The following is a 113,526-nucleotide window of genomic DNA, read 5'->3' on the forward strand; positions in this document are numbered from 1 at the left end:
CGGGATATTCCCGCCCTTTTTAGCTGTTGCATCGCTTACGGCCTGGCGACAAAACCAATCGCTTCGTATACCGCTTTCAGGGTCTGAGAAGCGCGCGCGCTGGCTTTCTCTGCGCCGTCTTTCATCACCTGGTTGAGAAACGCTTCGTCGTTACGGAAACGGTGATAGCGTTCCTGCAGCTCAGTCAGCATGCCCGACACCGCTTCAGCGACTTCGCCTTTCAGGTGGCCATACATTTTGCCTTCAAAATGCTGCTCCAGCTCCGGAATGGTTTTCCCGGTGACCGCAGAAAGGATATCCAGCAGGTTGGAGACGCCCGCTTTCTCTTTCAGGTCGTAACGCACCACCGGCGGCTCGTCGGAGTCGGTGACCGCGCGTTTGATCTTCTTGACCACCGATTTCGGATCTTCCAGCAGGCCGATAACGTTGTTGCGGTTATCGTCAGACTTGGACATCTTCCTGGTCGGCTCCAGCAGCGACATCACGCGCGCGCCGGATTTCGGGATAAACGGCTCAGGCACTTTAAAAATATCGCCGTAGATAGCGTTAAAACGCTGGGCAATGTCGCGGCTCAGCTCAAGGTGCTGCTTCTGATCTTCGCCGACCGGAACCTGGTTGGTCTGGTACAGCAGAATATCTGCAGCCATCAGAACCGGGTAATCAAACAGACCGGCGTTGATGTTCTCCGCGTAGCGTGCGGACTTGTCTTTAAACTGCGTCATGCGGCTCAGCTCGCCGAAATAGGTGTAGCAGTTCAGCGCCCAGCCTAACTGGGCGTGTTCCGGCACGTGCGACTGCACGAAGATGGTGCTTTTTTGCGGGTCGATGCCGCAGGCCAGATACAGTGCCAGGGTATCCAGGGTCGCCTTGCGCAGCTGCTGCGGATCCTGGCGCACGGTGATGGCGTGCTGGTCCACGATGCAGTAGATGCAGTGGTATTCGTCCTGCATGTTGACCCACTGACGCAGCGCACCCATGTAGTTGCCAATGGTCAGTTCACCTGAGGGCTGTGCGCCACTAAAAACGATGGGCTTAGTCATGTTTCAATTCCTGAGTTTCACTGTGCGGTAACCCGAGAGCGGGTAAGAGTTCATTAAACTGGTCGAAGAGATAGTCCGGCTCGCTCAGCGCAAGCGGTTCGCCATAGTTATAACCGTAGGTCAGGCCAACAGAGCAGCAACCTGCCGCTTTGGCCGCCTGAATATCATTGCGCGAATCGCCGACGAACAGCAGCTCGGCTGGAGCCAGAGAGAGCTTTTCCGCCACCAGCAGCAGCGGTTCCGGATGCGGCTTTTTGTTCTGCACGTCATCGCCGCCAATCACCACGCTAAAATATTTCGCAATATCGAGCGCCTCGAGCAGCGGGGCGACAAACGGCGTCGGCTTATTGGTGACCAGCGCCAGCGGCAGACCTTTGGCATGCAGCGCGCCGAGCGTATCGGCCACCGCCGGAAACAGGAAACTGCCCTCTTCCGCCGCTTCGGCGTAATAGCGGTCAAACAGTTTACGCAAAATGCGCAGCTGCTCGTCTTGCGGAATATCATGATCGTCGACGGAGGGCTTGCCCATCGCCGCACGTAACGTCGCACGCTCCTGACGAGCCCAGGTCAGCGCCCGCTCCATCAGGACATCGGCGCCGTTGCCAATCCAGGTCACGACCCGTTCTTCTCCCGCCACCGGCAGTTCCAGGGCGTAGAGGGCGTTATCAACCGCCGAGGTTAGACCCGGCGCGCTATCCACCAGCGTGCCGTCGAGATCAAACGCGATGCCGCGGATCGCCTGTAATTTATCCATGACTCACCTTCGCTAATTCACTACGCATTTGATCAATCACTTTCTTGTAGTCCGGCTGGCCGAAGATCGCCGAGCCGGCAACAAACATATCCGCACCCGCCGCGGCGATTTCGCCGATATTGCTGGCTTTCACACCGCCATCCACTTCAAGGCGGATGTCGTAGCCGGAAGCGTCAATGCGCTGGCGCACTTCACGCAGTTTATCCAGCGTCTGGGGAATAAAGGACTGGCCGCCAAAGCCCGGGTTAACCGACATCAGCAGGATCACGTCCAGCTTATCCATCACGTAATCGAGGTAGCTCAGCGGCGTCGCCGGGTTAAACACCAGGCCTGCTTTACAGCCGTGCTCTTTAATCAGCTGCAGGCTGCGATCCACGTGTTCGGAGGCTTCCGGATGGAAGGTGATAATGCTGGCGCCGGCTTCGGCAAAATCAGGAATGATGCGGTCGACCGGCTTCACCATCAGGTGGACGTCGATTGGCGCGGTAATACCGTAATTACGCAGTGACTTCAGCACCATCGGGCCAATCGTCAGGTTTGGCACGTAATGGTTGTCCATAACGTCGAAGTGCACGACATCCGCACCCGCCGCCAGCGCCTTCGCGGTATCCTCACCCAGACGGGCAAAATCAGCCGACAGAATCGAAGGGGCAATCAAATACTGCTTCATCCGCATCTCCTTGAAATTTATTTGGTCTTAGGCGGACGGTAGAGCGCTAATAGCTCGTCCACCTTTTTACGCGTACCACCGTTGCTGCTGATGCTGCGCCGAACCTTCACAATATGCGTTTCTGCCGCGTTTTTATACCATTCCTGCGTCAGCGGCGTGCGGTGGTTGGAAATCAGCACCGGGATGCGCTTTTTCATCAGCGATTCCGCTTTTTGCGCCAGCAGTACCTGTTGCTCCAGGTTGAAACTGTTGGTGTGGTAAGCGGTAAAGTTCGCCGTCGCCGTTAGCGGCGCATAGGGCGGATCGCAATACACCACCGTGCGGCTATCCGCGCGTTGCATGCACTCTTCGTAAGATTCGCAGTAAAACTCGGCGTTTTGCGCCTTTTCGGCGAAATGATAGAGCTCAGCTTCGGGGAAGTAGGGCTTTTTATAACGGCCAAACGGCACATTAAACTCGCCGCGCAAATTGTAGCGACACAGGCCGTTGTAGCCGTGACGATTCAGATACAGGAACAGCACCGCGCGACGCAGCGGATCCTGGCTCTGGTTGAATTCATCACGATGCTGGTAGTAGCGCTCAGCAACGTTGTTTTCCGGGGTAAACATCTCACGAGCAGCAGCGACATATTCGTCGGTGCGCAATTTGACGATGTTGTACAGGCCGATCAGGTCACTGTTGATATCCGCGAGGATATAACGAGAAAAGTCGGTATTGAGAAATACCGACCCGGCGCCCACAAAGGGCTCGATTAAGCACTCGCCTTCCGGCAAATGCTTTTTAATATCGTCAAGCAGGGGGTACTTCCCCCCTGCCCACTTTAGAAAAGCGCGATTCTTTTTCATGCTGCCTAACTAATTACACGTTCTCCGGCTGTGGAGAAAGCTCCGACAGCATCCTGCGCTTAAGACTACCCCACGGCATTATTTCAGGTCAGCCTGAACCTGATGCAGCGGTTTTGCCCATGGATTTTTCGCCTGCACGTCCGCCGGTAGCGAGGTGACAGCGCGTTTCGCTTCTTCTTTTGAAGCATAGATACCGCTCACCAGCACGTACCATGGTTGGCCGTTACGCGATGTTTCATAGACAACATATCTTTCCAGCTTCTCTTTCTTCGCCCAGTTGTTCAGGTTGTCATAGTTAGAGGAGCTGCTGAGCTGCAGGGTATAGTTACCCGACGGCGCAGATTTCATTGAGCTGACGTCACCTGCCGTTTTACCGCTCTTCGCGGCCGGAGCTGCCGTGGCTGCCGTTGCGGCTGGCGCAGCAGGGGTGGTGGTCGCTGCAGGTTTGCTCTGCGCCGTTGCCACCGGTTTGCTTTCCGCGGCGGTCGTTTTCGCCGGAGCGGTAGTCGCGGCGCTTTCAACATGCTTCGGCTGAACCGGCTTGGTTTCTACCGGCGCTTTTGCCACGGCCTGAGGCTTCGTCTGCGGCTTCGCTTCGATAACGGTGTGCTTACGCTCAGCCGGACGCGGCGTCGCCGCCGTCTGACGTTCAGTTGCCTGGCGCGGAGCCGCTGTACCATTGGCACCATTACGGATCGGCGCGACGGTTGCCGGTTCAGTCGGCAGCGTCGAGTTGGCTACGGCGCCATCCAGTTGGCCCTGCTGCTGGGTCAACGCATTATTCAGATCGCCCTGAACTTCAACCCGCTGCTGGCCCTGCGGCTCTGCCGCTGCCTGGCCCTGGGTCGGGTTCGCGGCAATAGGCGGAACCGTGACGTCCTGCTGTGAGGTGGTGTTGGCGGCGGTCTGATCCTGGCCGGCAGCAGCAGGCGTGCTGGTGGACTGGTCGTCAGACAGATTAATGCTCTTCTCGCCGGAAGCGGTCTGCTGGCTGGACGATGATGGCGATTTCAGCGCGGAACCGATACCTACGATTAACAGCAGCAGCACCAGAATCCCCACGCCCATCATGATGTACTGACGGGAGGCTGGTTTGGCCGGCGCTTTTTTACGCTTGCGCGGACGACGCTCTACAGGTTGCTCTTCGAGCATCTCCTCGTCTTCCGCATCCAGTTCTTCTTCAAATTCTTCCTCATCACGCTCGCGACGGGCCTTACCGGCGCGCGTCGGACGGTCTTCATCGGTATCAAGATCGACATCGTCGAAATTAATTTGCGGATCGGCATCACGCTCGGAAGATTGACGGGAACGACCAGCACGACGATCGTTGCGATCGGCTTTCATATCGTCTTCTGGTTTGAAATCATCCATTTAACACCCCACTAAAAGGCTTATGCTCACGATTATTGCACATCACCCGAAATGATAACGCCGCGCGAACGCGGCCAGACCTTCTTATTGTTGCGCCTGCTGAGTATCAGCAATCGCGCCAAGAACCACATCGTGCGGCACTCCGCCGCGCAACTCGCTGCTTCCTATTGCGAGCGGGAGCACTAGCCGCATTTCGCCAGCCAGTACTTTCTTATCGCGCATCATATGGGGCAAATACGCCTGCGCACTCATTTCCTGCGGGCCGCGTACCGGCAAGCCTGCACGCTTGAGCAGATCGATAATGCGCTGAGTATCCTGAGCCCGGAACTGCCCCAGCCGTTCGGATGTATGCGCGGCCATGACCATACCTGCCGCCACCGCTTCGCCGTGCAGCCAGTTACCGTAGCCCATTTCCGCCTCGATAGCATGGCCGAAGGTATGTCCAAGATTGAGTAAAGCACGTAACCCGGTTTCACGCTCGTCAGCAGCCACAACTTCCGCTTTCAGCTCACAGCAGCGACGAATACAGTACGCCATCGCGTTGTCATCCAGGGCCAGCAGCGCATCAATGTTGTTTTCCAGCCAGCTGAAGAATTCGCCATCCAGGATCACGCCGTACTTGATGACTTCAGCCAGTCCGGAAGCAAGCTCGCGTTTCGGCAGGGTTTTTAAACAGTTAAGATCGACCACCACCGAAATCGGCTGCCAGAAGGCACCAATCATATTTTTGCCGAGAGGGTGGTTCACTGCGGTTTTGCCACCGACCGATGAATCGACCTGCGACAACAAGGTGGTAGGGACCTGAATAAAACGCACGCCGCGCTGATAGCTTGCCGCGGCGAAACCGGTGAGATCACCGATAACACCACCGCCAAGCGCCACCAGCGTGGTGTCACGGCCATGCGGTTTTTGCAACAACGCGGTGAAAACGGTATCCATCACCGCCAGGCTTTTGTACTGCTCGCCGTCGGGCAGGATCACGCTGTCAACGTTGACGCCTGCCTGCTCCAGCGCGGAGCGGACGGTATCCAGATAAAGCGGCGCCAGTGTTTCGTTGGTGACCAGCATAGCCTGGTCGCCCGACTTGAGTGGCAGAAAGGAAGCTGGATCGTTAAACAAACCAGCCGCGATGGTAATCGGGTAACTACGTTCCCCGAGGGTAACAGTAAGCCTCTCCATAACGCGACATCCACCTCAGTGACTTTTACTCTGACGCACTTTTATTAAGCCAGAATCAGTTGCTTTCCAGCATATGAATAATCTGGTTCGCGACGACTTTCGCACTCTGATCGTCTGTGCGGATAGTCACGTCGGCGATCTCTTCATACAGCGGGTTACGCTCGTCAGCCAGCGCTTCCAGCACTTCACGAGGCGGCGCATCGACTTGTAGCAAAGGACGCTTTTTATCGCGCTGCGTACGGGCCAACTGCTTCTCGATTGTTGTTTCCAGGTAGACCACCACGCCGCGGGCGGAGAGACGGTTACGCGTTTCACGGGATTTTACAGAGCCGCCGCCAGTCGCCAGCACAATCCCCTGTTTTTCCGTCAACTCATTGATAATTTTTTCTTCACGGTCGCGGAAGCCTTCTTCGCCTTCAACATCGAAGACCCAGCCCACATCAGCGCCAGTGCGTTTCTCAATCTCTTGATCAGAATCGTAAAATTCCATGTTGAGCTGTTGGGCTAACTGGCGCCCAATAGTGCTTTTGCCGGCACCCATAGGCCCAACCAGAAAGATATTGCGTTTCTCTGCCATTTTTTCGGTACTACTAAGACTATTCGTTAATGATAAACCCGCTTCGCAGACACCCAGCGCCGCAGGGCATGAACTGAAACCTCATATGCAATAGAGCGAGAGTCAGACTAAAAATTATCTCAATACTCCGGCTGGTTTGGCAACTGAATAAAATCGCCGGACAATAAAGGGAGGATTGATGTCGTACCCGACTCTCAAATCGGTACCCCTTGTATGCTAAATCCGTCCTCACGTCAAACACCTGAAACGTGTTTAGCATGAAAAACCTGCTTAACGTACTGCCAGAATCCGTGGCGTAATAAAGACAACCAGTTCACGGCGTTCATTATCTTTCCCGTCGCGACGAAACAAGCGCCCCAGCACCGGGATATCACCCAACAGCGGGACGCTGTCGCGGGCGGTTTTATTTTTCTGCGAAAAGATGCCGCCCAACGCTAAGGTCTCGCCGCTGCGGACCTCCACCAGGGTTTCTATCTCTTGTTTATCGATGGCCAGCGTCTCGCCATTCTCCTGCTTTAATACCTGGCCCGGCGTATTTTCACTGATCCGCAGCTTCAGACGCACTCTCCCCTGCTGCAGCACTGTCGGCGTCACCTCCATCCCCAATACCGCCTCTTTAAATTCCACCGACGTGGCGCCGCTTTCGCCGCTGGAGACCTGATAAGGGATCTCACTTCCCTGCTTGATGCTGGCGGGTTGCATATGAGAGGCCAGTAAACGCGGGCTGGCGATAATCTCGACCTGCTGCTTACGCTCCAGCGCGGAAAGCTCCAGCTCAAGCAAGCGACCGTTAATCTTGCCGATGTTAAACCCTGCGCGGGTGCTGGCATCGTTCACCGACAAATCGCTGCTCAGGGTGGTGATTTGTCCTGATCCCGGCGTGCCGCCGACCTCCGCCAGCCGCCACTTCACCCCCAGCTCGCGAAGGCTGGTTTCGCTCATCGACACGATATGGGCAGCCAGCTCAACCTGCCCGACAGGCAAATCCATCTCCTGAGCCCAGGCTTTAAGCGCCGGGAGATGACGAGCATCGTCGCGGATCAGCAGGCGATTGGTCCGCTTATCCGCCATTAAGTTGCCCCTGGCGCTGAGTAACTTACCGCCCGCTTTTGCCAGCTCCTCAGCATCGGCATAGTGCAGAATGACGTTCTCCGCCTGCAGCGGCAGATTCTGCAGGCGTTTCGCCTGCTCGGCTTCACGCTGCGCCTGATTTGCCTTTTGCCAGGCCTGAGTGTGCGCGTAAATGACCGTCCCCTGCTGTTGCAAAGAGAGGCCCGCGCTGTCCACCACCGCCCGCAGCGCCTGAGTCCAGGGAACCTTCTGCAGATGCAGGGAGAGCGTGCCACTGACGTCCGGCGCCACGACCAGATTCTTATGGTTCATTTCGGCCAGGGCTTGCAGCACCTGGGCCACCGGCGCATCGTCGACCACCAGCGTAACCGTCTTATCATTTCGCGCGGCGGCCACTGCCAGAGGCAGCAGCAGAAACAGGAGGCTTATCCATCGCATTATGTTGTTTCCCTTCACGTTGCCAGCGCCACGCTGGCGGTTCACACCCCGCAGGGGTGGCGATCTCCAGCTCACCGGGGGTCATCCGGTTCACTCGCCATCCGGTGGGTAATTGCTCATTTATTTGCACCCGCTGCCACTTGCCGCTCCCGTCCTGCAGAAATCCCCTCCAGCCTGCGTCATCGCCGGCGGCCCCGCCATAGCGCCATTGCGATAGCTGCGCCGTACGGCAGGGATCCTCTACCGGCAGGAAAGGGTCTCGCCCGGCGGCCAGCAGCGACAGCGGCAGCCACAGTAAAGCCCAGCGTTTACCGATCATCTTCCGCCTCCAGTTGCAGATGCAGGCGGAGTACCTGCGCCTCGCGATACAATGAGAACGAGCGCGGACTCATCCCGCAGCGCGCCAGCCAGGCAAAAAACGCGGGCACCGTCTGCCAGGGCAGGGTCAGTTCCATCTCACCGCCGTTCCCCTGTGGACGCCAGGCAATAAGCCTGACGCCGGTTAGTGGAATGGCTATGGGCGAAAACGGCTGCTTGTCGATGCGCGCACCTGGTATATCACCGGCAGGTATGCGCAAAGCCATCACCCGGCGCCACTGTGTTTGCAGGGCCACTTCACGGGACACCGATGCCAGCGGCAGCCGGGTAGCGTGCCAGAGAGCCGCACCGCCCCCCAGCATAAACAGGATCAGCAGCAGCTTCTGGCTGCGCTGGATGTTAATCTGCATCGGAACGCTCTCCCGTCAGGGTAAAGCTGAACTGCCAGCGGCCCTCGGCGTCACGCTGGGTTCCGCCAGCTTTTGCCGGCGCGAATCCAGGGACGCTAGCCAGAATGGCCTCCGCGCTGGCCAGTGCCTGTAGGTTCAAAGCGAGGCCGTTGAGCGTCAGAACCGCCTCGTGGTAATCCAGCCGCGTCAGCCACGCCTGTGCAGGCAGATCTGCCGCGAGCGCCTGCAGCCTGGGTTGCCAGGCCGCGATCGCCGATCTGCGCCGTTGCTGCGCGAGCAGGCGATGGTACTCCTGCCGGGCCTCGCGCAGCGCCTTCTCGCGTAGTTTGAGCGAGGCGAGCAGCTGCGCGTCTGCCGTCGTGTGGAGCGTCGCCAGGAAGCCGTGCTGCAGACGCGCCGTTCGGCTCACCAGCAGGCTCATCCCGCCCAGCAGCACAATGCCGATGGCTAACAACAGGGCGTAGCGCAAGCGCTGGCGGCGGCGAAGGTCACGCCAGGGAAGAAGATTAACGACATGCGTCATGGCGCCCCCCCCCCAGCGCCAGCCCAAGGGCAATAGCATAGCGATCGCCATCGGCCGGCAATGGGGGCTGCCGGCGGTGAATCACCTGCCAGGCATCAAAACGGTTGGCCTCATCACCGGCATCCGCACACAGACGCAACGGCATCTGAAGCTGCTCCGCCAGCTGGCTTAAGGAGCCCACTTCATCGCAGGCCTCACAGCCCCAGGCCTCCTGGGTCGCCCATAGCCAGTGCTTTTCATCCCGCCAGGCAAGGGCCTGCTCGGTCGCCGTCATCAAGGGGAAAAAGGCGCCCAGCGCGCTGGCATCCGGCACGATGGCCGCCACCCGCAGCCGCAGCCGTCCTGCCAGCTCCCGCAGGACATTGATGTCCAGCCGCTGCGCCGCTGTAACCTGCCAGCCGTCGTTCTGCGAGGTGGGCGCATAATCAATACATAAGGAGGTGGCGGGCATCGCCAGCTGCTGGGTCATGGCGCTGGCTATCCACGTCGCCTGTTGCCGATCCCGCAGAGCGAACTGCGGATACGGTAGGCGCTTTTGCAATGTGCGCACCGCGGGAAAGGCGATACTGACCTGATGCTGCGCCGGTAGCTCCCGGCGCCAGGCGGCAAGTCGTGTACCGAGAGCGCTGACGTCCGCCACCATACCCTGGCGTACCAGACCTGGCGGCAGAGGGATCCGCCACCAGCGGCGTAGCGCCCAGCGTGAGCGCTCATGCAGTAGTGCGACAACGGCAATGCTATCCTGTTGGATATGCATTCCGATCCGCCAGTTTCTGAAAGCCATGCTTACGATCTCCTTATCCGGCAAAACTGCCCGGCTATATCAATGCTCCTGGCTTGCCTTTATACTACCGCGCGTTTGTTTATAAACTGCCCAAATAAAACTAAATGGGAAAACACCGGTGAAGTTCGTAAAGTATCTATTGATCCTTGCAGTCTGTTGCGTACTGCTGGGAGCAGGCTCGATTTTTGGCCTCTACAAATACATAGAGCCGCAACTCCCCGACGTCGCAACCCTGAAGGATGTGCGTTTGCAGATCCCGATGCAGGTCTATAGCGCCGACGGTGAGCTTATTGCGCAATATGGCGAAAAACGCCGTATCCCTGTAACGTTGCAGCAAATTCCTCCCGAACTGGTTAAAGCGTTTATCGCCACTGAAGACAGCCGTTTCTATGAGCACCACGGCGTCGATCCGGTAGGTATTTTCCGTGCCGCCAGCGTGGCGATGTTTTCAGGCCACGCCTCCCAGGGCGCCAGCACCATCACCCAGCAGTTAGCTCGTAACTTCTTCCTCAGCCCCGAGAAGACGTTGATGCGTAAGATTAAAGAGGCCTTTCTGGCTATCCGCATCGAGCAGTTGCTGAACAAAGATGAAATCCTTGAGCTGTATCTGAACAAGATCTACCTCGGCTACCGCGCCTATGGTGTCGGCGCCGCGGCGCAGGTCTATTTTGGCAAACCTATCGACCAGTTGACCCTGAGTGAGATGGCGGTGATTGCCGGCCTGCCGAAAGCGCCTTCTACCTTTAACCCGCTCTATTCCATGGATCGTGCCACTGCCCGTCGCAACGTGGTGTTATCGCGTATGTTGAGCGAAGGGTACATCACCCAGGCGCAATACGATGAGGCACGCAGCGAAACGATCGACGCCAGCTATCACGCGCCGAAAATCGCCTTCTCTGCGCCTTACCTGAGCGAAATGGTGCGTCAGGAGATGGTGAATCGCTACGGCGAGCAGGCCTATGAAGATGGCTACCGGGTTTACACCACCATTACCCGCAAGAACCAGCAGGCGGCCCAGCAGGCGGTACGCAATAACGTGCTGGATTACGATATGCGTCATGGCTACCGCGGCCCGGCCAGCGTGCTATGGAAAGTCGGTGAAACGCCGTGGGAAACGAGGAAGATCGTCGACATGCTGAAGCGTCAGTCTGGCTACGGCCCGCTTTTCCCGGCGGTGGTCACCTCCGCGAATGCCCAGGAGGCCGTCGCGCTGTTGGCTAACGGCGACTCGGTTTCGCTGACGATGGACGGCGTGCGCTGGGCCCGTCGCTTTATCTCCGATACGCAGCAGGGGGCGACCCCGCGTAAAGTCAACGACGTCGTGCAGGCCGGGCAGCAGATCTGGGTGCGTAAAGTGGCTGACAGCTGGTGGTTGTCGCAGGTCCCGGACGTCAACTCGGCGCTGGTCTCCATTAACCCGCAAAACGGAGCGATTATTGCCCTTGTCGGCGGGTTTGACTTTAACCAGAGTAAATTCAACCGCGCCACCCAGGCGCTGCGTCAGGTCGGCTCCAACATTAAGCCGTTCCTCTATACCGCCGCGATGGATAAAGGCTTAACCCTGGCAAGTATGCTCAACGATGTGCCGATCTCACGCTGGGACGCCGGAGCCGGTTCCGACTGGCGGCCGAAGAACTCGCCGCCGCAGTATGCCGGTCCGATTCGTTTACGCCAGGGGCTTGGACAGTCGAAAAACGTGGTGATGGTACGCGCCATGCGCGCTATGGGCGTCGACTACGCCGCCGAGTATCTGCAGCGCTTTGGCTTCCCGGCGCAAAACATTGTCCACACTGAATCGTTGGCACTGGGCTCAGCCTCCTTTACTCCCCTGCAGGTCGCGCGCGGATATTCGGTGATGGCCAACGGTGGCTTCCTGGTTAATCCCTTCTTTATCAGTAAGATTGAGAACGATCAGGGAGGGGTACTCTTTGAGGAGCGTCCGAAGATCGCTTGCCCGCAGTGTGACTTACCGGTGATTTATGGCGATACGCCAAAATCCAACGTGCTGGAAAACAAAGATGTGGAAGATGTCGCCACCTCGACAGAGCCACAGAATGGCAACGTGCCGCCGCAGCCGCAGCTGGAGCAGGCCAACCAGTCGCTGGTCGCGCAGAGCGGCGCCCAGGAATACGCGCCGCATGTGATTAATACGCCGCTGGCCTTCCTGATCAAGAGCGCGCTGAACAGTAACATCTTTGGCGAACCGGGCTGGATGGGCACCGGCTGGCGCGCCGGACGCGATCTGCAGCGGCATGACATCGGCGGGAAAACCGGGACCACCAACAGTTCGAAGGACGCCTGGTTCTCAGGCTACGGGCCGGGCGTGGTGACGTCAGTATGGATTGGCTTTGACGATCATCGTCGCGATCTTGGCCGCACCACCGCCTCCGGAGCGATTAAAGATCAGATCTCTGGCTATGAAGGTGGTGCCAAAAGCGCCCAACCGGCCTGGGACAGCTTTATGAAGAGCGTGCTGGAAGGCGTTCCGGAAGAACCGTTAACTCCGCCGCCGGGTATCGTCACGGTGAATATTGACCGCAGCACCGGTCAGTTGGCGAACGGGGGCAACAGTCGTGCGGAGTACTTCATTGAAGGCACCCAACCCACGCAGCAGGCGGTCCATGAGGTGGGTACCACCCTGACTGACGGCGGTGGCGAAACCCACGAACTGTTCTGACAAAAAAAGCGCCTGCGGGCGCTTTTTTATTGTTGTTACGACGCGCTTTCGCTCAGAGTCGGCCCTGAGCCTGCAGCCACTCGCGCACTAAAAACAACGCGCTGACGTTACGGGCCTCGTTGAAATCTTCTTCATCCAGCAGCGACATCAGCTGCGCCAGCGGCCAGCGCACCTGCGGCAGCGGCTCAGGCTCATCGCCCGGCAGCGACTCCGGATAGAGATCTTCCGCCACCAGGATATTCATTTTGCTGGAGAAATAGGAAGGAGCCATACTGAGCTTCTTCAGAAACGTCAGCTTATTGGCGCCAAAGCCAACCTCTTCTTTTAGCTCGCGATTGGCCGCTTCCTCTACCGTTTCGCCCGGATCAATCAGCCCCTTTGAGAAGCCCAGCTCGTAGGATTCCGTACCAACGGCATACTCACGAATCAAAATAATGTGATCATCAACAATCGGCACAATCATCACCGCTTCACGGGTGGAAGGCCGCATACGTTCATAAACGCGACGCACACCGTTGCTGAACTCCAGATCGACGCTTTCGACATTAAAGAGGCGCGAACGGGCGACAGTTTCAACATTGAGAATGGTGGGTTTTTGTAATGATTTGCTCATTGTCATCGGTCTATGCTGTGATTAAGCAGTCATTGTGCGATAGGCAACGCACTTTCGGCAATCCAAATCGCTACTTATTTACAGGCTTGTAACCTTTCCCCAGCAAAGAGAAAAGCAATAAAGATAAAAAAGTCAATAGGTTGAATTCTGTTTGGGAATTTACCGATTTCTGCGCTTTAACGTTTTTGGTAAGCTTATACGCTGCTGCATGACATATTCACTACCCTGTAAGCAGTTACGCCGCTAATACTGCAGCTTGATGTTAGTCTTCACGTTCGCCAACGATTTCTTAAGAAAAAAATAACTATGATGGGATGGGCATGGGCACCTTTCTGATTTTCCTTACAGCTCTGCTAATCTGCGTATTGCTCATCGGATGGTGGTATCGCTCGCACGCCAGACGTCGCCGCCTCCCCCTACTGCACGCTTTTAGCGACGCCACCACGCGGCCGCTGCCTGCAGACGAGCGGCAGGCTATCGAAAAGTATCTGGCGGAGCTGAGCCGCGCCCAGCAGGTCCCGGCATCAGGCGCAACCAGCGCGCCCGTCGCTCTGGCGTTGAATGAACAAAGCGACACCGTCTACGCGGTGACGCGGGCCATTACCCGCTACGGGATCACCACCGACGCGCCGAATAAATGGCGCTATTTTCTCGATTCGGTGGAGGTCCATCTGCCGCCGTTCTGGGAACAGCATATCAATGACGAAAACAGCGTTGAGCTGATCCCCACCGATAGCCTGCCGCTGGTCATCACCCTTAACGGTCATAGCCTGAGCGACTATCGCCAGGAGGCGCAAAGCTACGCCCTGGAACGCGCCTCGGCCACCCAGGCCTCCATTCGCGGCGAAGAGAGCGAGCAGGTAGAGCTGCGGCAGATCCGTCGGGAGAGCCCGGAAGAACATGCCCTGAACCGCCCGGACGGTCTGCGCGAAGCGATCCTGATCGTCGCCTCTTTCCTGTTCTTTTATTTCAGCCTGATTGGGCCTGTCGTCTTTACCCCCTGGCTGGTCGCCGCTGGTTTGCTGCTGCTCGCTGCCGGCTTGTGGGGGATCTATGCCCCACCGCGCCGCGCCGCGCTGCGCGAAATCCACTGCCTGCGGGGCGTCCCTAAGCGCTGGGGACTGTTTGGCGAAAACGATCAGGAGCAAATCAATAACATCTCGCTGGGCATTATCGATCTCATCTATCCGCGCCACTGGCAGCCATGGATTGCCCAGGATTTGGGGCAGCAGACCGATATTGATATCTATCTCAACCGCCACGTGGCCCGGCAGGGACGCTATCTTTCGCTTCATGACGAAGTGAAAAACTTCCCGCTGCAGTACTGGCTGCGCAGCGCGATTATCGCCGCTGGCGCCCTGGTGGTGGTGATTATGCTGTGGGCCAGCGTACCGCTGAATATGCCGTTTAAGTTCACTCTGTCGTGGCTGAAGGGTGCGCAGACGATTGAAGCGACCACCGTCAACCAGCTGGAAAAGGCCCATGTACGCATTGGTGATACGCTACGCCTGACCGGTACCGGAATGTGTAATATCCGCACACCGGGCAGTTGGTCGGCCAAAGAGGATTCGCCGTTCCTGCCTTTCGATTGCTCGCAGATTGTGTGGAACGACGCCCCTCCTCTGCCGCTGCCGGAGTCTGACATTGTCGGCAAAGCGACCGCCCTGATGCAGTCCGTTCAGCGCCAGCTACACCCGGAAACCGACGATGACTCCCGCGTCAGCCCGGCGCTGCGCTCCGCCATTCAGAAATCGGGCATGGTGCTGCTGGATGATTTCGGCGACATCGTGCAGAAAACGAACGATCTCTGCTCGGCAAAGGATGACTGCCTGCGCCTGAAGAACGCGCTGGTCAACCTCGGTAATACCCGTAACTGGGAGGCGTTAACCAAGCGCGCCACTGCCGGCAAACTGGATGGCGTGAACGTGCTGCTGCGGCCGGTCAGCGCCGAGTCGCTGGAGAATCTGGTCACCACCTCAACGGCCCCCTTTGTGATGCGTGAAACCTCGCGGGCCGCACAGGCGCTGAACAGCCCGGCCCCCGGCGGTTTCCTCATCGCCAGCGACGAAGGCAGCGTGCTGGTCAATCAGCCCTGGCCGGCGGTGAGCCTGTATGATTATCCGGCACATGAGCAGTGGGGCGAACTGCGGCGACTGGCGGGCATGCTGATGCATACCCCTTTCCATGCCGAAGGGATTGTCACTAACTTGTTTACTGATGCCAACGGCACGCAGCATATCAACCTGCACCGTATCCCTGACCGCAGCGGTCTGTGGCGCTATCTCGGCATCACCTTGTTGCTGTTGTCGATGCTGGGATGCATGGCTTACCACAGCGTGCAGGCGCTGCGTCGTTATCAACGCCATCGTCAGCGGATGGAAGAGATTCAGAAATATTACGAAAGCTGCCTGAATCCGGTGCTGCTCCCCGCGTCTGACCCGCAAGATTAATTTTCCCGGCGGCGGGGTATGATACCCTGTCGCCCATTTCCCGCTCGCTGGAGAGTCATCATGCACTTTGATATCGCCTGGCAGGAGGTCGATACCGTTCTGCTGGATATGGACGGCACGCTCCTGGACCTCGCCTTCGACAACTACTTCTGGCAAACGCTGGTGCCTGAAACCTGGGGCGCCCCGCGCGGCCTCAATTTGCAGCAGGCGAAAGAGGCCATGCGTCAGGAGTATCACGCCGTGCAGCATACGCTAAACTGGTACTGTCTGGATTACTGGAGCGAGCGCCTGGGTTTGGATATTTGTGCGATGACCAGCGAACAGGGACCGCGCGCCACGCTGCGCGAGGATACCGTACCGTTCCTTGACGCGCTCAAGGCCAGCGGTAAGCGACGTATTCTGTTGACCAATGCCCATCCCCATAATCTGGCGGTGAAGCTCAAACACACCGGCCTGGATGCGCACCTTGATTTATTACTTTCCACCCACACATTTGGTTATCCGAAAGAGGATCAGCGTCTGTGGCGCGCCGTGGCGGAGGAAACCGGCCTTGAGGCGCATAAAACGCTGTTTGTCGACGACAGCGAGGCGATTCTGGATGCCGCGAGGGAATTTGGCATTCGTTACTGCCTGGGTATTACCAACCCTGACTCCGGACTGGCGGAAAAGCAGTATCTGCGCCATCCGGGGCTGAATGATTACCGACGACTGATCCCTTCGCTTACCCCGAAGGAGAGGCGATGAAAGAGAAGCCCACCGAAACCGTCAGGCTGGACAAATGGCTTTGGGCCGCCCGCTTCTACAAAACCCGCGCGCTGGCGCGGGAGATGATTGAAGGCGGCAAGGTGCATTACAACGGACAACGCAGTAAACCCGGGAAAATTGTCGAACTGGATGCCATGCTGACGCTCCGTCAGGGCAACGACGAGCGTACGGTACGGATCGTCGGCATTACCGAACAGCGCCGCCCGGCAAGCGAAGCCGTCACCCTGTATGAAGAGACGGCGGAAAGTATCGAGAAACGTGAAAAAATGGCCCTGGCGCGCAAAATGAACGCCCTGACCATGCCGCATCCTGACAGACGTCCGGACAAGAAAGAGCGCCGCGACCTGATGAGATTTAAACACGGCGAGAGTGAGTAACTCGCGCCAGAAAGAGAGATGATTATGACTCAACACGATCAATTACATCGTTATCTGTTTGAAAATTATGCCGTGCGCGGCGAGCTGGTAACGGTGTCGGAAACCCTGGAACAGATTCTGGCGAATCACACTTATCCCCAGCCGGTGAAAAAAGTGCTGGCGGAACTGCTGGTCGCCACCAGCCTGCTGACCGCGACGCTGAAGTTTGCTGGCGACATTACCGTTCAGTTACAGGGCGATGGTCCTTTACAGCTGGCGGTGATTAACGGCAATAACCAGCAGCAGCTGCGCGGCGTCGCGCGCGTGCAGGGTGATATTGCGGACGATGCGGATCTGAAAACGATGGTCGGCAACGGCTACCTGGTCATTACCATCTCTCCGGAAGAAGGCGAACGCTATCAGGGCGTGGTGGGGCTGGAAGGCGATACGCTGGCCGCCTGCCTGGAAGACTACTTCCAGCGTTCAGAGCAGCTGCCGACGCGCCTTATCATCCGCACCGGCGAACATGAAGGCCAGCCGATGGCGGGTGGGATGCTGTTGCAGGTGATGCCGGCGCAGGATGCCCAGACTGCCGACTTCGAGCACCTGGCGACGCTTACCGAGACCATTAAGGCGGAAGAGCTGTTCACCCTGCCGGCAAATGATGTGCTGTGGCGTCTCTACCATGAAGAAGAAGTCACGGTCTACGATCCGCAGAGCGTGGAATTCAAGTGCACCTGCTCTCGCGAGCGCTGCGCCGGCGCGCTGAAGACCCTGCCGGATGAAGAGATAGATAGCATCCTCGCCGATGAAGGCGAAATTGATATGCACTGCGATTACTGCGGTAACCACTATATCTTCAACGCCATGGATATCGCTGAGATCCGTAACAACGCCTCTCCAGCCGACCCGCAGGTTCATTAATCCCCTCGCCTTCCTCAGGCGCCGGGTCGCGATTTTCACTTTCGCTACCCGGAGCCTGACTTTTATTTATTCACGCGTTGAATCAATTTTCCCTGAAAGAGTTACGTAATTTTATTTCAGGAAAGCGATTACATTCACATTTCAGCAGTTTTTTTAATTACTTTTTAACCATTGAGAAACATCTAACCCCACCATGCGGCTATTTCCTGAGATAATCCACTTCACTTCGTGACAGGAGTCACCGTTTTTTTCGTCATTCTGCGAAATGTCGAGATACGTAAATCTATGAACCTGGTCGCGGTCAATATCCGGTAATTAACCCTACAATTTATATCAGTACATCTTGGCTAAGGAGCAGTGACATGCGCGTTAATCATGGTTTAACCCCGCAGGATCTCAAGGCTTATGGTATCAATGACGTCCAGGATATCGTCCACAACCCCAGCTACGATATGTTATTTCAGGAAGAGCTCGACCCGAACCTGGAAGGTTACGAACGTGGCGTCTTAACCAGTCTGGGCGCTATCGCCGTCGATACGGGCATTTTTACCGGCCGTTCTCCGAAAGATAAGTACCTCGTCCGCGACGACACCACCCGCGATACCGTCTGGTGGTCCGATAAAGGCAAGGGTAAAAACGACAACAAGCCGCTTTCGCAGGAAACCTGGCAGCATCTGAAAGGGCTGGTGACCCAGCAGTTGTCCGGTAAACGCCTGTTTATCGTCGACGCCTTCTGCGGCGCCAACGCCGATACCCGTCTCAGCGTGCGTTTCATTACCGAAGTCGCCTGGCAGGCGCACTTCGTTAAAAACATGTTCATCCGCCCGAGCGATGAAGAGCTGGCGGAATTCGCGCCCGACTTTATCGTGATGAACGGCGCGAAGTGCACCAACCCGCAGTGGAAAGAGCAAGGCCTGAACTCGGAAAACTTTGTCGCCTTCAACCTCACCGAGCGCATTCAGCTGATCGGCGGCACCTGGTACGGCGGCGAAATGAAGAAAGGGATGTTCTCGATCATGAACTACCTGCTGCCGCTGAAGGGCATCGCCTCCATGCACTGCTCTGCCAACGTCGGCGAAAAAGGCGATGTTGCCATTTTCTTCGGTCTCTCAGGCACCGGCAAAACCACCCTCTCCACCGATCCGAAGCGCCGTCTGATTGGCGATGATGAACATGGCTGGGATGACGACGGCGTGTTTAACTTCGAAGGGGGCTGCTACGCCAAGACCATCAAGCTCTCTGAAGCAGCCGAGCCGGATATCTATCACGCCATCCGCCGCAACGCCCTGCTGGAAAACGTGGTAGTGCGCGCCGACGGCACTATCGATTTCGATGACGGTTCTAAGACCGAAAACACCCGCGTCTCCTACCCTATCGACCACATCGACAATATTGTTAAGCCGGTGTCCAAAGCGGGTCATGCCACCAAAGTGATCTTCCTGACGGCCGATGCGTTCGGCGTCCTGCCGCCGGTCTCCCGCCTGACCGCCGACCAGACGCAGTACCATTTCCTGTCCGGGTTTACCGCCAAACTGGCCGGCACCGAACGCGGTGTGACCGAACCCACGCCAACCTTCTCCGCCTGCTTCGGCGCGGCCTTCCTGACGCTGCACCCAACGCAGTACGCCGAAGTGCTGGTCAAACGCATGCAGGCGGCCGGCGCGCAGGCTTATCTGGTCAATACCGGCTGGAACGGCACTGGCAAGCGCATCTCGATTAAAGATACCCGCGCCATTATCGACGCCATCCTCAATGGCTCGCTGGACAACGCAGAGACCTTTACCCTGCCAATGTTTAACCTGCAGATCCCGACGGCGCTCCCTGGCGTGGATACCCACATCCTCGATCCGCGCAGCACCTACGGTTCTCCGGAGCAGTGGCAGGAGAAAGCCGACCAGCTGGCGAAGCTGTTTATTGAGAACTTCGAGAAGTATACCGATACGCCAGCGGGCGCCGCGCTGGTGGCGGCAGGGCCGCGGCGCTAACGGGCGCAGAGGTGAAAAAGCCGGGCTTGCCCGGCTTTTTATTGTGCAACGTCCTGACCCGTCCAACCGTGGACGCGATCAGCTCTCTTTGACGGGTTTCATCGGCGCCAGCACCCGGTGTACCGGCAGCCAGGCGCGGATCAGTAATCCGCCGCGTTCACTGGAGCCAATCTCCAGCCGGCCATTGTGATTGTCGATAATACGCTGAACAATCGCCAGCCCCAGCCCGGTGCCGCTGGTGCTGCGGGCGCTATCGCCACGCACGAACGGCTGAAACAGATGCTCGCGCTGCTCAGGTTTGATCCCCGGTCCGTCGTCTTCCACCTGGAACCAGGCCCGGCTTGCTTCGCTGCCGCTGCTGACCTTGATCCAGCCATTGCCATAGCGGGCCGCATTCACCACCATATTCGCCAGTGCGCGCTTGATAGACAGCGGGTGCATACGTACCGGGATTTCGCCCGCCTGCAGAGCAGTGGCGATCTCACGCTCATAGCCGCTCTCCGCCGCGATCACTTCCCCCAGCACCGCATTGAGGTCCGCCAGCTCCATCGGCATCTCCTGCCCGGTGCGCAGGTAATCGATAAACTGCTCGATGATGGCGTTGCACTCTTCGATATCTTTGTTGATCGACTCTGCGAGATAGCCGTCCTGCTCGCCCATCATCTCGGTGGCCAGACGGATGCGGGTCAGCGGGGTACGTAAATCGTGGCTGACCCCGGCCATCAGCAGCGTACGGTCGTCAGCCAGCTGCTTCACGCCCGCCGCCATATGGTTAAAGGCACGCGTCACCGAGCGCACTTCGGAGGCGCCGTACTCGCGCAGCGGCGGCGGAATAATGCCGCGCCCGACCTGCAGCGCCGCGTGCTCCAGATCCACCAGCGGGCGGTTCTGAATACGAATAAACAGCCAGGCGCCGCCTATCGCCAGCAGCATAATCGCCAGGGTATAGCGGAACAGCGGCGAGAAGTCGCCCTGATGGATCTCGGTCAGCGGCACTCGCACCCAGATATTGGGCGACAGCCAGGTCTTCAGCCACACCACGGGGGAGCTTTTATTGACCTCCACTCGCACCTCGGTGGGGCCACCAAGCTGATGGGCCATCTGCTGGCTTAAGAATTCATAATGCTGCGCCCAGCGCAGCCCTGCGTCTTCCGCCGCTTCATTGGAATAGAGCGAAATGCCCAGCTCACGATAAATTTCACGACGGAACGCCGGGGGCACCACCAGTTGGGTGCCATCCTCCAGCTGCAGTTTGTCGGTCATCAGCATACGCACTTCGTAGGCCAACACTTTATTAAACTGCTGGAGACTCGGCAGGATCGCGAAATTCAGTACCACCAGATAGGTCGTCACCAGGCTGACGAACAGCAAGGTGACGATCAGGAGCAGTGTGCGAGCAAAGGAGCTGCGCGGCGAAAAGCGCACGCGTTTCATGCCTTAGAACCGTCCGGAACGAAGACGTAGCCCAGACCCCAGACGGTCTGGATATAGCGCGGGTGCGCCGGGTCCTCTTCCACCATGCGGCGCAGGCGGGAGATCTGTACGTCGATGGAGCGCTCCATCGCTGAGTATTCACGACCGCGAGCGAGGTTCATTAGCTTATCGCGCGACAGCGGCTCGCGAGGATGACTCACCAGCGCCTTCAGGACCGCGAATTCCCCGCTGGTCAACGGCATCGGCTCGTCTTCACGGAACATTTCACGGGTGCCTAAATTCAGTTTGAATTTACCAAAGGCGATAACCGCCTCTTCCTGCGACGGCGCACCCGGCAGTTCATTCGCCTGGCGGCGCAGCACCGCCCGGATGCGGGCCAGCAGTTCACGCGGGTTAAACGGCTTCGGAATGTAGTCGTCAGCCCCGATTTCCAGGCCAACGATCCGATCGACCTCTTCACCTTTCGCCGTCACCATAATGATCGGCATCGGGTTACTCTGGCTGCGCAGACGACGGCAGATAGAGAGACCATCTTCGCCAGGCAGCATCAGATCCAGCACCATCAGGTGGAAGGATTCACGGGTTAACAGGCGATCCATCTGTTCGGCGTTCGCCACGCTACGAACCTGGAAGCCCTGCTCGGTCAGATAACGCTCGAGCAGCGCACGCAGGCGCATGTCGTCATCCACAACCAGAATCTTATAATTCTCTTGCATTGTTTGTACTCCCAAAGGTTCACTGCAATAGTCAGTGCGTATTCTCAAAAAAGCCCGGCGCGCTCACCAGCTAAATCTGGTATACATTCCAGGCTAAATTGTTACAAAGCATATTTAACAGCAGGTTAAGTATACATTTAATCATAAGACACAGTATTTATCCTGTCGGTATTATTACGCGCTACAAATTGTGCGCAACGACAGACTGTCAGAAGGTTGAACTCACGATGAAAACGCCGCTGATCACCCGCGAGGGATATGAAAAACTGAAGCAGGAAATGGACTACCTGTGGCGCCAGGAACGCCCGGAAGTGACCAAAAAGGTGACCTGGGCCGCCAGCCTCGGCGACCGCAGCGAGAACGCCGACTACCAGTACAACAAAAAACGCCTGCGGGAGATCGATCGCCGGGTCCGCTATCTGACCAAATGTCTGGAACAGTTAAAGATCGTTGATTATTCACCGCAGCAGGAAGGCAAGGTCTTCTTCGGCGCCTGGGTAGAGATTGAAAACGATGAAGGCGATATCAAGCGCTTTCGCATCGTCGGCTACGATGAAATTTTTGGCCGCAAAGACTATATCTCCATCGACTCGCCGATGGCGCGCGCCTTGCTGAAAAAAGAGGTCGGCGATCTGGCCATCGTGAACACGCCGGCGGGCGAAGCCAGCTGGTATGTCAACGAGATCGAATACGTAAAATAGACAAGAACTTTCCGAGAGACGCCGGGCGCGGCTGGCATTTTCAGCCGTCAGTCCGTATAACTAGTCCCTGATTTTTGACCCTAAAGATGAATTAAAAGCCATGATGAATGATTCGCTCTGCCGCATTATTGCGGGTGAACTTCAGGCCAGAGCCGAACAGGTAGAAGCTGCCGTTCGCCTGCTTGATGAAGGGAACACCGTGCCGTTTATTGCACGTTATCGTAAAGAAGTCACCGGCGGTCTGGATGACACGCAGCTGCGTAATCTGGAAACTCGCCTCGGCTATCTGCGCGAACTCGAAGACCGTCGTCAGGCGATCCTCAAATCCATCGCTGAACAGGGCAAACTGACCGACGCGCTGGAAAAAGCCATCACCACCACGCTCAGCAAAACCGAACTGGAAGATCTCTACCTGCCGTACAAGCCGAAGCGCCGTACTCGCGGGCAGATCGCCATCGAAGCCGGGCTCGAACCGCTGGCTGACCTGCTGTGGAACGAACCGTCCCACGACCCGGAAGCGGAGGCCGCAAAATATATTGATGCCGATAAGGGCGTGGCCGACAGCAAAGCGGCACTGGACGGCGCGCGATATATTCTGATGGAGCGCTTTGCCGAAGACGCCGCGCTGCTGGCGAAGGTCCGCGACTATCTGTGGAAAAACGCCCATCTGGTCTCCACCGTCGTCAGCGGCAAAGAAGAGGAAGGCGCTAAATTCCGCGACTACTTCGATCACCATGAACCGATCTCCACCGTGCCGTCGCACCGCGCGCTGGCGATGTTCCGCGGTCGCAACGAAGGCGTCCTGCAGCTCTCTTTAAACGCCGACCCACAGTTTGACGAGCCACCGAAAGAGAGCCACGGCGAACAAATTATTATCGATCACCTGGGCCTGCGCCTGAATAACGCCCCGGCGGACAGCTGGCGTAAAGGCGTGGTCAGCTGGACCTGGCGTATCAAGGTGTTGATGCATCTCGAAACCGAGCTGATGGGCACCGTGCGCGAGCGCGCGGAGGACGAAGCCATCAATGTCTTCGCCCGTAACCTGCACGACCTGCTGATGGCGGCGCCCGCCGGGCTACGCGCCACCATGGGACTCGATCCAGGCCTGCGCACCGGGGTGAAAGTCGCCGTGGTTGACGGTACCGGCAAACTGGTGGCCACCGATACCATCTATCCCCACACCGGCCAGGCCGCCAAAGCGGCCGTCGCCGTCGCCGCGCTGTGTGAAAAGTACAACGTTGAACTGGTGGCTATCGGCAACGGTACCGCCTCACGTGAAACCGAGCGTTTCTTCCTCGACGTGCAGAAGCAGTTCCCGAAAGTCACCGCCCAGAAAGTGATCGTCAGCGAAGCCGGGGCTTCCGTTTACTCCGCCTCCGAGCTGGCGGCACTGGAGTTTCCGGATCTCGACGTGTCGCTGCGCGGGGCGGTCTCCATCGCCCGCCGTCTGCAGGATCCGTTGGCCGAGCTGGTGAAAATCGACCCGAAATCCATCGGCGTCGGCCAGTATCAGCACGATGTCAGCCAGACCCAGCTGGCGCGTAAGCTGGACGCGGTGGTGGAAGACTGCGTGAACGCCGTCGGTGTTGACCTGAACACCGCCTCCGTTCCGCTGCTGACCCGCGTCGCCGGCCTGACTCGCATGATGGCGCAGAACATCGTTGCCTGGCGCGATGAGAACGGCCAGTTCCAGAACCGCCAGCAGTTGCTGAAGGTTAGCCGTCTGGGGCCGAAAGCCTTTGAGCAATGCGCGGGCTTCCTGCGTATCAACCACGGTGACAACCCGCTGGACGCCTCCACCGTCCACCCGGAAGCCTATCCGGTGGTCGAACGCATTCTGGCCGCCACCCAGCAGGCGCTGAAAGATCTGATGGGCAACAGCAGCGCGCTGCGCCACCTGAAGGCTGTGGATTTCACCGATGAGAAGTTTGGCGTCCCGACGGTCACCGATATTATCAAAGAGCTGGAAAAACCAGGCCGCGATCCGCGTCCGGAGTTTAAAACCGCGAAGTTCGCCGATGGCGTGGAGACCATGAACGACCTGCTGCCGGGGATGATCCTGGAAGGCGCCGTCACTAACGTCACCAACTTCGGCGCGTTTGTTGATATCGGCGTTCATCAGGACGGACTGGTACACATTTCGTCGCTTTCCGACAAGTTTGTTGAAGATCCGCACACCGTGGTGAAAGCGGGCGACATCGTCAAGGTCAAAGTCATGGAAGTCGATCTGCCGCGTAAGCGTATCGCCCTGACCATGCGCCTCGACGAGCAGCCGGGCGAGAGCTCCTCCCGCCGCGGCGGTGGCCAGGATCGTCCGCAGGGCAACCGTCCGGCCGCCAAAGCCGCCAAACCCCGCGGACGCGACGCGCAGCCTGCGGGTAACAGCGCGATGATGGATGCCCTCGCCGCGGCGATGGGTAAAAAACGCTAATCATCCCTCCCTGCCCCTTTTTCAGGGGCAGTTTTTTTCATAACCAGGCCATCGCCATCACGCACAAAACAGGTTCAGTTATTTCTGATAATCTGCTTTTATTCCACGCCTGAAAGACAGCGAAATTAATATTTTCATTTCGTTAACTTAAGAAACCTTAATTAAACATTAGATCGACGAAATAATATTTCGCACATTTTCGATCACAGACGAATTTTGCGGCACATCAATAAAAAAGTGATTTCCGCTTTAAAAATAGCGTTGATCGCATCATATGTATTGATGATAAAAACCATTCTCATTATCATCGGTTTCAGCGTGTTTTTTCCTTTTTTCGTTGGCTATGGTCTCCGGCGCGACGACATCCCGCCGCCCGGTCAATTCATTTTCGGTTAGCGATACACAAGTAGGCCCTATGCAATTCACACCTGATAGTGCGTGGAAAATTATTGGATTCTCCCGCGATATTAGCCCAGCATACCGTCAGAAATTGCTCTCCCTCGGCATGCTGCCCGGTTCCTCTTTTCATGTGGTTCGCGTGGCGCCGCTCGGCGACCCTATTCATATCGAAACCCGACGCGTCAGTCTGGTATTACGCAAAAAAGATCTCGCCTTAATCGAACTGGAAGCGGTTGCACAATAACGGCTGGCCCGGCACAAGAGTCTGAAATATGAAAAAATTAACCGTTGGTTTAATTGGTAATCCTAATTCCGGCAAGACCACTTTATTTAATCAGTTGACCGGCGCGCGTCAGCGCGTGGGCAACTGGGCCGGGGTGACCGTTGAGCGTAAAGAGGGCATTTTCGCCACTACCGACCATCAGGTCACGCTGGTCGACCTCCCGGGAACCTACTCCCTGACCACCATCTCTTCGCAGACCTCGCTGGACGAGCAGATTGCCTGCCACTATATCCTGAGCGGCGATGCCGACATGCTGATTAACGTGGTCGACGCCTCTAACCTTGAGCGCAACCTCTATCTGACGCTGCAGCTACTCGAACTGGGGATCCCCTGCGTCGTTGCGCTGAACATGCTGGATATTGCCGAAAAGCAGCAGGTGCGTATTGATATCGATGCTCTCGCCGCCCGCCTCGGCTGTCCGGTCATTCCGCTGGTTTCGACCCGCGGTCGCGGGATCGAAGCGCTGAAGATCGCTCTCGACCGCCACCAGGCCAACAGCGATATTGAGCTGGTCCACTATCCGCAGCCGCTGCTGCGCGAAGCTGACCTGCTGGCGCAGCAGATGTCGGCGCAGATCCCGGCCCGCCAGCGGCGCTGGCTGGGCCTGCAGATGCTGGAAGGTGATATCTACAGCCGGGCCTATGCCGGCGACGCCGCTGACAAACTGGATATCGCTCTGGCGAACCTCAGCGACGAGATCGACGATCCGGCGCTGCATATCGCAGACGCCCGCTATCAGACCATCGCTGCCGTTTGCGATGCCGTCAGCAACACCCTGACCGCCGAGCCAAGCCGCTTCACCGCCGCGATGGACAAAGTGATCCTCAACCGCTTCCTCGGGTTGCCGATTTTCCTCTTTGTCATGTACCTGATGTTCCTGCTGGCAATCAACATTGGCGGCGCGCTACAGCCGATTTTCGATGCTGGCTCGGTCGCGATCTTTGTGCATGGCATTCAATGGCTGGGTTACACCCTGCACTTCCCGGACTGGCTGACCGTGTTCCTCGCCCAGGGGATCGGCGGCGGTATCAACACGGTGCTGCCGCTGGTGCCGCAGATCGGCATGATGTATCTGTTCCTCTCCTTCCTTGAGGACTCCGGCTACATGGCGCGCGCCGCCTTTGTCATGGACCGGCTGATGCAAGCCCTCGGCCTGCCGGGGAAATCCTTCGTTCCGCTGATTGTCGGTTTCGGCTGCAACGTGCCGTCGGTGATGGGTGCCCGTACCCTTGACGCCCCGCGTGAGCGTCTGATGACTATTATGATGGCGCCGTTTATGTCCTGCGGCGCGCGGCTGGCAATCTTCGCCGTCTTCGCGGCCGCCTTCTTCGGGCAGAACGGCGCGCTGGCGGTCTTCTCGCTGTACGTGCTGGGCATTGTGATGGCGATTCTCACCGGCCTGATGCTGAAGCACACCATTATGCGCGGTGAAGCCTCGCCGTTCGTGATGGAGCTGCCGGTGTACCACGTCCCGCACATCAAGAGCCTGATTATCCAGACCTGGCAGCGCCTGAAAGGCTTTGTGCTGCGCGCCGGGAAGGTGATCGTCATCGTCAGTATCTTCCTCAGTGCACTGAACAGCTTCTCACTGAGCGGTAAAGTCGTCGACAACATCAACGACTCCGCGCTGGCCTCGGTGAGCCGGGTCATTACCCCGGTGTTTAAGCCGATCGGCGTGCATGAAGATAACTGGCAGGCCACCGTCGGCCTGTTTACTGGCGCGATGGCGAAAGAGGTTGTAGTGGGTACGTTGAACACCCTCTATACCGCTGAAGATATCCAGAACGAGGACTTCAATCCGCAAACCTTCAGCCTCGGCGAAGAACTGCTGGCCGCCGTCGACGAAACCTGGCAGGGACTGAAAGACACCTTCAGCCTCAGCGTCCTGGCCAACCCCATCGAAGCCAGCAAAGGCGATGGTGAAATGGCCACTGGCGCCATGGGCGTGATGGGCAGTAAATTTGGCAGCGCGGCGGCGGCATACAGCTACCTGATTTTCGTCCTGCTCTATATCCCCTGCATCTCGGTGATGGGCGCTATCGCCCGCGAATCGAGCCGCGGCTGGATGACCTTCTCCATTCTGTGGGGTCTGAATATTGCCTATTCGCTCTCGACGCTCTACTACCAGACCGTCAGCTTTAGCGATCATCCGCGCTACAGCCTGGTATGTATCCTGGCAGTAGTGTTGTTCAACGTGGTGCTCTTCGGCCTGCTGCGCCGCGCGCGCAGCCGGGTGGACGTCTCCCTGCTGGCCACGCGGAAAACGCCAACCTCCTGCTGCGCCAGCCCGGCTGGCGATTGCCACTAAGGAGGGCCTGTGGCGTCGTTAATGGAAGTCCGCGATATGCTGGCCCTGCAGGGCCGCATGGAGGCAAAACAGCTCAGCGCTCGCCTGCAGACGCCTCAGCCAATGATTGACGCCATGCTTGAGCGAATGGAAGCCATGGGTAAGGTGGTACGGATCAGCGAAACGAGCGAAGGCTGCCTTTCAGGCAGCTGTAAAAGCTGTCCTGAAGGAAAAGTCGCGTGCCAGCAGGAGTGGTGGGCGCTGCGATGAAAACAGCATGGCCAGAATAGCGTGAGATATCAGTAAAAAACGGGCCTGCTGGCCCGTTTTTTATGACTGGATTATTTATAAACGTCAGCGTTAGCGTGAACGGTTTTTTCGTTTTTCTGCCCGGCAATCACCACAAAGTACTTCCCGCCCAGCTCATCCGCTTTTTTAGACAGATCGCGGCGGGCGTCCATCGGCGAGGTGGTCCTTGAGGTCGTGATGCTGCCGACCTTGGTCAGGTTCATCTTCGCCACATCTTCTTTTTGGATCTCTTTCGCAGCGAACGCGCCGAAAGACAGGGTGCCTATCACCAGAGATGCAACCATTCCTGTAACAAGTTTCATAGCCTCTACTCTCCATAAGGTTGTTATTGTAGGCCACGATGGCGGAATGAAATAATCAACCACCGTGACAACCTAAGTATTGCTATGAATGGCCCTTTTACCATGACGTGGCAAAAAAAATTAACCCAGCCGCTTTTTTAACGCCAGCAGCGGCTCGCAGAAGGCCTCGGGATGGGAAACGAACGGCGCATGCGCTGCCTTATCGAAGAGGATTGACTCACTTTCCGGCCACAGATCGTCCAGCAACGGGACGATCTTGCGCGGCACCAGTCCGTCCAGCCGACCGTACAGCCGCAAAAACGGCATTGGCAGCCCGACCAGCGCCTGGCGCAGATCAACGGTTCTGAGGATCTCCAGCCCACCGTTCAGCGCCTCGGCGGAAGGCATCGGCAGCGAGAGCACCGCCTGCTTTAACGCTCGCGCATCCTGACGCGCGCTCTCTGTGCCCATGGTTTGCAGAGCAAGGAACCGCTCGACGGTGCGCTGGAAATCGTCGCTTAGCTGCTGCTGAAACCCGGCCAGCACCTCGGGCTTAATGCCGGGCCAGTCGTCGCGGGCCGCGAAACAGGGGGAAGAGGCGACCGTCACCAGCGCCTGCACGCGTTCCGGGTGCATAAGCGCGACCTGGCTGGCCACCAGTCCGCCCAGGCTCCAGCCCAGCCACACTGCCTGTGGAGGGGCCTGCTCAAGCACCCGCTGCGCCATCGCCTCGAGCGACATCGCGCCATACCCGCCGCTGCGGCCATACCCCGGCAGATCCACCAGGTGGAGGGTAAAATGCGAAGCCAGCTGCGGCGTGATGCAATCCCATACCTGAGCGTTCAGCCCCCAGCCGTGCAGCAGCACAAGATGACAATCACCTTCGCCAATAGTCTGCCACCAGATGTCGTTCATCCGTTACCGTTCTCTTTTTACTGAATAGAAGGCCAAATATGCTAACAGCACACAGCTTATGCTGGCTATGCCAAATGCCGCTGGCGATCGCTCGCTGGGGGATCTGCTCCCGCTGCAGCCGCGCCCTGCTCGCCTGCCCCCCGCTCTGCCCGCAGTGTGGCCTGCCGGCGGCGCTGTCCCAACACCCCTGCGGTCGCTGCCTGCAAAAGCCGCCTCCCTGGCGTCGGCTGGTGGCGGTTAATGATTATTGTCCGCCGCTGAGCGGTCTGGTGCAGCAGCTGAAGTTTCATCATCGTCCGGAGCTGGGGCCCGCCCTGGCACGCCTGCTGCTGCTGCGCCTTAAGCAGCGTCACGATGTGCCGCCGGTGGACGCGCTGGTCGGCGTACCGCTCTGGCGCCGGCGCCGCTGGCACCGGGGGTATAACCAATGCGACGAGCTGTGCCGGCCATTAGCCCACTGGCGAGAATGTGTCTGGCATCGCAACGGCCTGACGCGCCAGCGAGCCGGCGCCGTACAACATTCGCTCAATGCCCGCCAGCGCAGACAGAACCTGAAAAATGCCTTTCAGCTTGAATTTGCCGTACGTGGACTCCATATCGCTATCGTGGATGATGTCGTCACGACCGGCAGCACCGTCGCCGAGATATCCCGCCTGCTTTTGCGAAACGGCGCCGCGACGGTTCAGGTATGGTGTTTATGCCGTACCTTGTAGACCCCCGCTGATGGGCGTATTATAACCCAGTAAAATAGTCAACTATTAGGCCAACGCTATGATCCGTATTTCCGATGCTGCACAAGCGCACTTTGCCAAACTGCTGGCAAATCAGGAAGAAGGGACGCAAATTCGCGTATTTGTGATTAATCCCGGCACCCCAAACGCTGAGTGCGGCGTATCCTACTGCCCACCGGATGCGGTGGAAGACACTGACACGGCGCTGAAATTTGAACAGCTGACCGCCTATGTCGATGAGCTCAGCGCGCCCTATCTGGAAGACGCTGAAATTGATTTCGTCACCGACCAGCTCGGCTCGCAGCTGACGCTGAAGGCGCCGAACGCCAAAATGCGTAAAGTTTCTGACGATGCCCCGCTGATGGAGCGCGTCGAGTACCTGCTGCAGTCGCAGATTAACCCGCAGCTGGCCGGCCACGGCGGCCGCGTGTCGCTGATGGAGATCACTGACGACGGTCTGGCTATCCTGCAGTTCGGCGGCGGATGCAACGGCTGCTCGATGGTCGACGTAACCCTGAAAGAAGGCATTGAAAAACAGCTGCTGAACGAGTTTCCGGAGCTGAAAGGGGTTCGCGATCTGACCGAGCACCAGCGCGGCGAGCACTCCTACTACTAAGCCCTTCCTCCGGCGGCAGCCTGCCGCCGGAGCGTATTATCCATTCTGTGTTACCGCGCAACATCTCCTACTAAACGACCGGCAAAAACCGGGGAAAGAGTATGACTTAAGTCTCATATTTAACATTTTCCCCCATCAGGTGATTCTCAATCCTCACATGTTACCCGTATCATCACCTTCAGGCACCACCGACAAAAAAATAGCCAGCTATCCTTTCTCTGGGTAAGGATAATGCAAGCATTTACGGTGCCGGACTATTTAGCTCCCAGATGGAGCAGATGTCTTACAGGTTGAATCTTTGACGTTACCCATAACAAATTAAGGCCAGGTAAATCATGCCATTAATCATCGTTGCTATCGGGGTTGCCCTGTTATTGCTGTTAATGATCCGTTTCAAAATGAACGGCTTCATTGCGCTGGTTCTGGTGGCGCTCGCCGTCGGATTAATGCAGGGTATGCCGCTGGATAAAGTGATCGTCTCCATCAAGAACGGCGTTGGCGGTACCCTTGGCAGCCTCGCGCTGATCATGGGCTTCGGCGCTATGCTCGGTAAACTGCTGGCAGACTGCGGCGGCGCCCAGCGTATCGCCACTACCCTTATCAATAAGTTCGGTAAGAAGCATATTCAGTGGGCCGTGGTCCTGACCGGCTTCACCGTCGGCTTCGCGCTGTTCTATGAAGTAGGCTTCGTGCTGATGCTGCCGCTGGTATTTACCATCGCCGCGTCGGCCCGTATTCCGCTGCTGTACGTCGGCGTACCGATGGCCGCCGCGCTCTCCGTCACCCACGGCTTCCTGCCGCCGCACCCGGGTCCGACCGCGATTGCCACCATTTTCCATGCCGATATGGGTAAAACGCTGCTCTACGGCACCATTCTGGCTATCCCGACGGTTATCCTGGCGGGACCGGTGTTTGCCCACTTCCTGAAAGGGATTGATAAGCCGATCCCGGAAGGCCTGCATAACCCGAAAGTGTTCACTGAAGAAGAAATGCCTGGCTTTGGCGTCAGCGTCTGGACCTCGCTGGTGCCGGTGATCCTGATGGCGATGCGCGCCGTGGCCGAGATGATCCTGCCGAAAGGCCACGCCTTCCTGCCGATTGCCGAGTTCTTCGGCGACCCGGTGATGGCCACCCTGATTGCGGTACTGATTGCCCTGTTCACCTTCGGTCTGAACCGCGGCCGCTCCATGGAACAGATCAACGATACCCTGACCTCTTCGATCAAAATCATCGCCATGATGCTGTTGATCATCGGCGGCGGCGGCGCCTTCAAACAGGTGCTGGTCGATAGCGGCATGGATAAATACATCGCCTCTATCATGCACGAATCGAACATGTCTCCGCTGTTTATGGCGTGGTCTATCGCCGCAGTGCTGCGTATCGCGTTGGGTTCAGCGACCGTGGCCGCCATCACCGCAGGCGGGATTGCCGCACCGCTGATCGCCACCACCGGCGTCAGCCCGGAACTGATGGTTATCGCCGTTGGCTCCGGTAGCGTTATCTTCTCGCACGTGAACGATCCGGGCTTCTGGCTGTTCAAAGAGTACTTTAACCTGACCATCGGCGAGACCATCAGGTCCTGGTCGGTGCTGGAAACCATTATCTCCGTCTGCGGCCTGGTAGGTTGTTTGCTGCTGGGGATGGTGGTGTAAGGTCACTCTCACCATAGAAAAAGGCCGGTCCGCGTGAAGCGGGCCGGCCTTTTTTTATCGGACATGCTCTTCGCCGCGCAGAGAACGACGCGGCGGAGGCATCATCAGGAGGCGGCTTTCTTGCTCGCCGCCTTACGCCGTTTATCCAGATCCTTAATCAGTTTGTTGACCTGTTCATCGGCAAACATCTGCTCAAGGGTGACAGACAGCTTCCGGCGCCAGTTCGGGTACTCGGTGCTGGTGCCCGGAATGTTAACCGGCGTCGCCATCTCCAGCCAGTCTTCCGGCTGCAGGCCCAGCAGCGCACTGTTACTGTCGGCAATGTAACGCTGCATCCCCCGGTTGAGGATCCCCGTCATGCTCATCAGCGAGGCCTTATGTCCGGCGCGCTTGGGCAGACAACCGTACTTATGCAGCGCGTCCAGCAGCCCTTGCTTCGCCAGCTCGCGGTCCTGATACAATCCGCGCAGCACCACGTCGTCCGGATAGAGCCCCAGCGCTTTACCTAGCGTCAGGTCGCCGCTTTCCCAGTAGCCGCGGAGGGTGGGCAGGTCGTGCGTCGTCGCCACAGCCATTGATTGCTCCGGGTACAGCGCCGGCGCGCGGAACGTTTTCTCTGCATCACTCTCAAAATAGAGCACCTTATACGAATAGACGCCGCTGTTGCGTAGCTTGCTGACGATCTCCACCGGCACGGTGCCCAGGTCTTCGCCGATCACCATGCAGCGATGGCGCTGGCTTTCCAGCGCCAGCAGCGACAGCAGATCGTCGACCGGATACTGAACGTAAGCGCCATGGTCGGCGGTTTCACCATAGGGGATCCACCATAGACGCAGCACCGACATCACATGATCGATGCGCAGCGCGCCGCAGTTCTGCATATTGGCGCGCAGCAGGTCGATAAACGGCTCATAGGCACGGGCGGCAATGATATGCGGATCCATCGGCGGCAGGCCCCAGTTCTGGCCCAGCGGGCCCAGAATATCCGGCGGCGCGCCCACGGACGCTTTCAGGCAGTACAGTTCACGATCGCACCAGGTCTCCGACCCGCCCTCGGCGACGCCCACCGCCAGATCGCGGTAGAGGCCGATCGGCATCCCGTCACGCTGGCTGGTTTCCCAGCAGGCGGCAAACTGGCTCCAGGCCAGCCACTGCAGCCAGAGATAGAAACTGACATCGTCCTCATGCTCGATGCAGAAGGCTTTCACCTCCGGGCTGTTGATATCCTGAAAGGCCTTCGGCCAGGCCGGCCAGCCCCAGCGCAGCGGGTCCTGTTGCACCTGCCAGGCGTGCAGCGCATCGAAAGCCGCCTGCCAGTAGAGGCTTTCCCCCTCGCGCAGGACAAACTCGCGGAACGCCGTCATCTGCTCATCTTCACGACGAGAGAATCGTTTCCACGCCATACGCAGCGCAGTCATTTTCAGCGTGGTGACGGCGGTGTAGTCGACATCATCCGTTTGCCGCGCCGCCTGCAGTGCCTGCTGCGTTGCCGGAGAGTGCCACCACGCCTGCGCCTCTTCGCTATGCTGGAAATCCTCAACCGCGTTGACGTCGATGTAGATGACGTTCAGCCAGCGACGTGAAGATGGACTATACGGGCTGGCGCTCTCCGGGTTCGCCGGATAGAGCGCATGAATCGGGTTAAGGCCAATAAACGACCCGCCGCGACGGGCGATTTCCGGCAGCATGGCCCGCAGATCGCCAAAATCGCCGATCCCCCAGTTTTTCTCCGAGCGCAGGGTATACAGCTGCACGCAGGTGCCCCACAGCTTTTTCCCCTCTTTCAGCGGCTGCGGTTCGTAGCAGCGCGCCGGCGCGACGATCGTCCGGCAGTGCCAGCGCTCTCCCTCCTGGGTGAGGGTCAGGGAGTGGTAGCCCTCCGGCAGTTTAGCCGGCAGCGGCAGCGTCTCGCCGCCGCGGGTTTTCCCTTGATACTGTTTACCGTCCTCAGTGGTCAGGATCCACTGATACTCACCGCGTCCTGCCACCGGCAGCGACATTTTTTTGCCGTGGGTGAAAATTTTCACGTTCGGCAGCGGGTTAACCGCCACTTTCGTGGCGGCGGTAGAGCGATGCATCGCATCCAGCAGGCGCTGTTTGGTGACAGCCGCGATAGACTGCGGCTTGCCGTGCGCATTGATATAGCTGGGGCTGATGCCCGCCGCCAGCGCGGCATTATCGAGGCGTTTACTCTCCATAGGCCTTCCTTTAGCGTTTCGCCTGCCAGATACGTTGCTGATAATCACGGATCGAGCGGTCGGAGCTGAACATGCCGCAGCGCGCGGTGTTGAGGATTGTCGCGCGGGTCCAGGCCTCCTGGTCGCGATACAGCTCATCTACCCGTTTTTGCGCCGCCACGTAGGCTTCGAAATCGGCCAGCACCAGGTACGGATCGCCGCCCTGCAGCAGGCTGTGCAGCATCTGGTCGAAGGCATGCTTGTCGCCATCGCTATAGGTGCCGTTCTCCAGCTCCTTGAGCACCGCATCGAGCAGTTTGTCTTTCTTACGCCATTTCAGCGGATCATAGCCTTTCGCTTTCAGGGCTTTCACCTCTTCCACGGTGTGGCCGAAGATAAAGATGTTCTCTTCCCCCACCTGCTCGGCGATTTCCACGTTGGCGCCATCCAGCGTCCCGACGGTCAGCGCCCCGTTCAGCGCCAGCTTCATGTTGCCGGTACCAGAGGCCTCTTTACCCGCGGTGGAGATCTGCTCGGAGATGTCCGCTGCCGGGATCAGTTTTTCCGCCGCCGATACACAATAGTCCGGCAGGAAGACCACTTTCAGCTTATCGCCGACTTTCGGATCGTTGTTGATCGCTTCTGCTACCTTGTTGATGGCAAAAATAATGTTCTTCGCCAGATAGTAGCCCGGCGCCGCTTTCGCACCGAACAGGAAGACGCGCGGTACGCGATCGGCCTGCGGATTTTCACGGATCTCTTTGTACAGCGCGAGGATATGCAGCAGGTTCAGGTGCTGACGCTTGTACTCGTGCAGGCGTTTGATCTGGATGTCAAAAATCGCCTGCGGGTTAATTTCGATCCCGGTGCGCTGCTTCACAAACTCGGCCAGACGCACTTTGTTAGCCTGCTTGATGTCGCGGTAGGTCTGACGGAACGCCGCATCGTCAGCGTATTTTTCCAGATTGATCAGCTGGTCGAGGTCATTGGCCCACTCTTTTTTCAGCGTCTCATCCAGCAGCGAGGCCAGCGCCGGGTTGCACTGCTTGATCCAGCGGCGCGGCGTGATGCCGTTGGTCACGTTATGGAATTTGTTTGGCCACAGCTGGTTATATTCCGGGAACAGATCTTTCACCACCAGGTCCGAGTGCAGCGCCGCCACGCCGTTGACGGCAAAGCCGCCCACCACGCACATGTTGGCCATCCGGACCTGTTTGTCATGCACCACCGCCAGCTTCGCCCAGACCTGCTTATCGCCCGGCCAGGTTTTGTCCACCAGCTGTTTAAAGCGGTCGTTGATCTCTTTAATGATCTGCATATGGCGCGGCAGCAGCGCTTTCACCAGCTTCTCATCCCAGCATTCCAACGCTTCCGGCATCAGGGTGTGGTTGGTGTAAGCAAAGGTTTTGCTGGTGATCGCCCAGGCGTCGTCCCAGCTCAGTTGGTGCTCGTCAATCAGCACGCGCAGCAGCTCCGGGATGGCGATGGTCGGGTGCGTATCGTTCAGCTGGATCACTTCGTAATCCGCCAGCTCGGCCAGCTTGCGGCCTGCCAGATGATGACGGCGCAGGATATCGGCCACTGAGCAGGCGCACTGGAAGTACTGCTGCATCAGGCGCAGTTTTTTACCGGCCTGATGGTTGTCGTTCGGGTACAGCACCTTGGTCAGTTTTTCCGCGTCGATGCCCTGCTGCTCGGCGCGCAGGAAATCGCCATCGTTGAATTTGGTCAGGTTGAACGGATGAGCGTGTTTGGCCTGCCACAGACGCAGCGGCTGGGCGACGTTGTTGCGATAGCCAAGCACCGGCAGGTCCCAGGCTTCGCCGGTAATGACGAACGCCGGCTGCCATTCGCCGTTTTTGCTGACTTTCCCGCCGATACCTACCTGGACATCCAGCGCTTCGTTATGACGGAACCACGGGTAGCTGCTGCGCCCCCAGTCGTCAGGGGCTTCCATCTGCTGGCCATCGTCAAATGACTGGCGGAACAGGCCATACTGGTAGTTGAGACCGTAACCGGTCGCCGACTGCCCCACCGTCGCCATGGAGTCGAGGAAGCAGGCTGCCAGACGTCCCAGGCCACCGTTACCCAGCGCCGGGTCAGTCTCTTCTTCCAGCAGATCGGTGAGGTTGACATCGTAGCCTTTCAGCGCGTCGCTCACGCCCTCGTACCAGCCCAGGTTGAGCAGGTTGTTGCCGGTCAGACGACCAATCAGAAACTCCATTGAGATGTAGTTAACGTGACGCTGTCCTTGCGCCGGTTTCGCTACCGGCTGCGCCGCCAGGAGTTCCGCCAACGCTCCGCTGACTGCGCGCCACCATTGACGCTGTGTCATCTCGGAAGCGGACTGTAAACCAAAATGCTGCCACTGACGCGTCAGTGCAGCCTGAAACTGAGCTTTGTTAAATGTAGTCTGTGACATAATGAGATCCGGGTCCTTTACTAAAACGATGGCGCTAGTGTGCCGACCTCCCGATTCATCGTCCTCATCCTGACGGGGATTAGACAGGGAGGAGTGGCGGGGATGAGCGAAAAGTGTGATCCTGAACACTATAGTGTGGGTGAGAAGGCAAAAATATGCTGTAAAAATCACCGCGATATGACAATCGAGAGGTTACCTCCGGTAGCTAAAAATTTGTTACAGGCCAATACGCGTAAAAAATCTTCCAGTTCCTCGCCACGTTATTAACAAAATAAATAGAGACCCCTGAAGAAATAAGCACCTTTCATCGCATTGACCCGCAAAAAAGATTACTTCTAAGAAATCGCTGACAATAATTTAATAAAAACAAACAACTACTCTTAGCGTAAAATAAATCTACCCACACTCCGCCAGCTACCGCCTGAAAACCGCGGCCGACCAGTCCTGCCTGCGATTTTTTCCCATTCTCAGCCAATGTCGAAATTTGTGACATAGAGCAAATTCAAGAGCATAAACTTCGGACATAACTTGCAATAAATTTCATAATCGCCGACCTTATTAGATATTAATTACGAAGCGCAAAAAAAATCGCCACCTCTCTCTTGCACAGCGAAATGTAGAACTATGTTGATTCCGTCCAAATTAAGTCGTCCGGTCCGCCTTGAACACACTGTGGTTCGTGAGCGCTTACTGGCGAAACTTTCCGGCGCGAACAATTATCGTCTCGTGCTGATCACCAGTCCTGCCGGGTACGGTAAAACAACGCTCATCTCTCAGTGGGCCGCGGGTAAAAACGATCTTGGGTGGTTTTCGCTGGACGAAGGCGACAACCAGCAGGAGCGTTTTGCCAGCTATCTGATCGCGGCGATTCAGCAGGCTACCGGCAACCACTGCGCGGCCAGTGAAGCGATGGTGCAAAAACGCCAGTACGCCAGTCTCTCCTCTCTTTTTGCGCAGCTGTTTATTGAACTTGCCGACTGGCAGCGCCCGCTGTATCTCGTCATTGATGATTACCATCTGATCAATAATCCGGTGATCCATGACGCGATGCGCTTTTTCCTGCGCCATCAGCCGGAGAATATGACTCTGGTGGTGCTGTCGCGTAACCTGCCGCAGTTGGGCATTGCCAACCTGCGCGTCCGCGATCAGCTGCTGGAGATTGGCAGCCAGCAGCTGGCCTTTACCCACCAGGAAACGAAACAATTTTTTGACTGTCGGCTGACATCACCTATCGAAGCCGATGACAGCAGCCGGCTGTGCGACGATGTCGCCGGCTGGGCCACCGCGCTGCAGCTCATCGCCCTCTCCGCCCGCCAGAATAACTCCTCCGCCCAACACTCCGCCCGCCGCCTCGCCGGGATTAACGCCAGCCATCTGTCGGATTATCTGGTGGATGAAGTGCTGGACAACGTCGACGCCCGCACGCGTAACTTTTTGCTGAAGAGTTCTCTGCTGCGCTCGATGAACGACGCGTTAATTGTGCGCGTTACCGGCGAAGAGAATGGCCAGATGCAGCTGGAGGAGATTGAGCGCCAGGGGCTGTTCCTGCAGCGGATGGATGATTCCGGCGAGTGGTTCCGCTATCACCCGCTGTTTGGCAGCTTCCTGCGCCAGCGCTGTCAGTGGGAGCTGGCGGTTGAACTGCCGGAGATCCACCACGCCGCGGCGGAAAGCTGGATGGCACAAGGTTTCCCCAGCGAGGCCATCCATCATGCGCTGGCGGCTGGCGATGCCAAAATGCTGCGCGATATCTTGCTCAATCATGCCTGGGGTATGTTTAACCATAGCGAGCTGGGGCTGCTGGAGCAGTCGCTGGCGGCACTGCCGTGGTCAAACCTGCTGGAGAACCCGCGCCTGATCCTGCTCCAGGCCTGGCTGATGCAGAGCCAGCATCGCTACAGCGAAGTGAACACTCTGCTGGCGCGCGCCGAGCAGGAGATGAGCGTAGAAATGGATACCGCAATGCATGGCGATTTCAACGCCCTGCGCGCCCAGGTGGCGATTAACGACGGCGACCAGGACGAGGCGGAACGTCTGTCGATGGTGGCCCTGGAAGAGCTGCCGCTGGCCAACTATTACAGCCGCATCGTCGCTACCTCGGTGCATGGCGAAGTGCTCCATTGCAAGGGGAAACTGACCAAATCCCTCGCCGTGATGCAGCAGACCGAACAGATGGCCCGCCGTCACGACGTGTGGCATTACGCGCTGTGGAGCATTATTCAGCAAAGTGAAATTCTCTTTGCCCAGGGCTTCCTGCAGGCTGCCTGGGAGAGCCAGGAGAAAGCCTTCCAGCTGGTGCGTGAACAGCACCTTGAGCAGTTGCCGATGCATGAGTTCCTGCTGCGCATCCGTTCTCAGCTGCTGTGGGCATGGGCGCGCCTCGACGAAGCTGAAGCCTGCGCCCGCCAGGGAATGGACGTTCTCTCAACTTATCAGCCGCAGCAGCAGCTGCAGTGTCTGGCGCTGATGGTCCAGTGCTCGCTGGCGCGCGGCGATCTCGATAATGCCCGTAGCCACCTGAACCGGCTGGAAAACCTGCTCGGTAACGGTCACTATCACAGCGACTGGGTCTCCAACGCCGATAAGGTGCGGGTGATCTACTGGCAGATGACCGGCGATAAAACCGCGGCGGCCAACTGGCTGCGCCAGACGCCGAAGCCGGAATTCGCCAACAACCACTTCCTGCAGAGCCAGTGGCGCAACATTGCCCGGGCGCAGATCCTGCTGGGCGATTTCGAACCGGCGGAAATGGTGCTGGAAGAGCTGAACGAAAATGCGCGTTCGCTGCGTTTGATGAGCGATCTCAACCGCAATCTGCTGCTGCTCAATCAACTGTACTGGCAGGCGGGACGCAAGAGCGAAGCGCAGAAAGCCTTGCTCGAAGCCCTGACGCTCGCCAACCGCACCGGCTTTATCAACCACTTTGTGATTGAAGGCGAGGCGATGGCTCAGCAGCTGCGCCAGCTGATCCAGCTGAACACTCTGCCGGAGCTGGAGCAACACCGCGCCCAGCGTATTCTGCGCGACATCAACCAGCATCATCGCCACAAATTCGCCCACTTTGACGAAGGGTTCGTCGAGCGGCTGCTGAATCACCCGGAGGTGCCGGAGCTTATCCGCACCAGCCCGCTGACCCAGCGCGAATGGCAGGTGCTTGGCTTAATCTATTCCGGTTACAGCAACGAGCAGATTGCCGGCGAGCTTGACGTGGCGGCTACCACCATCAAGACCCACATTCGCAACCTGTATCAGAAACTGGGCGTCGCCCACCGGCAGGACGCGGTGCAGCATGCTCAGCAGTTACTCAAGATGATGGGATACGGCGTCTGACGACGCCGTTGCCGTTTAGCACAGCTCCAGCTGGAGGTTGTTATCGGTGATGACCTTCAGCACGCCCGCCGGCGGCAGCACGTCGGTATAGACCGCATCGACCATACTGATACTACCCATATTGACCATCGCATTGCGGCCAAACTTGGTATGATCCACCACCAGCATCACGTGGCGTGAATTCTCAATGATCGCGCGCTTGGTGCGCACTTCATGATAATCAAACTCCAGCAGCGAGCCATCGCTGTCGACGCCGCTGATGCCAAGAATGCCGAAGTCGAGACGGAACTGCGAGATAAAATCCAGGGTCGCTTCCCCGATGATCCCGCCGTCGCGACTGCGCAGCTCGCCGCCGGCGAGAATAATGCGGAAGTCCTCTTTCACCATCAGCGTGTTGGCCACGTTCAGGTTATTGGTGACAATGCGCAAATCGTGGTGATCGAGCAGGGCGTGCGCCACCGCTTCCGGCGTGGTGCCGATATCAATAAACAGCGTCGCCCCGTCGGGGATCTCGCTGGCTACCCGCCGGGCGATACGCTCTTTTTCCGCCGTCTGGGTCGCTTTGCGATCGTGCCAGGAGGTGTTCACCGAGCTGGAGGGCAGCGCCGCGCCGCCGTGATGGCGGAGGATCATTTTCTGTTCGGCTAAATCATTCAGGTCGCGGCGGATGGTCTGCGGGCTGACCGCGAACTGCTCAACCAGCTCTTCCGTGCTGACGTAACCCTGTTTTTTTACCAGCTCGATAATCGCGTCATGACGTTGTGTTTGTTTCATGAAATATCCCTGGAAAAATGTCGCCTACCCGACCCCTGTCGGTAAGTCTTTATGCGCGTTTTCGCCCATGTAAGGTATCAACAAAAGCCATCGCCAGGCCGGTCGCCAGACCAGCCACATGCGCGCCGTTAGCGATCGCCATGCCGAAAACGTCAAACCAGCCAGCAATTAACCACACTAAAGAAAAGAGTATCAACCCGCGCTGCAGATAAATACCGCTCTGCGGATCGCGCTCGCCCCGCAGCCAGACGTAGCCCATCAGCGCATAGACCACGCCCGATAAGCCGCCAAACCACGGGCCGCTAAACTGATGCTGCACGAAGCCGCTCAACAGGGCGCTGATAACGGTGATCACCACCAGTTTGCCGCTGCCGATGCGTTTTTCCACCGCGCCGCCGAGATACCACCACCATAGCAGGTTGAAGAGAATATGCATCAGCGAGAAATGCATGAAAGCATGGCTGAAATAGCGCCAGGCTTCGAACTGCAGCGAAGGATCGTAGGGCCAGGCCAGCCAAATCATCACCGGCTGATCGCCCAGCAGATTTTGCAGGATAAACACCGCGATGCAGATGAGCAGAATCGCCCAGGTGAACGGGCCGGCGTTATGCCGCAGCGTGGCAAAAAAAGGAAAGCGCTGATAGCGCAACCCGCTATTGGTCTGTCCGGACTGCCAGCTCGCCGCCAGATAACGCGGATCCGCCGGGTTCTCAAGGAAGCGGGCCAGCTCAGCCCTGACACGCCCGGCCTGACTCTCATCAGCCAGCCAGACGTCGCTCTGGGCGTGCTGCTGAATGGTCAGGATAATCCCCTGCGTCGCCATATAATCGACAAACGCCTGGGCCACCCGTGGATTGGCAAAAGAGGTAATCATTAACATGCAGCGAATCGCTTATTCCACACAAAGGGGGATAGTATACCTGCCAGCCGTTAAAACGTCCCGTGCGCCACTTCCGCCGGGAAATGGCGATGCCAGGCGTCGAACCCGCCATCAACGCTGTAGACCTTATCAAACCCCTGCTGCAGCAGATACTGCGCGGCGCCCTTGCTGCTGTTGCCGTGATAGCACATCACCATCACCGCCGTGTCAAAGTCGTGGTCACGCATAAACGCGCCCAGCGTATCGTTGGTCAGATGAAACGCGCCCGGCGTATGGCCCATCGCATAGCTTTGCGGATCGCGGATATCCACCAGCACCGCCGTCTGCTGATGCAGCTTCTGGTGCGCTTCTTCAACGTTGATACATTCAAACTGTTCCATGGTTCTCTTCTCTTTCTCGTCATGACGGGCGATGGCCGGCCCAATTTTACCCTGTAGTGTACCGTCAGGCGGTAAAGAAACGCCAATATGTTACACCCATCACTCCAAAATGTTTTTTTGATGTTACCAAAAGCGCGTTTGTTTGCTATAGTGAGCGATATCGAGCATTTGTGAGCTTAAACGAAAGTGTGAGAGGGTAAGAACGTGGAAACCAAAGATCTGATTGTGATAGGCGGAGGCATCAACGGTGCCGGTATCGCGGCAGATGCCGCCGGGCGGGGTTTATCCGTACTGATGCTGGAAGCGCGCGATCTCGCCTGCGCTACCTCCAGCGCCAGTTCCAAACTTATCCACGGCGGGCTACGCTACCTCGAACACTATGAGTTCCGCCTGGTCAGCGAAGCGCTGGCCGAGCGTGAAGTGCTGTTAAAAATGGCTCCGCATATCGCCTTCCCGATGCGCTTTCGTCTCCCGCATCGTCCGCATCTGCGTCCGGCATGGATGATCCGTATCGGCTTGTTTATGTACGATCATCTGGGCAAACGCACCAGCCTGCCGGGCTCCACCGGCTTGCGTTTTGGCGCAGAATCGGTACTTAAGCCGGAAATTGTGCGCGGTTTCGAATATTCCGACTGCTGGGTCGACGATGCCCGCCTGGTGCTGGCCAACGCGCAGATGGTTGTCCGCAAAGGCGGCGAAGTGCGGACCCGCACCCGCGCCATCTCGGCAAAACGAGAGAATGGCCTGTGGGTGGTGGAAGCGGAAGATATCGATAGCGGCGAGAAGTTTACCTGGAAGGCGCGCGGTCTGGTCAATGCCACCGGTCCATGGGTCAAACAGTTCTTCGACGAAGGGATGCATCTGCGCTCGCCTTACGGTATCCGCCTGATCAAGGGCAGCCACATCGTGGTGCCGCGAGTGCATACTCAGAAGCAGGCCTATATTCTGCAAAACGAAGATAAACGTATTGTGTTTGTTATCCCGTGGATGGATGAGTTCTCCATCATCGGCACGACGGACGTCGAGTATAAGGGCGATCCGAAAGCGGTGACCATTGATGATAAAGAGATTAATTACCTGCTGAACGTCTATAACGCGCACTTTAAAAAGACTCTCAGCCGGGACGATATCGTCTGGACCTACTCCGGCGTCCGTCCGCTGTGTGATGACGAGTCGGATTCGCCGCAGGCGATCACCCGCGACTACACGCTGGATATTCACGATGAGAACGGCCAGGCGCCGCTGCTCTCCGTCTTCGGCGGGAAGCTGACCACCTATCGCAAACTGGCCGAGCATGCGCTGGAAAAACTGACTCCCTATTACAAAGGGATCGGCCCGGCATGGACCAAAACCGCGGTGCTCCCCGGCGGCGATATCGGCGGCGACCGCGACGACTATGCAGCAAAACTACGCCGTCGCTTCCCGTTCATCAGCGAATCACTGGCCCGCCATTATGCCCGCACCTACGGGAGCAACAGCGAGTGGATCCTGAAGGAAGCCAGCGCCCTGAGCGATCTGGGGGAAGATTTCGGCCATGAGTTTTATGAAGCCGAGCTGAAATATCTGGTTGAGCACGAATGGGTGCGCAGCCTGGATGACGCCATCTGGCGTCGTACCAAACAGGGCATGTGGCTGAATGCCGAGCAGCAAGCGCGCATCAGCGAATGGCTGGCGCAGCATGCGGGAAAGTCTGAACTGTCGTTAGCGTCCTGACATCGCGCGGCGCCAGGAGAGAAATACCCGGGCTATGGCTTGCGCTTGGCCCGGATACCTGTTCACAAATTAAACGAGACTTTTTTTCCAGTCGGCAACGTGACATTTATACTGAGTTCTCCCCCCAATGCCGCAATGTAGCGTTTTAGGGTCGAAAGCCGCGGATCGTTATCAGCCTGTTCCATTTTAGCGATCGTTGGCTGCTTTACCCCCATAGCCGCAGCCATCTCTGTTTGTGAAATTTGTAACTCTTCTCGAAGCAGGTTTAATGCGACAGACTGGCGTATCTCTGCCGCTTTCGCTTCAATCCGCTGCTGGCTTTCAGGATTCTGTTTCGCCATCAGTTCTTTTAGCGTGGCCATTATCGCTCCTTAGTCAGGTGCTTGCTGAATTCTCTATCAGCCAGAGTAATCATCTCTTTGTAAAAACGTTTCTCATTCGTGCCATCCTTATTGCCCGCACATAAAACGATAGCTTTCCGCAGAGGATCAAAAGCAAAAAAGGCGCGGATGGGGAGCCCATGATGCTGAACCCGAAGTTCTTTCATATTCTGAAACGTTGAATCTTTCACCGTATCAACATATGGGCGCCCAAGCTGCGGACCAAACTCAGACAAGATGAGCATCGTGGCCAACATATCCTCTTTTAAAGCTCTACTTTGTAATTCGAACCAGGCATCAAACGTATCCGTCGTTTCTACATCCCACATAGGCGATCCCTCATAGCCTAAAGGCTATCATCCATATTATAGCCATTAGGCTATGAACGTAAACTTATTGAGCGTTTATCGTACTGCTGGCGAATTCACGTCAATAGTATATTCCCGCAATAGCCTGAATCCTCCCCGGCACTTTTCCGAATAAAACGTTCGCCACACAGACAGAAACGGGGCCAAATGGCCCCGTTGTGTTGCGTTGACTGGCTTACAGCCTTACCGGGTCGATATGCCAGATATATTTCGCGTACTCCTGGATCGTCCGGTCAGAAGAGAAGTAGCCCATATTGGCAATATTCAGCATCGCCTTATAGGCCCACTCTTCCGGATGTTGATACAGCTCGTCGACGCGATCCTGACAGTCCACATAGCTGCGATAGTCCGCCAGCACCTGGTAGTGGTCACCAAAGTTAATCAGCGAATCCAGCAGGTCGCGGTAGCGCCCCGGTTCCGCCGGGCTGAAGACGCCGGTACCGATCTGCGTCAGCGCCTGGTGAAGCTCTTCATCCTGCTCGTAGTATTCGCGTGGTTTATAGCCGCTGCGACGTAGCTCCTCCACCTCTTCCGCGGTGTTGCCGAAGATAAAGATATTCTCTTCGCCCACGTGCTCCTGCATCTCCACGTTTGCCCCGTCGAGGGTGCCGATAGTCAGCGCGCCGTTAAGAGCAAACTTCATATTACTGGTGCCGGAAGCTTCGGTGCCGGCGAGGGAAATCTGTTCCGACAGGTCTGCCGCCGGAATGATCAGCTGCGCCAGGCTGACGCTGTAGTTGGGGATAAAGACGACCTTCAGCTTGTCGCCAATCTGCGGATCGTTATTGATCACCGCCGCTACATCGTTGATCAGGTGAATAATATGCTTGGCCATATAGTAGGCCGAGGCCGCTTTACCGGCGAAAATATTCACTCGCGGCACCCACTCCGCCTGCGGATCGGCTTTGATCCGGTTATAGCGGGTAATGACGTGCAGCACATTCATTAGCTGGCGTTTGTATTCATGGATACGTTTGATCTGTACATCAAACAGCGCCTTCGGATTGACCACCACATTAAGCTGCTGCGCAATATAGCTGGCGAGGCGCTGTTTGTTCTCCAGCTTGGCCTGACGCACCGCCTGATTAACCGTCGGGTAGTCGATATGCTGTTTCAGCTCATCAAGCTGGCTCAGATCGGTTCGCCAGGTGCGACCGATATGCTCATCCAGCACTTTCGACAGCGGCGGGTTGGCCAGCGCCAGCCAACGGCGTGGCGTGACGCCGTTGGTCACGTTGATGAAGCGCATTGGGAAAATTTTGGCGAATTCGGCAAACAGTGACTCCACCATCAGCCGGGAGTGCAGCTCGGACACCCCGTTAACCTTGTGGCTGACCACCACCGCCAGCCAGGCCATGCGCACGAGACGGCCATTCGACTCGTCGATAATCGAGGTGCGGCTGAGCAGGTCGGTATCGTTCGGATGCTGCTCCTGCAGGGTTTTAAGGAAGTAGTCGTTAATCTCAAAGATAATCTGCAGATGGCGCGGCAGAATTTTACCCAGCATGTCCACCGGCCAGGTCTCAAGCGCTTCGCTCATCAGGGTGTGGTTGGTATAGGAGAAGACCTGGCAGGTCACCTCGAACGCCTCGTCCCAGCTGAACTTATGTTCGTCGATAAGCAGACGCATCAGCTCCGGTATCGACAGCACCGGATGGGTATCATTGAGGTGAATGGCAATCTTGTCCGCCAGGTTGTCATAGGTCTTATGCAACATGTAATGGCGGCTCAGGATATCCTGCACCGTAGCCGACACGAGGAAATACTCCTGGCGCAGGCGCAGCTCGCGGCCCGAGTAGGTCGAGTCATCCGGATAGAGCACGCGGGAGACGTTTTCGGAGTGGTTTTTATCCTCTACCGCGGCAAAGTAGTCGCCCTGGTTGAATTTACCGAGGTTAATTTCACTACTGGCCTGCGCGCTCCACAGACGCAGCGTGTTGGTGGCGTCGGTGTCAAAGCCAGGGATGATCTGGTCGTAGGCTTCCGCAATGATCTCTTCTGTTTCGATCCAGCGGGTTTTCTTCCCTTCCTGCTGAATACGGCCGCCGAAGCGCACTTTATAGCGGGTGTTGTGGCGCTCAAACTCCCACGGGTTACCGTACTCCAGCCAGTAGTCAGGAGACTCTTTTTGTCGGCCATCGACGATATTCTGTTTAAACATCCCATAATCGTAGCGGATGCCGTAGCCTCGTCCCGGCAGGCCCAGCGCCGCCAGGGAATCCAGGAAACAGGCCGCCAGACGTCCCAGACCACCGTTGCCAAGCCCGGGGTCGTTCTCTTCATCGATCAGCTCTTCGAGATCGAGCCCCATCTCCGCCAGCGCGCTGCTGACATCGTCATAAATGCCCAGCGACAGCAGGGCATTCGAAAGGGTGCGGCCAATCAGGAACTCCATCGACAGATAGTATACCTGGCGCACTTCCTGCGAGAGCTGCGCGCGGTTGGAGCGCAGCCAGCGCTCCACCATGCGATCGCGAACGGCAAACAGCGTGGCGTTAAGCCATTCATGCTTGTTGGCGATGGCCGGATCTTTACCGATGATAAACATCAGCTTATAGGCAATAGAATGCTTTAACGCCTCAACGCTCAGCGTCGGTGATGCATAGCTAAAGGGTACATTCATAACAATGACTCCAGTGGTTACATCAAGCGTTGATAAAGTTCGCGATAGGAGTTCGCGGCAACCTGCCAGCTAAAATCCATATTCATCGCCTGACGCTGCACATAGCGCCAGAGCGACGGGCGCGACCAGAGGACAAAGGCGCGACGAATAGCGCGCAGCAATGACAGCGCATTGCTGTCCTCAAAGACAAACCCTGTCGCCAGACCATCGGCCAGGTTCTCCAGCGAACTGTCAGAAACCGTGTCCGCCAGCCCCCCGGTGCGGCGGACCAGCGGCAGCGTGCCGTACTTCAGACCATACAGTTGGGTCAGGCCGCAGGGTTCAAAGCGGCTCGGCACCAGAATCACATCGGCGCCGCCCATAATGCGGTGGGAGAAGGCTTCATGGTAACCAATCTGCACCCCCACTTTGCCCGGGTGTTCGGCGGCGGCGGCGAGGAAACCTTCCTGCAGCACCGGGTCGCCGGCGCCCAGCAGCGCCAGCTGGCCGCCCTGCTCAAGCAGACCCGGCAGCGCTTCAAGCACCAGGTCCAGCCCTTTCTGGCTGGTGAGACGGCTGACCACGGCAAACAGCGGCGCTTTGTCATCGACCTTCAGGCCCATGGCAATCTGCAGCTGACGCTTGTTCTCCGCCTTCTCCTCCAGCGTGTCGCGATCGTAGCGCATCGGCAGCAGGAGATCGTTTTGCGGGCTCCAGATACCGTCGTCCACGCCGTTGAGAATCCCCGACAACCGCCCTTCATGATGGCGCTGGCGCAGCAGCCCCTCCATGCCGTAGGCGTATTGCGGCTCGGTGATCTCGCGCGCGTAGGTTGGGCTCACCGCCGTAATATGGTCGGCGTAGTAAAGGCCAGCCTTCAGAAACGAAATCTGGCCGTTAAATTCGAGGCCATGCATGTTGTAAAACGACCACGGCAGCTCAATGTCATTCATATGCCAGGAGTAAAACATCCCCTGGTACGCCAGGTTGTGCACGGTAAAGACCGATTTAGCCGGGCGTCCGCGCGCCGCCAGGTAGGCCGGCGTCAGACCGGCGTGCCAGTCATGGGCATGCACCACGTCCGGGCGCCAGAACGGATCCAGTCCGCTGGCCATTTCACTTCCCACCCAGCCCAGCAGCGCAAAGCGCAGGACGTTGTCGGTATAAGCGTGCTGGTTGGTATCGTGGTAAGGGCTCCCCGGCCGGTCATAGAGATGCGGGGCGTCTATCAGATAGATCCCCACGCCGTTAAAGTGGCCGTACAGCAGCGTGATCCGCCCGGCGAAGGTATCGCGGCGGGTGACCACCTGGGCATCCACCACGCCGCGACGGATATCGGGAAACGCCGGCAACAGCACGCGCGTATCGATACCCTCCGCGATTTGCGCCGCCGGCAGTGCGCCGATGACGTCCGCCAGACCGCCCGTCTTTAACAGCGGGAACATCTCAGAACATACATGTAAGACCTGCATTAGCGCTCCTGTTTGTGCCCTAATTTCCGCAGCATGTCGCGGGTCACCAGCACGATACCTTCCTCTGAGCGATAGAAGCGGCGTGCATCCTCTTCCGCGTTCTCACCAATTACCATACCTTCCGGGATGACGCAGGCGCGGTCAATCACGCAGCGACGCAGGCGGCAAGAGCGCCCCACCCAGACATCAGGCAACAAGACTGCCGAATCAATGTTACAGAAGGAGTTCACCCGCACACGTGGGAACAGCACCGACTGCACCACTACCGACCCGGAGATAATACAGCCCCCCGAAACCAGCGAGTTCAGGGTCATGCCGTGGCTACCGGAGCGGTCCTGCACGAACTTCGCCGGCGGCAGCGATTCCATATGGGTGCGGATCGGCCAGTTCTGGTCGTACATATCCAGCTCCGGCGTGACCGATGCCAGATCGAGGTTGGCCTTCCAGTACGCTTCCAGCGTTCCCACGTCGCGCCAGTAAGGTTCGGCGTTCGGATCAGACTGCACGCAGGAGAGCGGGAAAGGATGTGCATAAGCCATGCCAGCTGCGGTGATCTTCGGAATGATATCTTTGCCGAAATCGTGGCTGGAGTGCTCGTTGCGATCGTCTTCTTCCAGCAGCTCATAAAGATAGGCGGCGTCAAAGACATAAATACCCATACTGGCCAGCGATTTGGTCGGGTCGGTCGGCATCGCCGGCGGGTTGGCCGGTTTTTCGACAAACTCAATGATTTTTTCGTTTTCGTCGACCGCCATGACGCCGAAGGCGGATGCCTCTTCAATGGGCACCGGCATGCAGGCTACGGTGCAACGCGCCCCTTTTTCGACATGGTCGATCAGCATGCGCGAGTAGTCCTGCTTATAAATATGGTCGCCCGCGAGGATCACCACATACTCGGCCTTATAGCGGCTGATGATATCCAGGTTCTGCGTCACCGCGTCCGCCGTGCCGCGATACCAGTTTTCGCCGTGTACGCGCTGCTGGGCTGGCAGCAGATCGACAAACTCGTTCATCTCTTCGCTGAAGAACGACCAGCCGCGCTGGATATGCTGCACCAGCGTGTGCGACTGATACTGGGTAATAACGCCGATACGACGGATCCCTGAGTTAATGCAGTTAGATAATGCGAAATCGATAATACGGAACTTGCCGCCGAAGTGAACGGCAGGTTTCGCGCGCTTAATGGTGAGATCCTTCAGCCGGGTGCCACGCCCGCCCGCGAGGATCAACGCCACGGATTTAATGGGTAATTGACGCGCCAGCATCAGCGGATCGTTTTTTTCAAGCCTAACCATGATTAACTCCTTTTTACACCCCCGCTTTCCAGCTCATCCCGCCGCGCCGCCGCCACGGGTCCAACCGGAAGCTTCAGGGCTTACGACCTTTGAAATACGCACACTCCGTGCGCGGGCCCATGCCAGACAGCCATGATGACCGGATTATCCTCTCCGGCGAATGGAGGAACGGCGCGCCATTCCCCCTCGGGTAAAACCATATCGACCACCTGTGCGGTGGCGTTCAGCGTGAGCAGCCAGCGATCCGACAACTGGATCTGCATACACGCTGCGCCCTGCTGCCACTCCCCGGCAGTCAGCGGCTGGGCGTATTGATTCAACCAGCGGACGTTGCCATCGCCCTCCTGCCACCAGCGGTTGCGGGTAAGCGCCGGAATGCGCCGCCGTAGATGGATTAGCGCCGCGGTAAATGCGGTTAAACCCGGGTTCGCCTGACGCCAGTCCAGCCAGGTCAACGCGTTATCCTGACAGTAGGCATTATTGTTGCCGTGCTGACTGTGGCCCTGCTCATCTCCCGCCAGCAGCATCGGCGTCCCCTGCGCCAACAGCAGCGTCGTCAGCAGCGCATGCACGCTGGCGCGTCGCCGTTCAATCACCGCAAGATTAGCCTCTAATCCTTCTATACCATGATTGTTGCTGTAGTTGTTGTTAGTCCCATCGCGATTCTCCTCCCCGTTTGCCTGATTGTGTTTCTGATTGAAACAGACACAGTCGCGGAGCGTGAAGCCATCGTGAGCTGTCACCAGGTTGACCGTCGCCGATGGCGGCTTACCATCGCGGGCAAAGAGATCGCTGGAAGCCGCGAAGCGTTGGGCAAAGTCACCCAGAGAGACGTTTTGCTGCAGCCAGAACCGTCGGGCGCTATCGCGAAAATGGTCATTCCATTCGGCAAACAGCGGCGGGAAATTACCCACCTGATAGCCGCCCGGGCCGATATCCCAGGGTTCAGCGATCAGTTTCACCTGCGACAGCACGCTGTCGTCACGGATAGCCTCGAACAGCGGCGCATTCTGGTGGAATTCCGGGGTTCGGCCCATCACGGAGGCGAGGTCGAAGCGAAAACCGTCGACATGGCACTCATCCACCCAGAAGCGTAAACACTGGCGCGCCAGCTCCACCACGCCCGGGTGGCTGAGATTGAGCGTATTACCGCACCCGGTCCAGTTGTGGTAATCGCCATCGTCCCTTATCCAATAATAGCTACGGTTGTCGATTCCGCGCAGGGAGACGGTAGGCCCTTCAAGATCGATTTCCGCGCTGTGGTTGAGCACGATATCCAGAATTACCTCGATACCAGCGGCATGCAGCGCTTTGACCGCATCGCGAAACTCATCCAGGGCGCGATCCGGATCGCTGGCGTAGCGCGGATCCAGCGCGAACCATGCCAGCGGGTTGTAGCCCCAGTAGTTGCTTAACCCCATCCGCTGCAGTCGCGGCTCGCTGGCGAACTGCGCCACCGGCAGCAGCTCAAGGGCACTGATGCCCAGCGATTTGAAGTAAGCAATCATCACCGGGTGGCCCAGCGCCTTATAGGTTCCGCGAATAGCTTCCGGTAGCTGCGGATGCAACAGAGTCAGCCCTTTCACGTGCGCTTCATAAATCACCGTTTCGCCCCACGGGGTACGCGGCGGTTTATCGCCCCGCCAGTCGTAACGCAGATCCACCACCTGCGATTTTGGCGCGACCGCGGCGCTGTCGCGATGATCCGGCTGCCACATGCCGCCATGCAGGCGCTCGTCGTCAGGCAAATCGCCTTCGACCCGGTGGGCGCAGGGATCGATCAACAGCTTGGCCGGGTTAAACCGGTGCCCCTGCGCCGGATCCCAGGGGCCATGCACCCGGTAGCCATAGCGCAGGCCCGGCCCGGCGGCGGCCAGCCAGCCGTGCCAGATGTCGCCGCTGCGCGCCGGGAGATCGAAGCGTTGCTCGTTGCCCTGCTCGTCGAATACGCACAGCTCCACCCGCTCCGCATGGGCGGAGAAGAGGGCGAAATTCACCCCCTTGCCGTCATAGCTGGCGCCCAATGGCGCAGGTTTGCCTGCCGCGAGTGAGGTCATTGCGCCTCCCGGACCAGCCAGATCGTCGCCAGCGGGGGCAGGGTCAGCGACAGCGAATGTTCGCGACCGTGGCTGGCGATAGCGTCGCTTTCCACCACGCCGCCATTGCCCTGATTGCTGCCGTGATAGTGCATGGAGTCGGTATTTAGCGCCTCGCGCCAGCGGCCCGGCTGGTTAATGCCGAAGCGGTAGTCGTGGCGCGGCACCGGCGTGAAGTTGCTGGCGACGATAATCTCGTTGCCCGCCCGGTCACGGCGTACAAAGACAAACACCGAGCGCTCATGGTCGTCGACCACCAGCCATTCGAAGCCGTAGGGGTCAAAATCCAGCTCGTGCAGCGCTTTATGATGACGGTAGGTATGGTTCAGGTCGCGCACCAGCCGCTGGACGCCGTGGTGCCAGTTGTCGCCGCCCTCCAGCAGATGCCAGTCGAGGCTAACGTCATGGTTCCACTCGCGCCCCTGAGCGAACTCATTGCCCATAAACAGCAGCTTTTTCCCCGGGAAGGCGAACAGCCAGCCGTAGTAGGCGCGCAGGTTGGCGAACTTCTGCCAGGCATCGCCCGGCATGCGGTCGAGAATCGATTTTTTGCCGTGCACCACTTCATCATGGGAGAGCGGCAGCACGAAGTTCTCGGTGTAGTTGTAGAGCATGCCGAAGGTCATTTTGTCGTGATGATAGCGGCGATGGACCGGATCGAGCTTCATGTAATCCAGGGTGTCGTGCATCCAGCCGAGGTTCCATTTGAACCAGAAGCCCAGCCCACCGCCGGCTGGCGGACGGGTCACCCCGGCAAAATCGGTGGACTCTTCCGCCATGGTCACCGCGCCCGGCGTCTGTTCGCCGAGAATGCGGTTGGTGTTGCGCAGAAACTCAATGGCTTCCAGATTTTCCCGGCCGCCGTATTCGTTGGGGATCCACTCGCCTGCCTTGCGGCTGTAATCGCGATAGATCATCGAGGCCACCGCATCGACGCGCAGAGCATCAATACCAAAGCGCTCGATCCAGTACAGCGCGTTACCGACAAGGAAGTTGCTGACTTCGCGGCGACCATAGTTGTAGATCAGGGTATTCCAGTCCTGGTGATACCCCTCGCGCGGGTCGCTGTGTTCATACAGCGAAGTGCCGTCAAACGAGGCAAGGGCAAAGTCATCCGCCGGGAAGTGGCCGGGCACCCAGTCAAGGATGACGTTCAGCCCGGCGGCGTGCGCGGCGTTGATAAAGTAACGAAAATCATCGCGGGTGCCGAAACGGCGGGTCGGCGCATAGAGCCCGGTGGGTTGATAGCCCCAGCTGCCGTCGAACGGGTGCTCGTTTACCGGCAGCAGTTCGAGATGGGTGAAGCCCATCCATTTGGCGTAGGGCACCAGCTGGTCGGCCAGCTCGCGGTAGCTCAGCCAGAAATTATTGTCGGTATGACGGCGCCAGGAGCCGAGATGCACTTCATAGATAGAGATCGGGGCATCGAACTGGTTCGCCGCTTTGCGGTCCGCCGGCTGTTCCACTTTGGGCGGCAGATCGCAGATAAGCGAGGCGCTTTCCGGACGCATTTGCGACTCAAAGGCGTAAGGATCCGCTTTGACCCGCAGATGACCGTTGGCGTCAATCAGCTCGAATTTATACAGCTGGCCATTGTGCGCGCCGGGAACGAACAGCTCCCAGATCCCGGACTCTTTGCGAAATCGCATCGGGTGGCGCCGGCCATCCCAGTAGTTAAACTGCCCCACCACCGACACCCGGCGGGCGTTCGGTGCCCACACCGAGAAACGGGTACCGGTGACGCCGTCCATGGTGGCAGCGTGCGCGCCCAGCGTTTCGTAAGGGCGCAGATGGGTCCCTTCCGACAGCAGCCAGACGTCAAGGTCCTGCAACAGCGGACCAAAGCGATAAGGATCATCAATCAGATTCTGCTGCCCGTGCCAGGTGACGGCCAGCTGATAGCGAAAGGCGTTTTTCCGCCGCGGCAGGACGCCGCTGAAGAAACCGCGCGAGTCGAGGCATTCGAGCTTGCCGACTTTGCGTCCGGTTTTCGGTTCAATAACCCACACATCGGTGGCATCGGGTAATAATGCGCGCACTTCCAGCCCGGCGTCAGTACGGTGCATGCCGAGCACGGAAAAGGGATCCGCGAAATGACCGGCGATTAGCGCATTAATCACGTCTCTATCAATATGATTAGACATGCTTTCATCCTGTTGTAAGTGTCGCTCATTCCTGTAACTGGCGACTTTTTTTGACCTGAACGGCGCAGCACTTTCTGCATCCTTCTGCTCCGTCCCACCTTCAGGTAAGGAATTCCTTACTTAAAGCATAGCCAAGGCTGAGTTACCTCCGTGGGGAAAAATCTAACATCCGCGTTTACTCCTTGTATTACGCAAAAAAAAAGGGGGCTCGAAGACCCCCTTTCTGTTTATCCTGCGCTTACGCCAGCTGGCGAAGCATCCGGCGCAGCGGCTCCGCGGCGCCCCACAGCAGCTGGTCGCCAACGGTAAAGGCCGAGAGATATTCCGGCCCCATATTCAGTTTACGCAGGCGCCCTACCGGGGTAGTCAGGGTGCCCGTCACCGCGGCTGGGGTCAGCTCGCGCATGGTAATCTCACGATCGTTCGGCACCACTTTGGCCCACGGGTTGTGCGCGGCCAACAGCTCCTCAACGGTCGGGATAGAAACATCTTTCTTCAGCTTGATGGTGAACGCCTGGCTGTGGCAGCGCAGCGCGCCAACGCGAACGCACAGACCGTCTACCGGGATAACGGACGAGGTGGCGAGGATCTTGTTGGTCTCCGCCTGGCCTTTCCACTCTTCGCGGCTCTGGCCGTTATCCAGCTGTTTGTCGATCCACGGGATCAGGCTGCCCGCCAGCGGTACGCCGAAGTTGTCCACCGGCAGCTCGCCGCTGCGGGTCAGCGAGGTGACTTTGCGCTCAATGTCCAGGATGGCGGAAGCCGGGTCCGCCAGCTCTGCGGCCACGTGGTTGTGCAGTTGACCCATCTGGCTCAGCAGCTCGCGCATATGACGCGCGCCGCCGCCGGAAGCCGCCTGGTACGTCGCCACGCTGACCCACTCCACCAGATCCTGAGCAAACAGGCCGCCGAGGGACATCAGCATCAGGCTGACGGTACAGTTGCCGCCGACAAAAGTTTTCACACCGTTGTTCAGGCCAGCGGTGATCACGTCCTGGTTAACCGGGTCGAGGATAATGATCGCATCGTCCTTCATGCGCAGCGAAGAGGCCGCATCAATCCAGTAACCCTGCCAGCCGCTTTCGCGCAGCTTCGGGTAAATCTCGTTGGTGTAATCGCCGCCCTGGCACGTGACAATAATGTCCAGCGCCTTCAGCGCGTCCAGATCGAACGCATCCTGAAGCGTACCACCGGTGCTACCGCCGAATGACGGCGCTGGCTGTCCCAGCTGGGAGGTAGAGAAGAACACCGGGCGAATGGCGTCGAAATCGCGCTCTTCAACCATGCGTTGCATGAGAACAGAGCCGACCATTCCGCGCCAGCCGATAAAACCAACATTTTTCATAACGTATTCCTGCGAGGTGTGTGCTGTTTGTGCCTGGCCAGTTTCCAACTGGATTATCCCTCACCTTACAAAATGCAGCTAAAGTCGCAAGTGAAATTAATCAATGATTGCTGAACAATCAGAAATGCAACTTATCCTGCACATTGCCCACCGTCGCTGGTCGTCGTCAAAAGCGCAACGATTATCGGGGAAATCCCCCGGGGAATGGAATATTTTCCGTCGCTATTTTATTGATCCTGATTATGGATTAAGCGCGAAATCAAGGGATTTTCCGCTTGCCAAAAAAAAGCGACAAACCCAGGCACAGCAGGGCCTGATGAGGGGTACGATCATCGTCGTAGCGCTCATCATGGTGTGTAGCAGAACGGGAAATACGGGAAAAAACGCGGGTTATTGCAAAGAAGCCAGAGTAACCGTTGTTACCCTGGCTTTTTATTCCCTCATGAGCGGGGTGAAAACTCGCTTAGCTCAGCAGCTGGAAAGCGATCATGCCAACTATCGCCCCGGTGGTGCCGAGGATAGTTTCCATCATGGTCCAGGTTTTCAACGTCTGGGCTTCGGTGGCGCCGGTAAATTTACCGAACAGCCAGAAGCCGGCGTCGTTCACATGGCTCACGACAATCGAGCCGCCGGCGATACAAATAGACAGAGCCGCCATCTGTGCGCCGCTGTAGTTCAGCTGCTCAATCACCGGCATTACCAGGCCAACCGCCGTCAGGCACGCTACGGTGGCAGAGCCCTGAATGATACGCACCGCCGCTGCCAGTACAAAGCAGGTAATGGCGATCGGCAGGCCCATACCGGTCAGCGCTTCACCGAGCGCCGGGCCCACGCCAGAGTCTACCAGCACCTGTTTGAAGACGCCGCCAGCCCCGATCACCAGCAGGATAATCCCCGCCGGCTGCAGCGCATGACCGCAGATCTCCATCACCCGGTCTTTGGCCATCCCCTGGCGCATCGCCAGGCCGTAGATTGCCACCAGGCAAGCCACCAGGATCGCGGTGAACGGGTGGCCGATAAATTCGAACCATTCGTAAGCGGTCGAGCCCACCGGCACAAAGCGCGCGGCGATAGTTTTCAGACCCACCAGCACCAGCGGCAGCAGGATCAGCGACAGGCTGAAGCCGAACGACGGCATTTTGCCTTCGCCGAGATGCGGTTCGCTGATATCGTCAGGAATATGCAGCTCAACGTAGCGGCTGATAAAGTTACCCCACAGCGGACCGGCGATAATCATCCCTGGAATGGCCGCGCACAGGCCAATCAGGATCATCCAGCCAAAGTCGGCGTGCATTTGCGACGCCAGCAGCATCGGCGCCGGCCCCGGCAGCAGGAACGCCACAGCGGCGGCCACCCCGGCAAACAGCGGGATCACCAGCTTCACCAGGTTCGTGCCGGTATGGCGCGCCATCGAGAAGGCGACGCTTATCAGCAGGACAATGGCGACTTCGAAGAACAGCGGTAGCGCGCAGATAAGGCCGGCGAGGCCAATCGCATAGTGCGCCCGGCTGTGGCCGAAGGATTTGAGCATCTTGACGGCAATCTGATCGACCGCCCCCGTTTCATGGAGGATCTTCCCGAACATTGCGCCGAGCGCGACGACGATCGCCAGGAAGCCCAGCGTACCGCCCATCCCTTTCTCCATTGTCGCCGCGATTTTATCCAGCGGCATACCGGAGAAGAGACCGGCGCCAATAGAAACCACCATCAAAGCCACGAAGGCGTGCATGCGCGCCTTCATGACTAAAAACAGCAGCAGCAATACTGAGCCGACTGCAGTTAAAACAAGCGTTAAAGTACTCACTAGTGACTGCCTTTGTTGATCACCTCGATGGTGCTGGCCACCACGCCTTCCAGCGGCTGGTCGATATCGACGATAAGCACATCGCTCTCGTCGGCGCCTGGTTCCTGCAGCGTTTCAAACTGCGTCACCAACATTTGGGTTTTGAAGAAGTGTCCTTTACGCGCCTTCAGACGGTTTTCAATCACGTCGAAGTCGCCTTTCAGGTAGATGAAGGAAAGGTTCGGGTTGCCCTTGCGCAGAATGTCGCGGTAGCTTTTCTTCAGCGCCGAGCAGACGATCAGCGACACCTTGTTGGTACGCTGCATGGCAAATGCGGCGTCATTCAGCGCCTGCAGCCACGGGGTGCGGTCATCATCGTTCAGCGGCTCCCCGGAGGCCATCTTGGTGATGTTGCTGCGCGGATGGAGAAAGTCGCCGTCGAGAAACGCAGCATGCAGCTGATGCGCCACTTCGCTGGCGACAGCGGATTTTCCGCTGCCGGAAACGCCCATCAGGACATAGACGTGGTGATCATGGTTAGTCGTGCTCAAAGCGTCCTCCCACTGGACTGGTACGCCGCGCCGGGGCTGACTCATCCAGCGCGAAGGCGGCGTATCGGTTAATTGTTACGGGTAACTGTTATCGGTAACATTGTCATGCCGGACCTGTGGAGAAGCAATATCCATTCGTGCCAGATGTGAATATGTGTGATCTACTTCAAACTTGTCAGTTTAAATTGATCCGCCCGGTGACAATGTGAAACCTAAATCTAACATCTTAGGGGTAATCGCTTCACCACGAATGCGGGCCAGCAGCCGTTCGGCACCGATGCGCCCCATTCGCTCGCGCGGGGTCAGAACGCTGGCCAGCCGCGGCTCCATCACCTGGCCGATATCGTGGCCGTGGAACCCGGCGATCGCCATATCATCGGGGATCTTCAGCCCCAGGCGCTGACATTCAAAGGCCGCGCCGACCGCAAGGTCATCGTTGGTGCAGAAAATACCGTCAAGCTGCGGATATTCGCGGCGCGCCTGGCGCATCAGCTCAATCCCCGACGAGTAGGACGAAGATTGCTCCACCATCACGCTATAGGGCGTCATCCCGGCGTCAAGCATCGCCTGCTCGTACCCCTTCTGTTTGATGATAGTACGTTCATCAAGACGCGCGCCGAGATAAGCAACGTGGCGGTGGCCGCGAGCAATGATCGCCGCCGTCATCTGTCGCGCCGCTTCGAAGTTATCGAACCCGACGGCGATATCGAGGCACGGCGACCGGCTGTCCATCAGCTCCACCACCGGAATGCCGGCGACTTCAATCATCTTCAGGGTGCGGGGCGTATGGGTGCGTTCGGTGAGGATCAGGCCGTCAATGTTCCAGGAGAGCATCGATTCGAGGCGTTTCTCTTCCATTTCCGGCTTATAGCCGTAGTGCGCCAGCATGGTTTGATAGCCGAAGGCGTCGGTGACGCTTTCGATACCGCGCAGCACTTCCGAGAAGACCTGGTTGGTTAACGACGGCAGCAGCACGCCGATGGCGCGGCTGGTGGCGTTGGAGAGAATGTCAGGGGCGCGATTGGGAATATAACCCAGTTCATCGAGGGCAACGGCAATCTTGCCACGCAGCGCTTCGGAGACCTGCTCCGGGTTGCGTAAATAGCGACTGACCGTCATTTTGGTCACGCCGACAAGATCGGCTACATCCTGAAGTACGGGTCTTTTCTTTTTCATCGTCCTGACTGTGATCAACGGGGAAACATTTTCTCAGTTTATCACGGACAAAGCGCAACCTTCCCCGATGTTAGAGAAGGTTGCGCAATTTATTTAAGCTGGCTCAGATAACAATCAAACCGGCGGCAGATCGAACAGCAGGATCTCGCTATCGCTGTCGGCGTGAACCGAAATCGCCTGCTCGTCCCAGATGGCCAAACCGTCGCTGGTGGTGGCTTTGGTACCGTTGATGGTCACTTCACCTTTGACGACCTGGATCCACACGCGGCGTTCCGCGGCAATCTGATGAACCGACTGCTCATCTTTCAGCAGCGCCCAGCGATACAGCTCCATATCCTGATACACCTTCAGCGAGCCATCACGTGCATCCGGCGACAGCACCAGCTGTTTACCCTGCGCGGCGTCGAAGCGGCGCTGCTCGTAGCGCGGGGTAATGCCGGTTTCTTCCGGAATAATCCAGATCTGATACAGACGCAGACGATCGGTTTTGCTCGGGTTGTACTCAGAGTGGCGCACCCCGGTACCCGCACTCATAATCTGGAACTCACCCGCCGGCACCTGCTCTTTGTTGCCCATGCTGTCCTGGTGCTCCACCGCCCCTTCCAGCACATAGGTCAGGATCTCCATGTCTTTGTGCGGGTGGGTACCGAAGCCCTGACCGGCGTCGATGACGTCGTCGTTAATCACCCGCAGGGCGGAGAAGCCCATAAAGTTCGGGTCATAATAGTTGGCGAAAGAGAAAGTATGCCAGGAATCCAGCCAGCCATGGTTAGCGTGGCCACGTTCGTTCGCTTTGCGTAAGTAGATCATGTTGCACCCCCGTATGTTTTCGATGGAATCAGTGTGGACCCATTTCGCCGGCGATCATAGAGGGTGAAAATTGACTCCTCTGTTCAAAAAATATGAACAAGCGCAGAGGAGCCAATTTGACTTATCGGGTAAGGGTTATGGTGGCCGGAGAAGGCTGTTCAAAGCCGCGCTGCAGGATCTCCATATTGGTGAGAACGTCAGATTCCTTGACGTAATTCGGCTGGCCGTTGACGAGGGTGTCATACAGCGCGTCGTACACCCGGCCGTAGTCGCCGGTCTCCAGCGGCACCGCTTCACGCACCGTCTCCCCCGCCTCGTTGACATACACCAGCTCGCCGACGCTGTCGTCCGCGCCAAACCCTGGCTCGCCCGGCATGATATTGGCCTTCAGGCTGGTCTCCTGCTGGTCAATGCCATACTTCACAAACGAACCCTTATGGCCGTGAACGATAAATTTCGGGTAGTCGATCTGCACCAGGTGGCTGGTCTTGATGATGGCCTTCAGATCGCCGTAGAACAGCTGGGCCTCAAAGGTATCATCCGGGTTGGCTTTGTTGCGCAGCGAGCGCAGGTCGTAAGAGACATGGTCCGGGCGGCCGAACAACGAAATGATCTGATCCAGGGTATGCACGCCAAGGCCATAGAACTCGCCGTTTTGTGGGCCGCCAGGGTTGGTTTCCGCCACCGGGCGGTAGTTATCGAAATGGCTTTCGATCTCCACCAGTTCGCCGAGTTTCCCGCTCTCAATCACCTTTTTGGTGGTCAGGAAGCAGGAGTCGAAGCGGCGGTTCTGGTAGGGCGTCACCGTCAGACCTTTGCTGTTTGCCAGCGCAAACAGGGTTTTTGCTTCCTCCAGCGTCGGGGTGAAGGGTTTTTCCACCAGCACGTTTTTCCCCGCCTCCAGCGCCTTTTTCGCATATTCAAAATGGCTGTCGGCGTGAGTGCAGACGACCACCAGCTTGACCTGTGGGTCGTTTAACACGTCATCAAGATCGCTGGTGAAATGGATATGGGAATACTGCGGCGCCTGCTCCTCAGGCTTCGCCCGGCGGCGGTAGATATGCGCCACCTGCCAGCGGTCCTGGCGGTGTAAAACGTAAGGAAGATGGTAGCGGGTGGTACTTTTGCCGAAGCCAATAAATGCGCAGTGCAGAGTCATAACGCTGTCCTTAGTTGATGAGCTGCCTTTAACCATAGCGCAAGCCGGGAGATGACTTCATCCCCTGTGTCCGCTTTCCGCGACGATGCGCCAGAAAAACCGTGCGAGCATCACCCCGACGGACACATCAATAACGCGTGAATTTACATAAAGTTAAAGCAGCACTTTGCCATTACACAAGGCGGCAAATCGGTGGAGAAGTGGCAGGGCTGGCCGCGGAGGAGCAGCCTCCTCACTCTGCTGGCGGATCTACAGCAAAGCATCGAGGCGATCGGCGAGACGCAAAAAAAAAGCCAGCACCCGGCTGGCTAAAGTAATACTGGAAGCAATGTGAGCAATGTCGTGCTTTCAGGCTTTCCGCAAGGGTCTCCCTGAATGCAGGACAATAATAATCATTCTCATTCGCACTTGTCTACTTTTTTTTGCAAAAAACAACATTGACTCCCCGGCTGCCGTCAGAGATGGTGGAGAGGAATCGACAACCAAAAAGAGGATAAGGGAATGAGTGACATAGTGATACGCCATGCCGAACCGCGCGATGCTGAACCTTTACGTATGCTGATGGCGCACCCGGAGGTCTATCATGACACGCTACAGATCCCCTATCCATCGATGGAAGCCTGGCAGGAGAAGCTACAGCCCAAACCCCATACCTTCCATCTGGTGGCGACGCTGGGCGAGCAGGTCGCCGGACATCTGTCGCTCCATGTTGAGCCGCGCCCTCGGCGCAGCCACGTCGCAACCTTTGGCATGGCGGTTGCCGCCGGCCATCAGGGACGCGGCATCGGCAGCGCGCTGATGCGCGAGATGATCGATCTGTGCGATAACTGGCTTCGGGTCGAGCGTATTGAGCTGACGGTGTTCGCCGATAACGCCCGGGCCATCGCGGTGTACCAGAAACACGGCTTTGTCATCGAAGGGACCGGCAAGCGCTTCGCGCTGCGCAACGGCGAATACGTGGATGCCTGTTTTATGGCGCGGCTGAAGTAATCCATATATCGCCCGGTGGCGCGACGCTTACCGGGCCTACACGGGTATCCCTGCCGGGCAAACGTCGCGCTGCCCGGCACATCCCTTAATACCCCGCCGTTAAATCATCCGGCGAACGCGGATCGGAGGCGCCATACAGCATGCCGTCCGGCCCCACCATGATGCTCTGAGTACTGCCCATCGCCTCTTTCAGCGCCACTTTCTGCCCCTTCGCCTCCAGCAGCTTCAGGGTATCCGGGCTAAAGCCTTTCTCCACCCGCAGCTCGTCCGGCAGCCATTGATGGTGGAAGCGCGGCGCGTTGGTGGCCTCCGCGACGTTCATCCCGAAATCGATGGTATTGACCACCATCTGCAGCACGGTCGTGATGATCCGACTGCCGCCCGGGCTGCCGGTCACCAGCCAGGTTTTGCCGTCTTTCACCACAATGGTCGGCGACATCGACGACAGCGGGCGTTTTTTCGGCTCCACCGCATTGGCGTCGCCGCCCACCAGACCATAGACGTTAGGCACGCCAGGCTTCGCCGAGAAGTCATCCATCTGGTTATTGAGCAAAATCCCGGAATCGCCGGCCACAATGCCGGTACCGAAGGTGGTATTCAGCGTATAGGTCACCGCCACCGCATTGCCGTCTTTATCGACCACCGAGAAGTGGGTGGTCTGGTTGCTTTCATACGGCGCCAGCTTGCCCGGACGGATCTGGCTGGAAGGCTTCGCCTTGTTGACGTCGATCTCGGCGGCTATCGCTTTGGCGTAGGCTTTGCTGGTCAGCGCCTGCCACGGCACGTTGACGAAATCAGGGTCGCCGAGATATTCAGAGCGGTCGGCATAGGCATGCTTCTCCGCTTCCGCCATCACCTGCATGGCGTCGGCACTGCCAAAGCCATATTTCTGCATATCGAAGTTTTCGAGGATATTGAGGATCTGCACGATGTGGATCCCGCCGGAGGACGGCGGCGGCATGGAGTAGACCTCATACCCGCGATATTCACCGCTAACCGGCGTGCGCTCGACGGCCTTATAGCTGGCGAGATCGGCTTTGGTGATAAGCCCGCCATGCTTTTTCATCTCGTCAGCGATCTGCTCGGCAATGGCCCCTTTATAGAAGGCGTCCGGGCCGTGCTCGGCAATTAGCTCCAGGCTTTTCCCCAGATTCTTTTGCACCAGCCGATCGCCCTTCTTCAGCGGCTCGCCGTTCTTCCAGAAGATCGCTTTACTGTTTTCATGCTGGGGAATGACTTCGCTGCCGTAGGTCTTCAGATCGTCCGCCAGCGCATCGTTAACAATAAACCCCTCTTCCGCCAGCTTAATCGCCGGACGGATCACTTTGTTCAGAGGCATGGTGCCGTACTTTTCCAGCGCGAGGGAGAAGCCCGCAACGCTGCCTGGGGTACCGGAAGCGAGATGCGAAGTCAGTGATTTTTTACTGTCCGGGTTGCCCTGGTCGTCAAGGAACATGTCGCGGGTGGCCTGTTCCGGCGCCATTTCGCGGAAATCGATCGCCGTGGTTTTACCGTCTTTAGTACGCAGCATCATAAACCCGCCGCCGCCGATATTCCCGGCCTGCGGATGCGTCACCGCCAGCGCGTAGCCAACGGCAACCGCTGCATCAACGGCGTTGCCGCCCTGGCGCAGAATATCTACGCCGACGCGGGTGGCCAGCGCATCCACCGAGGCCACCATCCCCTGCCGGGCGCGTACTGGGTGGAACACATCTTCCTCTACGCCATACGAGACCGGCGGCGGTGGCGGCGGATTGGCGGCGACGGTAAAACTACCCCCCGCCAGCAATGCAGCGATGACCACCTGACGCCATATTGTTGTTTTTATCATTGTCTTACTCCTGAAAGGTAGGTTTCATTCCCCGCTTAAGCCTGGTTGATAACTCCTAAAAAATCATTGTTATGGCGGATTCGAGGTACACTTAAGTGATCCCACGCACGGGAGGAGAAAACCATGAAAGCGATTCTGTTTCTGGCGGCGCTGATGCCGCTTGGCGTATTAGCCCAGCCGATCAATGTTAATAACAACCCTAACCAGCCGGGTTACGTGGTCCCCAGCCAGCAGCGTATGCAAAATGAGATGAAGGTGCAGCAACAGCAGCAGCAAAGCATGCTGAGGCAGGATCTGAATAATCAGACCCGCTCGCAGCAGCAGCATTTGCAAAACCAGCTGCAGACTAATCAGCAGCGCGCGGCGCAGGGCGGTAATCTCAATCCGCCACAGCAGGTGCTGCCAAACAGCAACGGCGGGATGCTGCGGCAGACCAACCCGTAAAGATCGTCCGCCGCAAATCAGCCTTAAGGCTGGAAATTCGGCCCGATGACGTCAATAGCATCGGTGCAGATGCAATCTACCCCCCAGCGCAGCAGTTCCGCCGCGCGCTGGGGTTTATTGACCGTATACACCAGGATATGCAGACTGGCCTGTTTCAGGCTTGCCACTCGCGCCGCGTCCAGCAGCTTGTGGTTAAGATGAATCGACACGCAGCCCAGTCGGGTGGTCAATTCGCGCCAGTCATCGCGCCACTCATCCAGCAGCAGCCCGCGCGGCAGCTCGGGCGCAGCTTTTTGCGCCGCTTCCAGCGCATCAATTTCAAAGGATGAGAGCAGCGGCGCGGTCATGCCTTTCCACAGCTCACGCGCGGCCAGCGCCACCACGTTGCCGGTCTGTGGCCCCAGCCCGGTGGTCGGCTTAATTTCGATATTCGCCATCATGCCGTGACGGCGGCAGCGCTCCGCCACCTGGGAGAGCAGCGGCAGCGGTTCGCCCTTAAACTCGCGGCTGTACCAGCTGCCGGCATCAACCTTCAGCAGATCGTCCCACGCCAGCTCGCCCGCCACGCCCCAGCCATTGCTGGTGCGTTCGAGGTTATCGTCATGCAGCAGAAAGATCTGCCCGTCCTTCGACAGCTTGGCGTCAAATTCAATCATCGTGTGCCCGTAGCGGGCGCCGACGTCGATAGCCGCCAGGGTGTTCTCCGGCGCCAGTTTACCGCCGCCGCGATGGGCGACGATGCGGGGATAAGGCCAGTTACTCATGCGCGTTGTCCTGTTTCACCATCAAAGAGGTGCAGATGTTCCAGGGGCAGATGCAGCCATAGCGTACTGCCTACCGCCGGGCGCTGCTGATGCGGCAATCTGACCACCAGCTTCTGTTCGCCCCAGCGCCCGTGGGCGAGGTTATCGGCACCTAAAATTTCCAGGGTGTCCATCAGCAGCGGAATGCCGCCTTGCGCCTGCGAGCTTAAAATAAAATGCTCCGGGCGGATACCGAGGGTCATTTTACGCCCGGCGTGGCGCCGGTGCTCGTGATTCATCGGCAGCTGCATGCCGCCTTCCAGCTCAAAGCGGCCGCCATCATCGCTGATGCGCCCTTCCAGCAGGTTCATGGCCGGGCTGCCGATAAAGCTCGCCACAAAGCGGCTGGCGGGTTTTTCATACACCTCAACCGGGGTGCCGATCTGCTCGGCAACGCCTTTATTCATCACCATCACCCGCTGGGCGAGGGTCATCGCTTCGACCTGATCGTGGGTGACATACAGCGAGGTGGTTTTCAGGCGCCGATGCAGCTGCTGCAGTTCCAGACGCATCTGCACGCGCAGCTTGGCGTCGAGGTTTGACAACGGTTCGTCGAAGAGGAATACCGCCGGGTCACGCACAATAGCGCGGCCCATCGCCACGCGCTGGCGCTGACCGCCGGACAGTTCCCGCGGGCGGCGCTTGAGCAGGCCATCCAGCTCAAGAATACGCGCCGCCTCCTGCACGCGCTCGGCAATCAATCCCTTACCCATGCCGCGGATCTTCAGCCCCCACGCCATGTTCTCTTCCACGCTCATATGCGGATAAAGCGCATAGTTCTGGAACACCATCGCGATGCCGCGATCCTTCGGCTCCATCTCGGTCACCCGTTTACGGTCAATCCAGATATCGCCGCTGGTCACTCGCTCCAGTCCGGCGACCATCCGCAGCAGCGTTGATTTCCCGCAGCCCGACGGGCCGACCATGACGATAAATTCCCCGTCCGCCACGTCCAGCGTCAGCGGTTGAATCACCTGGGTTTTGCCATCCCAGCTTTTGCTTACTGCCTGTAGTTTTAAACCAGCCATTTTATTTCTCACTATCGACCAGGCCGCGCACAAACGCGCGCTGCATGGCTAAAACGATGACGACCGGCGGGATCAGGGTCAGCAGCATCGCCGCCATCACTTGATTCCACTGGGTAGTACCTTCGCCGGTGGCGATCATGCCTTTAATACCGGCGACGGCGGTGCCAAGATTCACATCCTGAATAATCAGCAACGGCCACAGATACTGGTTCCAGCCGTAGATAAAGGTGATAACGAACAGCGCGGCGAGGTTGGTTTTCGACAGCGGCAGCACGATGTCGCGGAAGAAGCGCATCGGCGAAGCGCCATCGATACGCGCCGCTTCAATCAGCTCGTCCGGCAGGGTCATAAAGAACTGGCGGAACAAGAAGGTGGCGGTCGCCGACGCCATCAGCGGCAGCGTTAACCCGGCGTAGCTGTCGAGCATGTTGAGGTTGGCGATCACTTCCACCGTCGGGAAAATACGCACCTCGACCGGCAGCATCAGGGTGATAAAGATCATCCAGAAGAACAGATTACGCAGCGGAAAGCGGAACCACACGATGGCGAACGCCGACAGCATCGACACCACGATTTTGCCGACCGTAATAGCGAACGCCATGATGAAGCTGTTGAGCATCATCAGCCAGAACGGCGCGCTGTTGACGCCGACGCCGTTTACCCAGATGGCCTTCATGTTCTCCAGCAGATGTCCGCCGGGGATCAGCGTCATCGGCGTTTCAAATACCGATTTGTTATCCAGCGTCGCCGCCACGAAGGCGACGTACAGCGGGAATAAAATGACGGCAATACCCAGAATCAGCATGGTGTGGCTGAAAATCGTCAGCCCGCGACGGTTCTCAATCATTGGTAACGCACCTTACTTTCAACGTAACGGAACTGCACCACCGTCAGGATAATGACGAGGAACATCAGCACCACCGACTGCGCGGCGGAAGCGGAAAGATCGAGCCCGGCGAAACCTTCGCGATAAATTTTGTAGATTAGGGTAGTGGTCGCCTGCACCGGGCCGCCGGCGGTGGCGGCATCGATCACCGGGAAGGTATCGAAGAAGGCGTAAACCAGGTTGACCACCAGCAGAAAGAAACTCACCGGCGCAATCAGCGGCAGCGCCAGCTTGAAGAAGCGGCGAATCGGCCCGGCGCCGTCGATGGCGGCGGCCTCAACCAGCGAACGCGGGATCGACTGCAGCGCGGCGAAGAAGAACAGGAAGTTGTAGCTTATCTGCTTCCATACCGAGGCGAAGACCACCAGGAACATCGCCTGGCCGCTGTTTTGCGCGTGGTTCCAGTCATAACCCAGCTCGCCGAGGAAATGGGTGATCAGCCCGCGCCCGGGGTTAAAGAGGAAGATCCACAGCACCGCCGCGACGGCGGGGGCCACGGCATACGGCAGCAGCATCAGCGTTTGATAAAAGCGGCTGCCGCGCACCACATAGTCGACCAGCGCGGCAAAAAAAAGCGAAATAAGCAGGCCGCTGACGGTTACCAGGGTGCTGAATTTTATGGTCGTCCAGAACGAGTCCAGATAGTACGGGTCGTGGAACAGCGTGACGAAGTTATCCAGGCCGACAAACTGGCTGGAAAGGCCAAACGGATCGACGCTCTGCAGCGAGTACCACAGCGCTTCGCCCGCGGGCCAGATAAAGAAAATCAGCGTGATAATCAGCTGCGGCGCGACCAGCACATAGGGCAGCCAGCGCGAGCGGAATACCGGACGGGATGAGGACATTGCGATTGGGTTCCTGAACAATGCCGGGTGGCGGCTACGCCTTACCCGGCCTACATAGGGCACATCGTAGGCCCGGTAAGCGCAGCGCCACCGGGCAAGTTACAGATTACGATTTGGTGGCTTGCTCGAAACGGCGCAGCAGCTGATTCCCACGCTGAACGGCGGAATCCAGCGCCTGTTGCGGGGTTTTCTTGCCGGTCCACACGCTCTCCAGCTCTTCATCGACGATGGTGCGGATTTGCGGCATGTTGCCCAGACGCAGGCCTTTGGTGAACGGCAACGGCGGCTTGTTCAGCATCTGGCGGGTGGCGATATCGGCGCCCGGGTTCTTATCATAGAAGCCCTGCTGGCGCGTCAGATCGTAGGCCGCAGTGGTGATCGGCAGATAGCCGGTTTTCTGGTGCCATTCGGCGGCGATTTCCGGTTTGGTCAGGAAGTCGAGGAACTTCGCCACGCCGGTGTAAGTCTCTTTGTCTTTACCCTGCATCACCCACAGGCTGGCCCCGCCGATGATGGCGTTCTGCGGCGCGCCTTTCACGTCGGCATCGTATGGCATCATGCCGACGCCGTAGTTGAATTTGGCATACTGACGAATATCGGCCAGCGAGCCGGATGACGCGGTAGTGATCGCGCAGTCGCCGTTATAGAACTTCTCGGTGGACTCGTCTTTACGCCCGAAGTAGCTGAAATCGCCCTTCTTGTTCATCTCTTCGAGCAGGGCGATATGCTTCACCTGCTCCGGCTTATTGAACTCCAGTACCGCATCGGTACCGTCGAAGCCGTTATTTTTCGTGGCCACCGGCAGACCATGCCAGGCGCTGAAGTTTTCAATCTGGATCCAGCCCTGCCAGCCGCTGGCGTACCCGCACTTCATCCCGGCGGCTTTCAGCTTCGCGGTATAGGCCGCCAGATCCTGCCAGGTCTTCGGCGGCTGCTCCGGATCTAAGCCGGCTTTTTTGAAGGCGTCTTTGTTGTAGTACAGCACCGGCGTAGAGCTGTTAAATGGCTGGGAGAGCAGATGGCCGGTTTTCGAATCGGTGTAATACCCGGATACCGTCGGCACGAACTGCGATTCATCAAACTTGATGCCCGCCTCGCTAAACACCTGGTACACCGGCTTAATGGCTTTTGACGCCATCATGGTGGCGGTGCCGACTTCATACACCTGCAGGATCGCCGGGGCGTTGCCGGTACGGAAAGCGGCGATACCAGCACTCAGGCTCTGTTCATAGTTGCCTTTGTATACCGGAACGATTTTGTAATCAGGATTGGCCGCGTTAAAGCGTTGCGCCAGAGAATCCACTTCTTTACCCAGCTCGCCTTCCATTGAGTGCCAGAATGGGATGGTGGTAACCGCCAGGGCCTGACCGGCAAAAGCCAGGCTCAGCGCCAGTCCTAAAGCTGTATGTCGTAACGATATCATCGGTTATCTCTCTTGTTGTGCCGGATGCGCGATTTCACGCGTTTTATGCTCGCGGGGTAACATGACATGTTCGAATTACAGAAAAATAACTTTTTTATTACAAAAAAAAGATAGTAACGGGTCAGAGAGATGACAAGCCGATGAAAGGACGGGGGAAGTAAAGTGGGAGCTGAGACACGGATAATAGTTGTGCGATTGGCTCCCGGGGTCGGCGCAAGCGCCTCGCCCGGGCTACAACGGCTTGGGTAGCCCCGCCAAGCGAAGCGCCGCCGGGTTGCAACGATTTAACCGTCATCCGCGCAAGCGCGCGACAATCTGTTCCAGGGTAAGTTGCCCCGCTGCCGCCTCGACGGTCATGCCGACGAAGTCCGGATTCGCCGGCAATATAATTCCATTTCGCTTTAAAAAAAGCAGGGTAATAAACAGTGCTGTACGCTTATTACCATCATTAAATATATGACCGCGAGAAATCGCCAGCAGATGCATCGCAGCGAGACGCCACACGTCTGTCACACCTTCATATTCAATTTTGTTTAACACTCTATACATTATCGCTTCGGCACGCCCCGGATCGGGCATACCGGCAACGCCAGGCGTGACGCGGAGCAGCCTGTCGTGAAACTGTATTATCTCTTCCGCTGAGATAATCTGCAGCGTCATTTATCCGCAAGCTCCCTGATCTCATCACCATGAACCGCCATGATAGCCGCGAACTCATCATCCATTCTGGCCGCCTGGTAGCGTTCAAACTCTTCTGCACTAATGATGACCGCAGATTTATGCCCACGACGGGTAATGGTCACAGGTACACCTGTCACTGCGCTTTCCAGCACATCGGCCAGATTTTGCCGGGCTTCGCTATAGTTAACCGTTCTCATAAAAACCTCCAAAGCTGTACTCTTTTATTGTACAACATACATGTACAAAAAAAGAGCCGACAGGCTCTTTTAAATGTATTCGTGCGATCGGCTCCCGGGGTCGGCGCAAGCGCCTCGCCCGGGCTACAACCCGGCGAAATGAACGACGCCGGGTTACGATGTATTAACCACCGAGATAGGCGCTGCGCACCGCCTCGTTGGCCAGCAGCGCGTCGCCGGTATCCTCCAGCACCACGTGGCCGTTCTCCAGCACGTAGCCGCGGTCGGCCAGCTTTAGCGCCTGGTTGGCGTTCTGCTCAACCAGGAAGATCGTCATCCCCTGCTCGCGCAGCTGCTCGATGGTGTCGAAAATCTGCTGAATGATGATCGGCGCCAGCCCCAGCGACGGTTCATCCAGCAGCAGCAGGCGCGGCTGGCTCATCAGAGCGCGACCGATCGCCAGCATCTGCTGCTCGCCGCCGGACATGGTGCCGGCGCGCTGAATACGGCGTTCATGCAGACGCGGGAACAGCTCATACACCCATTTGATGCGGGTATGGAACTGGTCGCGGTCGGCAAAGAAACCGCCCATTGCCAGGTTCTCTTCCACCGTCATACGCGAAAAGACGCGCCGCCCTTCCGGCACGATCGCCACCGCTTCACGCATGATTTTCGCCGTCTGCCAGTCGGTAATATCCTTACCGTCAAAGACAATGCGCCCGCTGGAGGCCCGCGGATCGCCGCACAGCGTACCGAGCAGGGTGGTTTTCCCCGCGCCGTTGGCGCCGATAAGCGTGACGATCTCGCCCTGTTTGATATGCAGGCTGACGTTGTGCAGCGCCTGAATCTTGCCGTAGTGGGCGCTGACGTTGTCAAAAGTTAACATCGCGTTTTCCATCTTATGCCTCACCAAGGTATGCGCGGATCACGTCCGGGTTATTACGAATCTCTTCCGGCGTCCCGTTGGCCAGCGGTGTTCCCTGGTTCACGACGTAGATGCGATCGGAAATGCCCATCACCAGCTTCATATCGTGTTCGATAAGCAGGATGGTGGTGTTGTGATGGTTACGCAGCTCGGCGATAAGCTCGTCCAGCTCTTTGGTCTCTTTCGGGTTCAGCCCCGCCGCCGGTTCATCGAGCATCAGAATTTCCGGCTGGGTCACCATGCAGCGGGCAATCTCCAGCCGACGCTGGTCGCCGTAGGCCAGGTTGCTGGCCTGACGGTTGGCATGCTCCAGCAGGCCGATACGCTCCAGCCAGGTGGCGGCCCTGTCCAGCGCTTCGCTCTGCGCCCGACGGAAGGCCGGCGTTTTCAGCAGGCCGGAGAAGAGCCCGGTTTTCAGCTGCTGATGCTGCGCCACCAGCAGGTTTTCAATCACCGTCATTTCGCGGAACAGGCGCACGTGCTGGAAGGTCCGCACCACGCCCATCCGCGCAATCTGCTGACCCGGCAGCCCTTCCAGGTGCTGGTCGCGCAGCAGAATAGTGCCGCCGGTGGGCTTGTAAAAACCGGTCAGGCAGTTAAAGACGGTGGTCTTCCCGGCGCCGTTGGGGCCGATCAGCGAGACGATCTCGCGCTCTCTGAGCTCCAGCGACACATTGTTGACGGCCAGCAGACCGCCGAAACGCATCATCAGGCCGCTAACGGATAATAATGGCTGACTCATGCCTGCTCTCCTTTCGCCTGACCGTTTTTCAGCTTCAACTGCACGCGCGTCATTGGCAGAAGCCCCTGCGGACGCCAGATCATCATCAGCACCATCAGGCCGCCGAGCATTAACATGCTGTATTCGTTGAAGTCACGCATCAACTCGCGCGAGACCACCAGCAGAATAGCCGCGAGGATCACCGCGAACTGCGAGCCCATCCCGCCCAGCACGACGATCGCCAGCACAAAGGCTGACTCGGCGAAGGTAAAGGATTCCGGGCTGACGAAGCCCTGGCGCGCGGCGAACAGCGTGCCGGCGAAGCCAGCAAACGCGGCGCTGATGGTAAAGGCGGTCAGCTTGATGCGCGTCGGGCTCAGGCCCAGCGAACGACAGGCGATCTCATCTTCACGCAGCGCTTCCCACGCCCGGCCCAGCGGCATTCGCAGCAGGCGGTTGATGACGAACAGGCTGAGCACTACCAGCAGCAACGCCACCAGGTAGAGGAAAATCACCCGGTCGGAGGGATCGTATTTGACGCCGAAGAAGTTGCTGAAGGTATCCCAGCCGCCTTCGCGGGCGCTGCGGCTAAATTCGAGGCCAAAGAAGGTCGGTTTCGGGATCTGGCTGATGCCGTTCGGCCCGCCGGTGATCTCGGTATTGTTGAGCAGCAGAATGCGCACGATCTCGCCGAAGCCTAAGGTCACAATCGCCAGGTAGTCGCCGCGCAAACGCAACACCGGGAAGCCCAGCAGGAAACCGGCCGCCGCGGAGACCAGGCCGGCCAGCGGGAGACAGGTCCAGAAGCCGAGACCGTAATAGTGGTTCAGCAGCGCAAAGGTATACGCGCCGATGGCATAGAACCCGCCGTAGCCCAGCACCAGCAGGCCGGAAAGGCCGACCACCACGTTCAACCCGAGGCCGAGGATGATATAGATCATCGTCAGGGTGGCGATATCCACCGTGCCGCGCGACACCATAAACGGCCAGGCCACGGCAATCACCAGCAGGGCGATCAGGAACAGCTTCTGCTTCACCGTCGACCCGTCAATCGCCGGCATAATAAATTTCGGCCCGGAGACGTTCTTAACCGCTTTCTGGAACAGCGGCCGCAGCAGCTGGAAGAAAAAGACCACCGCGGTACCGATGAAGATCCACTGCCAGCGAATATCGGCGGCGGTATCGACCACCAGTTTGGTGCCGTTCAGCTCCAGCTGCACGCCCATAAAGACGCCCGCCAGAATGAAGAACATCACGGCAGAGAGCAGCGCCATTGCAATTTGCATCGGTTTCATACTTTTTCCACCTCCGGGCGGCCCAGAATGCCGGTCGGCATCACTAACAGCACCAGAATCAGCAGCGCGAAGGAAACGACGTCCTTATATTCGGTGCTGAGATAGGCGGAAGAGAGCGCCTCGGCAATACCCAGGATCAGGCCGCCGATCATCGCGCCAGGGATACTGCCGATCCCGCCGAGCACGGCGGCGGTGAACGCCTTCATCCCGGCCATAAAGCCGATGTAGGGGTTAATCACGCCGTAGAACTGCCCCAGCAGCACGCCGGCCACCGCCGCCATCGCTGCGCCGATGACAAAGGTCAGGGCAATGACGCGGTCGGTGTTAATCCCGAGCAGGCTGGCCATTTTCAGATCTTCCGCGCAGGCGCGGCAGGCGCGCCCCATCCGCGAGTAGCGAATAAACAGCGTCAGGGCCAGCATGGCGATAAAGGTCACCACCCAGATCACCAGTTGCATGGTGGTGATTGTCGCGGAGAAGCTGTCGCTGTGGCCGACGACCCACTGGCCGTTAAACAAGCTCGGCAGCGCCACGTCGCGGGAGCCCTGGGTCAGGCTGACGTAGTTCTGCAGGAAGATAGACATCCCGATGGCGGAGATCAGCGCAATCAGGCGCTTGGAGTTACGCACCGGCCGATAGGCCACGCGCTCAATGCTCCAGCCGTAGGCGCTGGCAATCACAATGGCGCCCACGAATCCGGCGGCGACCAGCAGCCAGCTAGTGTCAATGCCCATCATCATCAGCGCGGCGATGATCATGAAGGAGACATAGCTGCCAATCATATAGACCTCGCCGTGGGCGAAGTTGATCATGCCGATAATGCCGTACACCATCGTATAGCCGATGGCGATCAACGCATAGGTACTGCCCAGCGTGACGCCGTTAAACATCTGCTGCAGAAAATAGAGAAACTGCTCGGACATAAGGTAACCTTTTTCAAACCGCCCGCGGTTCGCAGGCGGAGGGATAACTCGTCTTCAGCGCTTATTTCGCCGCGCTCGAAGAGCCATCGGCGTGCCACTGGAAGACACCAAACTCAAATCCCTTCAGATCGCCTTTTTCATCCCAGGTCAGCGGCCCAATCACGGTTTTCGCCCCGTGCGCTTTCAAATCTTTGATTAAATCCAGCGGCTGCTGGCTGCCGGTTCTGTCCATCGCCTGCGCCAGCGACTGCACGGCGGCATAGGTGATCCAGACGTACGGTCCGCTCGGATCTTTCTTCTCCGCTTTCAGCGCGTTGACGATGGCGCTGTTGGCAGGGTCCTGATCGTAGCGTTTTGGCATTGTCACCAGCATGCCTTCCGCCGCGGCGCCCGCGATATTGGACAGCGAGGCGTTGCCGACCCCTTCCGGCCCCATAAACACGGTTTTCAACCCGACGGAGCGCGCCTGGCGCAGCATCTGGCCCATTTCCGGGTAGTAGCCGCCGTAGTAGACGAAGTCGATGTTCTCTTTCTTCAGGCGCGCCAGCAGGGCGGAGAAATCTTTTTCCCCCGCGGTGATGCCATCGAAGAAGACGATGTTGGCCCCGGCTTTCTTCAGGTTGTCCTGCACCGAACGCGCCAGCCCTTCGCCGTACTGCTGCTTGTCATGAATGATGGCGATACGCTGCGGTTTGACTTTCTCGACGATATATTTCGCCGCGGTCGGCCCCTGCGAGGAGTCGAGGCCGGCGGTACGCATGATGTACTGGTATCCGCGCTGGGTCAGCTCCGGATTGGTCGCCCCGGGGGAGATCATCAGGATGCCTTCATCCTCATAGATGTCGGAAGCCGGCTGGGTGGAAGAGGAGCACAGGTGGCCGATAACGTACTGAATGCCGTCGTTGACGATTTTGTTGGCCACCGCGACCGCTTGCTTCGGATCGCAGGCGTCGTCATATTCGACGGCCACCAGCTTGTCGCCCTTAATGCCGCCGCTGGCGTTGATGTCTTTAATCGCCTGACGCGCGCCATTGAACTCCATGTCGCCCCACTGGGCCACTGGACCCGACATCGCGCCGACCACGGCGACCTTAATATCCTTGGCCATCGCCGCGTGCGACATCGCTAATGCGACAATGCCCGCGACGATGGTTTTCGCGTTCCTTTTCATGCTGCAGAACCCCGTTCGTGATGTGGTGTAAATGTTTTGTATTTTTATGGTTAAAAAGCATTCTGTGCTTTTATTAAACAACGCCATTTTTACCATTGAGTTTAATGGTTTAGCGCAGCTTTTCACTAAAAAACAGATTAAAATCTCTATTTTTCAGTCGATTAAGCAAAGATAATATTCTGTATTTTGGTGAAGATAAACAAAAAAAAGTCCATCCTGCAGCATAAAATAACGATACATAAGGCGGAATAAAACGCTGCACATTAGGTTAAAATCCTGCTTATTTTTCGATCCATGACGGATTGCGCTACCCTGACAACATCAGGAAAACGAATCCCCTGATGTATGCGCAAAAAACAGCGCTCCGCCAGACAGCAATTTTGGGTACACTGGCGCCTCTGTTTTGCACTGGATTTGCCGCCCATGAAACTGACTATTATCCGTTTACAGCACTTCAGCGATCAGGATCGCATCGACCTGGGGAAAATCTGGCCGTCGCAGGATCTGTCGACGCTGACCCTCGATGAGAATCATCGCCTTTACGCCGCTCGCTTTAACGAGCGCCTGCTGGGCGCCGTGCGCGTCACCCTGCGCGGCGTCGAAGCCGAGCTCAGCGATCTGTGCGTGCGCGAAGTGACCCGCCGCCGCGGCGTCGGGCAATACTTAGTGGAAGAGACGTTGCGTGATAACCCCAATATCAATAGCTGGCGCGTTGCCGATAGCGGAGTGGAAGACCGCGGGGTGATGGCAGCGTTTATGCAGGCGCTCGGCTTTAGCGCCCAGCAGACCGGTTGGGAAAAACATTAAGAAAATCGTTCGCCGGGTAAAATTGCGCTTATTGGCTGTCTGCCGGTAAGCGAATAAAGCCCAGCCGCGGGTAAACGGCTGGGCTTGTTTATTTCAAGCTGCGACGATAATGCCATGATTCCCCGAACGTGAAGCTGCGGATTGTCCTGTCAGATATCCGCCAGGACAAAGGCTCGCGTGATATTTCAGAATTTAATCTGCAAGCACAGTTTCTCCTGGCGTTTCACGTGCGGTAAGATTCGCTGACGCGTAAAATTGCGCAAAAATCATTCACATCAAAGCGCTTAACAGCAGTAATCATGGAATAAACATATGGAAATGTATATCGGGCTGGCTATTGTCGCCGTGATCCTTATCTGGGCGATCTTCACCTATAACCGTTTTATCTCGTTACGCCGTTTCAAAGACGAAGCCTGGAGCGGCATTGCCGTCCAGCTCAAGCGCCGTCACGATCTGGCGCCCAATCTGTTCAGCCTGGTCAAGCGCTATGCGCAGCACGAAAAGGAGCTGCTGGAAGAGATCGGCCGCCAGCGCAGCGTTCTGATTGGTAATCCCCAACAGGTGGCCGACAGCGAGCAGCACTATGCCGGAACGTTGAGCCGTGTATTCGCCCTGGCGGAAGCCTATCCGGAACTCAAAGCCAGCGAAAACTTCCTCTCGCTGCAGCAATCCCTTGGCGAAATAGAAGAACAACTGCAAATGGCCCGCCGTTACTTCAACGCCACGGTCCGCGAGTTTAATATTCTGGTGGAGTCTTTCCCCAGCCTGCTGCTCGCCCGCCTGTTTAGCTTCAGGGCGGAACTTTTCTTTGAACTGGAGTCCCCTGAAGAAGCCAAATTGCCCCGGATGGAGTGACCTCATGCCAACGTTGTCCACCCGGATACTGCGCGGTGTTGGCCTGTTGCTGCTGCTGTTGAGCATCTCTGGCTTAGCCGTCAGCGACGATAAAGCTATCACCGAGGCGTCGCCACTCCCGGCCAATGCCCGCCGGGTTCCCGCGTATGAACATATTCTCTTTTTCGATTCCCTGGCGCGTTTTCAGCCAAACGGCAGCATGGAGATGCGGGAAAATATCACCGTGCTGTCCCTCGGAAAGGAGATTCGGCGAGGCATTTTCCGCACGCTACCTCTCTCCTGGCACCGGCAGGACGGCAAAATTTTTAGCGTTGATTACGTCATCAAATCGGTCTCACGCAATGGACTCCCTGAACCCTACAGCCTCGATCGCACGACAAAAGCGCTGACCGTGCGCATTGGCAGCGCCGATCGCACCCTGAAGCCAGGTATCTATAACTATGAAATTCGCTATCAGGTTAGCAACCATTTCAGCCGCTTCCCCGACTGGGATGAGCTGTACTGGAACGTGACGGGCAACGACTGGAGCTGGCCAATCGGGAAAGCCCGTTTCCAGCTTGTACTGCCTGACGCCACCGGGCAGCTGAATGCGGATGGCAGAGATGCAAGGTTGCGCACCATTGATGTTTACACTGGTCGTCAGGGGGCGAAAGACCACCATGCGATCATCCTGCCTGATGGCAGCATACAAACTTCCCGCCCCCTTGCCACCGGCGAAGGGCTAACCGTGGTCTATACCTGGCCTCGAGATATTCTGGCAGGCGCCGCCGCGCCCGAAGCGGTCTGGCCGTTGGTCCATTTACTGGTGCCGACGCTGGCCACCAGCCTTATCTGGCTTCCCCTGCTACTGCTCGTTGGCTACTACGGGCTGTGGTGGCGCAAAAACGTCACGGCGGCGGGGTTAAAAATGCCGCCGGTGACGCCGCTATTTTCGCTGCCCGCCGCGATGTCGCCAGGCTATCTGCGCTTTATTACGCAACGTAAGTATGACGATGTGGCATTCAGTAGCGATTTGCTGGGGCTGGTTGCCAAACGAGCAATCAGATTGACGAGTAAAAAAAACCAAACCAAAGGCGCGTGGTCTTCATCCTCTGTTGATGAGCAGTGGCTTTCCCGCCAGCCAGACGAAAAACATAAGCCGCTGAACCCCAATGAAAAGCAGCTGATGAGCCTGCTTTTCAGCGCTAAACGTAAGAACATCAATCTCAGTACGCCGCATCAAACGTTGATGCAAAACGCGCGCAGATGGCTGGAAAAATGTTGTGAAGAGCAGAAACCGCAGCTGTGCCGGACATGGGGTAAACCGCTGCGTCATTGTATCTATATTGCTCTGCTGATCCCGATCGTTTGCGGCATCGGATTTAGCCCGGCGGCGGCGGCGCTCACCGTTCCCAGTCTGCTGTTTGTATCGGTCGGCGGGGTGATGATGTATTTGTGCCTGAGATTTTTACGCAACCCGATGAAAACCCTGCGTAGTTTGGGACCAGTTATGATCCTGATGGCGCTGGTATTTAGCCCTTTCGCCACCGTGGCGGGCGGTGTTTTCCTGCTTGGCATGCTCCCCCTCACCCAACTTCCTGCCGGCTATCCTGGCGCCTTGTTAACCGCCATCGCACTGTGCGCGTTCGTCGCCTGGAAAACACCTCGCTATACGCAGAAGGGGTTAAACGATCTGGCCGTCGCCAAAGGGCTGAAACGGTATATTAAAACGGCCGAAGAGAAGCGGTATCAGACACTGTATCCGCCCGACGAGAGGATTGCGCACTTTGAAAGTCTGCTGCCGGTCGCCCTGGCGCTCGGCGTAGGAAAAACCTGGGCAAATACCTTTGCCCGATACTTAAGCAGCACCGGTGCGATATCGGAAGTGTTACAGCAGACGGACTGGCAGGATATGCATCATTTCTACCAGAGCTGTCATTCCGCGGCCAGTGAGAAGCCGGTGCAGCGTTCAGAGGGTGGCTCGTCAGGTTCCGGCTATAGCGGCTCCGGCTCTTCCGGTGGCGGATCGTCAGGCGGCGGTTCCGGCGGCGGCGGCGGTGGCGGCTGGTAAGAGAAGGCCGGATAGCATTTATCCGGCCAACAAAGCTGCGGCGTGAAAGGCCCCCACCCATTTAACCCAGCATTTCGCGTGGCAAAAAGGCGTCAAGACCCGAAATCCCCGGGAGCTTACATCAGTAGGTGACCGGGGTTGAGGGACGCAGACAACGCATTTGCAGCGTGAAAGGCCCCCACCCATTTAACCCAGCATTTCGCGTTGCAAAAAGGCGTCAAGACCCGAAATCCCCGGGAGCTTACATCAAGTAAGTGACCGGGGTTGAGGGCCGCAGACAACGCATTTGCAGCGTGAAAGGCGCCGGTTAAATTATTTGGCGTCGGTCGCCGTACCATTAGCATGCCAGGTAAAGACACCGAACTCGAAGCCTTTCAGGTCGCCTTTCTGATCCCACGACAGCGGGCCCATCACGGTGTCTACCGTCGCGCCTTTCAGGTATTTGGCGATTTCCGCCGGATCGTCAGACTGATTCAGGCCTGCCTGCAGCGACTGCAGCGCCGCGTAGGTGGTCCAGACGAAGGCGCCGCTCGGATCCTGTTTCTTCGCCTTGATCGCATCCACGATCGGTTTGTTCGCCGGCACCTGGTCGTAGTTCTTCGGCTTGGTCACCAGCAAACCTTCCGCCGACTCGCCGGCGATGTTAGACAGGGAGACGTTCGCTACGCCTTCCGGGCCCATAAACTGGGTTTTCAGACCGGCAGCACGGGCCTGACGCAGGATCTGGCCCATTTCCGGGTGGTAGCCGCCGTAGTAAACGAAATCGATATTCTCTTTCTTCAGGCGCGCCACCAGGGTGGAGAAATCTTTCTCACCGGCGGTGATCCCGTCGAAGAAGACCACGTTCGCCCCGCCTTTTTTCAGGCCATCCTGCACCGCACGGGCCAGGCCTTCACCGTACTGCTGTTTATCATGTACCACTGCGATACGCTGCGGCTTCACGTTGTCGAGAATGTATTTCGCCGCGGTGGGTCCCTGGTCGGAGTCCAGACCGGTGGTGCGCAGGATCAGCTTATAGCCGCGGGCGGTTAGCTCCGGGGCAGTCGCAGCCGGGGTAATCATCAGAATGCCTTCGTCTTCATAGATGTCAGACGCCGGCTGAGTGGAAGAGGAACACAGGTGGCCGATAACGTATTTGATGCCGTCGTTGACCACTTTGTTAGCGACCGCTACCGCCTGTTTCGGGTCGCAAGCGTCATCATATTTGACGATCTGCAGCTTATTGCCCTTGATGCCGCCCTTAGCGTTGATATCCGCTACCGCCTGCTCGGCACCGGTAAATTCCTGATCGCCGTACTGGGCCACCGGGCCGGACATCGCTCCGACCACCGCGATCTTGATATCGTCCGCCAGCGCCGCGCTGCTCATAACTAAGGCAATACATCCTGCCAGTAACGCTTTACCCTTCATATTCATCCTGAGGCTCCCCATTATTATGGTTTTTGCATTTGTTGTGATGTTGTTTATTAGCGCATTATTTTGTTTATAACGATAGGAAAAGCATATGATAGCTAATCCAACGGGGGCTGCCCGCGCTTTTGCAGCACACTATGCTAAACATACCGTCATTCTGAGGAATTTGAAACGACTAAATTGCGGGCTATGTAACAGATAAGTGACAAATAAAAAAACCGCGCCAGCATGAACCGGACGCGGTGCAAAACAGAGCCTGATTACCAGCCAGCGGGCAGGTAGCCCACCGCGGACGCTATCGCGTAGGCGGCGCTGCAAAGGTACAACAACACAATGAAGCATTGGATAAGCGGATGGGTCATCCAGGCCGGACAGGTCCAGCCCGGGGTCAAATCGCCACGCTGGCGGGCGCCCTTCAGCATCAGGATCGGCATAATCGATAAAATGACGCCGCTGAACACCCCGGCAAAATAAAGCGCGTTGACGAAGGAGACCATACCGCTATAGGCCAGTACAAAGGGCGGGATCGCCACCACCAGCAGCACCATCAAGCGACGGGCGGGCTGTTCATCATTCCCCAGGCGGAACTGATCGAAGATATTAGTCAGGAAGCTACCGCCCAGTCCCCAGTAGGAGGTCAACATCGCGCACAGCGCGAACAGGTTGGCCGAGAAGAACGCCCATTCGCCAAGCGCCCGGCCCCAGGAGATAGTGGCCACATCCGAAATATTGTCCAGACCGTTAAGCGAGATCACCGACAACGGCACCAGCGCCAGCAGGGCAAAGGTCAAGGCCATACCGACCATAATGGCTTTAGGTAATTTTTCCGGTTTGTCGGCGAAACCCCGCGCCATCTCCGGCACGATGTACTGTGCCGAAAAGCAGAATGCCACAACGTTGAAGACCGGAACCATATACAGCCAGTTGCCGTCGAGCAGATAGCTCACCCGGGTGGTCTCTTTTAACAGCGTGGCAATCACCAGCACCGAGATCATCACGACCATGCCGATGCTGATAAATTTCTCGCCGCGGCCGATCGCCTTCAGACCCAGGTAGAGCACCCCTGCCGCCGGGACGAAAAACAGCACGCTGCCCAGCGCTGGCGAGATGCTAAACAAGGAGTGCAGCAGCTTGCCGCTGCCGGTCATATACGCCGTCAATGCGCCGACGCTGTTGACGCAGACGGAGAGGAACATCATCAGCGCGCCAAAGCCGCCGACGTAGCGCTTCGATAAACCGCTGAGCTGCAGATGTTTGCGGGTGCGCAGCGTGGATTCCGCGACATAGAGCATGGTCACCGTGGTCAGGCTGCCCACCAGCACCAGCCAGAACAGCAGCGGTAAGAAGCCCGCTTTGCTCGACGCATAGGCGATAGAGAGGACGCCCGCGCCAATATTGGTACCGACAATCATCGATACCCCTTCGACGAAGCTCAGAGATTTTGCAGGGACAGCCGTACGTTCCCGGCCGGTGAGGACGGGAGAAAAGGTGGAGTTTTCAGACATAATACTTTCCGTTTTACTCCGGCGGTTTTTAGCGCCGGAAAAAAGGTGATATCAGGGTGATAAACCACTCACGCTGAGCATAAACAGCCGGCTGCGGCTTCCTGTTTCTGTTCGGCTTCCCTGCCGCCGCAGCCCGCCGGGGAGACGTTAGCTCTTCAGTACGCGCGCCAGAATATCCAGCGCTTTCGAGAACTGGGCATCCGGGATAGTCAACGGATACAGGAAGCGGATCACGTTGCCGTAGACGCCGCAGCTCAGCAGCAGCAGGCCGTTTTCCTGCGCTTTCTGTTGCACAAGACGGGTGAACTCCGGCGACGGCTCGCCAGTTTGCGGATCGTTAAACTCCACCGCCACCATCGACCCTCGACCGCGGACATCAACAATCGCCGGGCAAGTGGTACGCGCCTGGTTGAGCACTTCCCGCAGATGGCTACCCAGCTGTTCGGCACGCTGGCACAACTGCTCTTCGGCAATCACATCCAGCACCGCGTGCGCCGCAGCCACCGCCAGCGGGTTACCCGCATAGGTCCCGCCCAGCCCGCCCGGCGCTGGCGCATCCATCACTTCGGCGCGACCAACAACGCCCGACAGCGGGAAACCGCCGGCGAGGCTTTTCGCCATCGTCATCAGATCCGGTTTCACCTCATAGTGCTGCATGGCGAACAGCTTGCCGGTGCGGGCAAAACCGGTCTGCACTTCATCGGCGATCAGCAGAATGCCGTGGGTATCACACAGGTCGCGCAGCGCCTGCATAAAATCGGCCGGTGCAACGTTAAAACCGCCTTCCCCCTGGATCGGCTCGAGGATGATGGCCGCTACCTGATCCGGCGCGATATCTGCCTTGAAAATGCGTTCCAGGCTTTTCAGCGCATCCGCGGTGGTCACGCCGTGCGCCGCATTGGGGTAAACGCCGTGATACACCGAGCCCGGGAACGGCCCGAAGCCGATTTTGTAAGGCGCGACCTTACCGGTGAGGGCCATGGTCATAAAGGTACGGCCGTGGAAGCCGCCGCCAAAAGTAATCAGGCCCGGACGACCGGTGTAAGCGCGGGCGATTTTCACCGCGTTCTCGACCGCTTCCGCGCCGGTGGTGAAGAAAGCTGTTTTTGCCGGCCCGTCAATTGGCGCCAGATCGTTGATACGCTCCGCCAGCGAAACATAGCTTTCGTACGGCACAATCTGATAGGCAGTGTGGGTGAACGCCTGCAGCTGGTCGGCGACCGCGGCGACCACTTTCGGATGACGGTGACCGGTATTTAACACGGCGATCCCGGCGGCGAAATCGATCACCTCGTTGCCTTCGATATCCCACAGCGTGGCGTTTTCCGCCTTCTCGACAAAGTAGTTACACATTACGCCTACGCCGCGCGGCGTCGCCTGCTGGCGACGTTGATCCAGTTCTGAGCTTTTCACCTGCGAATCTCCTGTCGTGTATGTCACGTTATCGCAACAAATTAGAAACGATGTCGTTTATTTACACAGGAGTTGGCCCTATAATCGAGTACCAATTTTGAATATCTGAGGGATCCAATTGCGTTCGCTGGTGGGTGACCTGGTGCTGGTCCGTCTGCAGGAGGAGCGCGACCCTCTTCTGCACAAACGCTTATACAACGCGCTTCGCCGCGCAATCCTCGACGGCTCGCTGGCGCCGCAAAGCCGCCTGCCGCCATCGCGCGATCTGGCGGGCGAGCTCGGCGTATCAAGAAACACCATATTAACAACTTATGAACAATTGCTGGCGGAAGGATATGTGGTTTCCCGTCGGGGAAGTGGAACATTCGTTGCCCAAACCGCCCCGGAGAGTTCATTAACGACTAAAGGCCAGCAGGAAAACAGCAACCTCGCGGCGTCAACAGCGTATATTTCGCGCCGCGGTCAGCACCTGCTCGGTCAGGTCAGCGCCAGCCCGCGCCAGTGGGGAGCGTTTATTCCCGGCGTGCCGGACGTTAATGCCTTTCCCCACCCGCTGTTCAGTAAGATCCAGGCCCGTATCAGCCGTCGGCCTAAGCCGGAGCGGCTCAGCTACAGCTGCAACGGCGGCACACCGGAGCTGCAGCAGGCGCTGGTGGATTATCTGCGCGTGTCGCGCGGCGTCCACTGTCATGCAGATCAAATTCTTATCACCGAGGGGATCCATCAGGCTATCGATCTGGTCACCCGCATGCTGTGCGACAACGGCGATCTGGCGTGGGTGGAGGAGCCTTCCTATTGGGGGATCCGCCACGTGCTGGCGATGAACGACGTTCGGGCAGAGCCTCTGACCGTCGATGCCAACGGCCTGTGTCCGCCGGAAACGGTTGACGACGCGCCGCGGCTCATCTTCGTTACGCCTTCCCACCAGTATCCGCTGGGCGCGGTGATGAGCCTTGAGCGCCGCCAGCGGCTGCTGGCGCTCGCCCGCCAGCAGGGCAGCTGGATCGTCGAAGATGATTATGACAGCGAATTTCGCTTTTCCGGCCAGCCGATCCCGGCCCTGCAGGGTCTGGTCGCCGACGCCCCGGTGGTCTATATCGGCACCTTCAGCAAGACGCTCTACCCCGGCCTGCGCCTGGGTTATGTGGTGATCCCGCGCCCGCTGGTCAGCGATCTGAAGCACGCCCATGCCGGACTTTACCGCGGCGGCCATTCGCTGATCCAGATGGCGCTGGCGGAGTTTATTACCGCCGGCCACTATTCGGCCCATATCCGCCGCATGCGGCTGCTTTACAGCCGTCGCCGTGCCTTTTTAACCGAGCTTATCCGGCAGCACTGTATGCCGTACGCCCTGTCTGACTTCAGCGATAATGCCGGGCTGCATTTGATCCTCAATTTGCCCGAAGAGGCTGATGATGTGGCTATTGCCAGAGAGGCCAATGCGCGCAATATTCTGGTGCGGCCGCTGTCGCGCTACTACCTGACGGCGGCGCGCAAGAAAGGATTACTGATGGGATTCGCCAGCCAGCCCGAAGAGCAGATGGCGCCGGCGTTTAGCGTCTTACTCGGCTGCCTGCAGACGCACTGCCCGCAGTTGCTCCTGCCCCGGGGGGACGCAGAAAAACAAAACGCCCCAACCTGAGGCGGGGCGTTATCGGGGTGCCTGATTATCAGGCAGGCGTGGGCGTATCAGGCTTCGATAGCGGCACGCAGTTTTTTCATGGCGTTCTTTTCCAGCTGACGCACGCGCTCCGCGGAGACGCCGTAGCGGTCGGCCAGTTCCTGCAGCGTGGACTTGTTATCTTCGTCCAGCCAGCGGGCGCGGATGATGTCCTGGCTACGCTCGTCCAGGCCCTGCATCGCGTCGGTCAGCTTATTCGCCGCCTGCTCTTCCCAGTTGTCGTCTTCGATGCCGTCGGCAAAGTTAGACGTTTTATCCTGCAGATAAAGTACCGGCGCCATCGGCTGGCTGTCGGATTCGTCGTCGGAAGACATGTCAAACGTCATGTCCTGCGCCGCCATACGGGATTCCATCTCGCGGACGTCTTTGCTCGACACGCCCAGCTCACGGGCCACCATTTCCACTTCATCCTGGTTGAACCAACCCAGACGCTGTTTGGTTTTACGCAGGTTAAAGAACAGCTTACGCTGTGCTTTGGTGGTAGCGACCTTCACGATACGCCAGTTGCGCAGCACGTATTCGTGAATTTCGGCTTTAATCCAGTGCACGGCGAAGGAGACCAGGCGCACACCCACTTCCGGGTTGAAGCGACGCACGGCTTTCATCAGGCCGATATTGCCTTCCTGGATCAGATCCGCCTGCGGCAGGCCATAGCCCGAGTAGTTACGAGCAATGTGAACAACAAAGCGCAGGTGAGACAGAATCAGCTTTTTCGCTGCTTCCAGATCGCCCTGGTAATGCAGCTTTTCAGCAAGCTCCCGCTCTTCATCAGCCGACAGCATCGGCCAAGTGTTAGCGGCCCGGATATACGATTCCAGGTTACCAACGGGGGCTAAAGCTAAAGTTTGCATTTCTTTGGTCATTCAAATCCTCTCAATTGATATCTTCTGACGCGGTCTTGTCCCCATCAGGCAACAAGCATGCCAGCATTCATGAGCAACGAGAATATCACTCACATTAGTATCAGACAGTGATTTTATCCACAAGTTCCATGCAACCGTGTGAATAAATTACGCACAAAATGTGACACCACGATGAACAAGTGAGGGCAGGAAAAGGAGAACAAGCTTGCGGTATCTTTCCCTGCGAACAGGAACTCATTGCAGCAGGGAAAGATTATATCACGCTTTTTTTAATCGGGAGTAAAGTGACGTAAATGTTGCACTGTCGCCAGCCAGGCGGCGACCCAACCGATCATCGAGCAGACAATCAGCATCAACAGGCACTCGTCGAAGCCCAGGCCGCTCAGCTCAAACTGGGTGCCGAACACTTTCGCCACTTCGGTCACCGCCGACGAGAGGCGCATCACCAGAATCTCCGACAGGATCAGCGATAAAAACGCGCCGGAGAAGCCCAGCATCGCCCCACCATAGAGGAACGGACGCAGGATAAAGCCGTCGGTGGCGCCGATCAGCTTCTGCACGTTAATGGTATCGCGGCGGGCGAAGATGCTCAGACGCACGCTGTTGCCGATCACCAGGAATACCGCCGCCACCATCAGCACGCCGATCATCGCCGACACGCGTCCTACCAGCCCGGTGAGCGAGGAGAGACGAGCAAACCAGCTGTCGTCCATTCGCACTTCATCGACGCCCTGGATCCGCGTTACCCGATCGCGCAGGGTGTTCAGCGCCTCGGTGCTCTGGAAATCCAGCTTCGGCACCACGATGGCGACCGCCGGCAGCGGGTTCTCCTCCAGCATATCCAGCGCGCCGCCAAAGCCAGACCAGTTACGGAATTCCCCCAGCGCCTCGTCACGGGACAAATAGTTCACCTTGTCGACGCCCTGCTCCGCCTGCAGCTGGCCCACCACCCGCGCCGCGGCATCGTCATCCAGCGTTTTTTCCAGATAAACGGTGATCTGCGGCGAGGGATAATACTGGGACGCCGCGCTGCTGACGTTTTTGTAGACCATGTAGCAGACGCTTGGCAGGGTTAACGAAATAGCGATGACCATTACCGTCAGGAAGGTCGCCAGCGGCGTGCTTTTTAGATCCTGCAGCGCGCCGTGCCAGGCGTAGCGCACCTGCTCGTTGAATACGTTGCTCTTACGCGAGGCCGGGTTAGGCGCCGCTTTCGGCCGTTTTGGCGCATTGCGCCCGCCGCCACCGCTGCCGCCCGCCGCGTTGCGCAGGCGATCGAACTTGCTGCCGAACTGGCGGATCTGGTTCATTGCGTCGCGCTTATTCACCCCGAATGCCTCCATGCAGATGGCCGTCGCTGAGCGTCAGCACGCGGTACGGACGACTGGAAATTAGCCCCAGATCGTGCGTGGCCATCAGTACCGTCACCCCAACGCGGTTAAACTCTTCAAACAGACGTAAAATCCCCTCCGAGAGCGCCTCGTCGAGGTTACCGGTCGGTTCATCCGCCAGCAGCACCGCCGGCTTGTTGACTACCGCGCGGGCAATCCCTACACGCTGCTGCTCACCGCCGGAGAGCTGAATCGGAAAGTTCTTCGCTTTGTCCAGCAGGCCGACCTTGTCCAGCGCCGCCGAGACGCGACGACGAATGTCATCGCCGCTGGCGCCGGCGATAATCAGCGGGATCGCCACGTTGTCATACACGGTACGATCCATCAGCAAATGGTGGTCCTGGAAAATCATGCCGATCTGGCGGCGCAGAAACGGCACCTCACGGCTCTTCAGGCGGCTGATTTCATGACCGCTGAAGAAGATTTTCCCGGCGCTGGGCCGTTCGATACCACAGATAAGCTTCAGCAGGGTACTTTTCCCTGCGCCGGAATGGCCGGTCAGAAACGCCATCTCGCCCGGCTGCAGGTGGAAAGTCACCCCCTGCAACGCTTGTCTCCCACCGAGATAGGCTTTGCTGACTTGTTCAAAGCGAATCATTCTTAATCCTCTCGGGCAAAAAGTGCCTCAATAAAGTCGCCCGCATTAAACGGACGCAGATCCTCAATACGCTCGCCGACGCCAATATAGCGAATCGGAATGCCGAACTGATCGGCCACCGAGAAGATCACGCCGCCTTTGGCGGTGCCGTCCAGCTTGGTCAGGGTGATCCCGGTCAAACCGACCGCTTCATGGAACAGTTTGGCCTGGCTAATGGCATTCTGCCCGGTGCTGGCGTCAATAGTTAACATCACCTCATGCGGCGCGTCGACATCCAGCTTTTTCATTACCCGGACAATCTTCTTCAGCTCTTCCATCAGGTGCGATTTATTCTGCAAACGCCCGGCGGTGTCGGCAATCAGTACGTCAACATGGCGCGCCTTCGCCGCCTGAATGGCGTCGAAAATCACCGAGGCGGAGTCCGCGCCGGTATGCTGGGCGATCACCGGGATATTGTTACGCTGACCCCACACCTGCAGCTGTTCCACCGCCGCCGCGCGGAAGGTATCCCCCGCCGCCAGCATCACCGATTTACCCTGTTGCTCAAACTGACGCGCCAGCTTGCCGATGGTGGTAGTTTTCCCCACCCCATTCACGCCAACCATCAGGATAACAAAGGGCGTTTTGCCTTCAACGTTCAGCGGCTCGTCCACTTTGGCGAGAATACCGCCCATCTCTTCTTTCAGCAGGCCGTACAGCGCTTCCGCATCGCGCAGTTGCTTGCGGCTGGCGCCTTCCGTCAGGTTGGTAATGATCTTGCGGGTGGTCTCCACCCCGACGTCGGCGATCAGCAGCTGCTCTTCCAGCTCTTCAAACAGATCATCGTCGATCTTCTTGCCGCGGAACAGGCTGATAAATCCGGAACCGAGATTTTGTTTGGTTTTCAGCAGGCTACGCTTGAGACGGGCGAAAAAGCCTTCTTTCGTTGGTTTTTCCTGCTCCTGAGCCAGCTCTTCAACCGGCGCCTCGTCCTCGGGCGCCGGCACCACCACCGCCGCCTCTTCTGCCGCTTCGGCCGCCAGCGCCTGCGCTTCCAGCTCTTCATCGCTTAGCGGCGCATCCTCTTCAGTGACGTCCGTCTCCTGCGGCTCGGCGAAAGCCTCTTCCACAGGCTGCTCAGCTACGGCTTCCGCCACCACCGGTTCGGCGATAACCTCTTCCGCCAGCGGCTCAGCCACCGCGGGCTGTTCAGGCGGTTCGCTGACCGCGGGCGCCGGTTCAACAACAGGCGCTTCTTCCGCCAGAGCCGGCGTTTCCACCCACTCTTCTTCCTGCACGCTGGCAGGCTCCGCGAGGTGCGCCTTTTCGTTTTCGACAACCGTCTCGGTCACGTCGACGACGTCTTCGGCAAACGCTTCCGGATCTGCTTTCGGCGCGCTCGGCTCAGCAGGGGTTTCAACCACCGGTGTCTCTTCGACAACCGCTTGTTGTTCTTCTACTTTTTGTTCAGTCTCGGTTTCCTGTGCCTGTTCTTTCTGTCCAAAGCCCAGCCAGGAAAAGAAGCCACGTTTTTTCTCTTTTGCCATTTGCGACCACACTCCTCGCTGTTTATTCATGGCACAGCTTCATCAGAAGCTGAAAAAATGATGAAATTAGTTGGATAGTCTATCACTTAACTTAACTCGCAGCACCGCCCCCGGATTAAGGTTTCGTCAACCGCCGTCCATCGCTAGAATAGCAGGCCGGAAGTAGAGACTTGAGCAGAGAGATGAAAAAACCAAACCACGCGGGCAGCGGCCAGATCCGCATCATCGGCGGGCAATGGCGCGGCCGTAAATTACCGGTGCCGGAGAGCCCGGGCCTGCGGCCGACCACCGACCGGGTTCGCGAAACCCTTTTTAACTGGCTGGCGCCGTCCATTGTTGACGCGCACTGCCTCGACTGCTTTGCCGGCAGCGGCGCGCTGGGGCTTGAGGCACTGTCCCGCTATGCGGCCAGCACCACGCTACTGGAGATGGAGCGCGGCGTAGCCCAGCAGTTGCAAAAAAACCTCGCTACCCTGAAAGCGGATCGCGGCAAGGTGATCACGACTAACACCCTCAGCTTTCTGAGCCAGCCGGGCACACCGCATCAGATCGTGTTCGTCGACCCGCCGTTCCGTCAGGGGCTGCTGGAGGAGACGCTACGTCTGCTGGAAACGCAGGGCTGGCTGGCCGATGAGGCCCTGGTGTACGTCGAAAGCGAAGTTGAAAATGGCCTACCGCCGGTACCGGCGAACTGGCAGCTGTATCGTGAAAAAGTGGCCGGACAGGTCGCCTACCGTCTTTACCAACGTGAGGCCCAAGGAGAGAATCATGCTGATTAATTTAGGCCGCCTGCTGATGCTGTGCGTCTGGGCCTTTCTGTTATTGAACCTGTTTCAGCCCTTCCCGAAGCCGCTGAATATCTTCGTCAACGTCGCGCTGATTTTCATGATCCTGATGCACGGTCTGCAGCTGACGCTGCTTAAGGCGACGCAGCCGAAAGAGGCGCCGCCGCTGAGCCGCTTTGAGCAAATCCGCATTTTTATCTTCGGCGTGTTTGAGCTCGTCGCCTGGCAGAAAAAACTGAAGGCGACGCTGAAAAAGTAGTCCTGAAAAGGGCTCAGGGATCGGGCGTAAACGCCACGAACGCTGTGCCCTTATAACTCAACATCCCGCGATCGCCCACGCTCAGCGCATGATATTGCGGCGCGTCGAGGCGAAACACCACTTCCAGCCCACCGTTTTCCGGGCGAAAACTCGCCTCATAGCGCATCTCACTGCCTGCGGGCGTCACCGTCTGCTGCCGCGAGCGCCGATCGTTAATCACCTTTTCCCGTTTATTGCTGACGATAACGCGCTTTTGCAACACTGGCGCGGCGTCATTCGCCTGTTTCTCACGGCGCTGCTGGACATAGCGAAACGAAGCCGCCACCACAATCACCGCGACGACCAGGACAAAAAAGAGGGGCATTTTACTCATTAAGGTTACCCATAAAAAATATCAGGAATCAGCATACTGCGTCGGGAATAACATTGTCATCTGCTACGCCAAACCACTACACTGAGTAGTAGCATCTCGCATCCGTAACTTTCTTTATGATAACAGATACAGGGACTTACTATGCTTTGGTCATTTATTGCTGTCTGTTTCTCCGCATGGCTTTATGTCGATGCATCCTATCGTGGGCCGGCATGGCGACGCTGGGTATTTAAACCTGTCACCCTGATTCTGTTGCTGTTACTGGCCTGGCAGGCGCCGATGTTCAATGCCATCAGCTATCTGGTACTGGCCGGCCTGTGCGCCTCGCTGCTCGGCGATGCCCTGACCCTGCTGCCGCGCCAGCGGGTGATGTACGCCGTAGGCGCTTTCTTCCTGTCGCATCTGCTGTATACCATCTGGTTCGCCAGCCAGCTGACGCTATCCTTCTTCTGGCCGCTGCCGCTGGTGCTGCTGGTGTTCGGCGCCCTGCTGATGGCGGTGATCTGGAGCCGACTGGAAGAGATGAAAATGCCGGTGCTGACCTTTATCGGGATGACGCTGGTGATGGTCTGGCTGGCCGGTGAGCTGTGGTTTGCCCGTCCCACTAACACTGCGCTGTCTGGTTTCGCCGGCGCCGCCCTGCTGCTATTGAGCAATACTGTGTGGCTGGTAAGCCATTATCGTCGCCGCTTCCGCGCCGATAACGCCATCGCCGCGGCATTCTACTTTGCCGGCCACTTCCTGATCGTGCGCGCGCTGTACCTGTAATTTAGTCCTTGACTCTGGAGTCGACTCCAGAGTGTATCCTACGGCTAATGAGAAAATTATCATTTCCCGGAGGGTGCCATGTCGACTCCAGACGCGCAGGATAAAAAAGTCCCACAATTCTCGTCATTCACCATGCGGCCCGCGACCGCCCCGGCGGAGGGCTGCTGCACAGACCACGCCTGCGCGACAGAAACGCCACCTGCCGGCGAAACGCTCAGCGACGCTCGCTACAGCTGGCAGGTAGAGGGCATGGACTGCGCCGCCTGCGCCCGCAAGGTGGAAACCGCGGTTCGTCAGATACCCGGGGTCAGTCAGGTTCAGGTGCTGTTCGCCACAGAAAAACTGCTGGTTAATGCGGAAGGCGATATCCGCGTTCAGGTTGAGAACGCGGTACGCCAGGCGGGCTATACGCTGCGCGATGCCGATGCTCCCGCAGCAGAGAAAACCCGAGGGTCGCTGCTGCGCGACAATCTGTCGTTGCTGACGCTGGTTATCATGATGGCCCTGAGCTGGGGGCTGGAGCAGTTCAACCACCCCGCCGGCCAGTTAGCCTTTATTGTCACCACCCTGGTCGGCCTGTGGCCGGTTGCCCGCCAGGCGCTGCGCCTGATAAAGAGCGGGAGCTGGTTCGCCATTGAGACGCTGATGAGCGTCGCCGCCATCGGAGCGCTGTTTATCGGCGCCACCGCGGAAGCGGCGATGGTGCTGCTGCTGTTCCTGATCGGCGAGCGTCTCGAAGGCTGGGCCGCCAGCCGCGCACGGCAGGGGGTGAGCGCGCTGATGGCGCTGAAGCCCGACACCGCCATTCGCCTGCGCGACGGCGTGCGGGAAACCGTCGCCCAGCGCAACCTGCGTCCCGGAGATGTGATTGAAGTGGCCGCTGGCGGGCGTCTGCCGGCGGATGGCCAGCTGCTGTCGCCGTTTGCCAGCTTTGATGAAAGCGCCCTGACCGGCGAGTCGGTGCCGGTGGAGCGTCAGGCCGGGGAACGGGTCGCGGCGGGCGCCACCAGCGTCGATCGCCTGGTGCAGCTGACCGTGATATCCGAACCGGGCGACAGCGCCATCGACCGCATCCTGAAGCTGATTGAAGAGGCAGAGGAGCGTCGGGCGCCGATCGAGCGCTTCATCGACCGCTTCAGCCGGATCTACACCCCGGCCATTATGGTCGTCGCCTTGCTGGTCGCTATTGTCCCACCGCTGTTCTTCGCCAGCGCCTGGCTGCCGTGGATTTATAAAGGGCTGACGCTGCTGCTGATCGGCTGTCCGTGCGCGCTGGTCATCTCCACGCCGGCGGCCATCACCTCCGGCCTGGCGGTCGCCGCCCGACGCGGAGCGCTGATCAAAGGCGGTGCAGCGCTGGAACAGCTGGGCCAGGTGCGGCAGGTGGCGTTCGATAAAACCGGCACCCTGACCGTCGGCCAGCCGCAGGTGACTTCGGTGATCGCCACGGCTGAGGTTGACGACAACGCCCTGCTGGCGCTGGCGGCAGCGGTGGAGCAAGGCTCCAGCCACCCACTGGCGCAGGCCGTCGTCCGTGAAGCACAGCGGCGTCAGCTGAGTATTCCGCTTGCCAGCGGCCAGCGGGCGCTGGCCGGCTCCGGTATCGAAGCTGAGGTCAACGGCAGCCGCATCTTAATCTGCGCAGCCAGCAAAGCCGCCCCGGCAGAGCATGAGGCGCAGATCCAGCAGCTGGAGAGCGCCGGGCAAACGGTAGTGCTGGTGATGCGCGGCGAGACGCTGCTCGGCATTCTGGCGCTGCGCGACACCCTGCGCGACGACGCACGTCAGGCGGTGGATGCCTTACACCAGCTGGGGGTGCAGGGGGTGATCCTCACCGGAGATAACCCGCGCGCCGCGGCGGCCATCGCCAGCGAACTGGGGCTGGAATTCCGCGCCGGTCTGCTCCCGGCAGACAAGGTCAACGCGGTGGTGGCGCTGAATGCCAACGCACCGCTGGCGATGGTCGGCGACGGCATCAACGACGCTCCGGCGATGAAAGCGGCCACCATTGGCATTGCGATGGGCAGCGGCACCGATGTGGCGCTGGAAACCGCCGATGCTGCGCTGACCCATAACCGTCTGACCGGCCTGGCGCAGATGATTTCCCTGGCGCGGGCGACTCACGCCAATATCCGCCAGAACATCGCGATTGCCTTAGGGCTGAAGGGGGTTTTCCTCGTCACCACCCTGCTCGGCCTGACCGGACTGTGGCTGGCGGTGCTGGCGGATACCGGCGCCACCGTGCTGGTAACGGCTAACGCGCTGCGGTTATTGCGTAAGAAGTTGTAGCATAGATACCGACTTCCCTGCTCGCGCTACGCTTAGCAGGGCTACGGTTCCGGACCGTCGGGTAGCCCGGATAAGGCGCAACGCGCCGCCATCCGGGATATTCCCTGCTCGCGCTACGCTTAGCAGGGCTACGGTTCCGGACCGTCGGGTAGCCCGGATAAGGCGCAACGCGCCGCTATCCGGGAAAAGCTCAGCGGCTTTTGCGGATCAGATAGCGGTACGGCAGGGCTTCGGTTTCCTGGGCCACCAGCTCATGCTCCATAAAGCGGCAGAATCCCGGGATATCGCGGGTGGTGGCCGGATCGTCAGCAATAATCAGCAGCGTCTCGCCGACCGGCATCGTCCGCACGGTTTTACGCACCATCATGACCGGCTCCGGGCAGCGGAGCCCCAGGGCATCCAGGGTGTGGTCAGGAGTGGAGAAAAGTTCGCTCATTTTAGTCTCACGTCAACAAAACGGCCCTAGTTTACCCCCAGTTCGCCAGTACGCAAGCCAGGTTAACGTTTGCGCGAAAAACAACCATTGCATTACGCCGGTAACGCAGTATCATGCAGCCGTTTTTTATTGGGTTCCCTCACCCCAACGTTCCGCTGCCGATTGCTCCTTAACCTGAAGCATGACGGGCATAAAAAGGTCACAATATGAATCCGTTTACTACCGTACAGCGCAAAAAAGCGCTCGTCTGGCTTTCGCTATTTCATCTGCTGGTGATCACCTCCAGCAACTATCTGGTTCAGCTGCCGATCTCCATTTTTGGTTTCCATACCACCTGGGGCGCGTTTAGTTTTCCGTTTATCTTCCTCGCCACCGATCTGACGGTACGCATTTTTGGCGCACCGCTGGCGCGACGCATCATTTTCGCGGTGATGGTTCCGGCGCTGGTCATCTCTTACGGCATCTCCGCGCTGTTCTATATGGGCGAGTGGCAGGGCTTTGCCGCGCTGGGTACCTTTAACCTCTTCGTCGCGCGTATCGCCATCGCCAGCTTTATGGCCTATGCGCTGGGGCAGATCCTCGACGTCCACGTCTTTAACCGCCTGCGGCAGAGCCGCCACTGGTGGCTGGCCCCCACCGCCTCAACGCTGTTCGGCAACATTAGCGATACCGTCGCATTCTTCTTTATCGCTTTCTGGCGCAGTCCGGACCCATTTATGGCCGCCCACTGGGGGGAAATCGCCCTCGTCGACTACAGCTTTAAAGTGCTTATCAGCATCATTTTCTTCCTGCCGATGTATGGCGTGTTGTTAAATATGCTGTTGAAAAGACTGGCGGATAAATCTGATTTGTCGGCATTGCAGCCGAGTTAAAGGTACTCGCGGGCTGATGTGTTAAGATAGCCGGATGAGCCATTAGTGGCCGTTTATCGAAAGGAAGATGTCAATGCGCAATTTGGTTAAATATGTCGGTATTGGCCTGCTGGTGATGGGGCTTGCCGCCTGCGATAACAGCGATTCAAAAGCGCCAACCGTCGGAGCGGCGGCGGAGAGCAATGCCAGCGGCCAGGCAATCAGCCTGCTGGATGGCAAGCTGAGCTTCACCCTGCCCGCGGGCATGGCCGACCAGAGCGGCAAACTGGGTACCCAGGCGAACAACATGCACGTCTACTCTGACGCTACCGGCCAGAAAGCGGTCATCGTCATCGTCGGCGACAGCACCAATGAAGATCTGGCGGTGCTGGCGAAACGTCTGGAAGATCAGCAGCGTAGCCGCGACCCGCAGCTGCAGGTGGTGAGCAATAAATCGCTGGAGATTAAAGGCCATACCCTGCAGCAGCTGGACAGCATCATCTCCGCCAAGGGGCAGACCGCCTGGTCTTCCGTACTGCTTGGCAAAGTGGATGACAAACTGCTGACCCTGCAGGTGACCCTGCCGGCGGACAACCAGCAGCAGGCACAGACCGAAGCAGAAAGCATCATCAACACCCTCACCATTCAGTAATTACTGGCCTGGTGCGATGGCCTCCGGTTCGCTAACCGGGGGCCGTTTTTTTAGCCGCCAGCCCAACAGCAGCGCCGCCATCACCAGCCCCGCCGCGGCGAGATAAATCATCGAGATCCCGGTCCACGCCATCAGCAACCCGGCCAGCGGCCCGGTAACGCCCAACGACAAATCCATAAACACGGTATAGGTCGCCAGCGCCGATCCCTGGTTGTGCTGCGGCACCGCTTTCACCGCCACCACCCCCAGCGCCGGGAAGACCAGCGAGAACCCCGCCCCGGTAAGGAAAGTACCGATTTTCGCCATCAGCGGCGTATCGGCGAAGCCGACCAGCAGCAGGCCAATAACCTCCACGCTAAAGCAGAGCATCGCCACGTTCAGCCCGCCGAGGCGGTTAATACCGTTGGGAAACAGCAGCCGCGTGCCAACGAACGCGCAGCTGAATAACGTCAGAGCGAAAGCCGCGCCGTCCCAGCCTTTAGCGTCATAAAACAGCGTGATAAAGGTGGCGATCACCCCGAAGCCAGCGGAGGCCAGCGCCAGCGCCATGCCGTAGGGCCAGACCCGGCCAAGCACCGCGCGAAACGACATCGCTTTACCTTTGGCTGCCTTCACCGCCGCGCGGGGCAGCGCACAGAGGATCGCCACCAGCGCCACCGCCATAATGACCACCGCCAGGCCGCTGAGGCCAATCCGTGAGTAACAGAGCACGCCGAGCGGCGCGCCCATCGCCATCGCCCCGTAGGTCACTATCCCGTTCCACGAAATCACCCGCCCGATATGCAGCGAACCGACCACGCCGACGCCCCACAGCGTCGACCCGGTGCCGGCAAAGCTCTGACCGATTCCAAGGATCACCCGCCCGAGACATAACAGCAGCAGGCTAACCAGTGGCCAGCCGCTGCTGCAGGCCGCCAGCAGATAGCTCAGACCGCTCAAAAAACAGCCGCAGAGACCGAAGACGACAATCTTTTTCGGTCCCAGCAGATCGGCGTAGCGCCCGGCGTGCGGGCGGCTGAGCAGCGTGGCGAAATATTGCAGGCTAATCACCAGCCCGGCCCAGAAAGCGCTAAAGCCCATGACATCATGCACATAGCCGGGCAGCACCGCCAGCGGTAGGCCGATGGTGAGATAGCTGGCAAAGTTAAAGATGACGACAGAGACAATCCGCAGATTGAGGCGCAGTCCATTGAGCGCCGGTTCGGCGACGGGTTCGGGCATCAGGTTCCACCAGATTTCGACAATCAGCTTTCACTATTACCACGCTGTCGGCGGAAAAGCAGCCCTCCTTTCAGAATATTGGCAGTCGGCGAACCGCTACACTTATCTGGCGCGACTCATAAAAAGGAATACCTATGTCCTCTCCGCAGGCTGATAAAGCCGGGCTCCATATTTTACTTAAGCTGGCAGCGTTAGTGATTATCCTCGCCGGGATCCACGCCGCCGCCGATATTCTGGTGCAGCTGCTGCTGGCGCTGTTTTTCGCTATTGTCCTCAACCCGCTGGTGACCTGGTGCATTCGTCGCGGGGTGCGGCGTCCTTTCGCCATTACCCTGGTGGTGACGGCGATGCTGGTGATGCTCACCGCGCTGCTCGGCGTGCTGGCGGCGTCGCTCAATGACTTTGTCGCCATGCTGCCCGATTTCAACCGTGCCCTGACGCGCAAGATCCTCCAGCTCCAGGAGTATCTCCCCTTCCTTAATCTGCATATCAATCCGGAGCGGATGCTGCGGCGCATGGATTCAGAACGGCTGATGACCTGGGCCACGACGCTGATGACCCAGCTTTCCGGGGCGATGGCCAGCATCGTGCTGCTGGTGATGACGGTGATCTTTATGCTGTTTGAGGTTCGCCACCTGCCCTACAAACTGCGTTTTGCCCTCAATAACCCGCGCCTGCATATCGCCGGATTGCACCGGGCGCTGAAAGGCGTCACCCATTATCTGGCGCTGAAGACGCTGATTAGCCTGTGGACCGGGCTGATTGTCTGGCTGGGGCTGCTGGCGATGGGGGTACAGTTCGCCCTGATGTGGGGGGTGCTGGCGTTTTTGCTGAACTATGTGCCGAACATTGGCTCCGCCATCTCGGCCATCCCCCCGATGCTGCAGGCGCTGCTGTTCAGCGGCATCTATGAGTGTCTGCTGGTCGGGGCGCTGTTTCTGGTGGTGCATATGGTGCTGGGCAACATGGTGGAGCCGCGCATGATGGGCCATCGGCTGGGAATGTCGACCCTGGTGGTGTTCCTGTCGTTGCTGGTCTGGGGCTGGCTGCTGGGGCCGGTAGGCATGCTGCTCTCGGTGCCGTTAACCAGCGTCTGTAAAATCTGGATGGAGACTACCGTTGGGGGCAGTAAGCTGGCGATCCTGCTCGGCCCGGGGCGCCCCAAAAGCCGGCTGCCCGGCTAGCGGCGTTTCACCGGCCAGAAGATGGTCAATACGCCGGCGACGATGATCGCCACGCCCAGCAGCGATTGCCAGTAGAACGGCTCATGCCAGCCGGGCAGCCAGATGGCGGCGGCCCACACGAGGATATAGCTCAGACTCAGCAGGGCATACGCTTTCGACAGCGGCAGGCGATGGAGGGCAAAGTACCAGCAGACCATCGACAGCAGGTAGCCCAGCAGGCCGAAAAACAGGCCGAAGGTGCCGGGCTGGAAATGCAGCAGATGCTGGAGAAATGCCATAATATCGGTCAGCGGCGGCAAGGCCACCATGGCGCTGCGCAGCAGCAACTGCGCGGCGCTGACGAGGCCGACGCTGAATAATGCCCAGAGAAAGCCCATCAGACGCTGGTCCCCAGAATGACGATGCCCACGACGATCAACCCAACGCCAAACCAGTGGCGGCGAGCGACCGGCTCATGCCAGATGCCCCAGCCCGCGAGGGTAACCCAGACGAAATTCAGGCTCAGCATCGGATAGGCGATGCTGACCGGAATAGACTGCAGGACGCTCAGCCACAGCAGCATGCCGCAGCCCAGGCATAACAGCGCCATCCCCAGCCAGAAGAGTATATGGCGACTCCGCCGTCCGCGACGGGACGGGCGGGTCGCCTGTTTCTGGCAGAGTTGTCCGGCGCAGCTCAGCAGGCTGGCGAACACCAGACAGATCCAGACGCTCATTGCGGCAGATACTGAAGGAAGACCACCCGACCCAGCTCATAGGCGTTATCTGGTTTCGGTAACGGTAAGTCGACCATACTCTCTCCTTTATCCATCAACAGCACCAGCGAGACCGGCCCCTGCTGACGGTGCGCGGCCAGCCAGTCGGCAAAACCGGCCTGGCTGACAAAGCTTCCCTGAGCATCCGGCCAGTCGAGACCGTACTTCAGCTCACCCTGTTTGTCGAACATAATAATATCGCTGCGCTTCAGCTCCCAGGCCAGGCCGCCGGCGATCCCGACGTTGTTGGTCAGGACGTAGCGGCTGGGCTGCAGGGATTCGCTGACGATATCCACGAGGAACTGCGGCTGTTTGCTGTCGATAACCCGGTCCGGGATGGCGAAGCCCACCAGCAGCGCCAGGCCGAGCGGACAGAGCGCGGCGAGGCTCCAGCGGCGGCCAGCGTCTTTCATCGCCAACCAGCCCATCAGCGCCCAGACGGCGAAGGCGATGGCCGCCAGCAGACATTTATACAGCTCAATCTTGCTCCATACCGGCTTGTGCATCACGCCCCAGGGCGAGACCACCAGCACGGCGATCAGCCCCAGCAGGCCAAAGCCCAGGTTGATCATCCCGTTGATGCGCAGCGCTTTCGCGCCGGTCTTCGCCGCCTCCAGCGCGTAGCGGGCCATCAGGATCGACAGCGGCGCAAAGCACGGCAGGATATAGGTCGGCAGTTTGCCTTTAGCAATACTGAAGAACAGGAACGGCATCGCCACCCAACCGAGCAGATACAGCGCGCCGCGGGCCTCATCGCGCTCACGCCAGCCGCGCTTCAGCGCCCCTGGCAGCAGGGCCAGCCACGGCAGGCTGCCGGCGATCAGGAACGGGATGTAGTACCAGAATGGCGCTTTATGCTGGGCGTCTTTTTCGGCGAAACGCTGAATATGCTCGACCCAGAAGAAATAGCGCCAGAAGTCCGGCTCGCGCTGGGCGATAGCCAGCCCCCAGGGCAGCACCACCAGCGTACAGACGACCACCGCCAGCCAACCGTAGGTCAGCACTTCACGCCAGCGTTTACGGGCGATCACCCATGGCAGAACGCCCACCACCGGCACCGCCAGCGCAAGGAAACCTTTGGTCATCACCCCCATACCGCAGGCGACGCCCAACAGCACGTAACCCAGTATTTTGCCGCCGCGGCTCTGCGCCTGCGTCGCGCCCCAGAAGCTGCACATCGCCAACGCCAGCCACAGGGTGATCATCGGGTCCAGCACCGCATAGGTGCCAATCGCATACACCAGCATCGCAGTGAGGAAGATAACCGGCGACAGGACCGCCACCTTTTTATCGCGAAAGACGCGCCACGCCAGCCAGGCTACCAGCAGGGCGGTCATGGTGATGGCGAAGACCGACCCGAAGCGAACGCCGAAGTTATTATGGCCAAACAGCCACTGACCGATGCTGTTGATCCAGTAACCGGCAATCGGCTTTTCGAAGTAGCGCAACCCGAGAAAATGCGGCACCACCCAGTCGCCGGTGGCCAGCATTTCACGGCTGATCTCCGCGTAGCGGGTTTCATCGGGTTGCCAGAGCAAACGGAAATTGAGCGGCAGCAGGTAATACAGCGCAAACAGCGCAATCAGAGAGACGCCATAGCGAATGCTTTTCATCAAACACCCGAAGTCAGTAATTGTTCACGTCCGAGCCAGCCTTCCCGGCCAGCCAGTTCACCCCGAACCACTTTGCCGGACGGCAGCTCGCTAAAGTCAGCGGGCAGCAGCTGGCTCAGTGGGCAAAACTGAATTTCTTCTTCCGCCGCCATGGTCAGCAGTTCATTGAACTGATCCGCGTAGGCAATACCTTCCACTTCGGCGTGAATGGTATAGACCGGCACGCCCGCATCGCGATGGATGCAATCCAGCAGGTAGCGATTAAAACCGGCGATATCCACCGCGGTGCCCACCGCCTCGTCCCAGGTCGGCAGGGTGACCGGGATCTGCACGGTACCAGAGACGCCGCTGCCGAGCTGGGGCAGAAACGGCCGCGTGCCGCGACAGTCGCTGTTGTAGAGAAAATCGAAGGATTCTTTGGCTTTGACCACCCGCTGATCGGCGCGCCAGCCGGCGACGGCCGAGCAGGTGACCGGGCGGCCGATGATGCGTTCCAGTTCGAGCAGGCCGCGCTCAACCTCCAGCGTCAGCCGTTCCTGCGGCCAGACACCGCTCCACGCCTGCCAGCTGTAATGATCCCAGGCATGCAGTCCGACTTCATGAGACTCGGCGGTCGCACGGATCACCGCTTCATTACCCGCGCCGATGCGGCGCCCCGGCCAGGCGGTGCCGGCCAGCAGAATATCCCAGCCGTACAGCGAAGCCGCCCTGGAACGCAGCATCTTCCACAGAAACTTCGGTTTTATCAGGCGCCACAGATGGCGCCCCATATTGTCCGGCCCGACGCTGAAGAAGAAGCTTGCCTGGATCCCGTGCTGGCCCAGCAGGTCCAGCAGCCGCGGAACGCCGTCCCGCGTGCCGCGAAAGGTATCGACATCTATGCGTAAGCCGACCTGTTTCATGGATTTTTATCGTCCACCAGTTCAACTGTACGCAGGAAGAAGTCCAGCGTGTGTTCGACAGTCTCTTCCATCTCGACCTTCGGCTCCCAGTTCAGGCAGCGTTTGGCATTGCGGATGCTTGGCTTACGATGCTCAACGTCCTGGTAGCCCTTCCCGTAGTAATCGCTGCTTTCCACTTCGCGGAAGCCGGCGAACGGCGGGAAGCGATCGCGCAGCGGATGGCGTTCGAAGCAGGCAAGCAGCATTTCGGCCAGCTCTTTGATGCTCGCTTCGTTATCCGGGTTGCCGATGTTGATGATCTGCCCGTCGCAGCGGCCGTCTTTGTTCTCGATGATGCGGAACAGCGCTTCGATACCGTCGCTGATATCGGTGAAGCAGCGCTTTTGCTTGCCGCCTTCGATGAGCTTGATCGGCGACCCTTCCACCAGGTTGAGGATCAGCTGGGTGATAGCTCGGGAGCTGCCGATACGCGCGGCGTTGAGGTTATCCAGGCGCGGCCCCATCCAGTTGAACGGACGGAACAGAGTGAACTTCAGGCCGTTCTTATCGCCATAGGCCCAGATCACGCGGTCCAGCAGCTGCTTGGAGACCGAGTAGATCCAGCGCTGTTTGTTGATCGGCCCCACCACCAGGTTGGAGCTATCTTCGTCGAAGTTTTTGTCGGTGCACATGCCGTACACTTCCGAGGTCGACGGGAAGATGATGCGCTTATTGTATTTTACGCAGTCGCGGATGATCTTCAGGTTCTCTTCGAAATCCAGTTCGAACACGCGCAGCGGGTTGCGGGTGTATTCGATAGGCGTGGCGATGGCCACCAGCGGCAGCACCACGTCGCATTTCTTAATGTGGTACTCGATCCACTCGGAGTGAATACTGATATCGCCTTCCACGAAGTGGAAACGCGGGCAGTCAAGGAAACGGCTGATGGCGTCGGAGCCGATATCCAGACCGTAAATCTCATAGTTGTCGTCCTGCAGCAGGCGTTCGGTCAGATGGTTACCGATAAAGCCATTGACGCCGAGGATCAGCACGCGGGTGCGGCGCTTAATCGCCACCACCGGTTTGCTGCTGATCACCGCCCCGGACACCAGGCCCAGGGCCTGCGCCAGCTGGGCGCCCTGCATGTACACGCCGCGTTCGGTCTGGCCGGTGACAATCTCCAGCGCCCCGTCCTGGCACGCGACGATCAGCGGCGTAACGGAGATCACGGTCCCCGGTTTGGCTGCCGGCAGATCGCGACGAACACGGGATTTCCAGACGATAAACTTGTTTGCCCCGGCGTAGCCGAAGGCGCCTGGCCACGGGTCAGAGACGGCACGCACCAGATTATGCAGAGTCTGCGCCGGCTGCTCCCAGTCGAGGCGGCCGTCTTCCGGGGTACGACGCCCCACGTAGGTCGCCTGGCTGTGATCCTGCGGACGTTCATCGGTGGTGCCGGCGAGGATCGCGGGCAGCGCCTGGCCCAGCAGCTCGGTAGCAGCGGCGCACAGCTTACGGTGCAGCGTCAGGGCCGCGTCATCCGGGCCAATCGCCACGGTCTGCTGGGCGACGATATCGCCGGCGTCCGCGCGGTTAACCATGCGGTGCAGGGTCACGCCGGTTTCGCTTTCGCCATTGACCAGCACCCAGTTCAGCGGCGCACGGCCACGATATTTCGGCAGCAGCGAACCGTGCAGGTTGAACGCCCCTTTCGGTGCCAGATTGAGGATCTCATCGCCCAGCAGGTTGCGGTAGTAGAAGGAGAACAGCACGTCCGGCTTCATCTCGCGGATACGTTCAATCCACAGCGGATGGTTCACGTCTTCCGGCGCCCACACCGGAATGCCCTGCTCGGCGGCAAGGCGCGCCACGGAGCCAAAGAAATGGTTTTCGCCAGGGTTATCCGGGTGGGTGAAAATAGCAGCGATATCATACCCGGCGTCCAGCAGAGCCTGGATACCGGTGCAACCCATATCGTGATAAGCGAAGACTACGGCTTTCATGAACGATCTTCCTCTTTAGATGCCGTTTCCGGCTGGCGAACAACACGTTGAATAAAGTAGCGGGGACGCGCACGCACGTCGTTATAGATGCGTCCGATATACTCCCCGAGCAGGCCCATCCCGACAAACTGGGCGCCGATAAACATGAACAGCACGGCGAAGAGCATAAACACCCCTTCCGCCGCCCACTGTGGGCCGAAGGCCAGACGCAGTACCACCAGCAGCAGGCCGAAGGCGAAGCCAAGCAGGGCAATCACGCTGCCGAAAATGCTGAGCAGACGCAGCGGCGTGGTGGTCAGACAGGTCACCAGGTCATACATCAGGTTAATCAGACGCATGAAACTGTATTTGGAGTCGCCGAATTCGCGCTCGGCATGCATTACCGGGATCTCCACCGCGCGACGAGCGAAGGTATTCGCCAGGATCGGGATAAAGGTGCTGCGCTCGTGGCAGTTGAGCATCGCGTCGATAATATGCCGGCGGTAAGCGCGCAGCATGCAGCCGTAGTCGCCCATCGCTTTGCCGGTGGTGCGCTGGATCAGGCGGTTAATCATCTTCGACGCGGTTTTACGGAAGATGCTGTCCTGACGGTTCTGGCGCACGGTGCCCACCACGTCGTAACCTTCATCAGCCTTCGCCACCAGCCGCGGGATCTCTTCCGGCGGGTTTTGCAGGTCGGCGTCGAGGGTAATGATTAAGTCGCCAGTCACATGGCTGAAGCCGGCCATGATCGCCGAGTGCTGGCCGTAGTTACGGTTTAACAACACGGCGACGACGTGGCTACCTTCCGCCTCGGCGGCTTCGGTCAGCATGCGCGCAGAATCGTCGCTGCTGCCATCGTCGATCAGCAGAATTTCATATTGCCGCCCCAGCGTGGCGCAGGCGGCATCCGTACGACGAAGCAGTTCCGGCAGGCTATCCTGTTCGTTATAAACCGGGATAACCACCGAGACCTTCTTCACGGGAGGGTAAGTAAGCATATCAACGTCCTGACAACTGGCGCAGTGCGGAGATAACGCGAGTGACATCGTCATCGGTCATGTCCGGGAACAACGGGAGAGAACAGATGCGGGCGCTGTTCCATTCGGTATTCGGCAGGGAAACCTCAGGGAAGCGTTCGCGGTAATATTTTTGCGTATGAGCCGCACGAAAGTGCAAACCAGTGCCGATGCCCATCGCCTTCAGCTTTTCCATCAGCGCGTCGCGGCTGATGCCGCACGCGGCCTCATCGACGCGGATGATAAACAGGTGCCAGGCGTGCTGGTGATCCCATGCCGGGACGGTCAGCGGGGTAAACGGCGTGTCCGCCAGCTCGCGCAGGTAGCGCTGGGCAATTTCCGTCCGGCGCTGATTGGCGTGGCTCAGTTTTTCCAGCTGCACCAACGCCAGGGCGGCGTTGATGTCGGCGAGGTTGTACTTAAAGCCCGGGGTGATCACCTCCGCCTGCGGCGCGCGGCCGTGGGTCTGGCGGTCATAGGCGTCCACGCCCAGGCCATGGAATTTCAGGCTGCGGATGCGGGAGGCCAGCTCGTCGTCGTCGGTGACAATCAGCCCGCCTTCGGCGCAGGTCATGTTTTTGATCGCGTGGAACGAGAAAATGGCGGTCCCCTGCCAGCCCACGTGGCGGCCTTTATAGTGGGTCCCCGCCGCATGGGCGGCGTCTTCGATCACCGGAAGGCCGTGGCGCTCGCCCACCGCGCGAATGGCGTCGATGTCGGCTGGCGCGCCGGCGTAGTGCACAGGAATTATCGCTTTGGTACGCGAAGTGATCGCCGCTTCCACCGCGTCAGGGGTGATCATCAGATTGTCGTTATCGACGTCGATCATCACCGGCGTGGCGCCCAGCAGGCAGATCATATTGAGAGTGGAGACCCAGGTCTGGGACGGCGTAATGACTTCATCGCCGGGGCCGATACCCAGCGCCATCAGGGTCACATGCATCCCGCCGGTCGCTGAACTGACGGCAATCGCGTGGCGGTTGCCGGTCAGCTGGCAGAATGCCGCTTCAAGTGCCTGATTTTTCGGTCCGGTAGTGATCCAGCCCGACGCTAAAACTTCACGCAGCGCAGCCAGCTCTGCGTCGCCCATCGACGGGCGCGAAAACGGCAAAAAATCGCTCATCATCATCCTGTTTTGTAGATGACCCACGCACAAATCAGGGTCGTTAGAATAAAATATCCTGCGCCTGCGGACTTAAACGAAATTAAAATGAAGTGAGTTCAGCGCGGCATTCCATTTCAGGGTATTTCGACCACTATTAATGTAGTCGACCTTGCTTAGGATAATATTAAGAAATTAATATTTTCTCAGAATAAGTAATAACTCATTACTAAACAGTATGATAGGAGTTTTTTATGGCAGGGATATGACAGGAAAGCGTTCCTGTTTTGAGAGCAAAACAGGAACGCAATAGCGGAAAGTAAACGAGGCTTAAACCAACACACAATACTTTCATTAGCGATCGTCACGCTTAATAACAAAATGTTCGCGCAGATCACAAATTTATTTCTGCTGAATTACAAATTTGCAGGGAAATCCGCAGGTAATTCACTCGCCGGGCAATTAATGACCTCGTCATTATCGGCGCCACAGTCGCGAATGAAGGTGATAGTGGCGAACTCGTCAATCACTTCCGTCGGATAGGCCGGGCCGGCATCACGATACGAATTCATCAGCGGAATGTGTTCGTTCTGGAAGCAGATGGTTTTTTCCGGGTTATTCATGATCCAGCGCGGGAAGAAAATGGTGCCGTGGAACAGTTTGTCGCCCAGGTTGACGATCAGGCTAACGTCGGTGCCGGTCGGTTCGGTCCAGGAGATTTTGTAGATACTTTCCCCCACCCGCACAATGTACGCTTCCTGATCTTTCACCCAGCGATTGCCGACGATGCCGCTGTGAATACGGTAGTCGAGGGTGTGGCCATTTTTGACGTAAATCTCGTAGTTCCAGCCGTTGTCGTAGGTGTAGACCAGATGTTTACCGATAAAGCCGCTGAGGTCATGTTTGTCGAAAGTGCTCATCATTTATTCTCCTCTGTTTTGTTGAGGACAGCATACGTCTTTAAAAAATGAATGAATAACGCTATGTTTGGATTAAATACATCCAAATTTTAGATTGATTATGCACAAGACAACCCTGGAGCAGTGGGCGTTACTCGAAAAGGTAGTGGAATTGGGGAGCTTTGCCAGAGCGGCGGAGGAGACCAACCGCAGTCAGTCATCGGTGAGCTATAACCTCGCGCTGCTGCAGGAGCGCTTAGGCGTGGCGCTGCTGGCGCCGTCCGGCCGGCGGGCAGTGCTCACTCCCGCGGGTGAACTACTGCTGAATCAGGTCAAACCGCTGCTGCAGGCTTTTGCCTACGTCGAGACGCACGCCGCCACCCTGCGTAACGGGGCGCGCACCCGCCTGGATCTGGTGGTCGACAGCATTTTCCCGCGTCAGCGGCTGTTCGCGATTTTGCGTCAGTTTCAGCAGCGCTATCCGCAGACCCAGGTCAGACTCACCGAAGTGCTGGAAAACGTTGATGACGAGAGCGCGGCGCGGACGGAAGCCGATGTGATGGTGCTGACCCGCCGCCAGGATATTACCGGCCGCGGAGAGTGGCTGATGAATATTGATTTCATCGCCGTCGCCCACCGCGACCATCCTCTCGCCGCGCTCGACGGGCCGCTGGAGGATAGCGCGCTGGCGCCGTGGCCGCTGGTGCGCATTGCCGACCAGACCGGCGACGGCCAGGCGACGCGTGACGCCTGGACCTTCTCCACCATTGACGCCGCCATTGATGCGGTGATGTATCAGGTCGGGTTCGGCTGGCTGCCGGAGGAGCGCATTCGCCCCCATCTCGACCAGGGCGTGCTGAAGCGGCTGCCCCTCAGCCACGGCGCGCGCCGCGCGACGCCGCTGCACCTGATCGTTAAGCGGGACCTGGCGCCGATCGACGAACAGGTGGCCACGCTGCTGGAGCTGTTCCGCGCGCCCTGAGGGATAAGGTGGCGCCTGCCGCCCGCGCGCAATGATACGATTTTCTTATACTTTCCGGCGCAATATTGATCCAGGTTACTCCCAAAGTATGATGAATCACTAAAATCGTCATACTTTCCTGTCGCTGAGATCACCGTCTTGTCTACTATCCGCCTCACCCTGCTGGCGCTGGTTGCCTGCGTCCCTTTACTGGCTCAGGCCGCACAGCACCAGCTCACCACCGCCTGGCCGGTTAACGTCGGCCCGCTCAATCCGCATCTCTATACACCCAACCAGATGTTTGCCCAAAGCATGGTTTATGAACCGCTGGTGAAGTATCAGGCTGACGGCAGCGTACAGCCCTGGCTGGCGATCCGCTGGCATCACTCCGCCGATGGTAAAACCTGGCAGTTTACCCTGCGCGACGATGTGACGTTCTCCAATGGCGAACCGTTTAACGCCCAGGCCGCGGTAGCCAATTTCCAGGCTGTGCTGGCCAACCGCCAACGCCATGCCTGGCTTGAGCTCGCCAATCAGATCACCGACGTGCGGGCACTCAGCGCTACTGAGCTGCAGATCACCCTGAAAAGCGCCTACGCGCCCTTACTACAAGAGCTGGCCCTGCCCCGTCCGTTCCGCTTTATCGCCCCCTCGCAGTTTATCGATGGCGGTACCGCCAGAGGCATTAAAGCCCCGATCGGCACCGGCCCGTGGCGGCTGGCAAGCTCGCAGCTCAATCAGCGCGATGTGCTGGTACGCAATGAACACTACTGGGGTCGCAAACCCGCGCTGCAGCAAATCACCATCAAGGTGATCCCCGACGCTACCAGCCGGGCGGTGGCGTTCGAAACCGGGGAAATCGATATGCTTTACGGCGATGAAGGGCTGCTGCCGCTGGACACCTTCGAGCGTTTTCGCCATCACCCCGGCTACGTGGCTCGTCTGTCCGCCCCGGCGGAGACGGTGATGCTGGCGCTAAATACCAGCCAGGGGCCGACCCGCGAGCAGGCGGTTCGCGAGGCGCTCAACTACGCCGTCGACAAACAGACCCTCGTCGATAGCGTGCTCTACGGCACCCAGCAGGTTGCCGACACCCTGTTTGCCCCCTCGGTCCCCTACGCGCCGCAGGATCTGACGCCGCGCCGTTACGATCCGGCAAAAGCCCGCGCCCTGCTGGAGCAGGCCGGCTGGCAGCAGCCGGAAGGCCAGCCCTGGCGACAAAAAGCCGGGCAACCGCTGGCAATTGAGCTGGCGTTTATCGGCACCGACGCGCTGGCTAAATCAATGGCCGAAATTATTCAGGCCAATCTGCGGCAGGTCGGCGTCCAGGTCACCCTGGTGGGCGAGGAGGAGAGCAGCATCTACGCCCGCCAGCGCGAAGGCCGCTTCGGCATGATCTTCAATCGCACCTGGGGGGCGCCCTACGATCCGCATGCCTTTTTAAGCTCGATGCGCGTGCCGTCGCATGCGGATTACCAGGCCCAGCGAGGCCTGCCGGACAAGGCGCTGATTGATAAAGAGATTAGCGAAGTGTTGACCACCGGGGACGAGGCGCTGCGGAGAAAACTGTACCACGATGTGCTGACCCGCCTGCATCAGGACGCGGTGTATCTGCCCATCAGCTATGTCTCGCTGATGTCGGTTGCGCACCAGGAGGTCGGGGAGATCCCGTTCGCCCCGGTGACTACCGAGATCCCTTTCGACCAGATTAACCCGGTAACGCCATAATGCTACGCTATATTTTACGCCGCCTGCTGCTGCTGATCCCGCTGCTGCTCGCCGCCTCCGCCATCATCTTTCTGCTGCTGCGGCTCGGCACCGGCGACCCGGCGCTGGATTATTTACGCCTGTCGAACCTGCCGCCCACTGAAGAGATGGTAGCCTCGACCCGCGAGCTGCTGGGGCTCAACCAGCCGCTGGCGATGCAGTATCTGCACTGGCTGTGGCGGGCGCTGCACCTGGATTTCGGTCTCTCCTATGCCACCCAGCGCCCGGTACTGGATGACCTGCTGCACTTCCTGCCAGCCACCCTGCTGCTCACCGGCGCGGCGCTGGCGCTGATCCTCGTCACCTCCTTGCCGCTGGGCATCTGGGCGGCGCGCCATCGCGATCGCCTGCCGGACTATGTCGTACGGCTGATTGCCTTTCTCGGTGTCTCAATGCCGAACTTCTGGCTGGCCTTTCTGCTGGTGATGCTCTTTTCCGTACATCTGCAGTGGCTCCCGGCGATGGGGTATGGCGACTGGCAGCACCTGATATTGCCCGCTGTCTCCATCGCCTTTATGTCGCTGGCGATCAACGCCCGCCTGCTGCGCGCCAGCATGCTGGACGCCGCCAGTCAGCGTCACGTGGTGTGGGCGCGGCTGCGCGGATTAAGCGCACGCCAGGTGGAGCGCCGACATATCCTGCGCAACGCCACCCTGCCGGTGGTGACCGCCATGGGCATGCACATTGGCGAGCTGATCGGCGGCACCATGATTATCGAAAATATCTTTGCCTGGCCCGGGGTCGGCCGCTACGCGGTTTCCGCGATTTTCAATCGCGATTACCCGGTGATCCAATGCTTTACCCTGATGATGGTGACGGTGTTCGTGCTGGCTAATCTGGCGGTAGATGTGCTTAACGCGGCGCTCGACCCGCGCCTGCGCCGCCATGAGGAGGTGAGCGCATGAGATGGCTACAACGCTTTCGCTGGCCGGTAAAACTGGCCATGCTGGTCATCGCACTGCTGGCCGTTATCGCCATCGGCAGCGGCTGGTGGCTGCCCTGGGATCCGGCGGCGATTGACCTGCAACAGCGGCTGCTGCCGCCGGGCGCAGCGCACTGGCTCGGCACCGATCATCTTGGCCGGGATATTTTCTCACGCCTGCTGGCCGCCACCCGCGTTTCGCTGGGGGCGGTGATGGCCTGTCTGCTGCTGGTGCTGCTGATCGGCCTGGCGGTCGGCGGCAGCGCCGGGCTGCTGGGCGGCCGCGCCGATCGCGGTCTGATGCGCCTCGCCGAATTGTTTATGACCTTTCCAACCTCGATCCTGTCGTTCTTTATGGTGGGGGTGCTGGGCACCGGGCTGACCAATGTGATCCTCGCCATTGCGCTGTCACACTGGGCCTGGTACGCCAGAATGGTACGTAACCTGGTGGTCTCTCTGCGCCAGCGTGAGTTTATCCTCGCCGCCCGCCTGAGCGGCGCCAGCCGCTGGCGACTGTTCAGCGACCACCTGGCCGGGGCGGTGATCCCCTCGCTGCTGGTGCTCGCCTCGCTGGATATCGGCCATATGATGCTCCACGTGGCCGGCATGTCGTTCCTCGGCCTCGGCGTCAGCGCGCCGACGGCGGAATGGGGAGTGATGATCAACGACGCCCGGCAGTATATCTGGACGCAGCCGCTGCAAATGGTCTGGCCGGGACTGGCGCTGTTCATTAGCGTGATGGCCTTTAACCTGCTGGGCGACGCGCTGCGCGATCGCCTCGATCCCCACCTGATCGCGGAGCATAGCCACTGATGCCGCAGAAGATCCAACTGGAACAGATCTCGCTTGCCGCCGACCGCCCGCTGGTCAGCGACGTCTCCTTCACCCTGCGCCGCGGGCAGGTGCTGGCGCTGCTCGGCAGCAGTGGCTGCGGAAAATCGCTGACCTGCGCCGCCGCGCTGGGCCTGCTGCCGCCCGGCGTCAGGCAGACCGCCGGCCGGGTGCTGCTCGACGGCATTCCGGTATACGGCGAACAGCTGCGCGGCGCGACCATCGCCACCATCATGCAGAATCCGCGCAGCGCCTTTAACCCGCTGCAGACCATGGCCGCCCACGCCCGGGAAACCTGCCGCGCGGCGGGGCGCGAAGCGAACGATACCGTGCTGCTGGCAGCGATGGAGGAGGTCGGCCTGGACAATCCGCACGTACTGCTGAAGCGCTACCCTTTTGAGATGAGCGGGGGCATGCTGCAGCGGATGATGGTCGCTCTCGCCCTGCTCAGCCGCGCGCCCTTTATCATCGCCGACGAGCCGACGACCGATCTCGATGCTATCGCCCAGGCGCGCATCCTCGATCTGCTGGCGGATATTGTCGCCAGACGCGGTCTGGGTCTGCTGCTGGTGACGCATGACATGGGCGTCGTGGCGCGGCTGGCGCATCATGTGACGGTCATGGAGAACGGTCGTCTCGTTGAACACTGCGATGTGAATACGCTATTTAGCGCCCCGCGGCACCCGCTCAGCCAGCGCCTGCTGGCCGCGCATCTGGCGCTGTACGGGCTGGAGAAAACGCCATGAATCTACTCAGCGCTACCGGGGTGAACCACGATTACCCTCACCACGGCAGAGTCCTGCACGAGATACAACTCGCCATCGCCCCCGGCGAAACGGTGGCCCTGCTCGGACGCAGCGGTTGTGGGAAAAGCACTCTGGCACGGATGCTGGTGGGTCTGGAAACGCCGCAGCACGGCGATATTGCCTGGCGCGGCACGCCGCTGACCGCCCTCAAGGGCGAAGCCGTCGGCGCCTTCCGCCGTGATATTCAGCTGGTGTTTCAGGATGCCTTCAGCGCGGTGAATCCGCGTAAAACGGTGCGCGAGATCGTCAGCGAGCCGCTGCGCCATCTGTTGCGCTTGTCGCGTGAGGCGCGTGCGCGGCGGGTGGAAGAGATGCTGCTGGCCGTCGACCTCGCGCCGTCGCTGCTCGATAAGCGCCCGGCGCAGCTCAGCGGCGGACAGCTGCAGCGCGTCTGCCTGGCACGTGCCCTGGCGGTGCGGCCGCAGCTGTTGATCCTGGATGAAGCAGTATCGAATCTTGATCTGCTGCTGCAGGCGGAGATTATCGCCCTGCTCAAACGCCTGCAGGCGCAGTTTGACACCGCCTGCCTGTTCATCACCCACGACCTGCGGCTGGTAGAGCGCTTTTGCCAGCGGGTGCTGGTGATGGAGCAGGGGCGCATCGTCGAAACCGCGACGGTCAGCTTACCGCTGCGCCTGCGCTCTCCTGCCGGACAAGCGCTCCAGCAGGCGGTGCTCCCCCCTTTTCCTGCCACTCTGCTTAACGAGGCCATGCCATGCAGCGCGTAACCCTGACCCTTGATGATGATCTGCTGGCCGCCCTCGATGCGCTCAGCGCCCGCCGCGGCTACCACAACCGTTCGGAGGCGGTACGCGATATTCTGCGCGACGCCCTCAACCAGGATCCTCCGTCGCCGGAATCACGGCGCGGGTATGCCGTTCTGTCGTATGTGTATGAACATGAGAAACGCGAACTGGCGAGCCGGCTGGTGGCCACCCAGCATCATCATCACGATCTCTCCGTCGCCACGCTGCATGTGCATATCAGTCATGACGACTGCCTGGAGATTGCGGTGCTGAAAGGTGACATGGCCGAGGTACAGCATTTTGCCGACGACGTGATTGCCCAGCGCGGCGTGCGCCATGGGCATTTGCAGTGTTTAGCGGATGAAAATTAAAACGATGGCGAGCTGCTGCATACTGTTTTAAGCCTGTTTGAGACGTTCATTGAGCGTCTCAAGGATCCAGGTATTTACGGAAACCTGCTCCTCCGCAGCGGCGGAGCTAAGACGCTCGCCAAATGACTCAGGATAGCGCAGCGTGAAGGTTTTCATCTTTTCCGGGTGAGCATAAGGCTCAATCCCCGCTTCATGACAATCTGCGAGATACTCCTGTAATGATATCTCGCCCTCCTGTTGTAACCCTTGAATACTATCGGAAACAAAATCGCAATATCCTGATAATCCGAGGAACTTACCGCGGAATGCATTGAGCTCAGGCACGTAATTGATAACGGCAGGCTGGCCGGCAATCTCCATTGAGTTTGGCGTTTTAGGTTTGATCATGGTTTTACCCCTATAGTGATTAACCAATCGCGCACGCTCTCCACGGCGCCTTTGTCGGTAT

The 113,526-nt window shown here is 58.5% G+C and carries 104 protein-coding genes and 1 pseudogene (1 of these 105 only partly in view); 37 read left to right on the top strand and 68 right to left on the bottom strand.

The annotated features are described in order from the left end of the window. Window positions 1-35: 35 nt before the first annotated feature. From trpS to ACKLKD_RS10030, 12 genes are all read right to left on the bottom strand, one after another. Window positions 36-1,040 carry a tryptophan--tRNA ligase gene (trpS, locus tag ACKLKD_RS09975; RefSeq protein ID WP_025711898.1) on the bottom strand — a complete coding sequence of 335 codons (1,005 nt, stop codon included), beginning with the start codon at window positions 1,038-1,040 and terminating at the stop codon, window positions 36-38. Beyond that, a complete protein-coding gene (gene gph / locus ACKLKD_RS09980) occupies window positions 1,033-1,794 on the bottom strand; it encodes a phosphoglycolate phosphatase (RefSeq protein ID WP_025711897.1) in 762 nt (253 codons plus the stop codon). The genes trpS and gph overlap by 8 nt, the downstream gene beginning before the upstream one ends. Further along, window positions 1,787-2,464, bottom strand: a complete 678-nt coding sequence (rpe, locus tag ACKLKD_RS09985; RefSeq protein WP_004202179.1) for a ribulose-phosphate 3-epimerase — start codon at window positions 2,462-2,464, stop codon at window positions 1,787-1,789. Before rpe ends, gph begins: the two co-directional genes overlap by 8 nt. 17 nt (window positions 2,465-2,481) lie before the next feature. Then, window positions 2,482-3,309 (bottom strand): adenine-specific DNA-methyltransferase, encoded by an 828-nt coding sequence (gene dam, locus ACKLKD_RS09990; protein WP_025711896.1) that lies wholly within the window; start codon window positions 3,307-3,309, stop codon window positions 2,482-2,484. 78 nt (window positions 3,310-3,387) lie between these two features. After that, entirely contained in the window at window positions 3,388-4,680 is a 1,293-nt protein-coding gene (damX, locus tag ACKLKD_RS09995) for a cell division protein DamX (RefSeq protein ID WP_087806357.1), read from the bottom strand. An 84-nt stretch (window positions 4,681-4,764) separates the two neighbouring features. Continuing rightward, complete coding sequence (gene aroB / locus ACKLKD_RS10000; RefSeq protein ID WP_025711894.1) at window positions 4,765-5,859, bottom strand: 3-dehydroquinate synthase; 1,095 nt, start codon at window positions 5,857-5,859, stop codon at window positions 4,765-4,767. A 55-nt stretch (window positions 5,860-5,914) separates the two neighbouring features. Next, on the bottom strand, window positions 5,915-6,436 hold the full coding sequence (gene aroK / locus ACKLKD_RS10005; protein ID WP_002920267.1) for a shikimate kinase AroK: 522 nt from the start codon (window positions 6,434-6,436) through the stop codon (window positions 5,915-5,917). A 270-nt stretch (window positions 6,437-6,706) separates the two neighbouring features. Next, complete coding sequence (gene hofQ, locus ACKLKD_RS10010) at window positions 6,707-7,948, bottom strand: DNA uptake porin HofQ (protein ID WP_025711893.1); 1,242 nt, start codon at window positions 7,946-7,948, stop codon at window positions 6,707-6,709. Continuing rightward, a complete protein-coding gene (locus tag ACKLKD_RS10015; RefSeq protein ID WP_025711892.1) occupies window positions 7,884-8,264 on the bottom strand; it encodes a HofP DNA utilization family protein in 381 nt (126 codons plus the stop codon). Before ACKLKD_RS10015 ends, hofQ begins: the two co-directional genes overlap by 65 nt. Next, window positions 8,254-8,673, bottom strand: a complete 420-nt coding sequence (locus ACKLKD_RS10020; protein WP_025711891.1) for a hypothetical protein — start codon at window positions 8,671-8,673, stop codon at window positions 8,254-8,256. The genes ACKLKD_RS10015 and ACKLKD_RS10020 overlap by 11 nt, the downstream gene beginning before the upstream one ends. Continuing rightward, window positions 8,663-9,196: a PilN domain-containing protein gene (locus ACKLKD_RS10025; protein ID WP_025711890.1), complete on the bottom strand. Its 534-nt coding sequence runs from the start codon at window positions 9,194-9,196 to the stop codon at window positions 8,663-8,665. The genes ACKLKD_RS10020 and ACKLKD_RS10025 overlap by 11 nt, the downstream gene beginning before the upstream one ends. Beyond that, window positions 9,180-9,980, bottom strand: coding sequence for a hypothetical protein (locus ACKLKD_RS10030; RefSeq protein ID WP_025711889.1), 801 nt, complete (start codon window positions 9,978-9,980; stop codon window positions 9,180-9,182). Before ACKLKD_RS10030 ends, ACKLKD_RS10025 begins: the two co-directional genes overlap by 17 nt. Before the next feature lie 118 nt (window positions 9,981-10,098). Between ACKLKD_RS10030 and mrcA the strand changes: the two genes are divergently transcribed. Further along, window positions 10,099-12,657 carry a peptidoglycan glycosyltransferase/peptidoglycan DD-transpeptidase MrcA gene (gene mrcA, locus ACKLKD_RS10035; RefSeq protein WP_025711888.1) on the top strand — a complete coding sequence of 853 codons (2,559 nt, stop codon included), beginning with the start codon at window positions 10,099-10,101 and terminating at the stop codon, window positions 12,655-12,657. Between the two features lie 52 nt (window positions 12,658-12,709). On the opposite strand, the gene nudE is transcribed toward mrcA, so the two are convergent. Next, entirely contained in the window at window positions 12,710-13,270 is a 561-nt protein-coding gene (nudE, locus tag ACKLKD_RS10040; RefSeq protein WP_025711887.1) for an ADP compounds hydrolase NudE, read from the bottom strand. A gap of 320 nt (window positions 13,271-13,590) precedes the next feature. Here nudE and ACKLKD_RS10045 point away from each other — a divergent pair, with 320 nt between their 5' ends. From ACKLKD_RS10045 to pckA, 5 genes are all read left to right on the top strand, one after another. Then, a complete protein-coding gene (locus tag ACKLKD_RS10045; RefSeq protein WP_025711886.1) occupies window positions 13,591-15,720 on the top strand; it encodes an intracellular growth attenuator family protein in 2,130 nt (709 codons plus the stop codon). A gap of 60 nt (window positions 15,721-15,780) precedes the next feature. Then, window positions 15,781-16,464, top strand: coding sequence for a GMP/IMP nucleotidase (yrfG, locus tag ACKLKD_RS10050; RefSeq protein WP_080897523.1), 684 nt, complete (start codon window positions 15,781-15,783; stop codon window positions 16,462-16,464). Beyond that, window positions 16,461-16,862, top strand: coding sequence for a ribosome-associated heat shock protein Hsp15 (gene hslR / locus ACKLKD_RS10055; protein WP_017899959.1), 402 nt, complete (start codon window positions 16,461-16,463; stop codon window positions 16,860-16,862). Before yrfG ends, hslR begins: the two co-directional genes overlap by 4 nt. A gap of 18 nt (window positions 16,863-16,880) precedes the next feature. Beyond that, window positions 16,881-17,765, top strand: a complete 885-nt coding sequence (gene hslO, locus ACKLKD_RS10060; protein ID WP_165931759.1) for an Hsp33 family molecular chaperone HslO — start codon at window positions 16,881-16,883, stop codon at window positions 17,763-17,765. Between the two features lie 362 nt (window positions 17,766-18,127). Further along, window positions 18,128-19,750, top strand: a complete 1,623-nt coding sequence (gene pckA / locus ACKLKD_RS10065; RefSeq protein WP_025711882.1) for a phosphoenolpyruvate carboxykinase (ATP) — start codon at window positions 18,128-18,130, stop codon at window positions 19,748-19,750. Window positions 19,751-19,828: 78 nt separating this feature from the next. Here the strand turns inward: pckA and envZ are convergent, their stop codons facing one another. Beyond that, entirely contained in the window at window positions 19,829-21,184 is a 1,356-nt protein-coding gene (gene envZ, locus ACKLKD_RS10070) for a two-component system sensor histidine kinase EnvZ (protein WP_025711881.1), read from the bottom strand. Then, window positions 21,181-21,900 (bottom strand): two-component system response regulator OmpR, encoded by a 720-nt coding sequence (gene ompR, locus ACKLKD_RS10075; RefSeq protein WP_001157751.1) that lies wholly within the window; start codon window positions 21,898-21,900, stop codon window positions 21,181-21,183. The genes envZ and ompR overlap by 4 nt, the downstream gene beginning before the upstream one ends. A gap of 227 nt (window positions 21,901-22,127) precedes the next feature. Here ompR and greB point away from each other — a divergent pair, with 227 nt between their 5' ends. The 5 genes from greB (at window position 22,128) to feoC (ending at window position 28,271) form a co-directional block, all read left to right on the top strand. After that, entirely contained in the window at window positions 22,128-22,601 is a 474-nt protein-coding gene (greB, locus tag ACKLKD_RS10080) for a transcription elongation factor GreB (RefSeq protein WP_002920503.1), read from the top strand. Between the two features lie 100 nt (window positions 22,602-22,701). Then, the gene (locus ACKLKD_RS10085; protein WP_080897524.1) at window positions 22,702-25,032 is read left to right on the top strand and encodes a Tex family protein; all 2,331 of its coding nucleotides are present in this window, start codon (window positions 22,702-22,704) and stop codon (window positions 25,030-25,032) included. A 415-nt stretch (window positions 25,033-25,447) separates the two neighbouring features. Then, window positions 25,448-25,675 carry a ferrous iron transporter A gene (gene feoA, locus ACKLKD_RS10090; RefSeq protein WP_025711878.1) on the top strand — a complete coding sequence of 76 codons (228 nt, stop codon included), beginning with the start codon at window positions 25,448-25,450 and terminating at the stop codon, window positions 25,673-25,675. Between the two features lie 28 nt (window positions 25,676-25,703). Further along, window positions 25,704-28,022, top strand: coding sequence for a Fe(2+) transporter permease subunit FeoB (gene feoB / locus ACKLKD_RS10095; protein WP_025711877.1), 2,319 nt, complete (start codon window positions 25,704-25,706; stop codon window positions 28,020-28,022). A gap of 9 nt (window positions 28,023-28,031) precedes the next feature. Further along, window positions 28,032-28,271, top strand: a complete 240-nt coding sequence (gene feoC, locus ACKLKD_RS10100) for a [Fe-S]-dependent transcriptional repressor FeoC (RefSeq protein WP_025711875.1) — start codon at window positions 28,032-28,034, stop codon at window positions 28,269-28,271. 71 nt (window positions 28,272-28,342) lie between these two features. Here feoC and ACKLKD_RS10105 read toward each other — a convergent pair whose 3' ends face one another. Together ACKLKD_RS10105 and bioH are read right to left on the bottom strand one after the other, a co-directional pair. Then, entirely contained in the window at window positions 28,343-28,612 is a 270-nt protein-coding gene (locus tag ACKLKD_RS10105) for a YdgH/BhsA/McbA-like domain containing protein (protein WP_002920510.1), read from the bottom strand. 120 nt (window positions 28,613-28,732) lie between these two features. Continuing rightward, window positions 28,733-29,506 (bottom strand): pimeloyl-ACP methyl ester esterase BioH, encoded by a 774-nt coding sequence (gene bioH, locus ACKLKD_RS10110; protein ID WP_025711874.1) that lies wholly within the window; start codon window positions 29,504-29,506, stop codon window positions 28,733-28,735. A gap of 38 nt (window positions 29,507-29,544) precedes the next feature. On the opposite strand from bioH, the gene gntX reads away from it, so the two are divergent. The 3 genes from gntX (at window position 29,545) to gntT (ending at window position 32,505) form a co-directional block, all read left to right on the top strand. Continuing rightward, complete coding sequence (gntX, locus tag ACKLKD_RS10115; RefSeq protein ID WP_042929199.1) at window positions 29,545-30,219, top strand: DNA utilization protein GntX; 675 nt, start codon at window positions 29,545-29,547, stop codon at window positions 30,217-30,219. Window positions 30,220-30,277: 58 nt separating this feature from the next. Continuing rightward, entirely contained in the window at window positions 30,278-30,853 is a 576-nt protein-coding gene (nfuA, locus tag ACKLKD_RS10120; RefSeq protein WP_002920540.1) for a Fe-S biogenesis protein NfuA, read from the top strand. Between the two features lie 335 nt (window positions 30,854-31,188). After that, complete coding sequence (gene gntT, locus ACKLKD_RS10125) at window positions 31,189-32,505, top strand: gluconate transporter (protein ID WP_080897525.1); 1,317 nt, start codon at window positions 31,189-31,191, stop codon at window positions 32,503-32,505. Between the two features lie 104 nt (window positions 32,506-32,609). Here the strand turns inward: gntT and malQ are convergent, their stop codons facing one another. Further along, the gene (malQ, locus tag ACKLKD_RS10130; protein WP_080924237.1) at window positions 32,610-34,703 is read right to left on the bottom strand and encodes a 4-alpha-glucanotransferase; all 2,094 of its coding nucleotides are present in this window, start codon (window positions 34,701-34,703) and stop codon (window positions 32,610-32,612) included. A gap of 10 nt (window positions 34,704-34,713) precedes the next feature. Next, a complete protein-coding gene (gene malP / locus ACKLKD_RS10135; RefSeq protein WP_080897526.1) occupies window positions 34,714-37,104 on the bottom strand; it encodes a maltodextrin phosphorylase in 2,391 nt (796 codons plus the stop codon). Window positions 37,105-37,728: 624 nt separating this feature from the next. Here malP and malT point away from each other — a divergent pair. Next, on the top strand, window positions 37,729-40,434 hold the full coding sequence (gene malT, locus ACKLKD_RS10140) for an HTH-type transcriptional regulator MalT (RefSeq protein WP_087806359.1): 2,706 nt from the start codon (window positions 37,729-37,731) through the stop codon (window positions 40,432-40,434). A gap of 15 nt (window positions 40,435-40,449) precedes the next feature. On the opposite strand, the gene ACKLKD_RS10145 is transcribed toward malT, so the two are convergent. The 3 genes from ACKLKD_RS10145 to glpE are packed head-to-tail and all read right to left on the bottom strand — an operon-like array spanning window position 40,450 to window position 42,468. Then, window positions 40,450-41,208 carry a DeoR/GlpR family transcriptional regulator gene (locus tag ACKLKD_RS10145; protein WP_008806995.1) on the bottom strand — a complete coding sequence of 253 codons (759 nt, stop codon included), beginning with the start codon at window positions 41,206-41,208 and terminating at the stop codon, window positions 40,450-40,452. Window positions 41,209-41,257: 49 nt separating this feature from the next. After that, window positions 41,258-42,088, bottom strand: coding sequence for a rhomboid family intramembrane serine protease GlpG (gene glpG, locus ACKLKD_RS10150; RefSeq protein WP_008806994.1), 831 nt, complete (start codon window positions 42,086-42,088; stop codon window positions 41,258-41,260). A gap of 50 nt (window positions 42,089-42,138) precedes the next feature. Then, entirely contained in the window at window positions 42,139-42,468 is a 330-nt protein-coding gene (gene glpE, locus ACKLKD_RS10155; RefSeq protein ID WP_004202138.1) for a thiosulfate sulfurtransferase GlpE, read from the bottom strand. Between the two features lie 204 nt (window positions 42,469-42,672). Between glpE and glpD the strand changes: the two genes are divergently transcribed. Further along, complete coding sequence (gene glpD / locus ACKLKD_RS10160) at window positions 42,673-44,181, top strand: glycerol-3-phosphate dehydrogenase (protein WP_032740278.1); 1,509 nt, start codon at window positions 42,673-42,675, stop codon at window positions 44,179-44,181. A gap of 62 nt (window positions 44,182-44,243) precedes the next feature. Here the strand turns inward: glpD and ACKLKD_RS10165 are convergent, their stop codons facing one another. The 8 genes from ACKLKD_RS10165 to asd all read right to left on the bottom strand — a co-directional run bounded on the left by ACKLKD_RS10165 (window position 44,244) and on the right by asd (window position 55,883). Then, window positions 44,244-44,543 carry a helix-turn-helix domain-containing protein gene (locus ACKLKD_RS10165; protein WP_025710773.1) on the bottom strand — a complete coding sequence of 100 codons (300 nt, stop codon included), beginning with the start codon at window positions 44,541-44,543 and terminating at the stop codon, window positions 44,244-44,246. Then, a complete protein-coding gene (locus ACKLKD_RS10170) occupies window positions 44,543-44,890 on the bottom strand; it encodes a type II toxin-antitoxin system RelE/ParE family toxin (protein WP_025710772.1) in 348 nt (115 codons plus the stop codon). Before ACKLKD_RS10170 ends, ACKLKD_RS10165 begins: the two co-directional genes overlap by 1 nt. Window positions 44,891-45,104: 214 nt before the next feature. Continuing rightward, the gene (gene glgP / locus ACKLKD_RS10175; protein WP_080897528.1) at window positions 45,105-47,552 is read right to left on the bottom strand and encodes a glycogen phosphorylase; all 2,448 of its coding nucleotides are present in this window, start codon (window positions 47,550-47,552) and stop codon (window positions 45,105-45,107) included. A gap of 17 nt (window positions 47,553-47,569) precedes the next feature. Further along, window positions 47,570-49,003, bottom strand: a complete 1,434-nt coding sequence (glgA, locus tag ACKLKD_RS10180; RefSeq protein ID WP_004202133.1) for a glycogen synthase GlgA — start codon at window positions 49,001-49,003, stop codon at window positions 47,570-47,572. Continuing rightward, window positions 49,003-50,298, bottom strand: coding sequence for a glucose-1-phosphate adenylyltransferase (gene glgC, locus ACKLKD_RS10185; protein ID WP_025710770.1), 1,296 nt, complete (start codon window positions 50,296-50,298; stop codon window positions 49,003-49,005). The genes glgA and glgC overlap by 1 nt, the downstream gene beginning before the upstream one ends. An 80-nt stretch (window positions 50,299-50,378) precedes the next feature. Beyond that, window positions 50,379-52,355, bottom strand: coding sequence for a glycogen debranching protein GlgX (gene glgX / locus ACKLKD_RS10190; protein ID WP_080897529.1), 1,977 nt, complete (start codon window positions 52,353-52,355; stop codon window positions 50,379-50,381). Further along, entirely contained in the window at window positions 52,352-54,538 is a 2,187-nt protein-coding gene (glgB, locus tag ACKLKD_RS10195) for a 1,4-alpha-glucan branching enzyme (protein WP_080897530.1), read from the bottom strand. The genes glgX and glgB overlap by 4 nt, the downstream gene beginning before the upstream one ends. A 238-nt stretch (window positions 54,539-54,776) precedes the next feature. Then, a complete protein-coding gene (gene asd / locus ACKLKD_RS10200) occupies window positions 54,777-55,883 on the bottom strand; it encodes an aspartate-semialdehyde dehydrogenase (protein ID WP_012967126.1) in 1,107 nt (368 codons plus the stop codon). Window positions 55,884-55,986: 103 nt separating this feature from the next. On the opposite strand from asd, the pseudogene ACKLKD_RS10205 reads away from it, so the two are divergent. Beyond that, window positions 55,987-56,334: pseudogene (locus ACKLKD_RS10205) on the top strand (hypothetical protein); the annotation flags it as partial. Between the two features lie 12 nt (window positions 56,335-56,346). Here the strand turns inward: ACKLKD_RS10205 and gntU are convergent. From gntU to ACKLKD_RS10230, 5 genes are all read right to left on the bottom strand, one after another. Beyond that, the gene (gene gntU / locus ACKLKD_RS10210) at window positions 56,347-57,687 is read right to left on the bottom strand and encodes a gluconate transporter (protein WP_087806361.1); all 1,341 of its coding nucleotides are present in this window, start codon (window positions 57,685-57,687) and stop codon (window positions 56,347-56,349) included. After that, window positions 57,687-58,217 carry a gluconokinase gene (gene gntK, locus ACKLKD_RS10215; protein ID WP_012540395.1) on the bottom strand — a complete coding sequence of 177 codons (531 nt, stop codon included), beginning with the start codon at window positions 58,215-58,217 and terminating at the stop codon, window positions 57,687-57,689. Before gntK ends, gntU begins: the two co-directional genes overlap by 1 nt. 180 nt (window positions 58,218-58,397) lie before the next feature. Further along, on the bottom strand, window positions 58,398-59,393 hold the full coding sequence (gntR, locus tag ACKLKD_RS10220; RefSeq protein ID WP_002920777.1) for a gluconate operon transcriptional repressor GntR: 996 nt from the start codon (window positions 59,391-59,393) through the stop codon (window positions 58,398-58,400). A 114-nt stretch (window positions 59,394-59,507) separates the two neighbouring features. Further along, window positions 59,508-60,203 carry a pirin family protein gene (locus ACKLKD_RS10225; RefSeq protein WP_002920779.1) on the bottom strand — a complete coding sequence of 232 codons (696 nt, stop codon included), beginning with the start codon at window positions 60,201-60,203 and terminating at the stop codon, window positions 59,508-59,510. A 121-nt stretch (window positions 60,204-60,324) separates the two neighbouring features. Continuing rightward, a complete protein-coding gene (locus tag ACKLKD_RS10230) occupies window positions 60,325-61,362 on the bottom strand; it encodes an oxidoreductase (protein WP_025710767.1) in 1,038 nt (345 codons plus the stop codon). A gap of 513 nt (window positions 61,363-61,875) precedes the next feature. On the opposite strand from ACKLKD_RS10230, the gene ACKLKD_RS10235 reads away from it, so the two are divergent. Next, window positions 61,876-62,352, top strand: coding sequence for a GNAT family N-acetyltransferase (locus ACKLKD_RS10235; protein ID WP_025710766.1), 477 nt, complete (start codon window positions 61,876-61,878; stop codon window positions 62,350-62,352). 85 nt (window positions 62,353-62,437) lie between these two features. Here the strand turns inward: ACKLKD_RS10235 and ggt are convergent, their stop codons facing one another. After that, window positions 62,438-64,183 carry a gamma-glutamyltransferase gene (gene ggt / locus ACKLKD_RS10240; RefSeq protein WP_025710765.1) on the bottom strand — a complete coding sequence of 582 codons (1,746 nt, stop codon included), beginning with the start codon at window positions 64,181-64,183 and terminating at the stop codon, window positions 62,438-62,440. 123 nt (window positions 64,184-64,306) lie between these two features. On the opposite strand from ggt, the gene ACKLKD_RS10245 reads away from it, so the two are divergent. Then, entirely contained in the window at window positions 64,307-64,627 is a 321-nt protein-coding gene (locus ACKLKD_RS10245; RefSeq protein ID WP_025710764.1) for a DUF2756 family protein, read from the top strand. 23 nt (window positions 64,628-64,650) lie between these two features. On the opposite strand, the gene ugpQ is transcribed toward ACKLKD_RS10245, so the two are convergent. From ugpQ to livK, 12 genes are all read right to left on the bottom strand, one after another. Continuing rightward, on the bottom strand, window positions 64,651-65,391 hold the full coding sequence (gene ugpQ / locus ACKLKD_RS10250; protein WP_025710763.1) for a glycerophosphodiester phosphodiesterase: 741 nt from the start codon (window positions 65,389-65,391) through the stop codon (window positions 64,651-64,653). After that, window positions 65,388-66,458, bottom strand: a complete 1,071-nt coding sequence (locus tag ACKLKD_RS10255; RefSeq protein WP_025710762.1) for a sn-glycerol-3-phosphate import ATP-binding protein UgpC — start codon at window positions 66,456-66,458, stop codon at window positions 65,388-65,390. Before ACKLKD_RS10255 ends, ugpQ begins: the two co-directional genes overlap by 4 nt. Window position 66,459: 1 nt before the next feature. Continuing rightward, window positions 66,460-67,305 carry a sn-glycerol-3-phosphate ABC transporter permease UgpE gene (gene ugpE, locus ACKLKD_RS10260; protein ID WP_025710761.1) on the bottom strand — a complete coding sequence of 282 codons (846 nt, stop codon included), beginning with the start codon at window positions 67,303-67,305 and terminating at the stop codon, window positions 66,460-66,462. After that, window positions 67,302-68,189, bottom strand: coding sequence for a sn-glycerol-3-phosphate ABC transporter permease UgpA (ugpA, locus tag ACKLKD_RS10265; protein WP_015369328.1), 888 nt, complete (start codon window positions 68,187-68,189; stop codon window positions 67,302-67,304). The genes ugpE and ugpA overlap by 4 nt, the downstream gene beginning before the upstream one ends. A gap of 106 nt (window positions 68,190-68,295) precedes the next feature. Then, window positions 68,296-69,612: a sn-glycerol-3-phosphate ABC transporter substrate-binding protein UgpB gene (gene ugpB, locus ACKLKD_RS10270; RefSeq protein WP_008806974.1), complete on the bottom strand. Its 1,317-nt coding sequence runs from the start codon at window positions 69,610-69,612 to the stop codon at window positions 68,296-68,298. Window positions 69,613-69,903: 291 nt separating this feature from the next. Then, window positions 69,904-70,272 carry a type II toxin-antitoxin system death-on-curing family toxin gene (locus tag ACKLKD_RS10275; RefSeq protein ID WP_002920800.1) on the bottom strand — a complete coding sequence of 123 codons (369 nt, stop codon included), beginning with the start codon at window positions 70,270-70,272 and terminating at the stop codon, window positions 69,904-69,906. After that, the gene (locus ACKLKD_RS10280; RefSeq protein ID WP_004174006.1) at window positions 70,269-70,490 is read right to left on the bottom strand and encodes a type II toxin-antitoxin system Phd/YefM family antitoxin; all 222 of its coding nucleotides are present in this window, start codon (window positions 70,488-70,490) and stop codon (window positions 70,269-70,271) included. The genes ACKLKD_RS10275 and ACKLKD_RS10280 overlap by 4 nt, the downstream gene beginning before the upstream one ends. 163 nt (window positions 70,491-70,653) lie before the next feature. After that, window positions 70,654-71,367, bottom strand: a complete 714-nt coding sequence (livF, locus tag ACKLKD_RS10285) for a high-affinity branched-chain amino acid ABC transporter ATP-binding protein LivF (RefSeq protein ID WP_075204191.1) — start codon at window positions 71,365-71,367, stop codon at window positions 70,654-70,656. 1 nt (window position 71,368) lies between these two features. Next, entirely contained in the window at window positions 71,369-72,136 is a 768-nt protein-coding gene (gene livG, locus ACKLKD_RS10290; RefSeq protein ID WP_002920803.1) for a high-affinity branched-chain amino acid ABC transporter ATP-binding protein LivG, read from the bottom strand. Further along, window positions 72,133-73,410: a branched chain amino acid ABC transporter permease LivM gene (gene livM / locus ACKLKD_RS10295; RefSeq protein WP_004174005.1), complete on the bottom strand. Its 1,278-nt coding sequence runs from the start codon at window positions 73,408-73,410 to the stop codon at window positions 72,133-72,135. Before livM ends, livG begins: the two co-directional genes overlap by 4 nt. After that, window positions 73,407-74,333 carry a high-affinity branched-chain amino acid ABC transporter permease LivH gene (livH, locus tag ACKLKD_RS10300; protein ID WP_002920807.1) on the bottom strand — a complete coding sequence of 309 codons (927 nt, stop codon included), beginning with the start codon at window positions 74,331-74,333 and terminating at the stop codon, window positions 73,407-73,409. Before livH ends, livM begins: the two co-directional genes overlap by 4 nt. A 61-nt stretch (window positions 74,334-74,394) precedes the next feature. After that, on the bottom strand, window positions 74,395-75,504 hold the full coding sequence (gene livK / locus ACKLKD_RS10305) for a high-affinity branched-chain amino acid ABC transporter substrate-binding protein LivK (protein ID WP_002920808.1): 1,110 nt from the start codon (window positions 75,502-75,504) through the stop codon (window positions 74,395-74,397). 423 nt (window positions 75,505-75,927) lie between these two features. Between livK and panM the strand changes: the two genes are divergently transcribed. The 3 genes from panM to ACKLKD_RS10320 all read left to right on the top strand — a co-directional run bounded on the left by panM (window position 75,928) and on the right by ACKLKD_RS10320 (window position 79,216). Continuing rightward, the gene (gene panM, locus ACKLKD_RS10310) at window positions 75,928-76,311 is read left to right on the top strand and encodes an aspartate 1-decarboxylase autocleavage activator PanM (protein WP_025710757.1); all 384 of its coding nucleotides are present in this window, start codon (window positions 75,928-75,930) and stop codon (window positions 76,309-76,311) included. A gap of 312 nt (window positions 76,312-76,623) precedes the next feature. Further along, window positions 76,624-77,166 carry a LemA family protein gene (locus ACKLKD_RS10315; protein ID WP_019704666.1) on the top strand — a complete coding sequence of 181 codons (543 nt, stop codon included), beginning with the start codon at window positions 76,624-76,626 and terminating at the stop codon, window positions 77,164-77,166. A gap of 4 nt (window positions 77,167-77,170) precedes the next feature. Continuing rightward, window positions 77,171-79,216, top strand: a complete 2,046-nt coding sequence (locus tag ACKLKD_RS10320; RefSeq protein ID WP_080897532.1) for a DUF2207 domain-containing protein — start codon at window positions 77,171-77,173, stop codon at window positions 79,214-79,216. Between the two features lie 312 nt (window positions 79,217-79,528). On the opposite strand, the gene livJ is transcribed toward ACKLKD_RS10320, so the two are convergent. The 3 genes from livJ to ACKLKD_RS10335 all read right to left on the bottom strand — a co-directional run bounded on the left by livJ (window position 79,529) and on the right by ACKLKD_RS10335 (window position 83,547). Further along, window positions 79,529-80,632 carry a branched chain amino acid ABC transporter substrate-binding protein LivJ gene (livJ, locus tag ACKLKD_RS10325; protein WP_087806362.1) on the bottom strand — a complete coding sequence of 368 codons (1,104 nt, stop codon included), beginning with the start codon at window positions 80,630-80,632 and terminating at the stop codon, window positions 79,529-79,531. Window positions 80,633-80,889: 257 nt separating this feature from the next. Next, window positions 80,890-82,134, bottom strand: a complete 1,245-nt coding sequence (locus ACKLKD_RS10330; protein ID WP_080897534.1) for an aromatic amino acid transport family protein — start codon at window positions 82,132-82,134, stop codon at window positions 80,890-80,892. Window positions 82,135-82,281: 147 nt separating this feature from the next. Then, window positions 82,282-83,547 (bottom strand): 4-aminobutyrate--2-oxoglutarate transaminase, encoded by a 1,266-nt coding sequence (locus tag ACKLKD_RS10335; RefSeq protein ID WP_087806364.1) that lies wholly within the window; start codon window positions 83,545-83,547, stop codon window positions 82,282-82,284. 118 nt (window positions 83,548-83,665) lie between these two features. Here ACKLKD_RS10335 and ACKLKD_RS10340 point away from each other — a divergent pair, with 118 nt between their 5' ends. Next, a complete protein-coding gene (locus tag ACKLKD_RS10340; protein WP_025710753.1) occupies window positions 83,666-85,189 on the top strand; it encodes a PLP-dependent aminotransferase family protein in 1,524 nt (507 codons plus the stop codon). Window positions 85,190-85,236: 47 nt separating this feature from the next. Here the strand turns inward: ACKLKD_RS10340 and rpoH are convergent, their stop codons facing one another. The 4 genes from rpoH to ftsY form a co-directional block, all read right to left on the bottom strand. Further along, a complete protein-coding gene (gene rpoH, locus ACKLKD_RS10345) occupies window positions 85,237-86,091 on the bottom strand; it encodes an RNA polymerase sigma factor RpoH (RefSeq protein WP_002920815.1) in 855 nt (284 codons plus the stop codon). 269 nt (window positions 86,092-86,360) lie between these two features. After that, on the bottom strand, window positions 86,361-87,419 hold the full coding sequence (ftsX, locus tag ACKLKD_RS10350) for a permease-like cell division protein FtsX (RefSeq protein ID WP_080897535.1): 1,059 nt from the start codon (window positions 87,417-87,419) through the stop codon (window positions 86,361-86,363). Further along, window positions 87,412-88,080 (bottom strand): cell division ATP-binding protein FtsE, encoded by a 669-nt coding sequence (gene ftsE / locus ACKLKD_RS10355; RefSeq protein ID WP_002920817.1) that lies wholly within the window; start codon window positions 88,078-88,080, stop codon window positions 87,412-87,414. Before ftsE ends, ftsX begins: the two co-directional genes overlap by 8 nt. Window positions 88,081-88,082: 2 nt before the next feature. Then, window positions 88,083-89,606 (bottom strand): signal recognition particle-docking protein FtsY, encoded by a 1,524-nt coding sequence (gene ftsY / locus ACKLKD_RS10360; protein ID WP_087806366.1) that lies wholly within the window; start codon window positions 89,604-89,606, stop codon window positions 88,083-88,085. A 182-nt stretch (window positions 89,607-89,788) separates the two neighbouring features. On the opposite strand from ftsY, the gene rsmD reads away from it, so the two are divergent. Both rsmD and ACKLKD_RS10370 read left to right on the top strand, forming a co-directional pair. Then, window positions 89,789-90,385, top strand: coding sequence for a 16S rRNA (guanine(966)-N(2))-methyltransferase (gene rsmD / locus ACKLKD_RS10365; RefSeq protein ID WP_025710750.1), 597 nt, complete (start codon window positions 89,789-89,791; stop codon window positions 90,383-90,385). Continuing rightward, entirely contained in the window at window positions 90,375-90,650 is a 276-nt protein-coding gene (locus ACKLKD_RS10370; protein WP_002920822.1) for a DUF1145 family protein, read from the top strand. The genes rsmD and ACKLKD_RS10370 overlap by 11 nt, the downstream gene beginning before the upstream one ends. 13 nt (window positions 90,651-90,663) lie before the next feature. Here the strand turns inward: ACKLKD_RS10370 and ACKLKD_RS10375 are convergent, their stop codons facing one another. After that, window positions 90,664-91,014 carry a DUF2500 domain-containing protein gene (locus tag ACKLKD_RS10375; RefSeq protein ID WP_025710749.1) on the bottom strand — a complete coding sequence of 117 codons (351 nt, stop codon included), beginning with the start codon at window positions 91,012-91,014 and terminating at the stop codon, window positions 90,664-90,666. Between the two features lie 150 nt (window positions 91,015-91,164). Here ACKLKD_RS10375 and ACKLKD_RS10380 point away from each other — a divergent pair, with 150 nt between their 5' ends. Both ACKLKD_RS10380 and zntA read left to right on the top strand, forming a co-directional pair. Further along, entirely contained in the window at window positions 91,165-91,791 is a 627-nt protein-coding gene (locus tag ACKLKD_RS10380; RefSeq protein WP_087806368.1) for a lysoplasmalogenase, read from the top strand. Window positions 91,792-91,869: 78 nt separating this feature from the next. Continuing rightward, window positions 91,870-94,080, top strand: a complete 2,211-nt coding sequence (zntA, locus tag ACKLKD_RS10385) for a Zn(II)/Cd(II)/Pb(II) translocating P-type ATPase ZntA (protein WP_087806370.1) — start codon at window positions 91,870-91,872, stop codon at window positions 94,078-94,080. 190 nt (window positions 94,081-94,270) lie between these two features. Here zntA and tusA read toward each other — a convergent pair whose 3' ends face one another. Continuing rightward, entirely contained in the window at window positions 94,271-94,516 is a 246-nt protein-coding gene (gene tusA / locus ACKLKD_RS10390) for a sulfurtransferase TusA (protein ID WP_074387026.1), read from the bottom strand. A gap of 206 nt (window positions 94,517-94,722) precedes the next feature. Here tusA and ACKLKD_RS10395 point away from each other — a divergent pair, with 206 nt between their 5' ends. Next, window positions 94,723-95,388, top strand: a complete 666-nt coding sequence (locus ACKLKD_RS10395; RefSeq protein WP_008806961.1) for a 7-cyano-7-deazaguanine/7-aminomethyl-7-deazaguanine transporter — start codon at window positions 94,723-94,725, stop codon at window positions 95,386-95,388. Window positions 95,389-95,461: 73 nt separating this feature from the next. Then, complete coding sequence (locus tag ACKLKD_RS10400; protein ID WP_025710746.1) at window positions 95,462-96,019, top strand: DcrB family lipoprotein; 558 nt, start codon at window positions 95,462-95,464, stop codon at window positions 96,017-96,019. Here the strand turns inward: ACKLKD_RS10400 and ACKLKD_RS10405 are convergent, their stop codons facing one another. After that, window positions 96,020-97,240, bottom strand: coding sequence for an MFS transporter (locus ACKLKD_RS10405; RefSeq protein WP_025710745.1), 1,221 nt, complete (start codon window positions 97,238-97,240; stop codon window positions 96,020-96,022). 134 nt (window positions 97,241-97,374) lie between these two features. Here ACKLKD_RS10405 and ACKLKD_RS10410 point away from each other — a divergent pair, with 134 nt between their 5' ends. Beyond that, entirely contained in the window at window positions 97,375-98,424 is a 1,050-nt protein-coding gene (locus ACKLKD_RS10410) for an AI-2E family transporter (protein WP_025710744.1), read from the top strand. On the opposite strand, the gene arnF is transcribed toward ACKLKD_RS10410, so the two are convergent. The 8 genes from arnF to ACKLKD_RS10450 form a co-directional block, all read right to left on the bottom strand. Beyond that, the gene (arnF, locus tag ACKLKD_RS10415; RefSeq protein WP_025710743.1) at window positions 98,421-98,801 is read right to left on the bottom strand and encodes a 4-amino-4-deoxy-L-arabinose-phosphoundecaprenol flippase subunit ArnF; all 381 of its coding nucleotides are present in this window, start codon (window positions 98,799-98,801) and stop codon (window positions 98,421-98,423) included. The genes ACKLKD_RS10410 and arnF overlap by 4 nt on opposite strands. After that, window positions 98,801-99,139 carry a 4-amino-4-deoxy-L-arabinose-phosphoundecaprenol flippase subunit ArnE gene (arnE, locus tag ACKLKD_RS10420; RefSeq protein WP_004202083.1) on the bottom strand — a complete coding sequence of 113 codons (339 nt, stop codon included), beginning with the start codon at window positions 99,137-99,139 and terminating at the stop codon, window positions 98,801-98,803. The genes arnF and arnE overlap by 1 nt, the downstream gene beginning before the upstream one ends. After that, window positions 99,136-100,791, bottom strand: a complete 1,656-nt coding sequence (gene arnT / locus ACKLKD_RS10425; protein ID WP_025710742.1) for a lipid IV(A) 4-amino-4-deoxy-L-arabinosyltransferase — start codon at window positions 100,789-100,791, stop codon at window positions 99,136-99,138. Before arnT ends, arnE begins: the two co-directional genes overlap by 4 nt. Further along, window positions 100,791-101,693, bottom strand: coding sequence for a 4-deoxy-4-formamido-L-arabinose-phosphoundecaprenol deformylase (gene arnD / locus ACKLKD_RS10430; RefSeq protein WP_025710741.1), 903 nt, complete (start codon window positions 101,691-101,693; stop codon window positions 100,791-100,793). The genes arnT and arnD overlap by 1 nt, the downstream gene beginning before the upstream one ends. Then, window positions 101,690-103,675: a bifunctional UDP-4-amino-4-deoxy-L-arabinose formyltransferase/UDP-glucuronic acid oxidase ArnA gene (gene arnA / locus ACKLKD_RS10435; protein ID WP_025710740.1), complete on the bottom strand. Its 1,986-nt coding sequence runs from the start codon at window positions 103,673-103,675 to the stop codon at window positions 101,690-101,692. The genes arnD and arnA overlap by 4 nt, the downstream gene beginning before the upstream one ends. Next, window positions 103,672-104,655 carry an undecaprenyl-phosphate 4-deoxy-4-formamido-L-arabinose transferase gene (arnC, locus tag ACKLKD_RS10440; RefSeq protein ID WP_002921035.1) on the bottom strand — a complete coding sequence of 328 codons (984 nt, stop codon included), beginning with the start codon at window positions 104,653-104,655 and terminating at the stop codon, window positions 103,672-103,674. Before arnC ends, arnA begins: the two co-directional genes overlap by 4 nt. A gap of 1 nt (window position 104,656) precedes the next feature. Then, the gene (gene arnB / locus ACKLKD_RS10445; protein ID WP_025710739.1) at window positions 104,657-105,796 is read right to left on the bottom strand and encodes a UDP-4-amino-4-deoxy-L-arabinose aminotransferase; all 1,140 of its coding nucleotides are present in this window, start codon (window positions 105,794-105,796) and stop codon (window positions 104,657-104,659) included. 395 nt (window positions 105,797-106,191) lie between these two features. Further along, window positions 106,192-106,698: a phenolic acid decarboxylase gene (locus tag ACKLKD_RS10450; RefSeq protein ID WP_025710738.1), complete on the bottom strand. Its 507-nt coding sequence runs from the start codon at window positions 106,696-106,698 to the stop codon at window positions 106,192-106,194. A gap of 97 nt (window positions 106,699-106,795) precedes the next feature. Between ACKLKD_RS10450 and ACKLKD_RS10455 the strand changes: the two genes are divergently transcribed. The 7 genes from ACKLKD_RS10455 (at window position 106,796) to nikR (ending at window position 113,078) form a co-directional block, all read left to right on the top strand. Further along, a complete protein-coding gene (locus ACKLKD_RS10455; RefSeq protein ID WP_025710737.1) occupies window positions 106,796-107,656 on the top strand; it encodes a LysR family transcriptional regulator in 861 nt (286 codons plus the stop codon). Between the two features lie 138 nt (window positions 107,657-107,794). Then, a complete protein-coding gene (gene nikA / locus ACKLKD_RS10460; protein WP_025710736.1) occupies window positions 107,795-109,363 on the top strand; it encodes a nickel ABC transporter substrate-binding protein in 1,569 nt (522 codons plus the stop codon). Beyond that, a complete protein-coding gene (gene nikB / locus ACKLKD_RS10465; RefSeq protein WP_023285608.1) occupies window positions 109,363-110,307 on the top strand; it encodes a nickel ABC transporter permease subunit NikB in 945 nt (314 codons plus the stop codon). Before nikA ends, nikB begins: the two co-directional genes overlap by 1 nt. Then, window positions 110,304-111,137: a nickel ABC transporter permease subunit NikC gene (nikC, locus tag ACKLKD_RS10470; protein WP_025710735.1), complete on the top strand. Its 834-nt coding sequence runs from the start codon at window positions 110,304-110,306 to the stop codon at window positions 111,135-111,137. The genes nikB and nikC overlap by 4 nt, the downstream gene beginning before the upstream one ends. Continuing rightward, entirely contained in the window at window positions 111,137-111,901 is a 765-nt protein-coding gene (locus tag ACKLKD_RS10475) for a nickel import ATP-binding protein NikD (protein ID WP_087806372.1), read from the top strand. The genes nikC and ACKLKD_RS10475 overlap by 1 nt, the downstream gene beginning before the upstream one ends. Next, window positions 111,898-112,689 (top strand): nickel import ATP-binding protein NikE, encoded by a 792-nt coding sequence (nikE, locus tag ACKLKD_RS10480; protein ID WP_087806374.1) that lies wholly within the window; start codon window positions 111,898-111,900, stop codon window positions 112,687-112,689. Before ACKLKD_RS10475 ends, nikE begins: the two co-directional genes overlap by 4 nt. Beyond that, window positions 112,677-113,078: a nickel-responsive transcriptional regulator NikR gene (gene nikR / locus ACKLKD_RS10485; RefSeq protein ID WP_004181488.1), complete on the top strand. Its 402-nt coding sequence runs from the start codon at window positions 112,677-112,679 to the stop codon at window positions 113,076-113,078. The genes nikE and nikR overlap by 13 nt, the downstream gene beginning before the upstream one ends. Window positions 113,079-113,105: 27 nt before the next feature. Here nikR and ACKLKD_RS10490 read toward each other — a convergent pair whose 3' ends face one another. Together ACKLKD_RS10490 and ACKLKD_RS10495 are read right to left on the bottom strand one after the other, a co-directional pair. Then, window positions 113,106-113,465 (bottom strand): type II toxin-antitoxin system HicB family antitoxin, encoded by a 360-nt coding sequence (locus tag ACKLKD_RS10490; RefSeq protein WP_004181489.1) that lies wholly within the window; start codon window positions 113,463-113,465, stop codon window positions 113,106-113,108. Beyond that, window positions 113,462-113,526: the 3' end of a type II toxin-antitoxin system HicA family toxin gene (locus tag ACKLKD_RS10495; protein WP_025710732.1), read on the bottom strand. 211 nt of this gene lie beyond the right edge of the window; only the last 65 of its 276 coding nucleotides appear in the window; its start codon lies beyond the right edge, outside the window — the gene reads right to left on this strand; it ends in the stop codon at window positions 113,462-113,464. The genes ACKLKD_RS10490 and ACKLKD_RS10495 overlap by 4 nt, the downstream gene beginning before the upstream one ends.

Source organism: Klebsiella sp. 10982 (genome assembly GCF_048589245.1).
GTDB classification, from domain to species: Bacteria; Pseudomonadota; Gammaproteobacteria; order Enterobacterales; family Enterobacteriaceae; genus Klebsiella; species Klebsiella quasivariicola.

What these genes read in the sequence shown, in the direction of transcription:
- greB (WP_002920503.1), top strand. Translation starts at nt 22,128, where the DNA reads ATGAAAACGCCGCTGATCACCCGCGAGGGATATGAAAAACTGAAGCAG.
- glgB (WP_080897530.1), bottom strand. Translation starts at nt 54,538, where the DNA reads ATGTCTAATCATATTGATAGAGACGTGATTAATGCGCTAATCGCCGGT.
- ACKLKD_RS10105 (WP_002920510.1), bottom strand. Translation starts at nt 28,612, where the DNA reads ATGAAACTTGTTACAGGAATGGTTGCATCTCTGGTGATAGGCACCCTG.
- nikC (WP_025710735.1), top strand. Translation starts at nt 110,304, where the DNA reads ATGAGATGGCTACAACGCTTTCGCTGGCCGGTAAAACTGGCCATGCTG.
- glgA (WP_004202133.1), bottom strand. Translation starts at nt 49,003, where the DNA reads ATGCAGGTCTTACATGTATGTTCTGAGATGTTCCCGCTGTTAAAGACG.
- livF (WP_075204191.1), bottom strand. Translation starts at nt 71,367, where the DNA reads ATGGAAAACGCGATGTTAACTTTTGACAACGTCAGCGCCCACTACGGC.
- ACKLKD_RS10450 (WP_025710738.1), bottom strand. Translation starts at nt 106,698, where the DNA reads ATGATGAGCACTTTCGACAAACATGACCTCAGCGGCTTTATCGGTAAA.
- pckA (WP_025711882.1), top strand. Translation starts at nt 18,128, where the DNA reads ATGCGCGTTAATCATGGTTTAACCCCGCAGGATCTCAAGGCTTATGGT.
- ACKLKD_RS10015 (WP_025711892.1), bottom strand. Translation starts at nt 8,264, where the DNA reads ATGATCGGTAAACGCTGGGCTTTACTGTGGCTGCCGCTGTCGCTGCTG.
- ugpE (WP_025710761.1), bottom strand. Translation starts at nt 67,305, where the DNA reads ATGATTGAGAACCGTCGCGGGCTGACGATTTTCAGCCACACCATGCTG.
- ACKLKD_RS10410 (WP_025710744.1), top strand. Translation starts at nt 97,375, where the DNA reads ATGTCCTCTCCGCAGGCTGATAAAGCCGGGCTCCATATTTTACTTAAG.
- arnB (WP_025710739.1), bottom strand. Translation starts at nt 105,796, where the DNA reads ATGAGCGATTTTTTGCCGTTTTCGCGCCCGTCGATGGGCGACGCAGAG.
- glpG (WP_008806994.1), bottom strand. Translation starts at nt 42,088, where the DNA reads ATGTTAATGATTACCTCTTTTGCCAATCCACGGGTGGCCCAGGCGTTT.
- ftsY (WP_087806366.1), bottom strand. Translation starts at nt 89,606, where the DNA reads ATGGCAAAAGAGAAAAAACGTGGCTTCTTTTCCTGGCTGGGCTTTGGA.
- rsmD (WP_025710750.1), top strand. Translation starts at nt 89,789, where the DNA reads ATGAAAAAACCAAACCACGCGGGCAGCGGCCAGATCCGCATCATCGGC.
- ACKLKD_RS10405 (WP_025710745.1), bottom strand. Translation starts at nt 97,240, where the DNA reads ATGCCCGAACCCGTCGCCGAACCGGCGCTCAATGGACTGCGCCTCAAT.
- gph (WP_025711897.1), bottom strand. Translation starts at nt 1,794, where the DNA reads ATGGATAAATTACAGGCGATCCGCGGCATCGCGTTTGATCTCGACGGC.
- livK (WP_002920808.1), bottom strand. Translation starts at nt 75,504, where the DNA reads ATGAAAAGGAACGCGAAAACCATCGTCGCGGGCATTGTCGCATTAGCG.
- zntA (WP_087806370.1), top strand. Translation starts at nt 91,870, where the DNA reads ATGTCGACTCCAGACGCGCAGGATAAAAAAGTCCCACAATTCTCGTCA.
- ACKLKD_RS10255 (WP_025710762.1), bottom strand. Translation starts at nt 66,458, where the DNA reads ATGGCTGGTTTAAAACTACAGGCAGTAAGCAAAAGCTGGGATGGCAAA.
- livM (WP_004174005.1), bottom strand. Translation starts at nt 73,410, where the DNA reads ATGAAACCGATGCAAATTGCAATGGCGCTGCTCTCTGCCGTGATGTTC.
- ugpQ (WP_025710763.1), bottom strand. Translation starts at nt 65,391, where the DNA reads ATGAGTAACTGGCCTTATCCCCGCATCGTCGCCCATCGCGGCGGCGGT.
- rpe (WP_004202179.1), bottom strand. Translation starts at nt 2,464, where the DNA reads ATGAAGCAGTATTTGATTGCCCCTTCGATTCTGTCGGCTGATTTTGCC.
- ACKLKD_RS10375 (WP_025710749.1), bottom strand. Translation starts at nt 91,014, where the DNA reads ATGCCCCTCTTTTTTGTCCTGGTCGTCGCGGTGATTGTGGTGGCGGCT.
- malT (WP_087806359.1), top strand. Translation starts at nt 37,729, where the DNA reads ATGTTGATTCCGTCCAAATTAAGTCGTCCGGTCCGCCTTGAACACACT.
- damX (WP_087806357.1), bottom strand. Translation starts at nt 4,680, where the DNA reads ATGGATGATTTCAAACCAGAAGACGATATGAAAGCCGATCGCAACGAT.
- gntR (WP_002920777.1), bottom strand. Translation starts at nt 59,393, where the DNA reads ATGAAAAAGAAAAGACCCGTACTTCAGGATGTAGCCGATCTTGTCGGC.
- arnF (WP_025710743.1), bottom strand. Translation starts at nt 98,801, where the DNA reads ATGGGCTTTCTCTGGGCATTATTCAGCGTCGGCCTCGTCAGCGCCGCG.
- nikE (WP_087806374.1), top strand. Translation starts at nt 111,898, where the DNA reads ATGAATCTACTCAGCGCTACCGGGGTGAACCACGATTACCCTCACCAC.
- ACKLKD_RS10400 (WP_025710746.1), top strand. Translation starts at nt 95,462, where the DNA reads ATGCGCAATTTGGTTAAATATGTCGGTATTGGCCTGCTGGTGATGGGG.
- nikB (WP_023285608.1), top strand. Translation starts at nt 109,363, where the DNA reads ATGCTACGCTATATTTTACGCCGCCTGCTGCTGCTGATCCCGCTGCTG.
- ACKLKD_RS10275 (WP_002920800.1), bottom strand. Translation starts at nt 70,272, where the DNA reads ATGACGCTGCAGATTATCTCAGCGGAAGAGATAATACAGTTTCACGAC.
- asd (WP_012967126.1), bottom strand. Translation starts at nt 55,883, where the DNA reads ATGAAAAATGTTGGTTTTATCGGCTGGCGCGGAATGGTCGGCTCTGTT.
- feoA (WP_025711878.1), top strand. Translation starts at nt 25,448, where the DNA reads ATGCAATTCACACCTGATAGTGCGTGGAAAATTATTGGATTCTCCCGC.
- ACKLKD_RS10225 (WP_002920779.1), bottom strand. Translation starts at nt 60,203, where the DNA reads ATGATCTACTTACGCAAAGCGAACGAACGTGGCCACGCTAACCATGGC.
- arnD (WP_025710741.1), bottom strand. Translation starts at nt 101,693, where the DNA reads ATGAAACAGGTCGGCTTACGCATAGATGTCGATACCTTTCGCGGCACG.
- ACKLKD_RS10380 (WP_087806368.1), top strand. Translation starts at nt 91,165, where the DNA reads ATGCTTTGGTCATTTATTGCTGTCTGTTTCTCCGCATGGCTTTATGTC.
- arnC (WP_002921035.1), bottom strand. Translation starts at nt 104,655, where the DNA reads ATGCTTACTTACCCTCCCGTGAAGAAGGTCTCGGTGGTTATCCCGGTT.
- ACKLKD_RS10045 (WP_025711886.1), top strand. Translation starts at nt 13,591, where the DNA reads ATGGGCACCTTTCTGATTTTCCTTACAGCTCTGCTAATCTGCGTATTG.
- hslO (WP_165931759.1), top strand. Translation starts at nt 16,881, where the DNA reads ATGATTATGACTCAACACGATCAATTACATCGTTATCTGTTTGAAAAT.
- nudE (WP_025711887.1), bottom strand. Translation starts at nt 13,270, where the DNA reads ATGAGCAAATCATTACAAAAACCCACCATTCTCAATGTTGAAACTGTC.
- tusA (WP_074387026.1), bottom strand. Translation starts at nt 94,516, where the DNA reads ATGAGCGAACTTTTCTCCACTCCTGACCACACCCTGGATGCCCTGGGG.
- ACKLKD_RS10020 (WP_025711891.1), bottom strand. Translation starts at nt 8,673, where the DNA reads ATGCAGATTAACATCCAGCGCAGCCAGAAGCTGCTGCTGATCCTGTTT.
- malQ (WP_080924237.1), bottom strand. Translation starts at nt 34,703, where the DNA reads ATGGAGAGTAAACGCCTCGATAATGCCGCGCTGGCGGCGGGCATCAGC.
- envZ (WP_025711881.1), bottom strand. Translation starts at nt 21,184, where the DNA reads ATGAAACGCGTGCGCTTTTCGCCGCGCAGCTCCTTTGCTCGCACACTG.
- nfuA (WP_002920540.1), top strand. Translation starts at nt 30,278, where the DNA reads ATGATCCGTATTTCCGATGCTGCACAAGCGCACTTTGCCAAACTGCTG.
- panM (WP_025710757.1), top strand. Translation starts at nt 75,928, where the DNA reads ATGAAACTGACTATTATCCGTTTACAGCACTTCAGCGATCAGGATCGC.
- ACKLKD_RS10030 (WP_025711889.1), bottom strand. Translation starts at nt 9,980, where the DNA reads ATGGCTTTCAGAAACTGGCGGATCGGAATGCATATCCAACAGGATAGC.
- ACKLKD_RS10395 (WP_008806961.1), top strand. Translation starts at nt 94,723, where the DNA reads ATGAATCCGTTTACTACCGTACAGCGCAAAAAAGCGCTCGTCTGGCTT.
- ACKLKD_RS10330 (WP_080897534.1), bottom strand. Translation starts at nt 82,134, where the DNA reads ATGTCTGAAAACTCCACCTTTTCTCCCGTCCTCACCGGCCGGGAACGT.
- ACKLKD_RS10370 (WP_002920822.1), top strand. Translation starts at nt 90,375, where the DNA reads ATGCTGATTAATTTAGGCCGCCTGCTGATGCTGTGCGTCTGGGCCTTT.
- ACKLKD_RS10455 (WP_025710737.1), top strand. Translation starts at nt 106,796, where the DNA reads ATGCACAAGACAACCCTGGAGCAGTGGGCGTTACTCGAAAAGGTAGTG.
- aroB (WP_025711894.1), bottom strand. Translation starts at nt 5,859, where the DNA reads ATGGAGAGGCTTACTGTTACCCTCGGGGAACGTAGTTACCCGATTACC.
- glpE (WP_004202138.1), bottom strand. Translation starts at nt 42,468, where the DNA reads ATGGAACAGTTTGAATGTATCAACGTTGAAGAAGCGCACCAGAAGCTG.
- arnE (WP_004202083.1), bottom strand. Translation starts at nt 99,139, where the DNA reads ATGAGCGTCTGGATCTGTCTGGTGTTCGCCAGCCTGCTGAGCTGCGCC.
- ACKLKD_RS10170 (WP_025710772.1), bottom strand. Translation starts at nt 44,890, where the DNA reads ATGTGGGATGTAGAAACGACGGATACGTTTGATGCCTGGTTCGAATTA.
- hslR (WP_017899959.1), top strand. Translation starts at nt 16,461, where the DNA reads ATGAAAGAGAAGCCCACCGAAACCGTCAGGCTGGACAAATGGCTTTGG.
- glgC (WP_025710770.1), bottom strand. Translation starts at nt 50,298, where the DNA reads ATGGTTAGGCTTGAAAAAAACGATCCGCTGATGCTGGCGCGTCAATTA.
- gntT (WP_080897525.1), top strand. Translation starts at nt 31,189, where the DNA reads ATGCCATTAATCATCGTTGCTATCGGGGTTGCCCTGTTATTGCTGTTA.
- ACKLKD_RS10165 (WP_025710773.1), bottom strand. Translation starts at nt 44,543, where the DNA reads ATGGCCACGCTAAAAGAACTGATGGCGAAACAGAATCCTGAAAGCCAG.
- ugpA (WP_015369328.1), bottom strand. Translation starts at nt 68,189, where the DNA reads ATGTCCTCATCCCGTCCGGTATTCCGCTCGCGCTGGCTGCCCTATGTG.
- arnT (WP_025710742.1), bottom strand. Translation starts at nt 100,791, where the DNA reads ATGAAAAGCATTCGCTATGGCGTCTCTCTGATTGCGCTGTTTGCGCTG.
- aroK (WP_002920267.1), bottom strand. Translation starts at nt 6,436, where the DNA reads ATGGCAGAGAAACGCAATATCTTTCTGGTTGGGCCTATGGGTGCCGGC.
- yrfG (WP_080897523.1), top strand. Translation starts at nt 15,781, where the DNA reads ATGCACTTTGATATCGCCTGGCAGGAGGTCGATACCGTTCTGCTGGAT.
- glgP (WP_080897528.1), bottom strand. Translation starts at nt 47,552, where the DNA reads ATGAATGTACCCTTTAGCTATGCATCACCGACGCTGAGCGTTGAGGCG.
- ACKLKD_RS10280 (WP_004174006.1), bottom strand. Translation starts at nt 70,490, where the DNA reads ATGAGAACGGTTAACTATAGCGAAGCCCGGCAAAATCTGGCCGATGTG.
- ACKLKD_RS10315 (WP_019704666.1), top strand. Translation starts at nt 76,624, where the DNA reads ATGGAAATGTATATCGGGCTGGCTATTGTCGCCGTGATCCTTATCTGG.
- ugpB (WP_008806974.1), bottom strand. Translation starts at nt 69,612, where the DNA reads ATGATATCGTTACGACATACAGCTTTAGGACTGGCGCTGAGCCTGGCT.
- arnA (WP_025710740.1), bottom strand. Translation starts at nt 103,675, where the DNA reads ATGAAAGCCGTAGTCTTCGCTTATCACGATATGGGTTGCACCGGTATC.
- ACKLKD_RS10145 (WP_008806995.1), bottom strand. Translation starts at nt 41,208, where the DNA reads ATGAAACAAACACAACGTCATGACGCGATTATCGAGCTGGTAAAAAAA.
- glgX (WP_080897529.1), bottom strand. Translation starts at nt 52,355, where the DNA reads ATGACCTCACTCGCGGCAGGCAAACCTGCGCCATTGGGCGCCAGCTAT.
- ACKLKD_RS10245 (WP_025710764.1), top strand. Translation starts at nt 64,307, where the DNA reads ATGAAAGCGATTCTGTTTCTGGCGGCGCTGATGCCGCTTGGCGTATTA.
- trpS (WP_025711898.1), bottom strand. Translation starts at nt 1,040, where the DNA reads ATGACTAAGCCCATCGTTTTTAGTGGCGCACAGCCCTCAGGTGAACTG.
- ACKLKD_RS10230 (WP_025710767.1), bottom strand. Translation starts at nt 61,362, where the DNA reads ATGACTCTGCACTGCGCATTTATTGGCTTCGGCAAAAGTACCACCCGC.
- livH (WP_002920807.1), bottom strand. Translation starts at nt 74,333, where the DNA reads ATGTCCGAGCAGTTTCTCTATTTTCTGCAGCAGATGTTTAACGGCGTC.
- ACKLKD_RS10490 (WP_004181489.1), bottom strand. Translation starts at nt 113,465, where the DNA reads ATGATCAAACCTAAAACGCCAAACTCAATGGAGATTGCCGGCCAGCCT.
- nikR (WP_004181488.1), top strand. Translation starts at nt 112,677, where the DNA reads ATGCAGCGCGTAACCCTGACCCTTGATGATGATCTGCTGGCCGCCCTC.
- ompR (WP_001157751.1), bottom strand. Translation starts at nt 21,900, where the DNA reads ATGCAAGAGAATTATAAGATTCTGGTTGTGGATGACGACATGCGCCTG.
- ACKLKD_RS10085 (WP_080897524.1), top strand. Translation starts at nt 22,702, where the DNA reads ATGATGAATGATTCGCTCTGCCGCATTATTGCGGGTGAACTTCAGGCC.
- ACKLKD_RS10320 (WP_080897532.1), top strand. Translation starts at nt 77,171, where the DNA reads ATGCCAACGTTGTCCACCCGGATACTGCGCGGTGTTGGCCTGTTGCTG.
- ACKLKD_RS10025 (WP_025711890.1), bottom strand. Translation starts at nt 9,196, where the DNA reads ATGACGCATGTCGTTAATCTTCTTCCCTGGCGTGACCTTCGCCGCCGC.
- ftsE (WP_002920817.1), bottom strand. Translation starts at nt 88,080, where the DNA reads ATGATTCGCTTTGAACAAGTCAGCAAAGCCTATCTCGGTGGGAGACAA.
- livG (WP_002920803.1), bottom strand. Translation starts at nt 72,136, where the DNA reads ATGAGTCAGCCATTATTATCCGTTAGCGGCCTGATGATGCGTTTCGGC.
- feoB (WP_025711877.1), top strand. Translation starts at nt 25,704, where the DNA reads ATGAAAAAATTAACCGTTGGTTTAATTGGTAATCCTAATTCCGGCAAG.
- bioH (WP_025711874.1), bottom strand. Translation starts at nt 29,506, where the DNA reads ATGAACGACATCTGGTGGCAGACTATTGGCGAAGGTGATTGTCATCTT.
- ACKLKD_RS10475 (WP_087806372.1), top strand. Translation starts at nt 111,137, where the DNA reads ATGCCGCAGAAGATCCAACTGGAACAGATCTCGCTTGCCGCCGACCGC.
- ggt (WP_025710765.1), bottom strand. Translation starts at nt 64,183, where the DNA reads ATGATAAAAACAACAATATGGCGTCAGGTGGTCATCGCTGCATTGCTG.
- malP (WP_080897526.1), bottom strand. Translation starts at nt 37,104, where the DNA reads ATGTCACAGACTACATTTAACAAAGCTCAGTTTCAGGCTGCACTGACG.
- dam (WP_025711896.1), bottom strand. Translation starts at nt 3,309, where the DNA reads ATGAAAAAGAATCGCGCTTTTCTAAAGTGGGCAGGGGGGAAGTACCCC.
- gntX (WP_042929199.1), top strand. Translation starts at nt 29,545, where the DNA reads ATGCTAACAGCACACAGCTTATGCTGGCTATGCCAAATGCCGCTGGCG.
- livJ (WP_087806362.1), bottom strand. Translation starts at nt 80,632, where the DNA reads ATGAATATGAAGGGTAAAGCGTTACTGGCAGGATGTATTGCCTTAGTT.
- rpoH (WP_002920815.1), bottom strand. Translation starts at nt 86,091, where the DNA reads ATGACCAAAGAAATGCAAACTTTAGCTTTAGCCCCCGTTGGTAACCTG.